This window comes from Streptococcus sanguinis, assembly GCF_013343115.1.
Classification (GTDB): Bacteria; Bacillota; Bacilli; order Lactobacillales; family Streptococcaceae; genus Streptococcus; species Streptococcus sanguinis_H.
In genome coordinates this window covers 1,326,445-1,441,787 of the sequence record NZ_CP054570.1, presented here as the reverse complement: position 1 = coordinate 1,441,787, position 115,343 = coordinate 1,326,445, and the positions used below count along the sequence as shown (strand labels likewise).

Sequence of the window (115,343 nt, the reverse complement as noted above, 5' to 3'; positions counted from 1 at the left end):
CAAAAATGGTAATATGGAGAGTGTGGAAAATATCTCTGACGGCAGTAAGGGCGACAATCTCAAGCTGACGGTGGACTTGAGCTTCCAGCAGGGAGTGGAGGACATTCTCAAAAATGCCTTTAATGCAGAGTTGGCTAGTGGCAATGCAACTTACTCTGAGGGTGTTTATGCCGTAGCTATGGATCCCAATACCGGCGCCGTTTTAGCCATGGCAGGCATCCGGCACGATCTGGAAACGGGAGAAAGCTCGGTCGATGCTCTGGGGACCATGACTAATGTCTTTGTTCCGGGATCTGTTGTCAAGGCTGCAACTCTGACCTCGGGCTGGGAGAATAATGCCATTAGCGGCAACCAAGTCCTGACAGACCAGCCGATTAGCTTTGGCGGTACGGACAGTATCACTTCTTGGTTTACCCAGTATGGTTCACGTGCTATCACAGCCCAAGAGGCCTTGGAATACTCTTCCAATACCTATATGGTGCAGGTAGCGCTGAAGATGATGGGGACGCCTTACTCAGCGGATATGAAGCTGGATTTTGATGAGCTGGATCCGTCCATGAAAAAGCTACGGTCGACTTTTGCGGAGTATGGTCTGGGCACTTCGACAGGGATTGATTTGCCAAATGAGTCCACAGGTTATCTTCCAGATAAGTTTACCTTTGCCAACTATCTGACCAATTCTTTCGGCCAGTTTGACAACTATACAACGCTTCAGCTGGCCCAGTATGCCTCAACAGTAGCTAATAACGGCAAGCGTGTAGCTCCGCATATTGTTGAAGGCATTTACGGTAACAGCGACCAAGGAGGACTCGGTGATTTGGTGCAGAAAATTGACACCAAGGATCTGAACCAGGTCAATATCTCTGACGAAGATATGAGCATTATCAAGCAAGGCTTCTATCAAGTGGTTCATGGCAGCAGTGGCTTTACGACTGGCCGGACCATTTCCCAGGGAGAGAGCGTGCCAATCAGTGCCAAGACTGGTACGGCTGAGACCTTTGTGGACAAGGGCAAGAAAGAAGCCATCAATACCAATGTCGTGTCCTATGCACCAAGTGAGAAACCGCAGATTGCGGTGGCGGTGGTGTTCCCTCACAATACGGACCTATCTTCTACTGTCAGCCACAGTATCACTCGTGATATTATCAATCTATACAATCAACAACACCCTATGAATTAGTGCTCAATGAAAATCATCAGCAAACGGAGAAAGCTTAAGTTGTCAGTGCTCAAGTAGAGCAATCTGGTTTGAGGAGATTTTTTGAGAATAGAGAAAGGATTTTATGCTTTACCCAACCCCTATTGCCAATCTGATTGACAGTTTTTCAAAACTGCCCGGCATTGGCATCAAAACAGCCACTCGACTGGCTTTTTACACTATTGGCATGAGCGATGACGATGTCAATGAATTTGCTAAGAATCTGCTGGCAGCTAAGCGTGAGCTGAGCTACTGCTCTGTTTGCGGCAACTTGACGGACGAAGACCCTTGTGCTATCTGTCAAGACCAGTCGCGCGATCAATCGACTATTTTGATCGTTGAGGACAGCCGAGATGTGTCAGCCATGGAAAATATCCAGGAATACCACGGACTTTATCATGTCTTGCACGGCTTGATTTCACCTATGAACGGCGTTGGACCGGACGACATCAATCTCAAGAGTCTGATTACTCGTCTGATGGATAGTGAAGTGACGGAGGTTATCGTCGCGACCAATGCGACTGCGGATGGCGAAGCGACCTCCATGTACATCTCACGGGTTCTGAAGCCCGCTGGGATTAAGGTGACTCGGCTAGCGCGTGGTTTGGCGGTTGGCTCCGACATTGAATATGCGGACGAGGTTACATTGATTCGCGCTATCGAAAATCGGACGGAATTATAAACATAAAGGATTTTTCTGGCTCTAGCTGGCTGGAAGAGTCCTTTTTTCTGTTCAAAAATGCTGGGAATTGTGATATACTAAAACGGACTGATACAGAAGCTCCTGCTTAGAAGAATCCATCAGCTAGATTGATGCAAAACCAAGATTTTTGGGTTGTTTTATTTCGAGCTGGCAGCTTTTGTAAATCGTACTATTTTTAGAAAATGATAGGAAAAATCATGGCAAAACAAAGATTGATTTTATTGTATGGCGGACGCAGTGCAGAGCGGGAAGTTTCGGTTTTATCAGCTGAGAGCGTCATGCGGGCTGTCAATTATGATAGATTCTCGGTGAAGACTTACTTCATCACCAAGGATGGAGATTTTATCCAAACTCAGGAATTTGAAGCAAAGCCAGCGGCTGATGAGAAGCTGATGACCAATGCCACAGTTGATATGTCTCAGAAGATCAAGCCCAGCGATATTTACGAAGATGGAACAGTGGTCTTTCCAGTCTTGCATGGTCCCATGGGCGAAGATGGCTCTATTCAAGGCTTCCTAGAAGTGCTCAAAATGCCTTATGTCGGCTGTAATATTTTGTCTTCTAGCCTAGCCATGGATAAAATTACGACCAAGCGAGTGCTGGAATCGGCAGGCATTGCCCAAGTGCCTTATGTAGCGCTGGTTGATGGAGAGGATCTAGAGCAAAAGATTCAAGAAATCGAGGAGAAATTGACCTATCCAGTCTTCACCAAACCTTCCAATATGGGCTCTAGTGTCGGCATTTCTAAATCGGAGAACCAAGCAGAACTGCGTGCTTCTCTGGACCTGGCTTTCAAATACGACAGCCGGGTACTGGTTGAGCAAGGAGTGACGGCTCGCGAGATTGAGGTTGGACTTCTGGGCAATGTTGACGTCAAGAGTACCCTGCCTGGAGAAGTGGTCAAGGACGTGGCTTTCTATGACTACGAAGCCAAATACATTGATAATAAGATTACCATGGATATTCCGGCCAAGATTCCAGACGAAGTGGTGAGTCTGATGCGTCAAAATGCAGAGGCCGCTTTCCGAGCTCTGGGGGGGCTGGGACTGTCCCGCTGTGATTTCTTCTATGCTGAAGATGGTCAGGTCTTCCTTAATGAGCTCAATACCATGCCAGGTTTTACCCAGTGGTCTATGTATCCATTGCTTTGGGAAAATATGGGGCTGGCTTATCCTGACTTGATTGAGAAGTTAGTTGGTCTAGCTGAAGAGGCATTTGCTAAGAGAGAGGCGCATCTTCTCTAAAATATGATATAATAGAGGGGCTGAAAATTTTCGGTCCTTTCTTTTTGCGAGCAAACCGAAAAACGAGGAAGAAGTATGATATTAGATTTATATGAAATTGCAGAAGTCTTGTCTGCGAAAAATGATGTGACTCAGTTTGAAAATGTCGTGCTAAGAAATGCTGAGTTTGATAGCCGCTTGATTGGCTCAGGTGACCTCTTTGTGCCGCTTAAGGGAGCGCGTGACGGTCACAATTTTATCCCAACAGCCTTTGCTCAGGGAGCTGCTGCCACCCTATCTGAGCGTCCAGTGGCAGAGGGGGCTTATATCTTGGTCGATGATGTCCTGACAGCCTTTCAGCGCTTGGCCCAATATTATCTGGAAAAGATGCAGGTGGATGTTCTGGCAGTGACAGGTTCCAACGGTAAAACGACGACTAAGGATATGCTGGCTCAGCTACTAGCAACCAGTTACAAAACCTATAAGACACAAGGTAATTACAACAACGAAATCGGTCTGCCCTACACGATTCTTCACATGCCTGAGAATACAGAGAAACTTGTCTTAGAAATGGGGCAGGATCACTTGGGCGATATCCATCTCCTGTCTGAACTTGCCAAACCTAAGACGGGCATTGTAACTCTGGTCGGAGAAGCCCATCTGGAATTTTTCGGCAGCCGAGCTGAGATTGCTCAAGGCAAGATGCAGATTGCAGACGGTTTGAGAAAAGATGGTCTCTTGATTGTTCCGGCGGATAAGATTGTCAATGAATTTCTGCCAGCAGACTGCAAACTAGTTCGCTTTGGTCCTGATTCGGATATCTTCCTGACGCGTCTGGAAGAGCGCAAGGACAGCTTGAGCTTTGAATGCAACTTTTTAGAGCAAAGGATTGACCTGCCTGTGACCGGTAAGTACAATGCGACCAACGCCATGATTGCGGCCTATGCAGCTCTGCAGGAGGGTGTATCTGAGGCGGCAATTGCTCAAGCCTTTTCTGAGCTGGAGCTGACCCGCAATCGAACGGAGTGGAAGAAAGCTTCCAATGGCGCAGATATCCTATCGGATGTCTACAATGCCAATCCAACAGCCATGCGCTTGATTCTGGAGACTTTCTCGACCATTCCGACCAATCCAGGCGGACGAAAATTGGCAGTGCTGGCGGATATGAAAGAGCTGGGAGCGGACTCTAAGTCCATGCATGGCTCGATGATTACCAGTCTCAATCCAGAAATTGTGACCGACCTTTTCCTCTATGGACAGGACATGGAAGCCCTCTATGACTATGCCAAGGAGATTTACCCGCCAGGCAAGGTGCAATACTTTATCAAAAATGACGAGAAAGACCAGTTTGAACAGCTGAAACAAGCTGTCAGAGAGAAGCTGACTCCTGCCGACCAAATTCTTCTCAAAGGCAGCAATTCTATGAATCTGGCGAAGCTGGTAGAGGACTTGGAAGATGGAAACTAAAGAAATTGCAAAAACCATTCAACGTCTCCTTTCTATTACAGAGACAGGTCTAGCATTTAGTCGTGATGAATTTGATCGAGAACGTTACTTAGAACTCCGTCAGCTTTTGGGACACCTCCTGGCTGATTGGTCAGATTTGGATGGGAAAGAATTGGCAGAGCTGTTGCGCCCAACGGATTTTTATGCCACTCCTTTGATTGATGTCCGAGCTGTACTGGTTCGAGACGGAAAAGTCTGTTTAGTCAAGGGTAAAAATGAGAAAACTTGGGCTTTACCAGGCGGCTTTTGTGAAGTCGGCCTATCTCCTAAGGAAAATATCGTCAAGGAAGTCCAAGAAGAAACGGGATTTAATGTTTCAGTTTCTCGTCTGCTTGCAATTTTTGATACTAATAAATTTCAATTTCAGAGTAAGCAATATGCTAAACTGGTCTTCGAGTGTCAGATAGAGGATGGAGATTTTCAGCCTAATACAGAAATAGAAGAGTTAGCTTTCTTTGCTATCCAATCTTTACCAGAATTATCTTCTAAGCGGACGACAAAAGAACAGTTGGAAATCCTTTGGGAGATTTATCAAGGAGATAGAGAACAGTATTTGGATTAGTGAAGTAAGTTTCTGGGATACTTTTTGTCTGAAAAAGCTAGAAATTATTGCAACAACAGGCAGACTCAGCCTTGTTCAAACCTTATATTAGAATGGGAGCCTAGGAGATGGGAATAAGAGATATGTTTACAACTTATAAAACCGAACCGCCTCAACTGGGACTTTGGTATTTTGTTCTTTTGGGGCTGGTCTTTGCGATTATCTGGCTTTCCTATCGCTACTACAATCGGAAGCCTTACCAGCAGCTATTTGTCGGGATGCAAGCTTGCCAGCTGATAGGCCTCTACTCTTGGTATATACTGACTGCTGCCCCGCTGTCTGAGAGTTTGCCTTTTTATCATTGCAGAATGGCCATGTTTGCCTTGATGTTTCTGCCTAATCGCTCAGTTTATAAATTCTATTTTGCTCTTTTGGGGACTTTTGGCTCGATTGTAGCCTTTATTTATCCGATTTTTGATCCTTACCCTTTTCCCCATATCACTATTTTGTCCTTTATCATCGGCCATCTAGCGCTCTTGGGAAATTGTTTGATTTATCTTTTCAGATATTATCATACTTTCTCTATGAACTGGCAGCGAGTGGTGTGGACGACCTTTCTGATGAATGCGTTTTTGCTTGTTATCAATATGTTGACAAAGGGTTCTTATGGATTTCTTACAGATCCGCCGCTTGTTGGCAATCACGGGCTCCTGCTCAATTATCTGCTTGTCTCAATTGTCTTAAGTGCAGCAGTTTGCTTGGTTTCTGAAATTTTTAAGCGCGTCGAGCAGACCAAGACAGTCACCCTAACCTAATCATCTAACGGAGGATTTATGAAAGATTTTTTAACTACGACAAAAACGGTGGCACCGCCTATCTCGATTTTATGGTATGCTGTGATGATTGCTCTGGTCTTGCTGTCTATTTGGAGCTCGCTCAAATATCATGATAATCCGCGTTTTGTTAAAGCTTTTAAGTGGATTCAGATTGCCCAGCTGCTGATGCTTTATAGCTGGTATTTTGGTTTTCGAATTCCCTTTTCCAATAGTCTGCCCTTCTATCATTGCCGCTTGGCGATGTTTGCAGTGGTCTTTCTGCCAGATAAATGGCGCAGCAAGCAGTATTTTGCTCTATTAGGAGCCAGCGGAGCGGTCTTTGCCTTGGGCTATCCAGTCTTTGACCCCTACGATTTCCCGCACATTACCAGCTTCTCTTTCCTGATTGGTCACTATGCTCTCTTGGTTAATTCCTTGATTTATCTGATGAATCACTACGACAAGAGCCTGCTCAAGAAATATATGATTGTAGCTTACACCTTTGGGCTCAATCTTTTCCTAGTCGGCGTTAATCAAGTGACAGGAGGCAATTACGGTCTGCTAAAAAGTCCGCCTTTTATCCCTAACGCACCCCTATGGCTAAAGTATCTTCTTGTGTCAGTCATCCTTTCTCTGGCTCTGGTTCTCTTTGATATATTGTTTAAGAAACGGTGGAAAAAGCAGTTAAGTTTGGTCCGCAGTTAATTCATCTCAAGTTTACAAGTCCTGTCAAGTTAATGTGGCAGGAGTTTTTTTAAATTAGGAAGCCTTATCACGCCCTGCTTTGCTTCTAGTAACAAACGGACTATTTGTCTATCAACTCTTTAAGCTGGTCGAGCTAGACGCTTCTATTAGCAGAATGAAACATCCCAAATTTTGGGCTTTCTTAACAACTGGCGGATGGCTTGATCCTCTATCTCTTGAAACGGAATAAGGCCATTTTTTCCATGACAGCTGAAGAGAAAGAAGAACTGGAAATCAGAAAATTGCCTGCTCAATTTACTGGGGTTGAACTCAATCTTTGCAATTTGTGCCATTGTTAGATTTTAAAGGAAATTTAGTTGACGTGGGAGAATAGAATCGCTCGGAAGGGCGATTTTTATCTTCTTTAGATAATTGAAAAAAAGCGCTAAATCCGCTATAATAGGTAGGTTGAAAGGATTGAAAGACTCCGATCTAAAATAAAAAAACAAATACTAAGATTTACCATTATCCTAAATGAAAGAAAGAGAAGAAGATGACTTTACAAGAAGAAATTAAGAAACGCCGGACTTTTGCCATTATCTCCCACCCGGACGCGGGGAAGACGACCATCACGGAGCAGTTGCTCTACTTCGGAGGCGAGATTCGTGAAGCTGGAACGGTCAAGGGGAAAAAGACGGGTAATTTTGCCAAGTCTGACTGGATGGATATTGAGAAGCAGCGGGGGATTTCAGTGACTTCCTCTGTCATGCAGTTTGACTACGATGGCAAGCGGGTCAATATCCTGGATACACCGGGGCACGAGGACTTTTCAGAAGATACTTATCGGACCTTGATGGCAGTGGATGCTGCGGTCATGGTTATTGACTCGGCCAAGGGTATTGAGGCTCAGACCAAGAAATTGTTTGAGGTTGTCAAGCATCGTGGTATTCCAGTCTTCACTTTTATGAACAAGCTGGATCGTGACGGTCGCGAGCCTTTGGACTTGTTGGAAGAATTGGAAGAGATTTTGGGTATTGCCAGCTATCCGATGAATTGGCCAATTGGCGTGGGGAAGAGCTTTGAGGGTCTTTATGATCTCTACAATGAGCGGCTGGAGCTTTATAAGGGTGAGGAGCGCTTTGCAACTCTGGCAGAAGGCGATCAACTGTTTACTTCTAACCCTTTCTATGAGCAAGTTAAGGAAGACATTGAGCTCTTGAGCGAAGCTGGGAATGAATTCTCAGAAGAAGCGATTTTGGAGGGCAAACTGACACCTGTTTTCTTTGGCTCAGCTCTGACCAACTTTGGCGTCCAGACTTTCCTGGAAACCTTCCTTAAGTTTGCTCCGGAACCGCATGGCCACAAGAAGACAGATGGCGAGGTAGTCGAGCCGCTCAGTCCAGACTTTTCAGGTTTTGTCTTTAAAATTCAGGCCAATATGGACCCGCGCCACCGTGACCGTATCGCCTTTGTCCGTATCGTTTCTGGAGAGTTTGAGCGCGGTATGAGTGTCAATCTGCCACGTACTGGCAAGTCCGCCAAACTGTCCAATGTTACCCAGTTTATGGCTGAGAGTCGTGAGAATGTGACCAATGCCGTAGCCGGTGATATTATCGGGGTTTATGATACGGGGACTTATCAGGTTGGTGATACCTTGACTGTAGGCAAGAATAAGTTTGAATTTGAACCTCTGCCAACCTTTACTCCTGAAATCTTTATGAAGGTTTCAGCCAAGAATGTCATGAAGCAAAAATCCTTCCATAAGGGGATTGAACAGCTGGTGCAAGAGGGAGCCATCCAGCTTTATACCAACTACCAGACAGGCGAGTACATGCTGGGTGCTGTCGGTCAGCTCCAGTTTGAGGTCTTCAAGCACCGTATGGAAAATGAATACAACGCTGAAGTGGTCATGAATCCTATGGGCAAAAAGACTGTCCGTTGGATTTCGCCAGATGACTTAGACGAGCGTATGTCTTCTAGCCGTAACATCCTAGCTAAAGACCGCTTTGATCAGCCTGTCTTCCTCTTTGAAAATGACTTCGCCCTGCGCTGGTTTGCGGACAAGTATCCGGATGTTAAGTTGGAAGAGAAGATGTAACTCATCGGCGAAAAATAATCGTTTTCGCCTCTTCGTGTCGTAGTGAATGGGATTGTTATGATTGTATAACAAACTAAAGTTACTAAGGCCGAGTTCTATTGGAGCCTTGCTAGCCGCCTGACTAATCTCATCGGGCGAGGCAGTTAGTTAATTTGCTTGATTTTGTGCTTCAATATTGCATATTTACTTGCAAGAACAGTTTAGGAAGTTGGGGGATAGTTTATTAGAGAATCATTCTATCTCGTAGAAAGGAGCTCCATGTTTCTGGAAAGAAAACTAAAAGATCAGTCTGTCTGGATCAACATTGACTCAGATAGTTTCAAAAAGAATGCCCGGATTTATCAGGATTATGAAATTGATAAAGAGACCATCGAGTATGCGCTGGATAAGAACGAGCGGGCTCACATGGATTACAATCGTGAGAATGGAACTGTTGTCTTTATCTACAATGTCCTTGATCTAGCGACAGATAAGGAACATTATGAGACGATTCCTATGACCTTTGTGGTGCAACAGAGACGGCTCATTACGATCAGCAACCAGGATAATGCCTATGTTGTCGATATGATGAAGTCTTATACTGAGCGTCATGAGCCAGTATCGGTCTATAAGTTTCTCTTTGCTAGTCTAGAGTTGATCTCCAATTCTTACTATCCGGTTGTTGAGCGGATGGACAAGCGTAAGGATGAGATTAATGCTCTCCTGCGTCAGACCACTACCAAAAAGCATCTTTTTGCCCTGTCAGACTTGGAAACTTCTATGGTCTATCTAGTTGCTGCAGCTAAGCAGAATCGCATGCTCCTAGAGCATATCAAAAGTCATGGCATTTATCGCCGTTTTGATGAATTAGAAACCGAGCAGTTTGAGGATGCTATGATTGAGGCTCGTCAGCTCGTTTCGATGACTGATCTGATTGCTCAAGTTCTCAGCCAGCTCTCTGGCTCCTACAATAACATCCTGAACAACAATCTGAATGACAATTTGACGGTCTTGACCATTATTTCGGTCCTTTTGGCAGTACTCGCAGTTATCACGGGTTTCTTTGGTATGAATGTTCCTCTGCCCTTGTCTAATGATAAAAACGCCTGGATTTATATTGTTGTCATTAGTCTAATCATCTGGGGACTTCTAACCAAGCTTCTTAAATGGTTAGCCAATAAGAAGTAAATATTTGAAATTATTTTCCCTATAACAAGCACTGAGAATGGTGCTTGTTTTTTTTCTTACTTAGGAAAGAAAATGATTGGTACAGTTGGTCTATATTTAAAAAACTGTTATTTTGTGTTAGAAAATATAACATAAAAATTATAATTTTTATTGCATAAAATTTCATAATAAAGTATAATATAAAACAATTTAAAATAAGTGAGGGGTAGAAATATGGCAGAATACCTAAACGATTTAAATTACAAAGGTAAAATATACCAATACACAGACCTTGGGAAAGCCTCAGCTCTACTAGGAGGGGATATAGAAGGGCTTCCTTATTCTATACGAATATTATTAGAAAGTGTTCTTCGTAAGGAAGACGGGATTGATGTAACAAAAGATAACATTACCTCTTTGATGCATTATCGAGCTAAATCACCAAGAGGAGAAGTCCCTTTTAAGCCTAGTCGAGTCATTCTCCAGGATTTTACAGGTGTTTCTGTCGTGGTGGATTTGGCTAGTATGCGCGATGCTATTGTCTGGCAGGGAGGTCAGGCCGATCAGATTAATCCAGAGATTCCGGTTGATTTAGTTATTGACCACAGTGTTCAAGTGGATTTTTATGGCTGTGATACAGCTCTAGAGGCCAATATGACCCAAGAGTTTATCCGCAACAATGAGCGCTACGAATTTCTCAAGTGGGCAGAAAAATCATTTGATAATTACCGTGCGGTTCCCCCTGCTACTGGGATTATACATCAGGTCAATATCGAGTTTCTCAGTGATGTCATCATTGAAAAGGATGGCCAACTCTATCCGGACAGCATGTTTGGGACGGACAGTCATACGACTATGATTAATGGTATCGGTGTTCTGGGCTGGGGAGTCGGTGGGATTGAGGCCGAGGCCGCTATGTTAGGTGAGGCTTCTTATTTCCCAGTTCCTGAGGTGATTGGTGTTCGTCTCTTGGGGAAGCTGCCTAAGATTGCGACAGCGACAGATTTGGCTTTAAAGGTCACGCAAATCTTGCGGCAGGAAAATGTTGTTGGTAAATTTGTCGAGTTCTTTGGGTCTGGTTTGTCTAATCTAAGTCTGGCTGACCGGGCAACAGTGGCTAATATGGCGCCGGAATACGGAGCTACCTGTGGTTATTTTCCGATAGATGAGGAAACGCTCAATTACATGCGTCTGACCAATCGGTCAGAAGATCATATCGAGCTGACCCGCCTCTATGCTCAAAAAAATCACCTCTTCTATGATGAAAAGGTTGAGCCGAACTATACCAAGGTAGTCGAAATTGATTTGTCCAGTATTGTGCCGAGTATCTCAGGACCCAAGCGACCCCAGGATTTGATTGAATTAACAACTGCTAAAGAGGAGTTTCAAGCTAGTTTAGTCAGAGAAGCGGGGGTCCGAGGCTTTGGTCTAGATGAGAGCGAGCTGGAAAAGTCAGCAGTGGTTCAATTTTCTGATTATGAGGAGACGATTAAGACAGGCCATGTGGCCATCGCTGCCATTACTAGCTGTACCAATACATCTAATCCCTATGTCTTGATGGCGGCAGGACTTTTAGCCAAGAACGCAGTAGAAAAAGGCTTACGCGTTTCAAAGACTGTCAAGACTTCATTAGCTCCGGGCAGCAAGGTGGTCACAGGTTATCTCAAGAAGAGTGGTCTGCAAACTTATCTGGATCAGCTTGGTTTCAATGTTGTCGGCTATGGCTGCACTACTTGTATTGGAAATTCAGGAAATCTCCGACCGGAAGTGGCTCAAGTGATTATGGATACTGACTTGCTGGCTAGTGCTGTTCTTTCAGGAAATCGGAATTTTGAAGGACGGATCAATCCATTGGTCAAGGCCAATTTCCTAGCTAGTCCGCCCTTGGTAGTTGCCTATGCTCTGGCTGGAAATACCAATATTGATCTGACTAGTGAGCCGTTGGGTTATGATCAAAAAGGGCAGCCAGTCTATTTAATGGATTTGATGCCGGAGCATGACTTGGTTGCTGATTATGTTCAAAAATATGTGACGCGACAGCTTTTTGAAAAAGAATATGCCCATGTGTTTGACGACAATGAAAAATGGAATCAGATTCCGACAGCCTCTTCTCAAAATTATCAGTGGAATCAGGCTTCTACCTATATTCAAAATCCACCTTACTTTGATGGCTTAGCTGATGATTTAGCCATTCAGCCGCTGAAAAATCTTGCAGTGCTGGCAAAATTTGGGGATACGGTGACGACAGACCATATCTCCCCAGCAGGAAATATTGCCAGAAACAGCCCAGCTGCTTCCTATTTACTGGAGCACGGAGTGGATTACCAAGACTTTAATTCCTATGGGAGCCGTCGGGGTAATCATGAGGTCATGATGCGGGGGACTTTTGCCAATATTCGGATTAAAAATGAATTGGCGAATGGGAAAATTGGTGGTTACACAGATTATAAAGGAGAGTTGCTATCCATTTATGAAGCGGCCATGCGCTACAAGGAAGAACAAATTGATACCATAGTTCTAGCTGGTAAAGACTACGGTATGGGTTCCAGTCGTGATTGGGCAGCTAAGGGAGCAAATCTTTTGGGCGTCAAGGTGGTGCTGGCAGAGAGTTTTGAGCGTATCCACCGGTCCAATCTGGTCATGATGGGGATTCTTCCTTTGCAGTATCTAGAGGGTGAAAATGCGGCTAGTCTGGGCTTAACAGGCAAGGAGACTTTCGACATCAATCTGCCACAGAACCCGCAAGTTGGCCAGCTGGTTGACGTGGTGGCTCGTAAGGGTACTGAAGAAATAGCTTTTCAAGCTCGACTGCGTTTTGATGCAGAGGCGGATATTCGTTACTATGAAAATGGGGGGATTTTACCCATGGTCGTTAGAAAGAAATTAGAGGAGGTGTGAGCATGAGTCAGACGGACGGTTTGAAAGATACCATTGCCTGTGATACTCGGATTAGCCAGATTGTGGATGATTCCTTGTCTTATGCAGGCTACAATATTTCTGAATTGGTAGAGCACCACGCAAGTTTTGAAGAGGTGATTTATCTGTTGTGGCATTTGCATTTGCCGACTCAAATTGAGCTCAAGCATTTTGAGGAAGATCTGCGAGCTAATTATGCCATTAGCGATGCGGTGGAGCAGTGCATCCTTATCCAGTCCCGCAAGCACCTTCATCCCATGAGTGTCTTGCGCTCAACGGTCAGTCTTTTGGGTGTTTATAATGTCCATGCTGAGGAAGCATCTCTTGAAGCAACCTATGAGCAGAGCATCCAACTTATGGCAAAGATGCCGACCATTATTGCGGCTTTTGCCAGACTGAGGTCGGGTCAGACACCAATCGAGCCGCGGGAGGATTTGGGATTTGCGGCTAATTTCCTTTATATGCTCAAAGGACAAGAGGCGAGTGAGCTTGAAGTCAAGGCTTTTAACTGCGCCATGGTGCTCCATGCAGACCATGAACTCAATGCTTCAACTTTTGCAGCTCGAGTCTGCGCCTCAACCTTGACCGATATTTATTCCTGCGTGACAGCAGCCGTTGGAGCGCTCAAGGGCTCCCTTCATGGCGGCGCTAATGAATGTGTTTTTGATATGCTGAAAGAGATCAGAGAGGAAGGGGATTGCCAGGCCTACCTAGACCGTAAACTGGCCTCTCACGAGAAGATTATGGGCTTTGGCCATCGAGTTTACAAGACTCAAGATCCGCGTGAAAAATACCTGCGTCAAATGGCCAAGGACTTGACAAAAGGAACTAAGGACGAGGTCTGGTACCTGCTTTCAGAAGAAATTGAAGCCTATATGAAGCATACCAAGCACCTGATACCGAATGTCGATTTTTATTCGGCTACTGTTTACCATGTGTTAGGCATTGACAGCAGTATCTACACCCTGATTTTTGCCATGAGTCGGGTGGCTGGCTGGATTGCTCATATTCAGGAACAGCGCAAGAACAATAAGCTGATTCGGCCGCGTTCTAACTATATTGGTGCTCAAGGTTTGGAGTATCTTCCCATCGGAAGGAGATAAAATGGCAGATAAGATTTTATTTGAGAAAGGGCGATTGCTGATACCTGATGCTCCTATTATTCCTTACATCCAAGGTGACGGGATTGGGGTTGATATCTGGGAAAATGCCCAGCTGGTCTTTGATAAGGCAGTGGAAAAGGCTTATGGCGGCCAGAAAAAGGTTGTTTGGAAGGAAGTTTTGGCTGGGGAAAAAGCAGCAGACCAGACAGGTGACTGGCTACCGGATGAAACGCTGGCAACGATTAAGAGCCATCTAGTGGCTATTAAGGGCCCGCTAGAAACCCCAGTCGGAGAAGGGATTCGTTCGCTGAATGTGGCCTTGAGACAAGAATTAGACCTTTATGCCTGCCTGCGGCCGGTTCGTTATTTCAAGGGAGTTCCCAGTCCGCTCAAGCACCCTGAGAAGACTGATATCACGATTTTTCGGGAAAATACAGAAGACATCTACGCAGGGATCGAGTGGGAGAGTGGAACGACTGCAGTCAAAAAAGTTATCGCTTTCCTGCAGAAGGATATGCAGGTTGACAAGATTCGCTTCCCAGAAAGCTCTGCTATTGGGATTAAGCCTATCTCTAAGCAGGGCAGTGAGCGGCTGATACGGGCGGCTATTGACTATGCACTAGCCAAAGGACTAAGGCGGGTCACTCTGGTCCACAAGGGCAATATCCAGAAATTTACAGAGGGCTGTTTTCGGAAATGGGGCTATGAACTAGCTCAAAGAGAGTATGTGGACGAGCTAGCTTCTGGAAAACTAGTTATTCAGGATGTTATTGCAGATAATTTTCTGCAGCAGATTCTGCTCTATCCAGAGAAATTTGATGTTGTCGCCTTGACCAATCTAAATGGTGACTATGCCAGCGATGCCTTAGCTGCTCAGGTGGGAGGAATCGGTATTGCGCCAGGGGCCAATATCAATTACGAGACTGGTCATGCTATTTTTGAAGCAACTCATGGAACGGCGCCAGATATAGCGGGTCAAAATAGGGCTAATCCTTGTTCTCTTCTCTTATCAGGGGCCATGCTCTTTGATTACATTGGTTGGACGGAGGTTTCTCATCTCCTGACTAAGGCTATTGAGAAGGCTCTCTTTGAGCAAAAAGTGACAGGGGATTTTGCAAGTCAGCTGGAAGGAGTAACAGCTTTGACCACTAGTCAATTTGCTGAGGAGCTGCTGGCCAATATAGAAAAGTGTCCATAGTGAAGAAAAAAGTGATGAAGAATCTGCCTATCTAGACAATCTCTTCATCACTTTTTTGTCTTTTTCGATATTCCAGTCCCCAGCCGATGATCCAGCAGAAGGCTAGCAGATAATTTTCAATCCAGCCCAGTAGATTCGCCTGATTGGCCTTTTCCAGATAGCCTAGCAGATGGTTGGTGCCAAAGCCCAGCCCGCCCAGAATCAGTGCCAGCAAGGTCATACGCAAATAGAACCAATCATACTTTATGTTGGTGGCAATGACTAAAGGCAGAATAGCCAGATTCCAGAAACCAATTTCCCGCTGCCAGTAGGGAGCTAGACCATAGATGGACTCATTGCCCAAGAGCTGGGGCTGGAAAATCTGGATCATAGCCGCGCCCAGCATAGCTAAGATTAGTAAAATGAAAGTCACTCGTAAAAATTTATTCATACCTGTCTCCTTTCTTCTTTGTAGATTATAATGTTTTTGAAAATGATTTTCAAGTTTTCATTTTTTACAAAAGAATCTTTAATAAAATATTTTACAGGCAAGTCCTATCTTTTTAGGTGCTTTTGTGGTATACTAGGTTAGTTGCAGAAATACAGTTTTTCTATTCAGTGGGAACTAGCGACCGAGTCGGCGCTTTTTTAGTGCCTAGACTTGAGAGACCATATTTATGAAGAGAAGAGCGAATACTCTCAGAAAATCGAGATTTAGCAAGGGAAAAGAACTTGGTATATTTCGATAGGTGAGTATCAAAAGCCTTATAAGGTGGCTTCGCACCGCCTTTAGAAAGAAGAAGAACATTGAAATTTAATGAATTACATTTATCTGCTGAATTACTAGCAGAGATTGAAAAAGCTGGCTTTGTAGAAGCAAGCCCTATTCAAGAGCAGACGATTCCACTTGCTATGGCAGGTAAGGATGTCATTGGTCAGGCCCAGACAGGGACAGGAAAGACGGCAGCCTTTGGTTTCCCAACTCTGGAGAAGATTGATACAGATAATCCTGCTGTGCAGGCATTGATTATCGCTCCAACCCGTGAATTGGCCGTGCAGAGTCAGGAAGAGCTTTTCCGTTTTGGCCGCAGCAAGGGTGTCAAGGTACGTTCTGTCTACGGTGGCTCCAGTATTGAAAAGCAAATCAAGGCCCTCAAATCAGGTGCTCATATCGTCGTAGGAACACCTGGCCGTCTCTTGGATTTGATCAAACGCAAGGCGCTTAAGCTGAATCAGATTGAAACCTTAATCCTGGATGAAGCGGATGAAATGCTTAACATGGGCTTTTTGGAAGACATTGAGTCTATCATTTCCCGTGTGCCAGAAGAGCGTCAGACCTTGCTCTTTTCAGCGACCATGCCGGATGCTATCAAGCGTATCGGTGTCAAGTTCATGAAGGAGCCAGAGCATGTCAAGATTGCTGCTAAAGAGCTGACGACGGAGCTGGTGGATCAGTATTATATCCGTGTCAAGGAAAATGAAAAATTTGATACCATGACCCGCCTGATGGACGTGGAGCAGCCAGAGCTGTCTATCGTCTTTGGCCGGACCAAGCGCCGGGTGGATGAGCTGACTCGTGGCCTGAAAATCCGCGGTTTCCGAGCAGAGGGCATCCATGGTGATTTGGACCAAGGCAAGCGCCTGCGCGTTCTACGCGACTTTAAAAACGGCAATCTGGATGTCTTGGTGGCGACAGATGTGGCAGCGCGTGGATTGGACATTTCTGGTGTGACCCATGTCTACAACTACGACATTCCACAGGATCCAGAAAGCTATGTTCACCGGATTGGTCGGACTGGTCGTGCTGGTAAGTCAGGTCAGTCTATCACTTTTGTAGCGCCAAATGAAATGGGCTATTTGCAGATTATCGAAAATCTGACTAAGAAGCGCATGAAAGGCCTCAAGCCAGCGACTGCAGAGGAAGCTTTCCAAGCTAAGAAAAAAGTTGCTCTTAAGAAGATTGAACGTGATTTTGCTGACGAAAGCATCCGTTCTAACTTTGAGAAATTTGGCAGGGATGCTCGTAAACTGGTAGCGGAATTCAGTCCAGAAGAGCTGGCTATGTATATCCTCAGCTTGACAGTGCAAGATCCAGATGCCCTTCCTGAAGTAGAAATTGCCCGTGAAAAACCATTGCCATTTAAACCGTCTGGCGGTGGCTTTGGCGGAAAAGGCAAAGGCAGTCGTGGCGGAAATAGCAACCGTCGCAGCAATGACAATCGCCGTGACCGAGGTGGCCGTCGCGATCAATTTAAGAAAGGTCGCAAAGACGAGCGTTTTGACAAAGAAAATCGCTACCGCAAGGACCACAAGAAGCCACGCAATACTTCTAGCGAAAAGAAAACCGGATTTGTTATCCGTAACAAGGGTGATAAATAAAGCGAGGTGTTAACTAGAGTTGGCGACAATTTTAGCGTCGAGAGAGAATGCAAGTTCTCTCTTTTTTATTTGTTTGATGGATCCCCTTATTGTCAGTCCTGCAGAAATATATGTATGAGCCAATGTAGTTTCCTTAATCATGCTGATTGAACTTGCCCTGTTTTTCAAAGTAAATTATAGTCCCCTTACTTCTGCTGTGAACAGTTCTTGGTCTTCTTGCTATAGAACAGGATTCAAAGTATTTCAACTAATTTCGACATCAAAATTCAACATATCGGCTATTTAAAATAAAAAAATTCACAAATCTTTGTTTATATGCTGGAACTGTTGTATAATAAGGTGAAGGTGAGTCTGTAAGAAATTCAGGAGCAAAAGGAGAATGTAAAATGAAAGAAAGTAGACATAGAATCATTCTGCAAGAACTGGATCAAACAGGTGTGGTTGCTGTTAAAAACCTCAAAGAAATGCTGGGCGTCACGGATATGACCATCCGTCGGGATTTGATTGATTTGGAGAAGCAGGGTATGCTGACCCGTGTTCATGGCGGAGCCCATAAGAAGGTCAAAAATGCCCTCAACGAGATTTCCCACTCAGAAAAGCAAATGCTGAATGTAGAGGAGAAGAAGCAGATTGCCCGTAAATGTGCGGATTTGATTGCTGACGGGGATACAGTTTTTATTGGGTCAGGTACCACAACGGATTTTATCGGAGACTATTTGGATGGCAAAAATATCAGCATTGTCACCAATTCGCTGCCAATTTTTGAAAAGTTAAAAGAAAGGGCTAATTTAGATTTAATTCTGATTGGCGGACGCTATCGGGCCAAGACTCAAACCTTTGTTGGTCAGTTTGCTAATAATCTTTTGAAAGAAATCAAGGTTTCTAAGGCCTTTATTGGGGCGAATGGCATTGACGGTCATAATGTTACGACCAGCAATGAAGAGGAAGGCAACGGAGATGCGATTATCCTTAACAACGCCATCAGCAAATACATTGTAGCCGATAACAGCAAGTTTGACAGCTATTCCTTCTATTCTTTTTACCGGCTGGACAACCTCAGTGCAGTTGTGACGGACGACAATATCGCTTCGAAAGTCAAGGAAAAATACAGCACTTATGTTGAAATTCTGTGATGTCTGACCAGTGAGAGAAACCTGGTTCAAATGAATAATTTAGAGGCTGTGACTGGGATGTTGTCTAGAAATTCTAGTCTCAGCTTTTTTATATCTTGGTCGATTTTGTAAACAACAGTCTTGACTTTGCTGCGGAATTCCTTATATAATAAAATGTATTATTAAATTTTAGGAGGTCTTATGACAATCAATATAGTGATTTTTGTGGCTGTGTCACTTTTTCGTTTGGTGTTTTTGAGGAAATCCTCTCAGAATGAGCAGGATATTCTGGCTAAGGGTGGTATGGAGTACGGGGTGAAAAACTCAAATATCATGAAGTACCTGCACATGCTTTTTTATGCGGTTTGCTTTCTGGAATTGCTCCTGAAAAAGCCAGCTTTTGACTTTGTGAGCCTATTGGGAGCTGTGTTGTTGCTCTTTTCTATGTTTATGCTCTACCTTGTTGCCAAGCTCTTGGGGCCAGTTTGGACCATCAAGCTCATGCTGGTTAAGGATCATAAGTTTGTTGACCACTGGCTCTTTCGCAATGTCAAACATCCTAATTATTTCCTGAATGTTGTTCCAGAATTGGTAGGTTTGGCCCTGCTCAGTCATGCCTACTTTGCTCTGTTTATCCTCTTCCCGCTCTACTGTATCACACTCTATGTCCGTATCAAGGAAGAAGAGCAGTTACTCAAGGAAGTTATCATTCCAAATGGCATTGCTGGTGAATAAAGTTAATAAAATGCATATCGACTGCAAAAGAAAGTCTAGGACCTTTATGTCCTAGACTTTTCTTTCAATAATTTTCGTATTTCATCAGCCATTTGCTGGGGTTGGTCCGATTCGAAAAGTAAAGTATTTTCTTCAGGCTGGTGGGCAGTTTGGCTGAAAGCCAAAACTGGCTTCCCCTTGCTGATAGCTCTTTGAACAATCTGGTCGACTTCTCCCCAGTGATTGATATCCAAGTAAATATCCGCCCTATCGAGCAAGTCTTCAATAAAGTCATCCTGGTGAATATTGGTGTAGAGGTTGATATTGGGATAGTCATTAAAGCTGGCTAAGTAAGGAGAAATATTGGTCTTAGCAGCTATGTGAAATTCTAATTCTGGCAGATTTTCTGCTAAATAGGCCAGTTGTTCCAAAGTATCAGAAGCCGTCAGCGTAAAGGCATGGAAATTGCCCTGTGGACGCTCCTTGATGATAAGCTCTTCCTTGCTCATAGCGATAGAGTTGCTGGGAATATCTTGGAAAATCAAGCTGTTGGCTCCAATGATGACATTATCACCAATGGTCACACCTTTGAGAATCACAGTATTGGCCCCAATCCAGCAGTTAGCTCCAATCTTGACTGGCGCAACAGTAAAATCAATCTTCTCAATGTGATAATTAGAATACTGATGATTATGGTCAAAAATGCGGACCCCATCGCCAAACATGGTGTCCTTGCCGATTTCGATAGAGTGCTGACAGCGGACAGTACAATGGTCGTTAAAGAAAACTCGGGTTCCTAGCTTGAGTTGTGCGCCACTGGCTACATTGAGGCTGGTAAAAGATTGGAAGATGACATCTTGACCGATATCGAGCTGGCTGTCTGGGGAAATTTCGATATGATGAAAGTCGCCTTTAAACTGGATTTCAGGCATTTTGAGTCCTTTCTTTGATGTAAGCCAGTTTGGCTTGTCTAGTTTTCTTTTTAAAGAGGGCTTCAGCCGACATGGCAGCCGGCTTGCTAGGGTGTTCCTCTTGGTAAAGTAAGGTAACTGGCAGTCGAGCGCGAGTGTATTTAGCACCTTTGCCAGCCTGATGTTTTTTTAGTCGGGCTTGGACATCTGTCGTGTAGCCGGTGTAGAGGGAGCCGTCCCCGCATTCAAGCACGTACATATAGGCTTTATTTTCCATAGTAAATCTCGTGAATCTCCGGAGTGTAGCTGCCGTCCTGATTGTGAATAAAGAGAGGAGGCAGGATTTTTAGACCATCGCGGGAACCATCTTTAATAGCTTCGATAAGCAGCATATTGGCCTCTTTACCTAACTTTGGATAGACAAACTGGATGCGCTTGGGAGCCAGCTTGTGGGCTTGCATGGTATCTAAAATATCTAAAAAGCGTTCTGGTCGATGAACCATAGCCAACCGACCATTGGATTTGAGGACTCGCTGGGCAATCTTGCAAATCTCTTCCAGATTTGTTGAGATTTCATGGCGGGCTAAAAGGTAGTGCTGGCTTTCATTGAGATTGGATTGCTTGTCCACTTTGAAATATGGGGGATTGCAGAGAATCATATCAACCTTGCTGCCAGTGATATATTGGCCTAGATTTTTCAGATCGTCCTGAATGATCTGCATTTGCTGGGTCAAATCATTGAGCTCGATGGAGCGCTCGGCCATGTCTGCCAGACGTTCCTGAATCTCGACTGCTAGAATCTGAGCCTTGGTGCGCGTGCTGGCAAAAAGTCCGACAGCGCCATTTCCAGCACAGAGATCGACAATCAACCCCCGCTGAGGCAGCTTTGGAAAGCGGGAAAGCAACACGCTGTCTACCGAATAGCTGAATACCTCACTATTTTGAATAATCTTGACATCCGTCGAAAAGAGCTGGTTGACGCGTTCTCCGTCTTTTAGTTTTGCTTCGTTCATAAGTCAATTATAGCATGATTTAGCAAGGATTCCAAAGGGATATGGGAAGTTTTTGCACAATCAAAAAAACATGCGAGGATTCTCGCATGTTTCCATGAGCTTAAATGCTGATTCTATTTTAGCTAGCCCTTAATCAAATCTGTATTTCTGCTTGATAGTGCAGGCAACAAAGACAAGTCCGAAAATGACCATGAGAATCAGATAGACTGGCAAAGTTGCCGCTGTCAGCGTTGCAATTTCCAAAAGGTGCTGCAGGACAAAGGCTGATAGATAGAAGCCAAAGACAGAGAAGATGATGAGCAGGCTGCGCCATAGGTTGAGTGGCAGGCAGGCCCGAATGACTGACAAGAAGCTGATGCTGCCTAGCAAGTAGTAGGTCAGGGTGGACATTTCTATGTCGCTCCAGCCATGGCTGCTGCCCCAGATGCGAACAAATAGCACGCTGAAGACAATCATGAGAGAACTTGGCAGAGCTAGCTGCAGGGAGCGTTTGAGGAAGTGCTTTTCAACCGGCTTAATATTGCGCTCAAAGGTGAGGACAAAGGGTGGGAAACCTTCGACAAACTGGTCAATCAAGGTGATCTGAATCGGGATGAATGGGAAAATCAAGAGGTATTCAGGTTTTCCGAGCAGAATACTGGCGATACAGATAATAGCCAGAATAAAGGAGTATATGGTCTTGATGAAGAAAATCGGAGCAATCCGGCCAATGTTGTTAACAACTCGGCGGCCTTCAAAAAGAATCTCAGGGACATCGTTAAAGTCGGAGTTAAGAAGGACCAAGTTGGCAATTTGCCGAGTTGCGGGGTCTCCCTCGGCCATGACGATGGAACAGTCTGCTTCACGTAAGGCCAAGATATCATTAACACCATCTCCCGTCATGGCTGTTGTCCGACCAGCGGCTTTAAGAGTCTGGATGAGCAGCTTCTTCTGATGGGGAGAAACACGGCCAAAGATGGCTGTTTCTTCTGCTTGCTCAACCAGTTCTTGGTCGCTGATTTTAGAGCAGTCGATGTAGCTGTCGTAGTTGGCAAATCCAGCCTGGCTCGCAATATGGGAAACGGTCACAGGATTGTCACCAGAGATGATTTTCAGATCAACATCCTGAGAGCGCAGGTAGTCCAGTGTCTCGGCTGCTCCCTCACGAATAGGGTCGGTGATTTCCAGAACGGCCAGAGCAGTCATATCTTCAGGCAATTGGATACTGTGTTTGTTTAGCACTTGGTCGCTGTGAGCCAGCACCAAAACCCGCGATCCGCGTTTTTGAGCCTCTCCAACCGCTGCAGGATTGCTGTCCAGCAGCATTTCGGGTGCCCCCAGAAAGATAGTTCCGACACTGGATAAATGCATAGCGCCCCATTTTCGGTCACTAGAAAATGGGATGACATTATCGCTAGTATAGGCATGGTCCAGATGGCCGTAGCCCTTGCGGATAGCCTGAGCAGTTGGGTTATTATCCTCACTGGTTTGGATGTAGGCTGCTAAGATTTGACCGACGGTCTCATCAGAAAACTTATCCGACAGGCTATGCAAGGCTTCAACAGTCATCTTACCTTGGGTAATTGTCCCGGTCTTGTCTAAGCAGAGAGTATTTACCCGAGCTAAGGTCTCAACAGAATACATTTCCTGAACAAGAACCTTGCGCATACCTAGCTTGATGACGGCTGTCAGGAGTGACGTGACTGTCAGCAGGGCGATTCCCTTAGGCAGCATACCCAAAAGGGCTGTCGAGCTGGTAATGACAGAGTTTTTGACAGGCAGTCCCTTTATCATTAGGGCTTCAAAGAAGAGAGCCAATCCGAAAGGAATGATGATTTTTCCAGTAAAGCGGGAAATTTTCGCAAGATTGTATAGAATGCGCGAGTTGATAGGCTTGAGTGTTTTAGCCTCAGTCATGAGCTTGTTGGCATAGTTATCTGCGCCGACATGGTGCACCTCAGCATAAATCTGCCCACTGGCCAGAAAGCTACCAGACAGCAGCTCAGCGCCTTCTTCCTTGAGAACCAAGTCAGTCTCACCTGTCAGCATGGCTTCATTGGCCTCGGCAACACCCTCTACTACACGGGCATCACTGGGAATTTGCTCGCCGGCTGACAGCTTGATCAGATCGCCCAGTACAATTTCTTCTGGCTGAATCTTGACTTCCTGGCCGTCGCGGATGACTGTGACCAGCTCTCGGCTGACCAGATTAAGCTTGTCAATCATGTGTTTGGCTCGTAGTTCCGTAATAATACCAGTGACGGCGTTAAAGCTGATTACTGCGAAGAAGACCAGATTGCTCCAGGCTTGGACAGAGACCAAGGCTAGAGCAATAACAAAGTTAAGGGCATTAAAAAGGGTGAAAACATTCCGCTTAACGATTTGCCAGTTACTGGTGCTGGTGTCACTTGTAAAATCGTTGGTCAAGCCCTGCGAAATCTTTTCATCTACTTGGGTTTGGTTTAAACCGATTAATTCTTTCTTATTCATGAGATTAATGATACCATTTTTTTATGGAAATGGCTATCAGAATCAGCTGTTACAGCCAAAGTTTGGAAAAATATTGCAGACTATAAGGGTATAAGGTATAATGGGAAAGGATGTAATAAATTTCAAGTACAATCACAGTTTGAAATAAGGAGAGTTTATGTTTTATACTTATTTGCGAGGTTTAGTGATTTTTATCCTGTGGACCTTGAACGGCAATGCACATTATCACAATAAAGAAAAGATTCCTTCAAAAGATGAAAATTATATCTTGGTTGCCCCTCACCGGACATGGTGGGATCCAGTTTACATGGCTTTTGCGACCAAGCCCAAGCAGTTCATTTTCATGGCCAAGAAACAGCTTTTTGAAAATCGCGTGTTCGGCTGGTGGATTCGCATGTGTGGTGCTTTTCCTATCGACCGGGAAAATCCTGGTCCGTCAGCTATCAAATATCCTGTCAATATGCTGAAAAAGAGCAATCGTTCCCTGATTATGTTCCCAAGCGGAAGCCGCCATTCTACGGATGTCAAGGGAGGAGTAGCAGTGATTGCTAAGATGGCTAAGGTCCGTATCATGCCAGTAGTCTATGCTGGTCCCATGAGCCTCAAAGGCTTGGCAGCTGGAGAGCGCGTGGACATGAATTTTGGTAATCCAATTGATATTTCAGACATTAAGAAGATGAATGATGAGGGAGTTGAGGAAGTAGCTCGCCGTATTCATTCGGAGTTTGATCGTCTGGATGCTGAAGTGGCCCCTTACCAGACACAAAAGAAAGGCAATATCTTCTTACGGATTTTACGTGCCTTTGTCTTTATTCCTGCTATTTTGATTGGAATTTTGACCATCATTTTCAGCTTTTTTGCTAGCTTTGTCTGGGATCCGGATAAGCACAGAAAATAAGATACTAATCAGCTTCCTGAGCAATCTTGCTTGGGAGCTGATTTTTTTTAGCGCGTGAGCTATAATGTTTGTATGTTTTATAAGGAGGATGTCATGTCTCTTACTTTTTTATCTTTTGTAACCTTATCACTGTTTATGCTGCACGAGTTTGATGAGATTATCCTGATTCGGCCTTGGATTTCTCAGAATCAAGACCATCAAGGCTATCAAAAGGAGATGTTCATTGCCAGAAGAGGAAGTTATCTTTCTGCTGAAAGCATTGCTCTGATGATTGCGGATGAATTTCTGCTAGCTTTTATTCTCTTGCTGCTTGCCATTCTATTTCGCATTCCCGAGCTGGCTCTGGCTATTGGCTTCTGTCATACCCTCCATCTGCTGGGCCATATCATGCAAGTGTTTCGCTTTCGTCGCTGGGTACCGGGCGGCTTCACAGCTTTGATGACTTTTCCTATACTCACCTTAGTCTTTGTCCTTTATCTGAGTCAGCAGTCGATTTCTTGGTCGCTACTTCTGATTCTAAGCGTGTTAGTGATGGCTTTTCTTTTGGCAAATCTGGCTTTTTTACATAGCAGAGCTCAAAAGTTAGAAGCTTGGATATACAGGATAAGCAAAGTAGATTGATATTATAGCTCCTATTTTCATCAATGCCCCTCCTATCTATACGACTACTTGCAAAATAAAGATTTTAAAATATGACAAGCTGAAAATTCTTTCGGCTTGTCTTATTTTTTTGAATTTTTTACGAATAAAAAGACAAAGGAGAAAAATATGCTTGAAGAAATCATTGAAAAGCTGAAAGAATACAAGCTCTTTGTCGGTCTGGCAGTAGTTGGCGCTGTGCTAGGTAGTTTTTTCCTTATCAAAGGAAATCATCAACCGCAAAATCAAGTAACCGCCTTGAGCCAAGAAATAACTTCCTCATCCAGCTCAGCTGATGAAAAAAGCGAAAAGATTGTCTCTAAGGATAAGGCGGACGAAGAGGAAAGCGAGCAGGTCACTGTGGATATTAAAGGAGCAGTTAAGAATCCTGGTGTCTATGAGCTGAGAGCAGGAGCGAGAGTGCATGAAGCCATCCAAAAAGCTGGCGGATTGATAGCAGACGCCGAGGCTAAGTCCATTAATCAGGCACAAAAATTAACGGATGAAGCAGTAATCTATGTGGCAAAGATTGGTGAAGAAGGAGCTGATGTCACACAGAGTGGCCAGCATCAAGCAGGAGCTTCTGATTCTGCTGGTGCCAGTGGTGGAAAGTCGGACAAGGTCAATCTAAATACGGCGAAAGAGGCTGAATTACAGACCATTTCAGGCATCGGACAGAAGCGAGCTTCTGACATCATAGCCTACCGCGAAAGCAATGGCCGCTTCAAGTCAGTAGATGATCTGAAAAAAGTGTCAGGGATTGGAGATAAGACCTTAGAAAAGCTGAAAGAATATGTCACAGTGGATTAAAAAGTTACCCCTAGCCCCTATCTATCTGGCTTTCATTCTTGTATGGGTCTATTTTGCAGTCTATTCTGGCAGTTCCTTGGCTTATTTAGGGCTGGGTGTCCTTCTGCTTCGTCTCTTTTTCAGCTATCCCCTCAAAAAAAGTCTAGCTGCCTTGGCATTCCTGTCCCTTTTTGTCCTCTTTTTCTTGCTTCGTCGGGAAATGGCAGAGCAGGCCTTTAGGCAGGAACCTCCTTCAGCTAGCTCGGTTCAAGTTTTGCCGGATACGATCAAATTCAATGGAGATTCCCTATCCTTTCGAGGGCGAACGGACGGTCGGCTTTATCAGGTCTTCTACAAGATCAAATCAGCCAGTGAAAAGAAAGCTTTTCAGCAGCTGACAGATTTGGTCGTCCTTGATTTTGAAGGAGAGTTTGAACATGCCCAGCAACAACGAAATTTTTCGGGCTTTGACTATCAGGCTTATTTAAAGAGTCAGGGAATTTACCGTACCTTAAAAATCAATAAGATTCAGTCACTAAGACCAATTTCCAGCCTGAATCCACTGGATTGGCTGTCTGTCTGGCGCAGAAAAGCGCTGGTCTATATTCGAAGTAATTTTCCTAGTCCAATGAGCCATTACATGACAGGACTCTTGTTTGGTGACTTAGATACGGAGTTTGCGGAAATGAGTGACCTGTATTCTAGCTTGGGTATCATCCATTTGTTTGCCTTGTCTGGTATGCAGGTAGGTTTCTTTTTGGATGGTTTTCGCAGAATTCTTCTACGTTTGGGGATGAAGAGGGAGACAGTAAATGCTTTGCAGCTGCCTTTTTCATTTATCTATGCTGGACTCACAGGCTTTTCTGTTTCTGTCGTCAGAAGCTTAGTTCAGAAGTTGTTGGCCCAGCAAGGACTGACCAGATTAGATAACTTTGCTCTGACACTGATGGTTCTCTTTATCATCATGCCCAATTTTCTTCTGACAGCAGGCGGTGTCTTGTCCTGCGCCTATGCCTTTTTGATTTCTATGATGGATTTTGAAAAGTTACCGCCGATTCGTAAGCTTTTAGCGGAAAGTCTGACTATTTCATTGGGGATTTTGCCTATACTAATCTACTATTTTTCTGAATTTCAGCCTTGGTCCGTGATTTTAACTTTTTTATTTTCACTATTCTTTGACCTGCTGATACTGCCAGGCTTAACCCTCATTTTTATTTTGTCACCACTTTTAAAAATCACTCAAGTCAATTTTTTCTTTGACTTACTCGAAGATGTGATTCGTTGGGTAGCTGATTTTGCTCCGCGCCCTTTGATTTTTGGGAAGCCCAACCTCTGGTTACTGTTCGCTTTGCTTTTGGTTTTGGCTTTAATCTATGACTTTCGGAGAAAGAAAAGCTGGCTTTTATCTTTTAGTTTGCTTGCTCTTCTCTTATTTTTCCTAACAAAGCATCCGCTGCAAAATGAGATTACAGTAGTGGATATTGGTCAGGGAGATAGCATTTTTCTCCGGGAATGGCAGGGCAGGACGATTTTGATTGACGTTGGGGGACGAGTCGAGATAGGAAAGAAAGAGGCTTGGCAGGAGCGACAGACTTCATCCAATGCAGAAAAGACCTTAATTCCCTATCTCAAAAGTCGTGGTGTTGCTAGTCTGGATGTATTGGTCCTGACTCATACCGATACCGATCACATGGGAGATATGCTGGAGGTAGCTAAGCATTTTTCCATCAAGGAAATCTATGTTTCCAAAGGAAGTCTCACTCAGCCTGATTTTGTTCAAAAGCTGGAGCAGATAGAAAGTTCTGTCCATGTCGTAGAAGTGGGAGATGAGATTCCGGTATTTGACTCAGCTTTGCAGGTTCTCTATCCTAGTGGGACAGGCGACGGTGGAAATGATGATTCGATTGTACTCTACGGGGAGTTCTTTCAGACAAAATTTTTGTTTACAGGTGATTTGGAAAGGCAGGGAGAAATTGAACTGCTGCAGCGATTCCCTCAGCTGACAGCAGATGTCTTAAAAGCAGGACACCATGGCTCCAAAGGCTCTTCCAGTCCAGATTTTTTAGAGCAAATTCAGCCGAAACTGGCCTTGATATCAGCTGGCCAGAATAATCGTTATCGACATCCGCATCAGGAAACTTTGCAAAGATTTGAGAAGTTTAATACAGCCATCTATCGAACTGACCAGCAGGGAGCCATTCGTTTGATTGGTTGGAATTCCTGGAGGATTGAAACGGTACGCTGATATCTAGATTGAAGATTCCAACTGATACTTTTTTCTCATGTCCATTTAGCTTCAGTCAGGAAGTCATATTGATTTATTTATGCATTTGTGATAAGATAATGGGTATAAAAAATTATAGAGGAGAATTTTATGTTTGCTGCATATAAAAAATTTTGGACACACTATGCTGATTTTTCGGGCCGTTCAAGTCGGTCAGACTATTGGTGGGCGTTTTTGTGTCACATGATTATCATCGTACCATTGTTTATCATTATTTGGGTTTCTGCATTAGGAAGTATTTTTTCTGTAGCTCAGGACGCAGCTTATGGATATGAACCAGATCCATCAGCATTCTTGGCTGGGGCAGGATTTGCTGTTATTTTTTGGTTTATCCTACTGATTTATTATTTAGCTATCTTAGTTCCTAGTATGGCAATTATAGTTCGCCGTTTGCGGGATGCTGGTTATCATTGGGCTTTCCTATTTTTGGCTATTGGTCCGTCTATTGCAATCCTTATTCCTGTTCTAAATATTATTGCAGTTCTTGTAGCTCTTCCATGTTTTATTGCTTTGATTGTTTTGCTTTGTCAAGGATCTAAGCCTGAAATGGTTGGAAATTCATACGGTCAGCAATATGGCCAGCAAAACTTCCAAGGACAACAGTTTGGCCAACAGTCATACAATCAAGGTTTAAACTATGAAAAACAACCACAACAAGGTGGTTTCCAAGGACAACAGTTTGGTCAGCAATCACAACAAGGCGGTTTCCAAGGACAACAGTTTGGTCAGTCACAACAACCTGTTCAAAATCAACAGTTTGGCCAACAGCCACAGCAAGGTGGTTTCCAAGGACAACAATTTGGTCAACAACCACAGCAACCAGTCCAAAACCAATCATTTGGTCAACAACCACAACAACCAGTTCAAAATCAACAGTTTGGTCAACAGCCGCAACAAGGTGGTTTCCAAGGCCAACAGTTTGGTCAACAACCACAGCAACCAGTCCAAAACCAACCATTTGGCCAACAGCCACAGCAAGGTGGCTTCCAAGATCAGCAGTTTGGTCAACAGCCACAACAACCTGTTTCTGATCAAAGTCAAGCGGTGGAGCAAGCAGAACCAGTTCAAAATCCATTTACTGCTGAAACACCTGAGCAGTCAACACCTCAAGATTTTGGAACTCAGGCAACTGTTGAGGATAATCCTTTTGTTTCACCAATTCAAGAGGAGCAAGCTACTGCACCTGCTGAAAACAATGTGGATGATGCAACTGAAAATCATGAATAAACAAAGAAAGAGTTGGAATATTTCCAGCTCTTTTTGCTCTGTCGTTCGGAGAAAAGTTTTAACAGAACGAGACATGAATGCTTTTCATAACAAAGAAAAAAGAAGCCATTGATAGTTCATATTTATATAGCAGATATACTCAAAAATTAGATTTTGTTTACAAAGAAAAAAGCAGACTTTCCGACTCTTTTTTGTTACAATCAATACATGAAAAAAATTGACAAGAAATATAAAGTAGGGGAGACTTGCGGTGTTAGCTATTGAGGAAATTAAAAAAATCACGCCAAGCAACCTTCCTGCTTTGACCATTTTGGCTGGAGATGACTTGGGTCAGTTTGAGTTGTTGAAGGAGCAGTTTCTCCGCCAGATTCAGTTTCAACCGGGCGATTTGAACACTGCTATTTTTGATATGAAAGAAGCAAACTATCAGGATGTGGAATTGGACTTGGTCAGTCTGCCTTTTTTTGCGGATGAAAAAATCGTAATTTTGGATCATTTTGCTGATTTGACAACAGCCAAGAAGCGGTATCTGACTGATGAAGAACTCAAATCTTTTGAAAATTATCTGGAAAATCCAGCAGATACAACTCGCCTGGTTATCTTTGCAGAAGGCAAATTGGATAGCAAGCGCCGTCTGGTCAAACTGCTGAAACGGGACGGGAAAATTTTTGAGGCTGCAGAACTCAAGGAAGCAGATCTACGGGCTTATTTCAGCAAGGAAGCGCAGGCAGAAGGATTACAATTTGCTCCGACAGCTTTCGATCAGTTGCTGCTGAAATCAGGTTTTCAGTTCAGTGAAGTTAGTAAAAATTTAGCCTTTCTGAAAGGTTATAAAGAGTCTGGTCAGATTGGTTTAGAAGATATTGCCGAGGCCATTCCCAAGACTCTTCAGGACAATATTTTTGACCTGACCCAGCTGATTTTGCGACAGAAGATTGATGAAGCTAGAAGCTTGGTGCGAGATTTGACTCTTCAAGGTGAGGATGAAATCAAGCTTATTGCTATTATGCTGGGGCAGTTTCGTATCTTTACTCAGGTCAAGATTTTAGCAGAAAATGGCAGAGCTGAGAGTCAGATTGTGTCTGATTTGTCCGACTATCTAGGCCGCAAGGTCAATCCTTATCAAGTCAAGTTTGCCTTAAAAGATGCTCGTTCGCTGAGTTTAACCTTTCTTAAAAAGACTATGGCCTGTCTGATTGAAACGGATTATCAGATTAAGTCGGGGCTGTATGATAAAGATTACCTGTTTGATTTGGCTCTGCTCAAGATTGCGACGGGTGAGCTACAAGCAAAATAGTTGAAAAATTCTAATGATTGCGTTATCATTTTTATAATCATATAGAAAAAGAGGTCTATCAAATGGCAATTATCTTACCTGATCTTCCTTACGCTTACGATGCGTTAGAGCCTTACATTGATGAAGAAACAATGCACTTGCATCATGACAAGCATCACAATACCTATGTAACGAATGTTAATGCTGCGCTTGAAAAACATCCTGAAATCGGTGAAGACTTGGAAAAATTATTGGCTGATGTGGAGTCTATCCCAGCTGATATCCGTCAAGCAGTCATCAACAACGGTGGTGGTCATCTTAACCACGCTCTTTTCTGGGAATTGATGACACCAGCAGAAACATCACCATCTGCAGAGTTGGCAGCGGATATCGAAGCTACTTTTGGATCATTTGAAGACTTTAAAGCAGCTTTCACTGCAGCGGCTACAACTCGTTTTGGTTCTGGCTGGGCTTGGTTGGTTGTCAACAAAGAAGGCAAGTTGGAAGTGACCTCAACAGCAAATCAGGATACTCCTATTTCAGAAGGTAAAACTCCAATCTTGGGACTGGATGTTTGGGAACATGCTTACTATGTGAAATACCGCAATCTTCGTCCGAACTACATCCAAGCTTTCTTCTCAGTTATTAACTGGAAAAAGGTTGACGAACTTTACGCTGCTGCTAAATAAACAGGCAGTTTCAATAGATAAAAAGGCGAATCGATTAATGATTTGCCTTTTTTGATGCTTAAAATGCCTTTTTTCTGGGTTTCACTTGTTATTTTCCTCATAATTTTTTATAATACAAATGCTAGGAGAAATGTTTTGAGTAAAAAAATTGTAACGATTATCGTAGCTGTCCTTTCTTGTCTTTGTCTGCTGGGCTTCATCTTCCTTTTTATAACCCAACGAAATAAGGCTATTGAAAAGAAAGCACAAGAGGCTGCCCAACTTGCAAAGTCTGGCGAGCAAGAACAGGAAGAAGAGAAAGTCAAGCCTGATTCCAAACTAGTTGAAGAAAAGCCGAAGCCTGTTGAGAAAAGTCCAGAGGAGAAGCAGAAGGTCATGGAGGCGGACGGCCCGACTATGGATGCTTTGGGGCTGCGATTTGACTATGCAAATTTGGATTTGACTCAGGTCATTCAGGCTTATATGACTGAAATGGGAATTGAACCCTCCCAGGTTGCATTTTCATATAAGGATTTGACGACTGGCAAGACCTTTGCAATGAATGATACCCAGCCTATGACTGCGGGATCGACCTACAAGCTCCCTCTCAATATGCTGGTAGTAGATGAGGTTGCTGCCGGCAAACTTTCTATGGACGAGCGGTTTGATATTACCAATACAAACTATGAATATAGGGGCGAGCATGATAACTATGTTGGTGCTTTCAACGGTGCTATGAGAATATCAGACATGCAGGAATATTCCTTGGTTTATTCTGAAAATACTCCAGCCTACGCTTTAGCAGAGCGTCTAGGCGGCATGGAAAAGGCCTATGATATGTTTAGTCGCTACGGTCAGTCCAAGGCTGATATTAAGACGATCAGCCGTGAGAATAATAAGACCACGACGGACTACTATATTCAGGTCCTTGAGTATTTGTCTAAAAATCAGGAAAAGTACAAGGATATCCTTTATTATATAGGCGAATCCTTCCCAGGTGAATACTATAAGCGCTATCTGCGTGACATTACCATCTATCAAAAGCCTGGATATGTTCGTGAGGCGCTCAATGTGGATGCATTAGTTATGGAAGAGAAGCCCTATATTATAGCTCTCTATACGGCTTATTTAGGTGGTAGCACCGAGGCCAGTGATGAGATCAGCGGTGTCGGAATTGAGCAAGTTGGTCAGTTAGCCTACGTCATCAACGAATGGCATCGGGTTAATATGAACTAAGAGCAATCTAGTCTAGACAGGCTAGATTTTTTGATAGCTATTTAGAAAAAAACCAAAATAGATTTGACAGAAAGAAAGGAAAGATGTATAATCTATTTAGAAAAAAATCAAAACAGTTCAGGAGAAAAACGATGATTTCCATTCATATCTTGATTGCTATGCTGCTGATTTTAGGGGCAGTCCTTGTTCCTTTGGTTTATTTTAAAAAGACCAAGCACATTTCTTTATTAGTCTTTCTTTTAGGGGGAGTCGGCTTTTATCTTTCTAGTCAGGTTCTGGAAAATATTTTGCACCGTATCGTTTTACAGCCTCAAGCTGATGGGACTATCGCTTTGCGGACGGAAAATCCTTGGCTATATGTCCTTTATGGTATTGCTGCGGCAGCTATTTTTGAAGAAACAGCCCGCTGGGTCATCTTCTACTGGCTGCAAAAGAAGCGTCCACTGACCTTTAGGGATGGTGTGGCCTATGGCTTGGGTCATGGTGGTATTGAGGCTTTGTTTGTTGGTATTGTCAGTCTCTTAAACTTTTGGGTTATAGCTCAAGTAGTAAGTCAGGGGAATGCCCAGACGCTGGCTCAAATTCCCCAAGCAATTATTGACAATGTCCGTTCCATGAGCGCTGGCAGCATCTATCTTTTGGCTTTTGAACGGATCTTGGCTATTCTCATTCAAATCCTTCTGACCTTCTGGGTTTGGAAGGCGGTTAAGGAGAAGGCGCCAGTGTATTTTTTAGCCGCTCTGGGACTTCACGCCCTGATTGACTTAGCGCCTGCTCTGGCTCAGGTAGGCTTTCTTCCGCCACTGGCTGTTGAGGCTCTTCTTTTAGTAGAAGTAGTGGCACTAGTCTTTCTGACCAAGAAAATTTTGAAAGTTTACCTGAAAGAAAGGTTCAATCATGGGGATCAGTCAAACGCTTAAAGCCTTAGCTGACCCAGTTCGGAGGGGAATCCTGGAAATGCTCAAGCATGGTCCGAAGTCTGCAGGGGAAATTGCTCAAGCTTTTGAGCTGACTCCTGCGACGGTATCCTACCACCTCTCTCAGCTAAAGAAAGCCGGTCTACTCATAGAAGAAAAGCAGAAGAATTTTATATATTACAGCTTAGATGTCACTGTTTTTGAAGAAATTCTTGTCTGGTTTCAATCTCTTGGAGGAGGAAACGAAAATGAAAAAAAATAGTTTACAAGAATTAGGATGGGCGCTTGGACTCATGCTCCTGCCAGTTTTATATGCCATCTGGATCTATCAAAAATTACCAGAAAACCTAGCTATTCACCTTGACTTGTCTGGAAAAGGCGACTCCTTTTTACCTAAGTTTTTAGTAGTTTCGGCTTTTCCAATTGTCATGATGCTGCTAGAAGTTATGATTTATTGGTCTACTGTTGCTAAAGATATCTTAAATCCCACTTTTAAACACCTTATTCGCTGGATATTTCCTTTTACCTTTGTTTCGCTGTATCTAGCTACCATTTATCGGGGCTTAAATGAGAGTTTTGATGTGCGTAAAATAGCAACTATGCTAGTTGCTTTGGTTTTCATAATTGTAGGCAATTACTTGCCCAAAAAAGTACAAGCTGACAGAAATTCCATGAATAGAAAATGGGCACACCTCTTTGTTTTGTTAGGATTTCTTACTTTTATAGTCAGCATTTTCTATTTGTAAGCGGATTTATGCTATAATGGTATCAAGTATCAAATAAAAGGGTTATCATGATTACCAAGGAGCATTATCAATTTATCCGGCAGCACCCTGCCTTTGTCAATCTGCCAGTGGAGCTTTTCGATAAATTAGCAGTGGAGATTCAGTATCGCAAGATTCCAAAAGGGCAAATTATCTTTTTTGCAGGAGACCGGCGTGAGCGTCTTTTCCTCTTGTCTCAAGGCTATGTGCGGATTGAGCAGTATGATTCAACAGACACATTTTCTTATATGGATTATGTCAAGAAAAACAGTGTTTTCCCCTATGGAGGTATGTTTTTTGATGAACGCTATCATTACACTGCCAGCGCTGTCACCAATGTCGAATATTTCTCCATTCCTATTGATTTGTTTGAAGACTATTCAAAGAAGAGTGTGGATCAACTGTTGTTCATTACCAAGCGGCTATCGCAAATCTTGGAATTTCAGGAATTGAGATTGCGCAATGTCGTGGCGGCCAGTGCCAGTGAGCGTGTGGTTCAGTCCTTGTCTCTGCTCTGCATGGATCTGTGCAAGGATGGAGACAGCCTGCCCTTTCCTATCAGTATGAAAGAGCTGGCTAAGCTAGGAGCCACGACTCGGGAAACGGTCAATCAAGTTCTGAAAAAGCTCTTAGATGAAGGTAGGATTGAATACCAACATAAAAAATTAACTTTTAAAGAGAAAGAGTATTTTATGAAATACCTTGCTAGAAGCTAATCGGTTCTGATTAGCTTCTTTTTTGCTTAATAAATTCAAAATATTCTAATATTAACCGTGTACTAATTTTATTTTAAAAAATAAATATTCACAAAAATAATATAATGCGTAAAATATTCAAAGAAAACGCTTTATAGGAGAATATTATAAAAATAAAAATAGAAAAAAGCAAAGGATTTGGCATTTGCAATGTAGGTTTTTTCTTGAAAGCGGTAACATTAAATGCTAGAATAGTACATGTGAACGGGCTTAGGAAAACCTAAACCGCAAAGAAAAAGGAGGACAGTAGATGTCTACACATCCAATTCATGTTTTCTCAGAAATTGGGAAACTGAAAAAAGTTATGTTGCACCGTCCTGGCAAGGAGTTGGAAAACTTGCAGCCAGACTATTTGGAACGTCTTCTCTTTGATGATATTCCTTTCTTGGAAGATGCACAAAAAGAACATGACAACTTTGCTCAAGCGCTTCGCAATGAAGGAGTTGAGGTTCTCTATCTTGAGCAGTTGGCTGCTGAGTCACTGACTTCTCCAGAAATTCGTGGGCAATTCATCGAAGAATATCTGGAAGAAGCGAATATTCGCGGCCGTGAAACCAAGAAGGCTATTCGCGAACTGCTCCATGGTATCAAAGACAACCAAGAGTTGGTTGAAAAAACAATGGCAGGGGTTCAAAAAGTTGAATTACCAGAAATTCCTGAAGAAGCAAAAGGCTTGACGGACTTGGTAGAATCTGATTATCCATTCGCTATTGATCCAATGCCAAACCTTTACTTCACACGTGACCCATTTGCTACAATTGGTAATGCTGTATCGCTCAACCACATGTATGCAGATACTCGTAATCGTGAAACTCTTTATGGTAAATACATCTTCAAACATCACCCAGTATATGGTGGAAAAGTAGATTTGGTTTACAACCGTGAAGAAGATACACGTATCGAAGGTGGGGACGAACTGGTTCTTTCAAAAGATGTGCTGGCGGTTGGTATTTCACAACGTACAGACGCAGCTTCTATAGAAAAACTCTTGGTCAATATCTTCAAGAAAAATGTTGGCTTCAAGAAAGTTTTGGCTTTTGAATTTGCTAACAACCGTAAGTTCATGCACTTAGACACTGTCTTCACTATGGTTGACTATGACAAGTTTACGATTCACCCAGAAATTGAAGGCGATCTTCGCGTTTACTCTGTGACTTATGTTGATGACAAACTTAAGATTGTTGAAGAAAAAGGTGATTTGGCAGAAATCTTGGCAGAAAACCTTGGTGTGGAAAAAGTTCACCTGATTCGCTGTGGCGGTGGCAATATCGTAGCTGCTGCGCGTGAGCAGTGGAATGACGGTTCTAACACCTTGACTATCGCACCTGGTGTGGTAGTAGTGTATGATCGCAATACAGTTACTAACAAGATTTTGGAAGAATACGGCTTGCGTTTGATTAAGATCCGCGGAAGTGAATTGGTTCGCGGTCGTGGTGGACCACGCTGTATGTCTATGCCATTTGAACGTGAAGAAATTTAGGAATCCAGTATTTTACTGATACTCAAAGAATAGAAAGAGGAAATAATAGAATGACACATTCAGTATTCCAAGGACGTAGCTTCTTAGCAGAAAAAGACTTTAGCCGTGCTGAGTTAGAATACCTTATTGGTCTTTCAGCTCACTTGAAAGATTTGAAAAAACGCAATATTCAACACCACTATCTTGCTGGCAAGAATATCGCTCTCTTGTTTGAAAAAACATCTACTCGTACTCGGGCAGCTTTTACAACAGCAGCCATTGACCTGGGAGCACATCCAGAATACCTTGGTGCAAATGATATCCAGCTTGGTAAGAAAGAATCTACAGAAGATACTGCTAAAGTTTTGGGCCGTATGTTTGACGGGATTGAATTCCGCGGTTTCAGCCAACGCATGGTAGAAGAATTGGCAGAATTCTCAGGTGTTCCAGTATGGAATGGTCTGACAGACGAATGGCATCCAACTCAAATGTTGGCTGACTACTTGACTGTTCAAGAAAACTTTGGCCGTCTGGAAGGCTTGACATTGGTATACTGTGGTGATGGACGTAACAATGTTGCCAACAGCTTGCTGGTAACTGGAGCTATCCTTGGCGTCAATGTTCACATCTTCTCACCAAAAGAACTCTTCCCAGAAAAAGAAATCGTTGAATTGGCAGAAGGTTTTGCTAAAGAAAGCGGCGCTCGTGTGCTGATTACAGAAGATGCTGACGAAGCAGTTAAAGGTGCTGATGTTCTTTACACAGACGTTTGGGTATCTATGGGTGAAGAAGACAAGTTTGCAGAACGCGTTGCCCTCCTCAAACCTTACCAAGTAAACATGGATTTGGTGAAGAAGGCTGATAATGAAAACTTGATTTTCTTGCACTGCTTACCAGCATTCCACGATACAAATACTGTTTACGGTAAAGACGTCGCTGAAAAATTCGGCGTAGAAGAAATGGAAGTAACAGACGAAGTCTTCCGCAGCAAATATGCTCGTCATTTCGACCAAGCAGAAAACCGTATGCACACAATTAAAGCGGTTATGGCTGCAACTCTTGGAAACCTCTACATTCCAAAAGTATAATCTTACCTAAGAAACCGTCTACCAACAGCTATGAGGGCTGCGACTAATAGCTTTAGTCCGGCCCTCTTTTATATGATAAGAAAAGCTCATTTTCTTATTGAAAATTAAAAAATCTACTAAAATAAATTAGAAGCGCATTCATCGAAGCGCAATTAAGGAGAATTTAATGGGAAATCGTAAAATCGTTGTAGCCTTGGGAGGAAATGCTATCCTTTCATCTGACCCATCAGCGAATGCACAGCAGCAAGCCTTGGCGGAAACTGCAAAACACTTGGTAAAATTGATTAAAAACGGGGATGACCTTATCATTACCCATGGAAATGGTCCGCAAGTAGGGAACTTGCTGCTGCAACAGTTGGCAGCAGACTCTGAAAAGAATCCTGCCTTCCCACTAGACTCTCTTGTGGCTATGACAGAAGGCAGTATCGGCTTCTGGCTGCAGAATGCTTTGCAAAATGCTCTCTTGGATGAAGGTATTGAAAAGAATGTCGCTTCTGTTGTGACGCAAGTAGTGGTGGATAAGAACGATCCAGCCTTTGTCAACCTCAGCAAGCCAATCGGCCCTTTCTATTCAGAAGAAGAAGCCAAAGCGGAAGCTGAAAAGAGCGGAGCGACTTTCAAAGAGGATGCCGGCCGTGGTTGGCGAAAGGTTGTTGCTTCACCAAAACCAGTGGATATCAAGGAAATTGAAACGATCCGTACGCTTTTGAATCAAGGTCAAGTAGTAGTGGCTGCGGGCGGCGGCGGGATTCCTGTCGTCAAGGAAGACAATGGCCATCTTACTGGTATTGAAGCTGTTATTGACAAGGACTTTGCTTCTCAACGCTTAGCGGAGTTGGTTGATGCAGACCTCTTCATCGTCTTGACGGGTGTGGACTATGTCTTTGTTAACTACAACAAACCAGACCAAGCAAAATTGGAGCATGTGAATGTTGCTCAGTTGGAAGAATACATCAAGCAAGAACAATTTGCACCAGGCAGCATGCTTCCAAAAGTAGAAGCAGCTATCGCCTTTGTCAATGGCCGTCCAGAAGGTAAAGCAGTTATCACATCTCTGGAAAATCTTGGTGCTCTGATTGAGTCTGAGAGCGGCACGATTATTGAAAAAGGCTAGGCATAGAACTGATTGAAAGTCGATAGCAGCTGAACTCTGTCGCTGCTGCAAGTCTTTTCCTGAAAATCTTTGATTATTTTCAAAAACACTGGCTTTTTCAATGTTAATATGGTAAAATAAAAACAAAGTAAGCGTTTTCTTGTTTGCTCATACAGGGGAATGCAGGTTCGTAACCTCGTTAAAAAATTTTTAGGAGGGAATACAAATGAGTGAAAAAACAAAAAAAGGGTTTAAGATGCCTTCATCTTACACCGTATTGTTGATAATCATTGCCATTATGGCAGTTCTGACTTGGATTATCCCAGCAGGGGCTTTTGTAAAAGGTGTTTATCAGCCTCAGCCACAAAATCCACAAGGGATTTGGGATGTCCTGATGGCACCGATTCGTGCAATGCTGGGTACGCATCCAGAGGAAGGATCCTTGATCAAGGAAACTACTGCAGCGATAGATGTTGCCTTCTTCATCCTCATGGTCGGTGGTTTCCTTGGTGTTGTCAATGAAACTGGCGCTTTGGATGTGGGAATTGCCTCTATCGTTAAGAAGTACAAGGGTCGCGAAAAGATGCTGATTGTTGTCTTGATGCCTCTCTTTGCCCTCGGTGGTACTACCTATGGTATGGGTGAGGAAACCATGGCCTTCTATCCTCTTTTGGTGCCGGTGATGATGGCGGTTGGTTTTGACAGTCTGACCGGGGTGGCTATTATCCTGCTGGGTTCGCAAATCGGATGTTTGGCTTCCACGCTAAATCCATTTGCAACAGGTATTGCTTCAGCTACTGCTGGTGTTGGTACCGGTGAAGGGATTGCCCTCCGTCTCATCTTCTTGTTTGTCATGACAGCTCTCAGTACTTGGTTTGTTTATCGCTATGCGGATAAGATTCAAAAGGATCCGACCAAGTCACTGGTTTACAGTACTCGCGAAGAAGATTTGAAACACTTCAACGTTGAAACTTCTTCATCTGTTGAGTCAACACTGAGCAAAAAGCAAAGACTTGTCTTAGTATTGTTCATTTTGACATTTGTCCTTATGGTATTGAGTTTCATTCCTTGGACAGATCTTGGTATTACTATCTTTAAGGACGTCAATACCTGGCTGACAGGTCTTCCAGTACTCGGTAAGATTATTGGTTCATCTACTTCCGCACTGGGGACTTGGTACTTCCCAGAAGGAGCTATGCTCTTTGCTTTTATGGGAATCTTGATTGGCGCTGTTTACGGTCTCAAGGAAGACAAGATTATCTCAGCCTTTATGAACGGTGCAGCTGACCTGCTTAGCGTAGCCCTAATCGTAGCAATCGCCCGTGGTATCCAAGTTATCATGAATGATGGTATGATTACAGATACTATCCTCAACTGGGGCAAACAAGGACTCAGCGGTCTGTCATCACAAGTATTCATCGTCTTGACCTACATTTTCTACCTGCCAATGTCCTTCCTTATCCCATCATCATCTGGTCTGGCCAGTGCGACTATGGGAATCATGGCTCCTTTGGGAGAATTTGTCAATGTCAAGGCAAGCTTGATCATCACAGCTTACCAGTCTGCTTCAGGTGTGCTGAACCTGGTTGCTCCAACTTCTGGTATCGTTATGGGGGCTTTGGCACTCGGACGTATCAATATCGGAACTTGGTGGAAATTTATCGGCAAGCTGATTGTAGCTATCATTGCGATCAGTATTGGTCTCTTACTCCTAGGAACTTTCTTACCGTTCCTATAAGCTAGAAGCTGAGGTGATTCCATGAAAAATTTTATAACGGAAGAAGTTAAAGAAGATTTTCTTGAATCTTTGAAAACAATCGTTTCTTATCCTTCAGTACTGAAGGAAGGTCAAAATGGAACACCTTTTGGACAAGCTATCCAAGATGTCCTAGAAAAAACTTTAGAAATCTGTCGGGAGCTAGGTTTTAAAACCTACCTCGACCCTAAAGGTTATTACGGATATGCAGAAATCGGTCATGGAGCTCAGCTCCTGGCCGTTCTCTGTCATTTGGATGTTGTTCCATCAGGTGATGATTCGGACTGGCAGACGCCGCCTTTTGAAGCCACTGTCAAAGATGGCTGGATTTTTGGTCGTGGGGTGCAGGACGACAAGGGACCTTCCATGGCCGCTCTTTATGCTGTAAAAGCATTGCTGGACAGTGGAGTGGAATTTAAAAAGCGGGTTCGCTTTATCTTTGGTACAGATGAGGAGACGCTTTGGCGCTGTATGGGTAGGTATAACCAGCTAGAAGAGCAGGCTGCACTTGGCTTTGCACCTGACTCTTCCTTCCCTTTGACCTATGCTGAGAAGGGGCTTCTGCAGCTTAAGCTGGAAGGACCAGGCTCTGATACTTTAGAGCTCGAAGCTGGTCAAGCTTTTAATGTTGTTCCTGCCAAGGCTTCCTATTCAGGTGACTTACTGGAGTCAGTCGTTGCTGGCTTGGAAGGTTTAGGCTATGAATATGAGCGAACGGCAGAAGAAGTAACGGTTATCGGCTTGCCCAAGCACGCTAAGGATGCCGCTCAAGGAGTCAATGCTATTATTCGCCTAGCCAAGGTCTTGCAGCCCCTGGATTCGCATCCAGCTCTTGCCTTTCTGGCTCAGGCGGTTGGTGAAGATGTGACAGGCAGCCATCTCTTCGGGCCTGTGTCTGATGAACCGACAGGCTTTCTTTCCTTTAATGTTGCCGGTCTGACGTTAACCTCTGACCGCTCTGAGATTCGGATTGACATGCGGATTCCGGTCTTGGCAGACAAGGATAAGCTGGTTGAAAAGCTGGCAGAGATAGCCAGTCAATACGAGCTGACCTATCAGGAGTTTGATTATTTGGCTCCGCTCTATGTACCTTTGAACAGCGAGTTGGTCAGCACCCTGATGGCAATTTATCAGGACAAAACAGGAGACAACAGTCCAGCTATGTCTTCTGGCGGAGCGACCTTTGCTCGTACTATGCCTAACTGTGTTGCCTTCGGCGCTCTCTTTCCGGGAGCTAATCAGACAGAGCATCAGGTCAATGAACGATTGCGCTTAGATGATCTATATCGGGCCATGGATATTTACGCGGAAGCCGTTTATCGTTTGGCTACAACACCTTAAATGCTGACTTTTTGAAACTATCTTCGGTAATGCATTGCTCTAGTCAAATATGGCTTTCTGATTTGCTAATGGGTTTCATTGAGGAAAAATCGTAAATAAAAAAAGCTGAGGCAATGTTGTCTCAGCTTTTATTTACTAAAGAAGAATGGTGGGGTGAATTCCTTGAGCTTCTCAAAGCAGTCAAGGGCCCCTTGATCATCCTCGCAGATAATCAGACAGACATCATCACCACAGACAGTAGCAACAATCTGCGGCAGCTCTAAGGCGTCTAAGATTGCACCGAAAGACTGTGCCAACCCAGGCAGGGTTTTCATGACGACTTGATTTTGAACTGGTCGCAGCATGACTAAAGCATCCTCCATATAGAAACGGAGGCGTTTTTCCCAACGGGATGGTGCGATGCTGTTGATGATATAGTAGGAAGTATCGTTTTCACTAACCTTGACCAGATTGAGTGCTTTCATATCTCGTGAAAGAGTGGACTGGGTTACAATAACGCCATTTGCTTCCAAATGCTCCTGGAGTTCTTGCTGGGTATGGATTTTTTTCTCCATGATTAAGGAGCGGATGAGGCGGTGTCTGCTTTCAATTTTATTCATAAATTTTCACCTATAGTTATTTGATAAACATGGCATCACCAAAGCTGAAGAAGCGATAGCGCTCAGCAATAGCATGCTCATAAGCTTCAAGTGTTAAGGAACGTCCGGCAAAGGCAGAGACTAACATGACCAGAGTTGACTTGGGCAGGTGGAAGTTGGTTGAAAAAGCATCAACGATCTTCCAATCGTATCCCGGCTTGATAAAAATATTGGTCCAGCCAGAGTCAGCCTGAATCTGACCCTGAAATTTACTACCAATTGTCTCCAAGGTGCGGATAGATGTTGTTCCGACTGCAATGACACGATCGCCATTAGCCTTAACCTGACGGAGTGTCTGGGCAGCTTCCTCGGACAGACTGTAAAACTCAGAGTGCATCTCGTGATCATCTAAGCTGTCTACAGAAACCGGTCGGAAAGTTCCCAGTCCGACATGAAGGGTGAGATAGACCAGCTTGACTCCCTTGGCTGCAATCTGCTCCAATAGCTCTTCTGTGAAATGAAGTCCAGCAGTTGGCGCAGCAGCAGAGCCGTTTTCTTTAGCATAGACAGTCTGGTAGCGTTCGCGGTCTGCCAGTTTTTCGTGGATATAAGGCGGAAGCGGCATTTCTCCCAAACTTTCCAAGACTTCTAGGAAAATTCCTTCGTAGCCAAAGCGTACGATTCGACCACCATGGTCAAGCTCCTCTACCACAGTAGCCGTTAAGCGGCCATCGCCAAAGGAAATTTGAGAACCTACTCTGAGGCGCTTGGCTGGCTTGGCTAGCACTTCCCAGTCATCTCCTTGAGTATTTTTCAGCAGCAGCAGCTCGACATGGCCCCCTGTCTCAGGCTTGATACCATAAAGGCGGGCAGGCAGGACACGCGTATTATTCATCACTAGGGCATCGCCGGGCTGGAGCTGATCAATAATCTGGTCAAAGTGCTGGTCGGAGAAGGCTCCCGTTTCTTTATCAACCACTAGCAAGCGGGAAGCATCCCTTTTCTCTAAAGGCGTCTGTGCAATCAGCTCTTCGGGCAAGTCAAAATCAAAATCAGCGGTATTCATCGTATCTCCTTATATTGTTTTCATCAGCCAGAGTAGATAGGCAGCGAGTAGGAAGGGACTAGCTGTAAGCAAGCCGCCCAAAATCAAACTTACAATCTGCCAGCTTGGTTGTTTTTTCATGAGGAAACTCAAGCTGCAGAGTAAGACTCCGACTAAAAATAAAATCAATAAAACAATCAGTAAAAACATGTCTCTATTATAACACGATTTGCTGCAAAAGGAAGCGAGCATGACTAAAAAGTATGTCTATTTTGCAGACTTTTTCTTGACAAAAATTGGTCTATACCATATAATAGAATTAAGAAAAGAAGTGGAGGTAGAAAATGAAAATTATTCAAGTGGAAAACCAAGTAGAAGGTGGAAAAGTAGCTCTCGAACTGCTCAAAGAAAAGCTAGCTCAGGGAGCAAAAACGTTGGGATTAGCTACAGGCAGCAGCCCAGAAGGATTTTACAAGCAGATCGTTGAGAGCGACCTTGATTTTTCAGAGATGTACAGTGTCAATCTGGATGAATATGTCGGTTTGCAGGAGGACGATCCTCAGTCTTATCGCTATTTCATGAATCAGCACCTCTTTAACCAAAAGCCTTTTAAGGAAAGCTTCCTGCCCAATGGCGCAGCGAAAGATTTAGAAGCAGAAGTGACGCGCTACAATCAGCTTCTTACAGAGCATCCAGCTGATTTGCAGATTTTGGGAATCGGTACGAATGGCCATATCGGCTTTAATGAGCCGGGAACCAGTTTTGACAGTCAGACTCACTTAGTGGATTTGACACCGTCCACCATTCAGTCCAATGCTCGATTCTTCGACAAGATGGAAGATGTTCCGACTCAGGCCATTTCCATGGGGATTGGCAACATTCTCAATGCTAAGTCCATCATTCTCTTTGCTTACGGTTCAGCTAAGGCCAAGGCTATAGCAGGGACTGTTGAGGGTGAGGTGACGGAGGAGCTGCCTGGCAGTGCTCTCCAGAAGCATCCAGATGTTGTGATTATCGCTGATAAGGAAGCGCTTAGCTTGTTACATCACTAAGATTTTAATGCTATTGCTATAAAACTGGTTTTGCCAGATAAAAGTCTCTTAATTTCCTATCTATTTTTTAGGTAGGATTTTTAGATTTATGGTTAACTTTGCGTAAAATATGATATACTAGATAGGTATAATTGTTCTTTGGAGGATCCTGTGAAGAAAAAGCTTTTGTTATTGGGAATTGCGTTCCTGACCTCTTTAGCGCCACTAGCTGCTAGGGCTGATGAATTGGTGGATATGGCTAAAAAGATGTATCCGCATGATAATGTTCAGGCGATTAATCGTCCCAAGTCTTCTCTCGTTATTGACGGCAGTACAGGTGATGTTGTCTGGGAGGATAATGTTGATGAGGTGCGTGACCCAGCTAGTATGAGTAAGCTCATGACGCTTTACTTGGTCTTTGAAGCGATTAAGGAAGGAAAAATCAGCGAAAAGACGGTCATTACAGCTACACCTCAGGATCAGGCTACCGCTAATATTTATGAAATTTCTAATAATAAAATTGTCGCTGGTGTGGATTATACCGTATCTGAGCTGATTACCATGACAATCGTGCCTTCATCCAATGCGACAACCGTTATGCTGGCCAATTATTTATCTGACAATGATCCAGATGCTTTCTTGGATCGGATGAATGCCAAGGCTCAAGAGCTGGGCATGACGAATACCAAGTGGTTCAATGCCAGCGGTGCAGCGGCGGTTTCTTTTAAGGGCTATTATAATCCTCAAAACTACGATAATTATGCCAGCAATCAGACAACAGCCCGTGATTTGGCGATTCTGGCTTACAATTTTGTCAATCACCATCCTGAGATTCTAAACTATACTAATAAAGCCAAGGTTACGGTTAAAGCTGGAACTCCTTACGAGGAGACCTTTGAAACCTATAATTACTCCCTGCCGGGTGCTAAATACGCACTCAAGGGCGTAGATGGTATGAAGACGGGCTCTAGTCCTAACGGTGCTTTCAACTATATCGCGACCATTAAGCGTGGCGATCAGCGCATGATTGCTGTGATTATGGGAGTCGGTGACTGGTCTGACCAAGACGGTGAGTATTATCGCCATCCTTTTGGTAATGCTTTGATTGAGAAGGCTTATGCGGATTATGAGTACAAAAAACTCTTATCCAAGGGTGAGCAGGAGATTGATGGACAGAAGTATAAGCTGCCTGAGGATTTCTACGCTACTGTTAAAAAGGGAACCGAGCCTAAAGTCAAGGTTGAAAACAATGTTCTCAAGGCTGAAAATGGCTTGAAGACCTTGTCTAGCAAGATCTCTGATGAAATGAAAGTCGAGAAAGTTGAGAATCCAGTTGCTCAAGCCATTGAAAATGTGACTGGCAGCAAGTCGGAAAGCAAGCCTTGGTATGGTGTGTTCTTCAGCGATAAGATGTTAATTATGCTGCCTGTTGGCATCCTGCTAATCATTCTGTACTTTGAATACCGCAGTCGTCAAAAGCGTAAGGCTGCAAAGCAGGAACGTCGTAGAAATACAGATGTTGAATAAAGGGAATGTCCTCTGTCACATACGAACGGAATGACTTTCCAAGCTAAAACTCAGTTCTTTTGCTGAGTTTTCTTTCTGTCTTAAGGAGATTTTCATGCAAAAAAAGTTTCATAACAGCTATCTGGCTCATTTTTTACTCTTTAATTTTTTCTTCTTAGCCTACTCTCTTTTTTCGACTCTGATATCAGTCTATATGCAGGACTTAGGATATTCAAATGCTCAAGTATCGATGGTAGTGTCAGCTTCCTTCTTTGCTTCCATGTTGGCTCAGCCGATTTTTGGAGTTCTCAGCGATGCTTTGGGAATTAAAAAGATCTTCCTTTTTAGCTTTCTAGCTATGATGGTTGGGGCTGTATTTTTCATGAAAGCGACTCAGTTTTGGCAGTTACTGGTCTGGTATAGCCTAGTTCTCATGTTGGTTAACGGGGTCAATCCAGTCATGGATGTTCTTGCGGCTCAAAGTCCTTATACTTATGGCAAGATTCGGATTTGGGGAACCATTGGCTATGCCTTAGGCTCTCAGTTGGCAGGATTGATCTATCAAAGAGTCGCACCGCAGGCCATTTTCCCAGTATTTATTGGCATGATGCTTATCAGCAGCATAGGACTTTTGGGAATCCAGCCCAAGCACGACCGAGCAGCCCTAGAAAGCAGGAATACCCGCAAGCAGACAGGTCTGGGGAAGCTCTTGACCAACAAAACCTATCTCTTTTACCTGCTTTTGGTCGCCCTTTACTCTGGAGTGGGGAATACTGGTCATACCTATATCCCTGCCATGCTACAGCATAGTGGCTTAGAGGTGGATATGGCTTCGACTGTTGTTGCCCTATCAGTTCTGGTTGAAGCGCCTGTTATCTTTTATTCCTATCTTTTTATGGACAAGATTTCGATGAAGAAGCTTCTTTATATCTGTTTGGGAACCATCTTTCTCCAGTACAGCGTTTATGCCTTGGACCTAGGTTTGATTTCGAAAATCGGGATGACTCTTTTTTCCAAGCACGTGACGGGCATGGTTTTGATTATGGTGACCCTAAAAATCGTAGCTAGCTTGGTCGATGAAAAATACCTGGTTACTGCCATTGCTTTGGTCCAGACAGCCCGCAGTCTAGGAACCATTCTCATTCAAAATCTTGCGGGTCACTTTTTGGACAGTTGGGGCTACGAAGGAATGAACCTCTTTCTAGCAGCTATTATCTGCTTAGTCTGTCTCCTGGCCCTCTTTCTAAAATTGCCAAAACGAAAAGGAAACCAATTATTTGGATAATGAAAAACGAGTCGGAGAGATGCTCTCTTGACTCGTTTTTTGATGGTGTAGATCTTTTCTCTTTTCTTTTGCGAATATTTTAGTAAATGAGAGAAATTTTAGAGGGGGCTAGAATATGTTTGTGGCGAGAAATCATAAGGGGCTTTTGTGTAATGCTCTGGAGGAGAAGATTGAGAAGGGGGCTGATTTCGTCTGCCCGGCTTGTTCAGGGGCAGTCCGTTTTAAAAAAGGGAAGGTTATGCAGCCGCATTTTGCGCATGTTTCGTTAGAGCAGTGCCACTTTTACAAGGAAAATGAGAGCGCTGAGCACCTGAACCTTAAGGCGGAGCTTTTTCGCTGGGCAGTCCAGACAGAAGAAGTTGAGGTGGAGGCTTTTTTGCCTGCTCTGCAGCAGATTGCTGATTTGCTGGTTGATAAAAAACTGGCTCTTGAAGTCCAGTGCAGTCCCCTAAGTATAGAACGGCTGCAGGAACGGACGATTTCTTACCGCCAGCATGGTTATCAGGTTCTCTGGCTTTTGGGGCGAAAACTTTGGCTCAAGGATTCCCTAACTCGCCTGCAGAAGGATTTTCTCTATTTTAGTAAAAATATGGGCTTTCATCTTTGGGAGCTGGATCAAGAAAAGCAAGTTCTGCGTCTCAAATACCTGATTCACGAAGATCTGCATGGAAAAGTCCAGCACAAGACCAAGAACTTTCCCTTTGGTCACGGCCGGTTTTTGGATATTTTGCGTTTGCCCTTTCAAAAGCAGGAGATAAACAGCTTTCTGGCCCAGCAAGATCCGCACATCTGCAATTATATCCGTCGTCAGCTTTATTACCAGCAGCCTAGATGGATGAGGCTGCAGGCCCAGCTCTACCAGAATGGCGATAATCTATTGACTAAGACTGCAGAGGATTTTTATCCGCAGGTTCGGCCAATACAAGCTACCTCCTTCAGTCAGATAACTACTGACCTGACTGGCTATTACCAGCAGTTTGAGAACTATTATGCCAATCTCCAGCAAAAAAATCTGCAAATTGTTTATTCACCGGCTTTTTATGAGATGATAAGAGAAAAATGCTAAGTATCGTTAGTTTCTCATTGATGAAGCCATAAATTTTTAGCTATCCTTTCAGTTTTAGAATATTTGAGAATCCTGTATAATATAATAAAGTAATAAGTTAGATAGTTAAAAATTCTAAATCGTGCTAATTCAGCTAGCTTTAGAAAATATGAGAAGTGAAATGTGCTATCATGAAGAAAATAGTTATTATTTTTCTGAGTATCATTATGCTCAGTTCAGCTATGTTTTTAGGAGGATGCAGCATGCTAAATAGTCGGTCAGAAAAAGAAGAAATGATTCAGATTGCGGAGAGTAAAAAGATGAAGAGTGTAATTGAAATTTTTTTAAAAAAATTAGATCCCAAAGCTTTGACACCAGAAGGAAAGATTAAATCCTATGAAATTCAAAAGTATAAGTTAGAATATAATCCAATGGGAGGGATAATGATTCAAATGTTTATTAACGGAGATAAGAATTTAAGTTTAAGTGTAACAGTAGTGGAAGATTCAACAACTGGTAATTATGAAATTGCTACAAATTCAAGAAGTCGGAAACTTAGTGACCTATTGGCGAAATAGAATACATAGGCTCCGTTTCCCAAATTTACGACAATATTAAGGGTGAGAGAGAATGAGTTTTTGTCTTTACAACTCTTTATACGTAGCGTAGTCCTTGAAACTTTTAAAAAATAGTATAACAATGATAATATAAAACATTGATTCAAATCCAGTTTCCCATTTTCGTTAGGACATCAGTTTGAGCAAAGAAGAGAAACGAAAGGAGCCATTATGAAGAAAATTTTTGTCACTTTTCTGAGTATCATAACGATTAGTTCGGCTATGTTTTTAGGAGGGTGCAGTATGCCAAGCAGTCGGTCGAAAAAAGAAGAAATGATTCAGATTGCAGAAAGTAAAAAGATGAAGAGTGTTATTGAGGAAGGGCTGAAAAAGATTGATCCTCAAGCCTTAACACCTGAAGGGAAAATTAAAAGTTATGAAATTGATAAGAAGTCACTAACTCAGAACCCAATGGGAGGATTAATGTTTGATTTAATCATTAATGGTGACGAAGAAGTAACACTAGGATATGTCATTGGAGAGGACGAAAATGGGAAATTTCACAGAGATGGGACTGTGTGGTCACCGAAGCTTACAAAACTAATGGATGAAGAAAATGTAAATGGCAATGAAGAATAAGGTTTTTCTAGATAACTTCCTAACAATGATTGCGCTATTATGTTCTTTGGAAAAATAGTATAATAATTAATATAAAAAATTAATCTAAATTCGCCTTCTCGTTTTTGTTAAGGAATCGGTTTTATCAAAGATGAGAAGCGAAAGGAGTCATTATGAAGAAAATTTTTGTCATTTTTCTGAGTATCATCACGGCCAGTTCAGGCATTATTTTAGGAGGCTGCAGTATGCCAAGCAGTCGGTCGGAAAAAGAAGAAATGATCCAGATTGCGGAAAGTACAAAAATGAAGAAGGCGATTGAGAAAGAGTTGAGAGAACTGGATCCTAAAGCTCTGACAGCAGAAGGGAAAATTAAATCTTATGAAATTCAAAAGGATAAGTTGGAGTACAATCCTATGGGAGGAATGTTGGTTTATGTGGTTCTCAATAATGACCATGAGTTAAATATGAGTATGACGGTATTTAGAAGAAAAGACGGGTGAATATAGAATAGCGAGTTATTTTGCATCTGATAAACTTGACAAACTTGTTGGAGGTGTATAAATGGATGGCTGCTTAAATCCTATTGATAGTACGGGATATAAGGATCGACAGCATGTCAATATTTCATTTTTTGAATTTGATGGGAACATGCATATTGGAGGGCTGGAATAGTTGAAGATGTTGCTTACATCGGCACTATCTCCCAAGTTTACGAAACGTACACGTCAATGAAGAATAAGGTTTTTCTTTCACAACTTTCTAACAATAATTGTGCTATCATTTTCTTCTGAAAAAACAATGATAATATAAAACATGAATCCAAATCCATTTTCCCATTTTTGATAAAGCATCAGATTTAGCAAAGATGAGGAACGAAAGGAGCTGTCATGAAGAAATTTTTTGTCATTTTTCTGAGTATCATCACGATTAGTTCATCTATGCTTCTAGGAAGCTGCAGCTTGCTAAATAATCGGTCAGAAAAAGAAGAAATGCTTCAGATTGCGAAGGGGAAGAAAGCGCAGAGAGCAATAGAAGAATTACTGAGACAGGAAGATTCTAAAGCTTTGACTGAGGAGGGGATTATAAAAGAATATTCAATTAACAAAGATGAATTAGAATATAATCCTATGGGGGGATTAATCATTGAACTTATAATCAATGATGACCCAGAATTAACTATTAAAACAACATTGATGGAAGAGTCTGATGGGAAGCTAGAACATACAGGATATGTAATCTCTGGTGAGCTTGCAAAGAAGTTGAGGGGAGAATGACATGACATATAATAAAGCATTTTATATTTATGAATCTCCGATGATTCCGCTTTCATATTCTCGATAAAAATAGTATAATAATCAATATAAAACATTAATCTAAATCTAGTTTCCCATTTTTGCTAAGGATCCAGCTTTAGCAAAGATGAGAAGTGAAAGGAGCTATCATGAAGAAAATAGTTATTATTTTTCTGAGTATCATCACGCTCAGTTCAGCTATGTTTTTAGGAGGTTGCAGTATGCTAAACAGTCGGTCAGAAAAAGAAGAAATTCTTCAGATTTCAGAAAGTAAAAAGATGAAGAAAGCCTTGGAAAATTTTCTCAAAGGTTTAGATCCTAAAGCTTTGACACCAGAAGGAAAGATTAAATCCTATGAAATTCAAAAGGATAAGTTAGATTATAATCCTATGGGTGGACTAAATGTTTATATAATTATTAATGGGAATGAAGTTTTGAATATTGATATGACTGTTCAAGAAGAAGATACTGGAGAATATGAAGTTGTATCATATGGTATTCCACAAGAATTGAGTGAGTTATTAGGAGAGAATTAACATGGCTAATAATGCAGAGTACAATGATAAGCAGAATGTTGCAGCAGCTTTGGTAGAGTATCGTGAATTAGAATTTGGGAAAAATTATTCAATAGCTGGTAAGAATGGATATATTGGTAATCTTTCTCAGGTATACGACAATGTAAATGGCCATGAAGAGCAAGTTTTTGTATTTACAAATAATGGTAAAGGACCTGAGCAATCTCCGGTCCCTTACTCCGCTTCGGATGCTGAGCGTGCTCAGGTGCAGGATGTGACAGTCATGATGCAGGGCTCTCAGACCAAGACGCACACTCCTAAGTTAATCCACGATACTGTTACGGATTGGCTGCCTACAGACTTTGTGACGGCATCTCACCGTCTGGGACCTGTAGGTGCAGTAGAATATGCTACCCCTTTTGTTTATCGTCATTCAAAAAATATTATTACTCAAAAAAGCCGAGAAGAACTAGATAAGGCAGATCGAGACGTAAGTAATAAGATAGGAAATGTAGTCGGAATCTTTAATAAAGATGCTGGTCAAGCTGTGAAGCAGAGCCTTAATTCTCTCAATAAAAATCCCTTTAATGAGCTGAGGAAGAATGTTATATCAAATCTTGCAGGTGTTTCTGGCGGAACTTTCACGACAGGAATTGCTGCACCGAATATTTTGGTAGCTGCTAGTTATCTCAAAAAGACACAAGAGTTTCCTCCGGCTCAGTTTAAGGATGCGGCTAAGCATCTTAAGGAAACCATTCGTAAGTACCCTAATGCCAAGATTGATCTTTACGGACACTCTTTGGGTTCTATGGATATCCAGTATGCTCTATCCACCCTGACAGAGGAGGAGATGCGCCATATTGGCACAGTCCATATCTACAATGGCCCTAATATCTATCCTCTCTTGCCCAAGGAACAGCAGGCACGACTGGATAGCGCTAAGTATAAGATCTTTAATCATATCGACCATAAGGATATCGTCAGCTTAGGCTACAGCTTATCTGGCAGTGAAAATGCTGCTGGTATTGTACATCATATTGCGACTGTCGAAAAGGAAATAGGTGCTCAGCATATGATGGAGGGCTATATCTACGATAAAAATAAAAATTTTGTGCTTATGGATGGGACAGGAAAGACGACTATCAAGGATACCATCAAAGCCAATATGATTCCTTACCAGAATATGAAGAAGTATCTGTTTAAGGGTGGATTTAGCAGTAATGAAAAGATTTATCTGGACAGTGTTCAAGCCCAGGCAACTGTTCAAAATTTAGTAAATGTAACCAAACTAGGCTATGACACGTTGCAGCAGGCTAGAGATCAGGTTGTTAGCGAAGCGGAAAAGCTAGCAGAGCAGTTGGGAAAGGTTCCTCAGGGCTTCAGTCTTAGTCCAGATGAGGTGACTGCAGCCTATCAGGCTGGAGGTGCAGATTATCAATCATTGGTCGGATCTTTACAAGAGCACTTTGAAAGTCGATTGTCTAAATTTCAGATGCTTCTAACTATCTTTGAAGTTTTGCAAGGTCAGATTGAAGCTGGAATTGAGCAGCTGCTGGCTAAAGATCAGACATTAGCAGGAGATTTTGAGCAATGGAACCAAATCAATCGATGAAGCAGGATATAGCTAAAAAAGAAAAAGAGTTGGAGGAGCTTTACTCAGAACTTCAGCGGGAACGCTTGAAGATTGATAAAGAACGAGATGTCATCCTATCTAAGAAAAAAGCTTTTTCCGTCATGCTACAAGAAGAGTATGAAATGGCGACTGCTATTTTACGGAAACAAGAAAGGGACACTAGTATCGAATGGCAAGCTCTAAATCAGTATATAGAATCCTATGATATGTTGGCGGAAGAGGCTAGCAGCGAGGAACTGAAAAATCTTGATCTAAAAGATGAGAAAGTTTTGGAAACATTCTCTAAGCAGAGACGCCGTTTAGAATGGGAAATTGAAGATAGCTATTCTCATCTTCGTGATTCTAAATAAATCTGCTGTTTAGAGCAGAGGAAAGGAAAAAGCCTATGTTTATATCAGAAATAGCTTCAACACCAGTAAAAAGTTACTTTTCACCATCTAAAACATCTGATTTGGCAGAAATTAGAAAAGCAATAGAAAAGCAAATTATAACGAATGTTCTAGCTCCTCTTTTGTTAGCTCAAAAAAGCAGCCTTCAAAGCAATTATGATACTCTTTTTACCGATGTCGCAAAGACTGTTCAAGAGAGCGTGAAAGTAGCTGCAGATCAGATAGATAGCTCGATGAAAGGGCAATTTTCTAAAAAAGTTGTAAGCGTTATAGACAACAGCGGTACGAAATTTGAAGAAATTTAGCAATGAACTCTTTGGAATCTAATTTTTCTTTGGTCAGGAATTAGGTTCAAAGAGTTTTTTTTATTAATTAAGTCTGTCTGCCTAGCTACTATGTGATTTTGGTACTTGAGTTTTATAAAAAGTAGAATTTTGTGATAGAATAGGGGAGTCGGAGGATTTTTTTATGGCAAAACAAAGAAATGAAATTGAAGAAAAATATACTTGGGATTTGAGTACTATTTTCCCAACAGATGAAGCCTTTGAAGCGGAGTTAGCGCAGGTTTCAGAAGAAGTGAAGAAAGCAGCTAGTCTAGCTGGACATTTGTTGGATTCAGCGGACAGTCTCTTAACAACGACTGAAATCCAGCTGGACTTGATGCGTCGTATTGAAAAGCTTTATTCTTATGCTCATATGAAGAATGACCAGGATACACGTGTGGCTAAGTACCAAGAGTATCAGGCTAAAGGCATGACTCTATATAGCAACTTTGGTCAAAGCTTTGCTTTCTATGAGCCAGAATTTATGGCGATTACAGAAGAGCAGTACCAAGCTTTCTTGGCTGAGCAGCAAGCCTTGCAGCAGTATCAGCATTATTTTGACAAGCTTTTGAAAAAGAAAGCCCACATCCTGACACAACGTGAAGAGGAGCTATTGGCCGGTGCTGGTGAAATTTTTGGTGCAGCGGGCGAAACCTTTGCTATCTTGGATAATGCAGATATCGTCTTTCCGATGGTGCATGACGAAGATGGAAATGAAGTTCAGCTCAGCCACGGTAACTATATCACCTTGGTCGAGTCTAAGAACCGAGAGGTCCGTAAGGAAGCTTATGAAGCACTTTATAGCGTATACGAGCAGTATCAGCATACCTACGCTAAGACTCTGCAGACCAATGTCAAGGTTCACAATTACAATGCGAAAGTCCGCAAGTTTTCATCTGCCCGCGAAGCGGCCTTGTCAGCGGACTTCATTCCAGAAAGTGTTTATGACAGCCTAGTTTCAGCTGTCAATAAGCATTTGCCTCTTTTGCAGCGTTATATCGCTTTGCGAGCGAAGATTTTAGGAATTTCTGATTTGAAGATGTATGATATGTACACTCCTTTGTCAGAGACAGACTATAAATTCACTTATGAGGAAGCCTTGGCTAAGTCTGAGGAAGTTTTGGCTATTCTGGGTGAGGATTATTTGAGCCGAGTGAAGACAGCTTTTTCAGAGCGATGGATTGATGTTCATGAAAATCAAGGCAAGCGCTCAGGGGCATACTCTGGCGGTTCTTATGACACCAACGCCTTTATGTTGCTCAACTGGCAGGACACGCTGGATAATCTCTTTACCTTGGTGCACGAGACAGGCCACAGTATGCACTCCAGCTACACCCGTGAGACCCAGCCTTATGTCTATGGAGACTATTCTATCTTCCTAGCTGAGATTGCTTCGACGACTAATGAAAACATCCTGACAGAGAAGCTCTTGGAAGAAGTAGAAGACGATGCTACCCGCTTTGCTATTCTCAACCACTTTTTGGACGGCTTTAGAGGTACGGTCTTCCGTCAAACCCAGTTTGCTGAGTTTGAGCACGCTATCCACAAGGCTGACCAAGAAGGGCAAGTTTTGACCAGCGAGTTTCTCAATGAGCTCTATGCTGACTTGAACGAGAAATACTATGGACTGAAAAAAGAAGATAATCCACAGATTCAGTACGAATGGGCTCGGATTCCTCATTTCTACTATGATTACTATGTTTTCCAATATTCGACAGGATTTTCAGCGGCTTCTGCCTTGGCTGAAAAGATTGTCCATGGCAGTCAGGAAGACAAGGATAAGTATCTGGACTATCTCAAAGCTGGGAACTCTGACTACCCACTCAATGTCATCAAAAAAGCAGGTGTGGATATGGAGAAAGAAGACTACCTAAATGCTGCTTTTGCTGTTTTTGAGCGTCGTCTGGATGAATTCGAAGCCTTGGTAGAAAAGTTGGGACTGGCATAAGATGGTTGAGACTTATAATCAAAACTCTAATCCCAATATGCGCCGGCCAGTGGTCAAAGAAGAGATTGTGGACTTTATGAGACAGCGTCTCCAGCCGGTCACTGGTGGCCTCAAGGAATTGGAGGATTTTGCCAGAGCTGAAAATGTACCTGTGATTCCCCATGAGACAGTGGCTTACTTCCGCCTGCTACTCGAAAGCCTGCAGCCTGAGAAGATTTTAGAAATCGGGACGGCTATTGGATTTTCGGCCCTTTTGATGGCAGAACATGCTCCTCAGGCCCAGATTACGACTATTGATCGCAATCCAGAGATGATTGAGCTGGCCAAGGCTAATTTTGCTAAGCATGACAGCCGTCAGCAGATCGCCCTGCTGGAAGGTGACGCAATGGATTTGCTTGAGACACTGGAGGATTCCTACGACCTTGTCTTTATGGACTCTGCCAAGTCCAAGTATGTGGTCTTTCTGCCTCAGGTCCTCAAGCGCCTCAATCCTGGTGGTCTGGTCCTCATTGATGATGTCTTCCAAGGCGGCGATGTTGCCAAGCCTTTTGAGGAAATTAAGCGTGGCCAGCGAGCTATTTACCGAGGATTGCACAGCCTATTTGATGCAACTTTGGACAGTCCAGATTTAACTTCCAGTCTGCTTCCCTTAGGAGATGGTCTGCTTATGATTAGAAAAAAATGACATCTCTGATTTTTTCCTAATTTCCAAAAATTTTTAGTAAAATTTAAGATATCAATTCAAATTTGTGCTACAATAGAAAACGTGAACTTTTAAGAATAAGGAGTCAATATAAAATGAAGAAAAAAATATTTGCAGGAGCTGTGACACTCTTGTCAGTCGCAGTATTAGCAGCATGTTCTAACTCAGAAGGCAAGGACATCGTGACCATGAAAGGAAACACGATTACTGTCAATGAATTTTACGATCAAGTGAAAAACAATGGTGCAGCTCAGCAGGTCTTGCTGCAGATGGCTATCAAAGACATCTTTGAAGAAAAATACGGCAAAGATGTCAAAGACAAGGATGTTAAAGATGCTTTCGAAAAGTCTAAAACGGCTTACGGTACAGCTTTTGCCCAAGTCTTGGCTCAAAACGGATTGACCGAAGATGCCTACAAGGAGCAAATCCGCACCAATATGCTGGTAGAGCATGCTGTTAAGAAGGCTGCTGAAAAAGAGCTGACTGACGAAAACTACAAGGCTGCCTTTGAAAACTACACGCCAGAAGTAACAGCTCAAATCATCAAGGTTGACAGCGAAGACAAAGGTAAGGAAGTTCTTGAAAAAGCTAAAGCTGAAGGAGCAGACTTCAGTCAAATCGCTAAAGAGAACTCTACCGATGCTGCCACTAAGGAAAAAGGCGGAGAAATCAAGTTTGACTCTGGCTCTACTGATGTTCCAGATGCTGTCAAAAAAGCTGCCTTTGCTTTGGAAGAAAATGGCGTTTCAGACCTTGTGACTGTGCCAGATTCACAGTACTCAGCAAGCTACTATATTGTTAAGCTGGTCAAGAAGTCAGAGAAATCTTCTAACTGGAAAGACTACAAAGACAAGCTGAAAAAGATTATCATTGCGCAAAAAGAAAAAGATACTAGCTTCATCCAAAGCGTTGTGGCGAAAGAGCTGAAAGATGCCAACATCAAGGTTAAGGATAGTGCATTCCAATCTGTCTTTGCTCAGTATATCGAAACGACAGGCTCTTCAACTTCTTCATCAAGTGCTGCCAGCAGCTCAAAGACTTCTGAGTCTAGCTCAGCAGCTGAAAGCAGTTCAACAGAAGCTTCATCCTCAGCCGCAGAATAAGGTTGACGAAAAGAGAATAAGCAAGTATAATAAGACTGGTGAGAATTGATTTTTCAAGTTCTTAGTTCAGAGAATTGGCGGTGCTGCGAGCCATCTGAGACGGAGAATCATGCTACTCATCTAGCAAAATAGAATACGAAATGAGAATGACAAGTTCATTGAATGAAGGTGGTACCGCGGTTTTTCGCCCTTCGGACAAGGAACTTGTCTTTTATGTTGACTGTGGAGGTAATATAATGAAAACCTATCTTGTCAAACAGAAATTTCGCTTAGGCGGCGAACGCTTTGATATCAAGGACGATCGCGGAAATGTGGATTACCAAGTGGAAGGCTCTTTCTTCCAGATTCCTAAGACCTTTACTATCTATGATAGTCAAGGACAAATCGTCAGTCAGATTACCAAGACCCTTATAACCCTCCTGCCCCAGTTTGAGATCAAACTCAGCAGTGGGCATAGCTTTTATATCCGTAAGAAATTCTCTTTTTTGCGTGATAAATATAAATTTGATAATTTGGGTCTTCGAGTTGAAGGGAATATCTGGGATTTAAACTTTCGTCTACTGGATGACGGCAATCAAGTCGTTGCAGAGATTACCAAGGAGCTCTTCCATCTAACCTCTACTTATCAGGTGAATGTCTATGATGAGACTTATTCAGATTTGGTGGTTTCCCTCTGTGTCGCTATTGATTATGTCGAAATGCTGGAAAGTTCGTCGTCATAATGCAATTATTTTTAGAAAAAAATTAAGGAGAAAAAGAAATGAAACAAATGTCAAGTGCTCAGGTTCGTCAAATGTGGCTGGATTTTTGGGCAACTAAAGGTCATGCAGTAGAACCATCTGTCAGCTTGGTGCCGGTCAACGATCCAACCTTGCTCTGGATTAACTCTGGTGTAGCAACCCTCAAGAAATACTTCGATGGAACCATCATTCCAGAAAATCCTCGAATTACCAATGCGCAAAAAGCTATCCGTACCAATGACATCGAAAATGTCGGAAAAACGGCTCGCCACCATACTATGTTTGAAATGTTGGGGAACTTCTCTATCGGGGATTACTTCCGTGACGAAGCCATCACTTGGGCTTATGAGCTTTTGACCAGCCCAGAATGGTTTGATTTTCCTGCTGAAAAACTGTACATGACCTACTATCCAGACGATAAGGATTCTTATAACCGCTGGATTGAAGTAGGAGTGGACCCAAGCCACTTGATCCCAATCGAAGACAACTTCTGGGAAATCGGTGCTGGACCTTCTGGACCTGATACAGAAATCTTCTTTGACCGTGGAGAAGCATTTGACCCAGAAAATATTGGTCTTCGTCTGCTTGCAGAAGATATCGAAAACGACCGTTACATCGAAATCTGGAATATCGTTTTGTCACAATTTAACGCTGATCCTGCTGTTCCTCGTAGCGAATACAAAGAATTGCCACACAAGAACATTGATACGGGCGCTGGTTTGGAGCGTTTGGTGGCTGTTATCCAAGGGGCTAAGACAAACTTTGAAACGGACCTCTTCATGCCGATTATCCGTGAAGTTGAGAAATTGTCAGGTAAGGTCTACGACCAAGATGGCGATAACATGAGCTTCAAGGTCATCGCTGACCACATCCGTTCCCTTTCATTTGCCATCGGTGATGGTGCTCTTCCAGGAAATGAAGGCCGTGGTTATGTCCTTCGTCGTCTCCTCCGTCGTGCTTCTATGCACGGTCAAAAATTGGGTATCAACGAGCCTTTCCTTTACAAACTCGTTCCAACTGTTGGAAAAATCATGGAAAGCTACTACCCAGAAGTGCTTGAAAAACGTGACTTTATCGAGAAAATTGTCAAGAGCGAGGAAGAGTCATTTGCTCGTACCCTTCACTCAGGTCAACACTTTGCAGAAACTATTGTAGCTGATTTGAAAGCGAAAGGTCAAAACGTTATCGCTGGGCAAGATGTCTTCAAACTTTACGATACATATGGATTCCCAGTTGAATTGACAGAAGAAATCGCTGAAGAAGCAGGGATGACTGTAGACCGTGAAGGTTTTGAAGCAGCCATGAAAGAACAGCAAGAACGTGCGCGTGCGTCAGCTGTCAAAGGCGGCTCAATGGGAATGCAAAATGAAACCCTTCAAAACATTACAGTGGAAAGTGTCTTCAACTACAATGCCAGTCAATTGCCTTCTAAGTTGGTGGCTATCGTGGCTGACAATGCTGAAGTAGAAGCTGTATCTGAAGGAACCGCCTCTCTTATCTTTGCAGAGACTCCATTCTACGCGGAAATGGGTGGACAGGTAGCTGACCACGGTCAAATCTTTGATGGAGCAGGCAAGCTAGTAGCGCAAGTTACGGATGTGCAAAAGGCACCAAATGGTCAGCCACTGCATACTGTAGAAGTTTTGGCTCCTCTGGCTCTGGGTCAAAGCTATAAACTGGAAATTGACCACAGCCGTCGCCATCGTGTTATGAAGAACCATACGGCGACTCACCTCTTGCATGCAGCCCTGCATAATGTTCTTGGTAACCATGCAACCCAGGCAGGCTCTCTGAACGAAGTAGAATTTCTCCGCTTTGACTTTACGCATTTCCAAGCGGTGACTGCAGAAGAGCTGCGCGCTATCGAGCAAGAAGTCAATGAGAAAATCTGGGAAGCCCTTGCTATAGAGACAGTAGAGACAGATATTGACACAGCTAAAGAAATGGGTGCCATGGCGCTCTTTGGCGAAAAGTATGGTAAAGAAGTTCGCGTCGTAACCATCGGTGACTACTCTGTTGAGCTTTGCGGAGGAACCCACGTAGGCAATACTTCTGAAATCGGCATTTTTAAGATTGTCAAAGAAGAGGGGATCGGATCCGGAACTCGTCGTATCTTGGCGGTTACCAGCAAGGAAGCTTTTGAAGCCTATCGTGAGGAAGAAGAGGCGCTCAAAGCTATCGCAGCGACCCTCAAGGCGCCACAAATCAAGGAAGTGCCTCACAAGGTTGAAGCGCTGCAAGAGCAGCTGCGTCAACTGCAAAAAGAGAATGCAGAACTCAAGGAAAAGGCAGCAGCAGCGGCCTCTGGTGAAGTCTTCAAGGATGTTCAAGAGGCAAATGGACATAGATTTATCGCTAGTCAGGTCTCTGTGTCTGATGCAGGTGCCCTGCGTACCTTTGCGGACACTTGGAAGCAGAAGGACTATTCAGATGTTCTCGTACTGGTCGCAGCAATTGGAGACAAGGTCAATGTCCTTGCAGCCAGCAAGACCAAGGACGTCCATGCTGGTAATCTGATTAAGGAATTGGCGCCGATTGTAGATGGTCGAGGCGGCGGTAAGCCAGATATGGCTATGGCCGGTGGCAGCAAGCAATCAGCTATTCCAGACCTGCTAGCAGCAGTTGCTGAGAAGTTGTAATATTAGATAACAGATAGATGAAAAGGTCTGCTCTTTGGGCAGATCTTTTTTTGTACTCTCAGCTCTCTCACTTTTCTATATGTGAAGGTAATAAGCCGCTTTTCGGCAAGAAATTATGAATTGTTTTAGAATAAATAATGATATTTTTAAAAATATTGCATAAAAATACAGAAAATACTTGACAAAGGGAAAATATACGAGTAAAATAAAACGCATATTTATACGGAGGTGTTTTAAAAATATGCGAATTTCAATTGTAGGAATTACTGGTTACTCAGGTATGGAACTCCTCCGTATTTTACTGCAGCATCCGCAGGCAGAAGTCGTTTCCCTTCATGCCAGTCAAGATATGGAGGCTCCTGTGTCAGAGCTTTATCCTCATTTGAAGGGGATTTGCGACCTGAGAATAGAAGCTTTCGACAGTCAGGAAATAATGCGACGAGCAGATCTTGTTTTCTTTGCAACGTCAAGCGGAGTGGCTAAAGATTTGTCAAAAGACTTTGTAGAAGCAGGATTTCCAGTCATTGACCTATCTGGTGATCATCGTTTGCCAGGGAATATTTATAAAAAATGGTATCAGAAAGAGCCAGCTGAAGACTATGTTCAAAAAGAGTTTATTTATGGGCTATCTGAGTTTACAGATATCAGAGGGAAGCGATTTATTGCCAATCCCGGCTGCTATGCGACAGCTACAGAGTTGGCCTTGATTCCCTTGCTGCAGGCTCGGGCTATTGAGATGGACTCCATTATTGTTGATGCCAAGAGCGGTTTGACAGGGGCAGGGAAAAATCCAGCTGCATCCAGCCATTTTGTCCATGTGCATGACAACTATGTGACTTACAAGCTGAATCAGCATCAGCATATTCCAGAGATTGTGCAGCAGTTGCAGCGTTTTAATGAGGGATTGCAACAGATTCAGTTTTCAACTTCCCTCATCCCGCTCAATCGTGGTATCGTGGCGACAGTTTATTGCAAGTTAAAAGAACCTTTGACTCGAGAAGAGTTGGCTGCTATTTACCAGGAATGCTATCAGGATAAGACTTTTGTCCGTATCCAAGCTACTCTGCCGAATCTGCATCAGGTTGTCGGTACTAATTATACAGATATTGGTTTTGACTATAATCCTGTAACAAACATTTTAACTGTAGTGGCTGTGCTGGATAACCTGATCAAAGGGGCTGCTGGTCAGGCGGTTCAAAATATGAATCTGATGTTGGGCTTTCCTGAAACAGATGGCCTGCTCAGTCAACCGTCCTATGTCTAGATGAGAAAGGGTTAGATATGAAAACTATTGATGGAACGATTGCCAGTCCGCTAGGCTTTTCGGCTGACGGTTTACACGCTGGCTTTAAGAAAAAGAAGTTGGATTTTGGCTGGATTGTATCAGAAGTGCCGGCCAGTGTGGCAGGAGTCTATACGACCAATAAGGTCATTGCTGCTCCACTTCTAGTGACCAAAGCATCAATCCAAAAGAGCCAGAAATTGCAGGCAATAGTGGTTAATTCTGGTGTTGCTAATTCCTGTACAGGCCAGCAGGGTCTGGACGCTGCCTATGAAATGCAGCGATTGGCTGCTCAAAAGCTGAAGATTGAGCCCGACTTGATAGGTCTGGCTTCTACAGGAGTCATCGGTGAGCAACTTCCAATGGATGCTCTGAAAAACGGCCTGTCACAGATTCTGGTGAGTGGCAAGGCAGAAGATTTTGCTGAGGCTATCTTGACGACGGATACTTGTACCAAGACCTGTGTAGTCACAGAAGAGTTTGGCTCAGACCTGGTGACTATGGCGGGGGTGGCCAAGGGCTCGGGCATGATTCATCCGAATATGGCGACCATGCTGGCCTTTATCACCTGTGACGCTAATATTTCTAGTGCTACCTTGCAAGCGGCTCTCAGTCAGCATGTGGAGACGACTTTCAACCAAATCACGGTGGATGGAGATACATCGACCAATGACATGGTATTAGTCATGGCGAACGGCTGCCGGCAAAATGAAGAAGTTCAACCAGATACGGAAGAATTTGAAAAGTTTTCCAAGATGCTCCGCTATCTTATGGCTGACTTGGCTAAGAAAATTGCCAAGGATGGCGAAGGAGCAACAAAGCTGATTGAAGTTAATGTGCAGCACGCCAAGGATGAACAGAGCGGGCGTATGATTGCCAAGAGTGTCGTTGGCTCTAGCTTGGTCAAAACAGCTATTTTTGGTCAAGATCCCAATTGGGGCCGAATCTTAGCAGCTATCGGCTATGCGGGAGCAGATGTCTCAGTAGACAATATTGATATTTGGATTGAGGGGATTCCAGTTATGCAGGCTTCTAGCCCTGTGGCTTTTGACCCCGAGGAGACGAGTGATGCCATGGCTGGGGAGCTGCTGACCTTGACCATTGACCTGCACGATGGGGACACTGAAGCTCAGGCCTGGGGCTGCGATTTATCCTATGATTATGTGAAAATCAACGCCCTCTATAGAACCTAAGGAGAAATGCAATGAAAGATGTGATTGTTATAAAAATTGGCGGTGTTGCTGCGCAAAAGCTGTCTGATAAGTTTATCAAGCAGATGCAAGAGTGGATAGCAGCTGGTAAGAAAATCGTGGTCGTTCACGGGGGCGGTCTGGTCATAAACCAACTTATGAAAGAGCGCCAGCTGCCTACTCACAAGGTTAAGGGATTGCGGGTGACAGCTAAGTCTGACTTACCCATCATTGAGCAGGCTTTGCTAGGTCAAGTCGGCCGGACGTTGACACAAGAACTGAACGACTCGGATATTGAAAGTCTTCAGCTGGTTTCACATTTGGGAAAGACAGTTTCGGCAGATTTTATCGATAAAGAGCTCTATGGCTATGTCGGTCAGGTGACGGCGATTCAAACTGCTTATCTAGAGCAACTGCTGGCTGAGGACATAGTCCCAGTGCTGGCTTCGCTAGGAGAAAATGCTACTGGCGAGCTCTTAAATATCAATGCTGACTATCTAGCAGCGGCAGTTGCTAGCAGCTTGCAGGCAGAGAAGCTGATCCTGATGACAGATATAGAAGGGGTTCTAGAGGACAAAAAAGTTCTGCCCCAGATTCTGACCAGTCAGGTGTCCAAGAAGATTCAGACAGGTGTCATCAAGGGCGGCATGATTCCTAAGATTGAGAGTGCTGTCCAGACTGTGCTTTCCGGTGTCGGGCAGGTTCTGATTGGTGACAATCTTTCGACAGGCACCTTGATAGCAGAGGGATAACGATGACTTATTTATTTGAAAACTACAAGAGGGCACCTATTGAGTTTGTTAAAGCAGAGGGCTCCTATCTGATTGACAGTGAGGGAAAGGCTTATTTGGACTTTTCATCGGGGATTGGCGTAACCAATCTTGGCTTTCACCCGCAGGTTCAGCAGGCTTTGCTCCAGCAAGCAGGGCGCATCTGGCATAGTCCCAATCTCTATCTTAGCTCTCTGCAAGAGCAGGTGGCTCAGGAACTGGCTGGTTCTTATGATTATTTGGCTTTTTTCTGCAATAGCGGAGCAGAAGCCAATGAAGCAGCTATTAAGCTAGCCCGCAAAGCTACTGGCAAGCAAGGCATTATCACTTTTCAGCAATCCTTTCACGGTCGAACCTTTGGCGCTATGGCCGCAACAGGACAGGATAAGATTAAGGAAGGATTTGGTGATGGGGTTCCCCATTTCAGCTATGCGGTTTACAATGATTTGGCCAGCGTAGAAGACTTGGTCAATCAGGATACGGCAGCTGTCATGTTGGAATTGGTCCAAGGAGAATCAGGAGTTCGTCCAGCAGAAGCAGCTTTTGTCAAAGACTTGGCTGATTTTTGCCGACGAGAGAAGATTTTGCTGATTGTTGATGAGGTCCAGACAGGTATGGGGCGCACGGGTCAGCTTTATTCCTTTGAGCACTATGGGATTATACCGGATATTGTGACACTGGCTAAGGGTCTGGCCAATGGCCTACCCTCTGGCGCTCTATTAGGAAAATCAAGCTTGGCTCCTGCTTTTGGACCTGGCAGTCATGGTTCTACCTTTGGTGGCAATAAATTAGCCATGGCAGCCGCCTTGGAGACCTTGCATATAATGAAAGAGGCGGGCTTTATGGAAGAAGTCAGGTCTAAGAGTGCCATCTTACTGGAGCAGTTGCAGTTTGCTTTTCAGGACCATCCAAAGATTTCTGCTGTTCGAGGCCTGGGCATGATGATTGGGATTGAAACAAGTGCCAGTCTGTCAAAGATTGTTGAAGCCGCTCGTCAGAAGGGCTTGATTATCCTGACAGCCGGAGAGAATGTTATCCGTCTCCTGCCGCCTTTGACTATCAACAGGGAGGAAATTCAGCAAGGGATTGCTATTTTAAAAGAAGTATTTTCAGAATTAGATGAATAAAGGAAAAGGATTCAGTTTGAGCTGGATTCTTTTTTATCTATTATAATGGTGTTCTTGACAATGATTATTATTTTTTTGACAAATATACTTGTCAAAAAGAAAAGAATCTGTTACAATACTTTTGAACAGGAAATGGAGGGACGCTTATGAATGCATTCTTATGGTTCTTGCTTCCGATGACTTTTATGGTTTTTATCTTTGGGATTGATTCTTCCAATAAGCTAAAACGGATGCAGGGACGGATAAAGTCTTTAGAAAGAAAAAGAAAGGGGAACAAAACAATGTCACAATTTTTAAAAGAAATGATTGGAAAGAAGCCGACAATTATGAGCGAGTCAATTGGAACCAATAACTGGCTGGTAAACTGGCTGGTAGTGGATGTGGATGAAGAATGGGTCAAGCTGAGCATGACAGATAAAAAAGGTCAGATCAAGACCAAGCTGATTCGTATTGAAGACATTCGGTCTATCGAGCTTTAGGAGAAGTGGGGGATTTTAATGAAATTAAGAAATCGACTCAAGGAGTTGAGGGCGCGTGACGGTCTCAACCAGACAGAACTGGCTAAGCTGGCCGGTGTTTCCAGGCAGACAATCAGCCTTATAGAGAGAGGCGAATATACCCCGTCGATTGTGATTGCCCTTAAGATTGCCCATATTTTCAATGAAAACGTTGAGAATGTCTTTCGGCTGGTGGAGGAAGCAGAATGAAGAACCAATTAAGATTCATTTCAACAGGAGCTAAAACAGTCCTTCAGCCTCAGCATTCTTGTATCATCTATTGTAAAAAAATAAAGGAGAAGAAGTCGTGAAAGAGCAAAAACGTATATCTACACAGAAAAGAGTTTTATATAATGTCCTTATATTTCTAGCTGGAGCTTTAATAGGTGGTCTGTCTATTTTGTTTTCTGAAACTGGTCTGCTAAAAAACATCAGTTGGTCGACTATTTTTTCTGTTCAACTGCTGCGCCAGCTAGGTAGGGCCAGCCTTATCATCCTCTATCCCTTGGTCTTTTTCTTGATTTATCGGACTCGTAAATACAATGAAGCCTATGAAAAAGAAGCAGATGAGGATAAGAATTATGAATGGTACCGGCTAACCTTTAAAAATCTGGAATATGCGACTATTGTCTTTAATATCAGCAGTGCTATCGTTCTTTTTACGATTTTAGTTGGAGTTGTTTTTATTGGAAATATCACTAATCATAAGAGCCCTCTTCAGTGGAGTCTTATAGATTATGCGATTGCCTTTCTTTATATTATTTTGCAAGTTGTCTTTTTAAAGACAGTTCAGAAGGTACGGCACTATAAGTTATCAGCCTTTCCGACTACTGAGGAAATAAAAGAATTTGTGCTCTCTTATGATGAATCAGAGCTGCAAGCCAATTATGAACAGTGCTATCTTATTCTCTTTAATGTAAATCAGAGACTTCTGCCAGCCCTCTATGTTATTTTAGGGATAGTGGGAACTTTCACACCCCTCAATGTCGTTTCTGGTTTTGTCGTCCTAGTGGTGATCCATATCTATATCAATCTTATGTATTATCCAATGGTAAGAAAATATTTCAAATAAGCTTATTTCCCGATGAAAGGCGGAAATTATGAAACTACTGAAAGAACTTGATTTTATCCATAATAAAAAGGTCATTCTGGCTCTGAATATAACGGCCGTGCTGCTGATCTTCCCTTTTCTAGCCCTCTTTACTTGGATTGCTATTCTGATGTATGGCAAGGGTAGCGAAGTTTTTCATTTCTTTGACTTATTCTACCTCCTTGTTCTAATGGTCATTCATGAGCTGATCCACGGCTTTTTCTTCAAGGTCTTGGGGGATGAAAATACCAAGGTCAAGTTTGGTTTTAAGAGCGGCATGGCCTATGCGACCAGCCCAGGCAGTCGTTACAGTCGGAAAAGAATGCTCGTCATTATTCTGGCACCTTTCTTTCTGATTAGCCTAGCCCTGACCTTGATTTATGGTTTGCATATTCTGACTGCGGCTTCTTATATCGTTCTTGCTAGCTTCCATGCAGCTGGCTGTGCAGGGGATTTTTTCCTCGCTGCCGCTATTCTCCGGCAGAAAGGGGAAATCGCTGTTGAGGATACGGAGGTCGGTATTAATATTTATCAAAAGGAGAGTACAAAATGAACAACTTCAAATCAACTGCTTTAGGACTTGTAAAATGGATAGGCTTAATTGCTCTTAGCCTCCTTATAAATGTTGCTCCGATGCTATTCTTAAGGCTCGGGAAGAGTTTACCTATTTATGCAGAAATCTTATTGGTAGCCTTGTATCTGGTTTTAGTTTTCCTTATTTTTCGTAGCTTATGGCGGCGATACCAAAAGCATGTACCTGAAGAAAAGAAAAAATTTAAACTGTCTGGCAAGGACATCGGTTTTGCTTTTCTATTCTTTTTCCTTGCCAGAGTGGCTGCTATTGTTGGTGTTTATCTTAATCTCATCCTGAGCGGCAATTCCCAGACCAGTAATGACAGTGCCATACAAGGGCTAGGGGGAATGATGTCTTCGCAGCATATCTTCTTTGCTTTGCTCTTTGTTGCAACGATTGCTTTTATTGCTCCTATCATGGAAGAATTAATTTTCCGCGGTTTTGGAACTGCCTTCTTTTTCAAAAATAATCAAAAAGTTTTGCCTGCTATTGTGACTTCTGTGGTCTTCACTCTGCCTCATATCACCCAATTGACAGAGTTCCCAATTTATTTTGCACTTGGACTGGTTCTTTATTTGTCCTATGCTCGTCGGGGGAATATAAAAGATTCCATGTTGGTGCATATCCTGAACAATCTCCCCATGGCTATAATACTGCTGCTAGCTATGTTTAAGTAAATCAATCTATAAGGAATCACTATGAAATTAAAAACTTTCTTTACTAATTTTGGCCTTTATATTCTTGTCCTCTTGGCCTATTTTTATATCTTTTCGGCTATAGTTGTCTTCACTATAGGTTCCCTGACAGGAGGACTTTCTCAATTATTGATTTTGCTGATTTTTGTCATACTTGCGAGTCTCTATTCTTTTGCCATGTGGAAATGGTACCAGAAAGATTTGAAACTGGAAATCAAAAATACCAAGCTGACCAGTTCTATCTGGCTTCCCAGCGCCCTCTTGCTTGCTTTTATTATCTTCCAGCAGCTCGTTCCTATTGAATCTTCTGCCAATCAGAATGCTGCTGTGCAGTTGATTCAGCAGCAGCCAGTCTTTGCCTTCCTATACATGGTAATCTTTGCTCCTATTCTTGAGGAGTTGCTGACACGAGGATTTTTGGCTAAGTTTCTCTTTCCCGACCAAAATAGTTTGGCGAAAATCATGCTCTATTTAACTGTATCTGCCAGCTTCTTCTCTCTTCTGCACATGCCGGGCAATCTAGTCCAGTTTCTGGTTTACTTCATCTTGGGGGCAATCTTTGGCTTAGGCTATCTATCTAAAAAGGATCTGCGTCACTCAATGGCCTTACATCTGGCCAATAACCTCATTGCCTTTGTTCTCATTGTCTTCTTTTAATAGAAAAACTAAATATAAGACAGCACTTCTAAAGTTAGGCAGTAAAGTCTAACGGCAGAAGTGTTTTTTTGTGGAATGGAGTTTAAATACCAAACTGCTTTTCTGGTCTTTCGAAAGCCAGCAGTTTCAAATTCTTGTGAAAGTGTTTTCTGGATGGTATAATAAGCTATCAAACGAAAAGAGGTTTCCTTATGTCTAAAGTCCTATTAATTGTCAACCCTAGCTCAGGAGGAGAAAAAGCCAAGTCCTATGAAGAATTAGCAAGGGAAAAGCTGGCAGAATGTTTCGATGAGGTAGTGGTCAAGCATACTGAAAAAGGCGGAGACGCAGCAGCTTTTGCTAAGCAAGCCGCAGAAGACCATTATGATAGCGTCTTTGTCATGGGTGGCGATGGAACTGTCAATGAAGGAATCAGTGGTCTGGCTGAACTAGACTATCGTCCGACCTTTGGTTTCTTTCCACTTGGTACGGTCAATGACTTGGCGCGTGCTCTCGGCATTCCCCTAGACGCTGAAGAAGCCATCCAAAATCTGGATATCAACAAAGTCAAACCACTTGATATCGGCAAGATTAATGACCAGTACTTTATGAATGTGGTTGCCATTGGAACTATTCCAGAGTCGATCAACAATGTAGATTCTGAAGACAAGACCAAGTGGGGTAAGTTTGCCTACTTTATCTCTGGTTTCAAGCAGTTGATGGATACTAGTTTTTACGAATTTCACTTGAAGATTGATGGAGAGGAGCGCACGATAAAGAGCAGCACACTCTTGATTGGCTCTACCAACTCAATCGGAGGTTTCGAGAGTATTCTCCCTGAAGCCACTGTCAATGATGGCTTGCTCCATCTCTTGTATCTTAAGGATAAAAATCTCTTGGACACCTTGGTTTCTGTTCCAGATTTGATTTCGGGCAATGGTGAAGAAAGTGATAATATCGAGTATCTAACCTTTAAGGAAATCACAGTTGAGTTGGCTGATGCAAACGCAGAGCTCAGCGTCAACGTTGACGGAGATGAGGGCGACCAATTGCCAGTAACGATTCGTGTCTTGCCATCTCACTTGAATGTGTATTACTAATTATTTTGGGAAGTTCAGAAAAGCTAGATGATGTTTGCTTTATCTGTTCTCCTTGCTAGTTTAGATTACAAAACCCCTCTTTCCATATTTTGGAAAGAGGGGTTTTTTGTCTTATAAACCGTAATTATAGTCGTCATCCTGCATGGCTTCAACTTCGCCCAGCAGGTAGCCGTTACCCACTTGGGAGAAGAAGTCATGGTTGGAAGTACCGGTTGAGATACCGTTCATAACGATAGGATTGACATCGTCCGCTGAGTCTGGGAAGAGGGGATCCTGTCCCAGATTCATCAGAGCCTTGTTGGCATTGTAGCGCAGGAAGGTCTTGACCTCTTCGGTCCAGCCGACTGTGTCATACAGGCTTTCAGTATAGCCTTCTTCATTTTCATAGAGGGTGTAGAGCAGGTCATACATCCATTCTTTGAGTTTTTCTTGCTCGTCTTCTGGCAGCTCGTTAAAAGCTAGCTGGAACTTGTAGCCGATATAGGTTCCATGGACAGATTCATCACGGATAATCAGCTTGATAATCTCAGCAACGTTAGCCAGTTTGTTGTTGCCCAGATAGTAGAGCGGAGTAAAGAAACCAGAGTAGAAGAGGAAGGTTTCCAAGAAAACGCTGGCTATTTTCTTTTCCAGAGCTGTACCGTTCAGGTAAATCTCGTTGATAATCTCAGCTTTCTTTTGCAGGTATGGATTGGTGTTGGTCCAAGCAAAGATTTCATCAATTTCTGACTTGGTATTGAGCGTAGAAAAGATAGAAGAGTAGGACTTGGCGTGAACGGATTCCATAAATTGAATGTTGTTGAAGACAGCTTCTTCGTGGGCAGTGCGGACATCCTTGCGCAGGGCATCCACACCAGACTCAGACTGGAGGGTATCCAGCAGGGTCAAGCCGCCGAAGACTTTGCCGACCAGATCTTTTTCCTTGTGAGACAGCTTTCTCCAGTCATCCAGGTCATTGGATAGGGGAATCCGCGTATCCAGCCAGAATTGCTCGGTCAGTTTTTCCCAGGTGGACTTATCGATGACATCTTCAATAGCGTTCCAGTTAATGGCTTTATAGTAAGTTTGCATTCGTTCTCCTTTAGTAGATGGTACGACCTGATGTGGTATCAGCTATCACTTCTTGGATACTGTCCCAATGCTCCACGATTTCACCTTCCTGTTCATGATGAGGAAAGTAAAATTGCGACGTGGTCGAATTTCCTTTTCTTTTTCTAAAATCTCTTGTTAGATGACACAGCTTTCACATTGGTTGGCACCTACTTCGCCGCCATCATCAGTAAAGGTGCGGACGTAGTAGATGGACTTGATTCCCTTGTTGAAGGCGTAGTTACGCAGGATAGAAAGATCGCGGGTTGTTTGCTTGCTTTCTTTTTTCCATTCGTAAAGACCTTTAGGGATATCACTGCGCATAAAGAGAGTCAGGGAAAGACCTTGGTCCACGTGCTCAGTTGCGGCTGCATAGACATCGATAACCTTGCGCATGTCCATGTCATAGGCGCTGGTGTAGTAAGGAATAGTCTCAGTTGACAGACCAGCAGCAGGATAGTAGATCTTACCGATTTTCTTTTCTTGACGTTCTTCGATCCGCTGGGTAATTGGGTGAATTGAAGCAGAAACGTCATTGATGTAGCTGATAGAGCCATTTGGTGCAACAGCTAGGCGGTTTTGATGGTAGAGACCATCAGCCTTGATCTTGTCACGCAACTCTGCCCAATCCTCTGCAGATGGGATAAAGATGCTTGCAAAGAGTTCTTTGACACGGTCAGACTTAGGTACAAATTCACCCGTCAGGTACTTGTCAAAGTAAGTGCCGTTGGCATAATCAGATTTTTCAAAGTTATGGAAGGTCACGCCACGCTCGCGAGCGATATTGTTAGACTCAACTAAAGTCCAGTAGTTCATAAGCATGAAGTAGATGCTAGTGAACTCTACAGCTTCCGCTGATCCATAATCAATCAACTGCTGAGCCAAGTAGCTGTGCAGTCCCATAGCTCCCAGACCAAAGGTATGCGCCAGACTGTTACCATTGTCGATAGAAGGCACAGCTGTGATGTGTGAGCTGTCTGTGACAAAGGTCAGGGCGCGTGTCATAGTCCGGATGGATTTTCCAAAGTCAGGCGAAGTCATCATGTTGACAACGTTCGTAGAGCCCAAGTTACATGATACATCTGTCCCCAGGTGAAGATACTCTTGCGCATCATTCAAGAGGCTAGGCTCTTGTACCTGTAGGATTTCAGAGCAAAGATTACTCATGATGATTTTACCGTCGATTGGATTTGAACGGTTGGCTGTATCAATGTTTACGACATAAGGGTAGCCAGATTCTTGTTGGAGTTTAGAAATTTCTGTTTCCAAATCACGGGCCTTGATCTTAGTCTTAGTGATATTTGGATTAGCGACCAACTCATCATATTTTTCAGTGATGTCAAGGTAGGCAAATGGTACACCGTACTCGCGTTCAACAGAATATGGGCTGAAGAGGTACATTTCTTCATTTTTATGCGCTAATTCGTAGAACTTATCCGGAATGACAACACCGAGTGAGAGGGTTTTAACCCGAACTTTTTCGTCGGCATTTTCTTTCTTGGTAGAAAGGAAGGCGATGATATCTGGGTGGAAGACATTGAGGTAAACAACCCCAGCTCCCTGACGTTGGCCCAACTGGTTAGAGTAAGAGAAACTGTCCTCAAAGAGTTTCATAACAGGCACAACCCCAGATGCAGCACCTTCATAGCCCTTGATAGGTGCTCCAGCTTCCCGCAGATTGCTGAGGGAAATACCGACCCCGCCTCCGATACGAGACAATTGCAGGGCAGAGTTGATGGAGCGGCCGATAGAGTTCATGTCATCTGTTACTTGGATGAGGAAACAGGAAACCAATTCACCACGACGAGCCCGACCAGCGTTGAGGAAGCTTGGTGTAGCAGGTTGGTAGCGCTGGTGGATAATTTCATTGGCAATATCCTTGGCAATGGCTTCATCTCCGTTGGCAAAGTAGAGGGCGTTGAAGAGTACCCGATCTTCCATGCTTTCCAGATAGTATTCGCCATCATTTGTCTTCAGGGCATACTGGTTGTAGAACTTATAAGCAGCCATGAAAGATTTAAACTTGAAATCTTGAGCATGGATAAAAGCAGTCAGCTCCTCGATGTATTCAGGAGAATAAAGTTCAATAAATTCCTTTTCCAAATAGTTTTCTTCTATTAAATATTTAATTTTTTCTGTGATAGAAGAAAATTGCTTGGTGTTTGGCTCAACGTTTTCTTTAAAAAAAGCTTTTAAGGCTTCTTGATCTTTATGAAGCATAATCTGACCATTAACTGGACGGTTGATTTCGTTGTTGAGTCGGAAGTATGTCACATCCTCTAAATGTTTGAGTCCCATGTTTTTCCTTTTCTATATAAATAAGATAATTAGCTAGCGGAAAAATATCCGCCTTACAAAAGAAACGGCCCCTATGAGCATAGGAGCTGCAGTTTGCCCTGATAATCTGTCTTTTAGTTTATCTCCCAATCAAGGCGCGCCGCCCTCAAAATAAACTACATTAAGACAGTTTTTTCAATTTACCAGGTTGGAAACCAGAAAATGCCTCAGTTGCTGTCTGAATCACAGGAGCAGTATTGAAACCAAGATCTTTGACATGGTCAATGAATTCTGGCTGTTCATCCAAGTTGATTTCGCGGTATTCTACATGATTAGTATCTAAGAAGCGCTTGGTCATTTTGCACTGAACGCAGTTGTTTTTTGAGTAAATAGTTACCATTAAAAATTCCTCTAAACTTTCGTTTTTTCTTTTAAATAATACGAAACTAGTATATCTAAAAGAAAATAGAATGTCAATAGTTTTGAACTAAATATTGTGTGATATTTTGTTATAGGATAGATTGCAATACAATATATAGTGTTTGTATAAGCAGTGAAAAGAAGTGAAAAATTGCAGAAAAGGAGCAAAATGCTGATGCAGCAATGCTTAAACAAGTCTTAAAATGTTAGAAAAATGACTAGTAGCTTTTCCGCCAAAAACAAAAATCCAATATCTTGTGTTACAGAATTTAGGGAATCACTAGGAGGAGTGGAGGGAGGAGTTTATATTCTTATTTTATAACAATTAGTTCCCATAAAATAAGAAATTAACAATTGAAAATTTGGTGGCAGACTTTTTTGAATAAAGCTTGGGAAATGTGGGATTTTGCTCGAAAATTCTCTCTTCAATATAATAAGAAGAGTTTTCATTTCCTAAGAAATATTTTGTAAGCGGGCTATAAAATTCTTGAAAAAGATTTCAAAAGGTGATATAATATCAACTTGTAAGGGTTATCACAATAACTCAAAAAGAATTTTTTAAAAGGAGAGTCTAACTATGGCTTCTAAAGATTTCCACATTGTAGCAGAAACAGGTATTCACGCACGTCCAGCAACTTTGTTGGTTCAAACTGCTAGCAAATTCGCTTCAGACATCACGCTTGAATACAAAGGTAAATCAGTAAACTTGAAATCTATCATGGGTGTTATGAGTCTCGGTGTTGGCCAAGGAGCTGATGTTAAGATCTCAGCTGAAGGTGCAGATGCAGACGATGCTATCGCTGCAATCTCTGAAACAATGGAAAAAGAAGGATTGGCTTAATATGACAGAAATGCTTAAAGGAATTGCAGCATCTGACGGTGTTGCCGTTGCTAAGGCATATCTATTAGTTCAACCGGATTTATCATTTGAGACTGTTTCAGTCGAAGATACGAATGCAGAAGAGGCTCGTTTGGATGCAGCTCTTGAAGCTTCACAGAACGAGCTTTCTGTTATCCGTGAGAAAGCAGTAGATAGCCTTGGTGAGGAAGCCGCTCAGGTGTTTGACGCTCACTTAATGGTACTTGCTGACCCTGAAATGGTTGGGCAAATCAAAGAAACAATCCGTGCGAAAAAGACCAATGCAGAAGCTGGTCTGAAAGAAGTAACGGACATGTTTATCACTCTCTTTGAAAACATGGACGACAATCCATATATGCAGGAACGTGCGGCAGATATTCGCGACGTGACGAAGCGTGTTCTTGCTAACCTTTTGGGCAAGAAATTGCCAAACCCAGCGTCTATCAATGAAGAATCAGTTGTGATTGCTCATGACTTGACTCCTTCTGATACAGCACAGCTGGATAAGAAATTTGTTAAAGCTTTTGTAACCAATATCGGCGGACGGACAAGCCACTCTGCTATCATGGCACGTACGCTTGAAATCGCAGCAGTATTGGGAACTAATAACATTACTGAACTTGTAAAAGACGGCGATGTGATCGCAGCTAACGGTATCACTGGTGAAGTGATTATCAACCCAACTGAAGAACAAATCGCAGCATTTAAAGCAGCTGGTGAGGCTTATGCTAAGCAAAAAGCTGAATGGGAATTGCTTAAGGATGCTCAGACTGTGACTGCAGATGGCAAGCACTTCGAATTGGCTGCCAATATCGGTACGCCGAAAGACGTTGAAGGTGTCAATGCTAACGGTGCAGAAGCAGTTGGTCTTTACCGGACTGAGTTCCTTTACATGGATTCTCAAGACTTCCCAACAGAAGATGAGCAGTATGAAGCATACAAGGCTGTGCTTGAAGGAATGAATGGAAAACCAGTAGTTGTTCGTACAATGGACATTGGTGGAGATAAGGAGCTTCCTTACTTCGATATGCCGCATGAAATGAACCCATTCCTTGGTTTCCGTGCTTTGCGTATCTCTATCTCTGAAACTGGTGATGCTATGTTCCGTACACAAATCCGCGCTCTCTTGCGTGCTTCTGTACATGGACAATTGCGTATCATGTTCCCAATGGTAGCCCTTCTGACAGAATTCCGCAAAGCTAAAGCGGTTTATGACGAAGAAAAAGCTAAGTTGCAGGCTGAAGGCGTTGCAGTAGCAGACAATATCCAAGTGGGTATCATGATTGAAATCCCAGCAGCAGCTATGTTGGCGGATCAATTTGCCAAGGAAGTAGACTTCTTCTCTATCGGTACTAACGACTTGATCCAGTACACTATGGCAGCTGACCGGATGAATGAGCAAGTCTCTTACCTCTATCAACCATACAACCCATCTATTCTTCGCTTGATTAACAATGTTATCAAGGCAGCTCATGCTGAAGGTAAGTGGGCAGGTATGTGTGGAGAAATGGCCGGCGACCAAACTGCGGTGCCATTGCTCGTAGGTATGGGCCTGGATGAATTCTCTATGAGTGCGACTTCAGTTCTTCGGACTCGTAGCCTCATGAAGAAGCTGGATACGAAGAAGATGGAAGAATTGGCTCAGCGTGCACTGACCGAATGTGCAACGATGGAAGAAGTTCTTGAGCTTGAAAAAGAATATCTGGACTTTGATTAATCTGAAAAATTAAGATCAGGGAGATTTTCCTGGTCTTTTTTAGTTTTCTTCAGGGGCAGAGTGAAGCTTGAGCATAAAGTTGAAATCAAAGAAAACAAAAATAAGCAGATCTAATATGAACAAACTTAGATGATCTATCTTAATTGTGAAAAAATTCTTTAAATTTATAACTTTTGGTTGAAATTTTCAGAAAATTTGGTAAAATAATATTTAATAACATTTTGGAGGGGACAAGTGACACAATATAAAAACTATATAAATGGAGAGTGGAAAGTTTCTGAAAATGAAATTACCATCTCATCTCCTATCAACAATGAGATTTTAGGAACTGTGCCTGCCATGACTCAGGCAGAGGTCGACTATGCGATGGCGAGCGCTCGTGCGGCTTTGCCAGCTTGGCGAGCTCTTTCAGCAGTTGAACGTGCAGCTTATTTGCATAAGGTTGCGGATATTTTGGAGCGCGATCAGGAGAAGATCGGTGAAATCCTTGCAAAAGAAGTTGCCAAGGGGATCAAAGCGGCAGTCGGAGAAGTCGTCCGGACAGCAGACTTGATTCGCTATGCGGCTGAAGAAGGGATTCGTATTCATGGCCAGGTTATGGAAGGTGGCGGCTTTGAAGCTGCCAGCAAGAAAAAATTGGCTGTGGTCCGTCGTGAGCCTGTAGGAGTTGTACTGGCCATTGCACCATTTAATTACCCAGTCAACCTGTCAGCTTCGAAAATTGCTCCTGCGCTTATCGGCGGAAATGTCGTGATGTTTAAGCCACCTACTCAAGGCTCAATCTCTGGTTTGCTCTTGGCTCAGGCTTTTGCTGAGGCAGGTCTGCCTGCTGGTGTTTTCAATACCATCACTGGCCGCGGTTCAGAAATCGGGGACTACATCATTGAGCATAAGGAAGTGAACTACATTAACTTTACCGGCTCCACTCCAATCGGTGAACGCATCGGTAAGTTGGCTGGTATGCGTCCAATTATGCTTGAATTGGGTGGTAAGGATGCTGCAGTTGTGCTGGAAGATGCCGACTTGGAGCATGCAGCTAAGCAGATTATTGGCGGGGCATACAGTTATTCCGGTCAGCGCTGTACGGCTATTAAACGTGTCATTGTCATGGAGAGCGTAGCAGATAAATTAGCGGCGCTGCTTCAGGCAGAGGTAGAGAAACTGACGGTTGGTAATCCCTTTGATAATGCGGATATCACACCAGTCATTGATCATGCATCAGCAGATTTCATCTGGGGCTTGATTGAAGATGCTCAAGAAAAGGGAGCATCAGCCCTGACAGAAATCAAACGTGAAGCAAATCTCATCTGGCCTGCCTTGTTTGACCATGTGACACTGGATATGAAATTAGCTTGGGAAGAGCCATTTGGTCCTGTTCTTCCGATTATTCGTGTGACTTCCGTTGAAGAGGCTATCCAGATCTGTAACCAGTCAGAATTTGGTCTTCAATCTTCAGTCTTTACAAATGATTTCCCTAAAGCATTTGAAATTGCTGAGAAACTGGAAGTGGGTACTGTACACATCAATAATAAGACCCAACGTGGTCCAGATAACTTCCCATTCCTTGGTGTTAAGGGTTCTGGAGCCGGAGTGCAAGGGATTCGTTACAGTATCGAAGCGATGACACAAGTGAAATCCATCGTGTTTGATGTGAAATAATGAGAAAGGCGGCTTTGTGCGGCCTTTTTTCTTACCTTGATGAACTTGTAAATTTAACAAGATTATCGAACCATTTGAAAAGAATTAATCATTTATATGTTTAATTGCTTATTATTTTAAAATGTAAATTTACATATTGGTCTATATCTTTATGAAAATTTTCATCTTTTTCTTGTTTTGGATAGCTCCTATATTTAGTGAAAAAGGAATAAAAACATACTTAGAGGCACAAAATGCAGTGTTTTCTCTCTCATTTATTACTAATTTCAGCTAATGTTCGGTTTTAGTAATTTTCCGTAAGGATATTTGAAATTTACTTGAAAAAGAGATAAAAATAATGTAGAATAGTATTATAGAAAACGCTTACAAATAGAAAGGTGATTGCATGGATAAGAACGAAGCATTAAGAACCTTTACAACAGGTGAAAACTTTCATTTACAGCATTATCTAGGGGCGCATCAGGATGAAGTGGACGGCAAGTCTGGCTACTCTTTCCGCGTTTGGGCGCCTAATGCTCAGAGTGTCCATTTGATTGGAGATTTCACCAATTGGTATGAAGAGCAGATTCCTATGGTCCGAAATGAAGCGGGCGTTTGGGAAGTCTTCACGGAGCTGCCTAAGGAAGGTGATATATACAAGTACAATATCAAGCGTAGCAGTGGTCAGGAAATTTTAAAAATTGATCCGCTGGCTATCTATCTGGAAGAGCGTCCGGGTACTGGAGCAGTTATTCGCACTATTCCTGAGAAGAAGTGGAAAGACGGTCTTTGGCTGGCACGCCGGAAGCGTTGGGGCTTCTTCTCTCGGCCGGTCAATATCTATGAAGTGCATGCCGGATCTTGGAAACGCAATGAAGACGGCAGTCCTTATAGCTTTGCTCAGTTAAAAGAAGACTTGATTCCTTATCTGGTGGAGATGAACTACACGCATGTGGAATTCATGCCGCTTATGGCTCATCCACTGGGACTTAGCTGGGGCTATCAGCTCATGGGCTACTTCGCCTTTGAGCATACCTATGGCACACCTGAGGAATTTCAGGACTTTGTTGAAGAATGTCACTTGAACAATATCGGTGTCATTGTGGACTGGGTACCAGGTCATTTCACTATTAATGATGATGCTTTGGCCTACTATGATGGGACACCGACTTTCGAGTATCAGGACCACGATCGCGCCCATAACTATGGCTGGGGTGCTCTCAACTTTGATTTGGGTAAAAATCAAGTTCAGTCTTTCTTGATTTCCAGCATTAAATTCTGGATTGATTTTTATCATCTGGACGGAATTCGGGTCGATGCTGTCAGCAATATGCTCTATCTGGACTATGACAGCGGTCCTTGGCAGCCAAATAAAGATGGCGGCAATCGCAATTATGAAGGCTATTACTTCCTGCAGCGTCTCAATACGGTTATCAAATTAGCTCATCCTGATGTCATGATGATTGCAGAGGAAAGCTCCTCAGAGACCAAGATTACTGGCATGAGAGAGCTGGGTGGTCTAGGTTTTGACTACAAGTGGAATATGGGCTGGATGAATGATATCCTTCGTTTCTACGAGGAAGATCCGATTTATCGTAAGTACGATTTTAATCTGGTAACCTTTAGCTTTATGTACGTATTCTCTGAAAACTTCCTACTGCCATTCTCGCATGATGAAGTGGTTCATGGCAAGAAGAGTCTCATGCACAAGATGTGGGGCGACCGTTACAATCAATTTGCAGGGCTCCGCAACTTGCTGACCTACCAAATCTGCCATCCGGGCAAGAAATTGCTCTTTATGGGATCAGAATTTGGTCAGTTCTTAGAATGGAAGTCAGAAGAGCAACTAGAATGGTCTAATTTGGACGATCAGATGAACAAGAAGATGCAGGGCTTTACTGCTGCACTCAATGCCTTCTATAAAGACAATCGTCCACTTTGGGAGATTGATCTGAGCTATGATGGCATCGAAATCATAGATGCAGATAATGTTGATCAAAGTGTCCTCTCCTTTATTCGTAAGACTGAAAAAGGAGATATGTTAGTTTGTGTATTTAATATGGCGCCGGTAGAGCGGAAGAACTTTACCATTGGTGTTCCAGTGGAAGCCATTTATGAAGAAGTATGGAACACTGAATTAGAAGAATGGGGAGGTGTTTGGAAGGAACATAACGAAACAGTTCAGTCTCAAGAAGGACTTTGGAAAGATTATCCACAGACCTTGACCTTTACACTGCCAGCTCTTGGAGCCAGCATCTGGAAGATCAAGCGTCGGATTGCTCGAAAAAATGTTAAAAAAGATTCCACAAAGGAGTAATAGTCTATGAAGAATGAAATGCTAGCTTTGATTCTTGCCGGCGGGCAAGGAACTCGTCTTGGAAAGCTCACACAGAGTATCGCAAAACCTGCGGTACAGTTTGGCGGCCGCTATCGTATTATTGACTTCGCCTTGTCTAACTGTGCCAACTCCGGTATTCATAATGTCGGTGTCATTACTCAATACCAACCACTAGCTCTGAACAGTCATATCGGAAATGGTTCTAGCTGGGGGCTCGATGGTATTAACTCAGGCGTGTCCATTCTTCAGCCTTATTCTGCGAGCGAAGGGAATCGTTGGTTTGAAGGTACCAGTCATGCGATTTATCAAAATATTGACTATATCGACAGTATCAATCCTGAGTATGTCCTGATTTTGTCTGGGGACCATATCTACAAGATGGACTATGATGACATGCTTCAATCTCACAAGGACAACAATGCCAGCTTGACAGTAGCCGTTCTGGATGTGCCTCTCAAAGAAGCCAGCCGTTTCGGTATCATGAATACAGATGCTAATAATCGGATTGTTGAATTTGAAGAAAAACCAGAAAATCCTAAGTCAACCAAGGCTTCTATGGGGATTTATATCTTTGACTGGCAACGTCTGCGTAATATGCTGGTAGCTGCTGAAAAGAGTAATGTGGATATGTCTGACTTTGGTAAGAATGTTATCCCTAACTATCTTGAATCTGGTGAAAGCGTTTATGCTTATGATTTTGAAGGCTATTGGAAAGACGTTGGTACAGTAGAGTCTCTCTGGGAAGCCAACATGGAATACATCAGCCCAGAAAATGCTCTGGATAGCCGCAATCGTCGCTGGAAAATTTATTCTCGCAACTTGATTTCTCCGCCAAACTTCATCAGTGAAAATTCCCACGTGGAAGACTCGCTGGTCGTTGATGGCTGTTTCGTTGACGGTACAGTAAAACACTCTATTCTTTCTACTGGTGCTCAGGTCAAAAAGGGTGCAGTCATTGAAGACTCTGTCATCATGAGTGGAGCTGTTATTGGCAAAGACGCTAAGATCAAGCGGGCTATTATCGGAGAAGGAGCCATCATTGCTGAAGGTGTAGAAATAGATGGCACAGAGGAAGTATTTGTTGTCGGATACAACGAGAAAGTGGGGGTACCAAAAGATGAAGATTGATAAATACTCAGCAATTTTAGGAAATACAGTCGGATTCCATGACATGTCAACTCTGACAAATCATCGTCCAGTAGCCAGCTTGCCATTCGGTGGGAAATACCGCTTGATTGACTTCCCGCTTTCAAGTCTTGCCAATGCTGGTATCCGCAGTGTCTTTGGTATCTTCCAGCAGGACAATATCAGCTCTGTCTTTGACCATATTCGTTCTGGTCGTGAGTGGGGTCTGTCTACCTTGCTCAGCCACTATTACCTAGGAATCTACAATACCCGTGTAGAAAGCTCTACAGTTGGTGAGGAATACTATAAGCAGCTTTTGACCTACCTTAAACGTTCTGGTTCTAACCAAACTGTTGCACTTAACTGCGATATCCTGGTTAATATTGACCTCAATCAAGTTTTCCATTTGCACAATACAACAGAACAGCCAATCACAGTTGTCTATAAGAAATTGCACAAGGAAAATATCTCGGATGTGAATGCTGTCCTAGATATTGACGAAACAGACCATGTCAGAGGGCATAAACTCTTTGATGGCCGAGAAGATGCTGAGCTCTTCAATATGTCTACAGACATCTTTGTAGTGGATACTCCTTGGCTAATTGAAAAGCTGGAAGAAGAAGCTAAGAAAGAGCATCCGCAAAAACTTCGCTATGTCCTGCGTGATTTAGCAACTCAGGAAGGGGCATTTGCCTACGAATATACAGGCTATCTGGCGAATATCTATTCTGTAGAGACCTACTACAGATCCAACATCGATATGCTTGAAAGTAAGAAATTCTACTCTCTCTTCAGTCCGAACCAAAAGATTTACACCAAGGTTAAGAATGAAGAGCCAACTTACTATGCTGAGTCTTCAAAAGTATCTCGCTCCCAGTTTGCGTCAGGAAGCATTGTGGAAGGTGAGGTCATCAATTCTGTAATTTCACGGAATACCAAGATTAAGACTGGAAGCAGTGTCAAACACAGTGTTCTCTTCCCTCGAGTGAAAGTTGGAGAAAATGCAACTGTTGAGTACGCGATTGTGGACAAGGGTGTTGAAATTGGCGAAGGAGTGGTGATTCGCGGAACTGCAGAAGACCCAATCGTAGTCAAGAAGGGCCAAAAAGTTACAGAGGACATAATTCGATGAAGATTTTATTTGTAGCAGCAGAAGGAGCCCCATTTTCTAAGACGGGTGGTTTGGGAGACGTTATCGGCGCTCTCCCCAAATCACTGGTCAAGGCTGGCCATGAAGTTGGTGTCATTCTGCCTTACTATGACATGACCCATGCCAAATTTGGCGACCAGGTGGAAGATCTTTTCTACTTTGAAGTCAGTGTTGGCTGGCGTCGCCAATACGTTGGGGTCAAGCGACTGGTCTTGAACGGCGTGTCTTTCTATTTTATTGACAATCAGCATTATTTCTTCCGCGGCCATGTTTACGGGGATTTTGATGATGGTGAGCGCTTTGCTTACTTCCAGTTAGCAGCCGTAGAGCTGATGGAGCGGATTGATTTCGTTCCGGATGTTCTGCATGTTCACGATTATCATACAGCTATGATTCCTTTCTTGGTTAAGGAAAAATACCATTGGATTCAAGCATATCAGAATATCAAAACTGTCTTGACCATCCATAATCTGGAATTCCAAGGCCAATTCCCTGACAGCATGCTTTGGGAACTGTTTGGAGTGGGCTATGAGCGCTATGCAGACGGAACCCTGCGTTGGAATGACTGTCTTAACTGGATGAAGGCTGGTATTCTCTATGCGGACCGAGTGACGACTGTATCACCAAGCTATGCGGGTGAAATCCGTACACCAGAATTTGGCTGCAATTTGGATCAAATCCTGCGGATGGAGTCCGGTAAGCTGGTCGGAATTGTCAACGGTATTGATACAGATATATATAATCCAGAAACGGATCCGCTATTAGCTCATCACTTTGACAAATCTGACTTATCTGGTAAACTAGAAAATAAGCGGGCTTTGCAAGAGCGAGTTGGTCTGCCTGTGCGTGATGGTGTGCCGGTTGTTGGGATTGTTTCCCGTCTGACCCGTCAGAAAGGCTTTGATTTGGTAGTGGAAGAGCTGCATAATCTCCTCCAGGAAGATGTGCAGATTATCCTCTTGGGAACAGGCGATCCAGCTTTTGAGCAGGCTTTCGCTTGGTTTGGTCATGCCTATCCTAATAAGCTTTCAGCCAACATCCTCTTTGATGTGACCTTGGCTCAGGAGATTTACGCTGCCAGCGATATTTTCCTCATGCCAAGCCGTTTCGAACCTTGTGGCCTGTCACAAATGATGGCTATGCGCTACGGAACCCTGCCTTTGGTGCATGAAGTGGGCGGTCTGCGTGATACCGTCGAGCCTTACAATGCTTATACAGGACAGGGAACTGGCTTTAGCTTCAATAACTTTTCTGGCTACTGGCTGACTTGGACCTTCAAGGAAGCACTCAGGCTTTATGCCGATGACAAGGAAGCTTGGAAATCTCTGCAAGAGCAGGCGATGGAGAGAGACTTCTCTTGGGATACAGCCAGCAAGGCATACAGTGATTTATATCAATCACTCCTATAACATTTACTTTGGAATCAGTATAAGCAAATCCTCTCTTGCCCATTGGACAAGGGAGGATTTCCGTGAGAATTACATTTTTATATATTATCATACTGTGTTGGAGCTCTGTTTTTAGCTTGTGGCTGAAGTGAGCTATTCCCATCTTGATTGAAAAAAGTATTTCTACGTTTAAATCTGCTTCCCGCTATTAAGAAAGGGAGATAACCATCCACTATGGAACTAACAAAAGAACGTTTTATTCGAGATTTTAAGGATATTCTACATGAAAGACAGCTGATTAAGGTTGCCGATGCGACTTCAGTGGAGCTTTTTCAGGCTTTGGCCAGCACTGTCCGCAAGTATATCACGCCCCTTTGGCTGGAGCGCCGCAATCAGTTGATTGAGCAGCAGCAAAAGACAGCTTATTACTTTTCTATTGAGTTTCTTCCAGGGCGCATGCTGGAAACAAATCTGCTCAACTTAGGTATCCTCGATATGGTTAAGGAAGGCTTTGCCGATTTGGGCGTTGACTTTGAAGATGTTAAGAATGCTGAGTATGACATGGCCTTGGGGAATGGCGGTCTGGGCCGCTTGGCGGCTGCCTTTATGGACTCGCTGGCAACCACTGGCTATCCAGGATTTGGAAATGGGATTCGCTATCGCTATGGCCTCTTTAAGCAACGCATCGTAGATGGCTATCAGGTAGAAATTCCTGATGCTTGGTTTGGCAGTCTGGGCAATGTCTGGGAAACCCGTAAGGACCATGATATTGTTGATGTTAAAATCTTCGGAAATGTTTCCCTCCACGCCAATGAAAAGGGCCGGATTGTGCCTCTTTATGAGAATTCCAAAACCTTGCGTGCGGTGCCTTACGATGTGCCGCAGATTGGCTTTGGCAATGACAATGTCAACAATCTCCGTCTTTGGGATGTTGAAATTCCAGAAGAGTATGAACTGGACTATCCGACTATTGAAGCTCGTCGCCGGGTGCAAGACATCACTGCCATTCTCTATCCAGACGATTCTAGCTACGAAGGAAAAGAGCTACGCTTGATTCAGGAATACTTTATGACCAGTGCAGGTCTGCAGACCATTATCAAATCCTACCTCAAGCAAGGGCGTCCGCTCAAGGATATTCATGAGAAGGTCTCTGTCCATATCAACGATACCCACCCAGCTGTCGCACCGGCTGAGTTTATGCGTCTCTTGGTGGATGAGTACGATTTGGAATGGGCAGATGCTTGGAATGCTACAGTTAAAACCATGAGCTATACCAACCACACCATTTTGTCTGAAGCCTTGGAAAAATGGGATGCAGAGCTCTTTAAGAATGTCCTGCCGCGGGTTTATCAGATTATCCTAGAAATTGACAACCGCTATGTAGCTGAAATGGCTGGGCGTGGCCTTGATCCGCAAGTCATCGAAAACACTCGGATTGTCAAAGATAATCGAATCCACATGGCTCACTTGGCTATCATCGGTGGTCATTCAATCAATGGTGTTGCCAAACTCCACACCGAACTGCTCAAAGAAGACACCTTGCGTGATTTCTACAGCATTTATCCAGAGAAGTTTAATAACAAGACCAACGGGATTATCCAGCGCCGCTGGCTGCAAATTGCTGACCAGCCTCTGTCAGCTGAGATTGATAAACTAATTGGTAAGGGCTGGAGAAGTGATATTCATGAGCTGCGTAAGCTTTTGGAATTCAAGGACAATCAGCAAGTGCTGGGCGATTTCTACCGAGTGAAGCAAGAAGCCAAGGCTCGTCTGGCTGACTTCATCAAGGAATCAACAGGAGTGGAAGTCTCTACAGAAGCCATCTTTGATGTCCAGGTGAAACGCCTCCACGCCTACAAGCGTCAGCTGCTTAACCTGCTTCATATCATCAAGCTCTACTGGGACCTCAAGGACAATCCTAATAAGGATATGGTGCCACGCGTCTTTATCTTCGGTGCCAAGGCTGCTCCAGGCTACCACTTTGCCAAGTCGGTCATTAAGCTGATCAATGAAGTGGCTAATCTGGTCAACAAGGATGAAAGTCTGCAAGGTAAACTCAAGGTTGTTTTCCTAGAAAACTACCGGGTCAGCCTAGCTGAGCTCATCATTCCTGCGGCAGATGTATCAGAGCAGATTTCTCTGGCTTCCAAGGAGGCTTCTGGTACTTCCAACATGAAGTTCATGATGACAGGTGCCATTACTCTGGCTACATTGGACGGAGCCAATATCGAAATCAAGGACGAGGTCGGTGACGACAACATTGTTATTTTCGGGATGGACAAGGACCAAGTTTACGAGCACTATGCCCGCCATGATTATTACTCACGAGGTGTCTATGAAAGCAATCCAGATATTCGCCGAGTGGTCGATACCTTTGTCAACGGCACCATTCCAAACGTCCGTGAAGAAGGCTCTGAAATCTACGAAGCCCTCATCACCCACAATGACGAATACTTCCTCTTGGAAGACTTTCATGCCTATATAGAAGCTCAAGAGAAGATTGATGCTCTCTATCGTGACAAAGAAAAATGGGCCCGCATGAGCTTGATTAATATCGCTACATCTGATAAGTTTACCTCAGACGATACCATTGAGCAATATGCCAAGGAAATCTGGAACTTGGAGAAATAATACTCCTGAGAAAACATAAACAATAAGAGATTGGGGCCTGGGTCTCAGTCTCTTTTGCTATCAAACTACCATCTTGTCTAGAAATATGCTATAGTAGAGAAAGTATGAGAGTCCAATTTTTAGAAAAGCAGGGTAAGCAAGCATGAAAGACTACACGATTTTTTATCAACAATTAACGACTCCCTTTCGCAGTCGCCCTCAGTGGCTGAAAGGGCTGGTTTACTTCAATCGGGGAATGACCCTCTTCATACCTATTGTTTATGGCCTCGTTCTAATCAGCGCCTTTCTGACAGAAGGCTGGAAAGGGCTGCTTGCTTTTTTCTTCCTGCCAGCGATTGGATTTGGTCTGTTGTCAGCTATTCGTAAACGGCTGAATCAAGCACGCCCTTACGAGAAATGGGCTATTCAGCCCTTGCTGGCCAAGGATACATCAGGTAAATCCATGCCCAGCCGCCATGTCTTTTCGGCTACAGTGATTTCTATGTGCCTGCTCTACTTTTTCTGGCTGCCGGGGCTTATCTGCCTCTTGCTTTCAGCAGGGCTGGGCGTAGTGCGCGTGATTGGCGGAGTGCACTATCCAAAGGATGTACTGGTCGGCTATCTTTGCGGCATTTGCTGGGGAGCTTTACTTTTTTTATTATAAAGGAATTGCTTTCAGCAGATAGTAGACAAAGTGCCTATGCTATATTATAATGAAAGCAGTAACAACCGTTTCGACACCAAGGGGTATTCCTTGCTGGATGTAAAAAATATTTAAGGAGTCTACTATGTCAGAACCATTATTTCTACAGTCTGTGATGCAGGAGAAGATTTGGGGCGGAACCAAGCTGCGGGATGTCTTTGGCTATGAGATTCCCAGCGACCATGTAGGGGAATACTGGGCTATCTCGGCTCATCCCAATGGTGTGTCAACCGTCAAGAACGGGCGATTTGCCGGCCAGAAGTTAGATGTTCTCTATGCCAAGCACCGTGAGCTTTTTGGCAATCGCCCAGAGCCAGTCTTTCCGCTTTTGACCAAGATTTTAGATGCCAATGACTGGCTCAGTGTTCAGGTCCATCCTGATGATGCTTATGGACTAGAGCACGAAGGGGAGCTTGGTAAGACTGAATGCTGGTATGTCATTGCTGCAGACGAAGGAGCAGAGATTATCTATGGTCACAATGCTAGGAGCAAGGAAGAGCTGCGCCAGCAGATTGAGAGCAAGGACTGGGACCATCTTCTGACCAAAATCCCAGTCAAGGCTGGTGACTTCTTCTATGTACCAAGTGGCACCATGCATGCCATTGGATCGGGGATTCTGATTTTAGAAACTCAGCAGTCCAGTGACACGACCTACCGTGTCTATGACTTTGATCGTAAGGACGATGCTGGTAATCTTCGCGAGCTGCATTTGGAGCAGTCTATTGATGTTTTGACTATCGGTGAGCCAGCCAATAGCCGTCCTGTTACCATTCAGGCAGATAGTTTGACTTCAACTCTTTTGGTGGCCAATGACTTCTTTGCTGTTTACAAGTGGGATATCGCTGGTTCGGTCAATTTTAAAAAGACAGCAGACTATAGCTTGGTCAGTGTCTTGGAAGGTGTCGGTAAGCTAGAAGTTGGTGGGGCAGTTTATCCTCTTGAAAAAGGGGAGCATTTCATCCTGCCTAGCGATGTTACAGAATGGACCTTGTCTGGAGATTTGCAGCTGATTGTCAGCCATCCATAACTATAGGAAAATCAAGAGCAAATAATCACTTTGCTCTTTTTTCTTTAAAAAATATATGAAATAAGTGAAATTTTAATCACTTTCTTCTTATTTATATAGCAGAATAGTTTGTATATCAATAATAATTCAATTGTTTTGACAGGAAAATTTATAAATCAAAAGAATGAAACAAAAAACGCTTACAACGGTGGCAAAAGATTGACTATTTGATATTTTAGGAGTAAACTAAGGAAGTAAATTTTAAAATATAAAGGAGAAGTCATCATGAATTTAACATATTTAGGACTTTGTTTGGCCTGCTTGGGCGTATCAATTGCTGAAGGTATGATTATGAGTAATCTATTTAAGGCGGCAGCTCGTCAGCCAGAAATTATCGGTCAATTACGAAGCCTCCTAATCTTGGGAGTAGCCTTTGTTGAAGGTACTTTCTTTGTAACGCTGGCTATGTCCTTTGTTATCAAATAAGAAAGGATTCTCTTTAGAAAAGGGGGTGTCATCTGTTGGAAGAAAGTATTAATCCAACTATCAATATAGGTCCTGTGACCTTTGATTTGACCCTGCTGGCCATGACTCTGCTGACGGTGTTTGTAACTTTTGGACTTGTTTATTGGGCAAGTCGAAAGATGACGATTAAGCCGTCAAGAAAGCAGAATGCTTTGGAATATATCTATGACTTTGTCATAGATTTTACCAAGGGAAACGTTGGCGAGCATTATATGAAGAATTACTCGCTTTTTCTATTCTCCCTCTTTCTTTTCGTTGCTGTGGCAAATAACTTGGGGTTAATGGCTAAGGTTCAGACAACCAATGGTTTCAATCTCTGGACATCGCCGACAGCCAATCTCGCTTTTGACCTAGGCTTCTCTCTTTTAGTGACGGTATTCTGTCATGTAGAAGGAATCCGTCGTCAAGGTATAAAAGGATATCTGAAAGGTTTTGTGACTCCAGGTATCATGACACCCATGAATATCTTGGAAGAATTTACCAATTTTGCTTCGCTAGCCTTGCGGATTTATGGGAATATTTTTGCAGGTGAAGTATTGGCTGGTTTGCTCTTGACTTGGGCACATCAAGCAGCGTATTGGTATCCAATTGCCTTTATTATGAACATGGTTTGGACTGGTTTTTCCATCTTCATTTCCTGTATCCAAGCCTATGTTTTTACCATGCTAACATCTATGTATCTTGGTAAAAAGATTAATGGTGAGGTAGAATAAAAAGAAAGGATAGATAAAATGAATATAACCGTAGGTGAAATTATTGGCAACTTTATCTTTATTGCCGGCTCCTTTCTTCTTTTAGTATTTCTCATTAAGAAGTTTGCTTGGGGCAATATTATCGGGATTTTAGATCAGCGTGCTCAAAAGATTTCAGACGATATTGATGGTGCAGAAGCTGCCCGTAAGAAAGCTGAAGACTTGGCGCAAAAGCGTGAGGACGCTCTGGCAGGCAGTCGGGTCGAAGCAGTTTCTATCGTTGAGACAGCTAAGGAGACAGCTGAAAAGAACAAGGCTGGAATCCTAGCTAATGCGGCAGAAGAAGCAGGGCGTTTGAAAGCTAAAGCCAATCAGGAAATTGCCCAAAACAAGGCAGAGGCTATGAGCAGCATCAAAGGAGAAGTAGCCGACTTGACAGTAACTCTGGCTAGTAAGATTTTGAGTCAGGAGCTGGATAAGGAAGCTCAGAGCGAGCTCATTGACCGCTATATCAAACAGTTAGGAGATGCCTGATGGATAAGAAGCAATATGCAATCATTGAGAAATATGCTTTGCCTTTTGTTCAGACGGTCTTTGAAAAAGGTCAGCAAGAAGATGTTTTTGAAAAACTGAGTCAGATTAAGGCTGTTTTCGCGGAGACCGGCCTTGCTGACTTTTTGTCACATATCGGCATCAGTGACCACGAGAAAGAAAAGAGTCTGCGGCTCTTTCAAAACTCAGGCTCCCAGCTGCTTGATAATCTGATTGAAATCGTCATTCTCAATCATCGTGAGGACCTCTTTTATGAGATTGTGCTGGAGAGTCAGCACCAGCTTGAAAAGATCAGCAATGAGTTTGAAGTGACGCTGCGCTCTGTTGAGCCTTTGACAGTCAGTCAGAAGGAGAAGATTCGACCGATTATTGAGCAGAAGATGGGCCTAAAAGTCCGCTCGCTCAAGGAAGAATTGGACAGCAGCTTGATTGGCGGTTTTGTCATCTCTGCCAATAACAAAACAATTGATGCAAGCATAAAACGTCAATTGCAAGTCGTAAAAGAAAAATTGAAATAGAAAGTGGTGTGAATTTTGGCGATTAACGCACAAGAAATCAGCGCTTTAATTAAGCAACAAATTGAAAATTTCCAGCCAAATTTTGACGTCACAGAAACAGGGGTCGTCACTTATATTGGTGATGGAATCGCGCGTGCTCATGGTCTGGATAAGGCTATGAGCGGAGAGCTCTTAATCTTTGAAAATGGCTCTTATGGTATGGCGCAAAATCTAGAGTCGACCGATGTTGGGATTATCATCTTGGGAGACTTTACAGACATTCGTGAGGGAGATACCATTCGTCGGACTGGTAAAATCATGGAAGTTCCTGTGGGCGAGGCCTTGATTGGGCGGGTTGTTGATCCGCTGGGTCGTCCTGTTGATGGACTTGGTGACATTGTCACGGACAAGACACGTCCGGTTGAAACGCCGGCTCCGGGTGTCATGCAGCGTAAGTCAGTATCTGAGCCTTTGCAGACAGGTCTCAAGGCAATTGATGCCTTGGTTCCGATTGGCCGTGGCCAGCGGGAGCTGATTATCGGGGACCGTCAGACTGGGAAGACGACTATTGCCATTGATGCCATCCTGAACCAGAAAGGTCAGGATATGATTTGTATCTATGTGGCCATTGGTCAGAAAGAATCCACAGTCCGTACGCAGGTAGAAACGCTGCGTCAGTATGGTGCTTTGGACTATACGATTGTCGTGACAGCCTCTGCTTCACAGCCGTCCCCCTTGCTTTTCCTAGCGCCTTATGCTGGTGTAGCGATGGCAGAAGAGTTCATGTATAATGGCAAGCATGTTTTGATTGTCTATGATGACTTGTCTAAGCAGGCGGTGGCCTATCGTGAACTGTCCCTCTTGCTCCGTCGTCCGCCAGGCCGTGAGGCCTTTCCAGGAGATGTTTTCTATCTACATAGCCGTCTCTTGGAACGTTCAGCCAAGGTTTCTGATGAGCTGGGCGGTGGTTCAATTACAGCTCTGCCATTTATTGAAACGCAGGCAGGAGATATTTCGGCCTATATCGCGACCAACGTGATTTCAATCACTGACGGACAAATTTTCCTCAGCGACAGCCTGTTCAATGCTGGGGTACGTCCAGCCATTGATGCAGGTTCTTCTGTATCACGGGTTGGGGGCTCTGCCCAAATCAAAGCTATGAAGAAAGTAGCTGGAACCCTGCGTATCGACCTAGCTTCTTATCGGGAGCTTGAGGCCTTTACTAAGTTTGGTAGTGATTTGGATGCGGCAACGCAGGCCAAGCTCAATCGTGGCCGCAGGACTGTTGAAGTCTTGAAACAGCCGATTCATGAGCCGCTGCCGGTTGAAAAGCAGGTCGTGATTCTCTATGCTTTGACCCATGGTTTCTTAGACAGTGTGCCAGTAGATGATATTTTGCGCTTTGAGTCAGAATTATTTGCCTACTTTGATGCACATCAAGAAAGCATTTATGAAACCATTCGGACAACGAAAGACCTTCCAAGTGAGGAAGTCTTGGATGCTGCCATTACTGAGTTTATTGACCAGTCTAGCTTCAAATAAGGATCGAGGTGTCAGATGGCAGTTTCATTAAATGATATTAAAAATAAAATTGCATCCACGAAAAACACCAGTCAAATCACCAATGCCATGCAGATGGTTTCTGCTGCCAAGCTGGGAAAATCTGAGGAGGCAGCTAAGAACTTTCAGGTCTATGCCCAGAAAGTGCGTAAGTTAGTTACGGATATGCTACATGGCCACGAGGCAGAAAATGCCCGTCATCACTCGATGTTAATCAGTCGGCCAGTTAAGAAATCAGCCTATATCGTCATTACTTCTGACCGCGGTCTGGTAGGCGGTTATAACGCAACCATTCTCAAGGCTTTGATGGAGCTGAAAGCTGAGTACCATCCGACTGGAGAGGACTTTGAAGTCATCTGTATCGGAAGTGTTGGTGCTGATTTCTTCCGAGCTCGGGGGATTCAGCCAGTTTATGAACTGCGTGGTCTAGCCGACCAGCCTAGCTTTGATGAGGTCCGTAAAATCATTAGCAAGACCATTGAGATGTATCAGAATGAGCTCTTTGATGAGCTCTATGTCTGCTATAACCACCATGTCAACAGTCTGACCAGTCAGATGCGGGTGGAGCAGATGCTGCCAATCATTGACTTGGATCCCAATGAAGCTGATGAAGATTATACGCTGAATCTGGAACTGGAGTCCAGTCGGGATTCTATCTTGGATCAACTGCTGCCCCAGTTTGCAGAGAGCATGATTTACGGTGCCATTATTGATGCTAAGACGGCTGAGAATGCTGCCGGTATGACTGCTATGCAGACAGCAACAGACAATGCTAAAAAGGTCATCAGTGATTTGACTATTCAGTATAACCGCGCTCGGCAAGCTGCCATTACGCAGGAAATTACTGAAATCGTGGCGGGTGCAAGTGCCCTAGAATAAGGCCACAAATGAATTAGAAATTAAACGAGGGAAAAAACATGAGCTCAGGCAAAATTGCTCAGGTTATCGGGCCGGTCGTAGACGTTGCGTTTGCTGCCGGAGACAAACTACCTGAGATAAATAATGCACTTGTAGTCTATAAAAATGATGAGAAAAAATCAAAAATCGTCCTTGAAGTAGCTCTTGAGCTTGGTGACGGTGTGGTGCGGACCATTGCCATGGAGTCGACCGATGGTTTGACACGTGGTTTAGAGGTCTTGGATACTGGTCGTCCGATTTCTGTGCCGGTCGGCAAGGAAACTCTGGGCCGGGTCTTTAATGTCCTAGGAGACACTATCGACTTGGATGCGCCTTTTGCAGAAGATGCAGAGCGCCAGCCGATTCATAAAAAGGCACCGACCTTTGATGAACTATCAACCTCATCAGAAATCTTGGAAACAGGGATCAAGGTTATCGACCTTCTGGCACCTTATCTGAAAGGTGGGAAAGTTGGCCTCTTTGGTGGTGCCGGAGTAGGGAAGACTGTCCTGATTCAGGAATTGATCCACAACATTGCCCAAGAGCATGGAGGGATTTCTGTCTTCACAGGTGTTGGTGAACGGACGCGTGAAGGGAATGACCTCTACTGGGAAATGAAAGAGTCTGGCGTTATCGAAAAGACCGCTATGGTCTTTGGTCAGATGAATGAACCGCCAGGAGCTCGGATGCGGGTTGCTCTTACCGGACTGACTATCGCGGAATATTTCCGTGATGTGGAAGGTCAGGACGTGCTGCTCTTTATTGACAACATCTTCCGCTTTACGCAGGCTGGTTCGGAAGTGTCTGCCCTTTTGGGCCGCATGCCGTCAGCCGTTGGTTACCAACCAACACTTGCAACAGAAATGGGACAGTTACAAGAACGGATTACCTCAACCAAGAAAGGTTCCGTTACTTCCATCCAAGCTATCTATGTTCCAGCCGATGACTATACTGACCCAGCACCAGCGACAGCTTTTGCTCACTTGGACTCTACGACCAACCTAGAACGGAAATTGGTTCAGCTGGGAATTTATCCTGCCGTGGATCCACTCGCTTCCAGCTCTCGTGCCCTTTCACCAGAGATTGTCGGAGAAGAGCACTATGCAGTGGCAGCAGAGGTTAAGCGGGTCTTGCAACGTTATCATGAATTGCAGGACATCATTGCTATCCTTGGTATGGACGAGTTGTCTGACGATGAGAAGACACTGGTAGCACGTGCGCGGCGGATTCAGTTCTTCCTATCACAGAACTTCAATGTGGCGGAGCAATTTACCGGCCAGCCAGGTTCCTATGTGCCAGTAGCTGAAACGGTTCGTGGCTTCAAGGAAATCCTAGAAGGTAAACACGATAAGCTGCCAGAAGATGCCTTCCGTGGTGTGGGCTCCATCGAGGATGTATTGGCCAAGGCTGAGAAAATGGGATTCTAAGAGGTGAATGATGGCTCAAATGACAGTACAAATCGTGACACCGGATGGTCTTATTTATGATCACCATGCTGCATTTGTTTCCGTAAAGACCATTGAGGGTGAGCTGGGGATTTTGCCCCGCCACATCAATACCATCGCTGTTTTAGAAGTGGATCAGGTTAAGGTGCGCCGGGTTGATGATGACAAGCATATCGACTGGATTGCGGTTAATGGCGGAATCATTGAAATTGCAGATAATGTCATTACCATTGTGGCGGACTCAGCTGAGCGTGAGCGAGATATCGACATTAGTCGGGCTGAGCGGGCTAAGCTCCGAGCTGAGCAAGAAATCGAAGAAGCACATGATAAGCATTTGATTGACCAAGAACGCCGGGCTAAGATTGCCCTGCAACGGGCGATCAACCGGATCAATGTCGGAACAAGATTATAAGAAGCCATTTTGCCTAGATTGATGGAAGTAGTTCATCATCTGGTAATATGCTTTCATGAATACAAACTGAATACGCAAAACTGAGGCAGAACTGTCTCAGTTTTCTTTTCCAAAGAAAAAGGGGGGACTATTTAGTTCGTCCCTGACTGGAGTCTTGTGGTATAATAAAAGTTATGGTAGAAGTTGTTTTTAAATTATGCAGTCATTTGCTCTTTATTTTCTTTGCCTTTCATCTGCTGTCAACGGTTGTTGAGTGGGAGAGATTTTTCAAGGTTAATGCCGATAATGCGATGAAAATTCGCTTTTTGATTCTCTTGTTCAGTATTGCCTTGGGATATTTAGTCAGCCTGTTCTTCATCGGTATTTACGATATGAGCCGGGCGATTTTTAACGGTACTTTATAAGGTCATATTTTTGATTTTATGGTATGATAGTATGGATGATTTTAAAAATTTAGAGTAAGGAACCGGTATGGAAAAAATTATTATTCAAGGTGGAGATAATCGCTTGGTCGGAAAGGTCAAGATTGAAGGAGCAAAAAATGCGGTCCTGCCTCTCTTGGCAGCGACAGTCTTGGCTAGCGAGGGTCAGTCTGTTTTGAAAAATGTTCCGGTCTTGTCTGATGTCTTTACCATGAACAATGTGGTCCGCGGTTTAAACACTCAGGTGGATTTTAATCAGGAAGAAAATACAGTTGTTGTGGATGCCACCCAGCCCTTGTCTGAGGAGGCACCTTACAAATACGTCAGCAAAATGCGAGCGTCTATCGTTGTTTTGGGGCCAGTTCTAGCTCGTAATGGTCATGCCAAGGTTTCCATGCCAGGCGGCTGTACGATTGGCAGTCGGCCCATTGACTTGCACCTGAAGGGCTTAGAAGCCATGGGCGCTCAGATTACCCAAACAGCGGGTTATATCGAAGCGAAGGCAGAGCGACTCAAGGGTGCCCACATTTACATGGACTTTCCTAGTGTGGGAGCAACGCAAAATATCATGATGGCTGCGACGCTGGCTCAAGGTATGACAGTGATTGAAAATGCTGCTCGGGAGCCTGAAATCGTTGACCTAGCCCTCTTTTTAAATGAAATGGGAGCCAAGGTCAGAGGAGCAGGTACTGAGACTCTGACGATTGTCGGAGTGGACCAGCTGCGCGGGGCTAAGCATAATGTGGTTCAAGACCGTATCGAAGCAGGAACTTTTATGGTTGCTGCAGCTATGACCAGTGGTGACTTGCTGATTGAGGATGCCATTTGGGAGCACAACCGTCCCCTGCTTTCTAAAATGCAGGAAATGGGAGTGGAAGTGACAGAGGAAGATGAAGGGATTCGGATTCGTTCCGATGTTTCGAAACTTAGACCGGTTGCGGTCAAGACCCTTCCTTATCCAGGTTTCCCAACGGACATGCAGGCTCAGTTTACGGCTCTCATGGCTATGGCCAAGGGCGAGTCTACGATGATTGAGACTGTCTTTGAGAACCGCTTCCAGCATCTAGAGGAAATGCGTCGGATGGGGCTGCAATCTGATATCATGCGTGACACAGCTCGTATCTGGGGCGGCAGCAGTCTTCAGGGGGCTGAAGTCATGTCAACAGACCTTCGGGCCAGTGCGACTTTGATTTTGATGGGCTTGATTGCTGAAGGCGAGACTAAGGTCAGCAAGCTTGTACACTTAGACCGAGGCTACTATAAATTCCATGAGAAATTGGCAGCCTTGGGAGCCAAAGTGAAGCGTGTAAAGGAAGAAGACGATGAGTGAAAATCTTAAATATTTAGGCCGGCAGATTGGCCTTGTTCTGTTGGTTCTCCTGGTAGCCGTGATTCTCTTTTTCGTGTCTCTGATGATTGGCTATAACATTATCGGAAACGGTAAGGGCTCAGTTTTTTCACCAGAAACCTGGCAAGAATTAATCGGGAAGTTTACTGGAAACTAGCTCCTAGTCGAACAGACTGGCTGAAATGAATCCAGTTTGCTAAGTTGAAAGAAAGAAGATGAAAAGAAAGACTAGTCAGAAAAGGAATTCTAAGAGCCTGCAAGGCTGGGCTGGGCTGACTCTGGCCTTGATTTTGGCGCTGGCTGGCTATTTCTGGGGACAGGATGGTCAGCAGCCACTTCAGAGTCCAAATTCAGAAATAAGAGTTGGGCAAGTTCAAGATCAGGGCACCCCTAGTCGGGAACTGGCTGAGAGCGTTCTGACGGATGCTGTCCGAGCTCAACTCAAAGGCAGCATTGAATGGAATGGAGCTGGCGCCTTTATTGTGAATGGAAATAAGACAGACTTGGATGCGGGGATTTCTAGTAAGCCCTACGCTGACAATAAGACCAAGCTTGTACAAGGGCAAACCCTTCCGACAGTAGCGAATGCCTTTTTATCCAAGTCTACCCGCCAGTACAAAAAACGGGAAGAAACTGGAAATGCCAACACTTCATGGGTACCGGCAGGCTGGCATCAACTCAAGAACCTCCCTGGTGAGTACAATCATGCTGTGGACAGAGGACATCTCTTGGCCTATTCGCTGATTGGTGGTTTGAAGGGCTTTGATGCTTCTACTAGCAATCCTGCCAATATCGCTGTGCAGACGGCCTGGTCCAACCAAGCCAATGAAGCGGATTCGACAGGGCAGAATTATTATGAGACAAAGATCCGTAAGGCTTTGGATAAGAACAAGCGAGTGCGCTACCGGGTAACCTTGATTTATGCCACGGAGACTGATTTAGTACCGGTTGGGTCACATTTAGAGGCCAAGTCCAGCGATGGCAGTTTAGAATTTAATGTCTTTATCCCGAATGTGCAAAAAGGGATTCGCCTGGACTATAATAGTGGCAGGGTCAGTCTGGATACGGGTTCTTAATTTTATACTCAAAAATGATTTTGCAAAGAGTATTCAATAGTATGAAAAGAAATGGTTGCAGATTTGTAGTCATTTTCTTTTATAATAATAGATAGAAAGAAGGCTAATTTTTCAGTCTTCTTTAAGAAAGCGGTGATAAAATCAACGTTCTCTTACAATCTAGTAAAGGAGGTTGCGATGGGACTTATTTTTAAAAGCATCCGGTTCCTCATGCGTCTGATTGGGCGCGTGGTTTGGGGACTTGCCTGGTCCTTTGTCCTGAGCTTTATGGTTATTGTCGGAATTTTCTATTTTACCACTTCGACAGAGCCAGGCACCGAGGGACTGACGCAGGCTGTTCAGACAGCTGTTGGCAGAGTGGATCAATTTTTAAATCACCAAGGCATTTCCACGGGGCTTCACAGCAGTGAGGAGACGCAGACGGATCAGCTGACAGATGAGCATGCAACAACAGGGGCTCGTTGGGAACAGCCAAGCGCCACGATTTATATCGATACAAACAATGAAACCTTCCGTTCAGCCTATAAGGAGGCTATTGATTCTTGGAATCAAACAGGTGCCTTCACCTTTCAAATCATCAATGACAAAGACAAGGCGGACATTGTTGCGACGGAGATGAACGATGGTAACGTCAGTGCAGCTGGTGAAGCTGAGTCACAGACCAATCTCCTAACCAAGCGGTTTACCCATGTCACGGTTCGCCTTAATAGTTACTACCTGCTGGACAGTCGCTATGCCTATTCTCATGAGCGGATTGTCAATACAGCAGCGCATGAATTGGGCCATGCTATCGGATTAGACCATAATGAGGAGGAATCAGTGATGCAGTCAGCAGGCTCATTTTACAGTATCCAGCCGACAGATATCCAGGCTGTAAAAGACTTGTATCAATCGTAAGCCTATGTTAAAATCTATTTTTTACTTGATTCGACACTTTCCAGAGCAAGTTTTTCTCTTTGTTTTTAACTCAGGAATCTTTGTCTGGCTATGGAAAAGCGGCAATGAGATTGCCAACCAGCTAGGAGTGACAGCGGCTTGGGAAAATCATGTTCCGGCGCCCATTCAGGTCTTCTTCGGCCAGAATATTGAGGCAGTTCAGGGATTTTTTCACAATTCCGCCTTTATGTGGCTAGTCGGGTCCATGATTATCCTTCTGGTTATTCGTCTGATCAAGGGAATGATTAAATTTGTTGTCTTTGTAGTTCTGATTCTGCTGGGAATTTATCTGATTTTGCAGAATCAATCTATTCTCAATAGTTTTATGTAAGGCAGTCAGCTATGACTGTCTTTTTTCTTTTGGGGAGCTGAGTTCGCTTTCTCTTGAATTCTGATAGCTGTGCTTCTGGAAATTTGCTATAATGGTCTTATGATTATTTTACAAGCAAGCAAGATTGAGCGCTCTTTTGCAGGGGAGCTTCTTTTTGACAATATTAACCTGCAAGTGGATGAGGGTGATCGGATTGCCCTCGTTGGTAAAAATGGAGCTGGGAAGTCAACCCTGCTCAAGATTTTGGTGGGCGAGGAAGAGCCTACGTCTGGTCAGATCAATAAAAAACGAGACCTGTCCTTGTCCTATCTGGCTCAGGACAGCCGCTTTGAGTCGGAGAATACTATCTACGACGAGATGCTGCTGGTCTTTGATAGTCTGCGTCAGCAAGAGAAGCGCTTGCGGCAGATGGAGCTGCAAATGGGAGAATTGTCAGGGGAAGATCTGACTGCTCTCATGACCCAGTATGACGAGCTTTCAGAGGATTTTCGCCAGAAAGGTGGTTTTACCTACGAGGCCGATATTCGAGCTATTTTGAATGGCTTCAAGTTTGACCAGTCCATGTGGCAGATGAAGATTTCTGAACTGTCAGGCGGTCAGAATACCCGTCTGGCTCTGGCTAAGATGCTTTTGGAAAAGCCAGAACTGCTGGTACTGGACGAGCCGACCAACCACTTGGATATCGAGACCATTGCCTGGCTGGAGACTTACTTAATCAACTACAGCGGTGCCCTGATCATCGTCAGCCACGACCGCTATTTCCTAGACAAGGTTGCGACCATCACGCTGGACTTGACCAAGCATTCCTTGGATCGCTATGTGGGCAATTACTCTACTTTCGTGGTCCAAAAGGAGCAAAAGCTGGCCACTGAAGCCAAGAACTATGAAAAGCAACAGAAAGAAATCGCTGCGCTGGAGGACTTTGTCAATCGCAATCTGGTTCGGGCTTCCACAACCAAGCGGGCTCAGTCCCGTCGTAAGCAGCTGGAAAAGATGGAGCGTTTGGACAAGCCGGAGACCGGCAGCCGCTCGGCTAATATGACCTTCAAATCTGATAAAGTTTCGGGCAATGTTGTTCTGACCCTGGAAGATGCGGCTATTGGCTATGGCGAGGAAGTCCTATCGGAGCCAATTAACCTCGATATTCGCAAGTTTAATGCGGTAGCTATTGTCGGGCCAAATGGGATTGGAAAGACGACTCTGATTAAATCACTAATCGGGCAAGTGCCCTTCATCAGAGGCAAGGAGCAGCTGGGGGCTAATGTGGAAGTGGGCTACTATGACCAGACCCAGAGTAAACTGACTCCCAGCAATACGGTTCTCGATGAGCTATGGAATGACTTCAAGCTGACGCCAGAGGTCGAGATTCGCAGTCGCTTAGGCGCTTTCCTCTTCTCGGGAGACGATGTCAAGAAGTCTGTCGGCATGCTATCAGGTGGAGAGCGGGCGCGGCTACTTCTAGCCAAGCTGTCTATGGAAAACAACAACTTCCTCATTCTGGACGAGCCGACCAACCATCTGGACATTGACAGCAAGGAAGTGCTGGAAAATGCTCTGATTGACTTTGACGGCACCTTGCTCTTTGTCAGCCATGACCGTTACTTTATCAATCGTGTGGCCACCCAGATCATCGAGCTTTCTGAAACAGGCTCCACCCTTTATCTGGGTGATTATGACTACTATCTGGAGAAAAAGGCAGAGCAGGAAGCCTTGTGTGAGGAGACGGAGCAGTCCAGTCCTGACAAGCCAGCACCTGCCAATGACTATCAGCTTCAAAAGGAAAACCAGAAAGAACAGCGCCGGCTGGCCCGCCGCCTAGAGCAATTGGAAGCACAAATCGAGGACTTGGACATTCAGATCAGTCAGCTTCAGGAAGCCATGCAGGCTACTAATGACGCCGCCGAACTCATGGAGAGCCAGCAGCAAATCGACCAGCTGACTGCCGCCCAAGAAGAAGCCATGCTAGAATGGGAAGATTTGGCGGAGAAGGTGTAGGAGTAGAAAGGAATAGATACTATGTTTAATATTGCTTGGGATAATGTATTATATTATAAAAATTTAGTAAAAAGTAAAAAAGCTCCGAATACTATCGTATTTTACCCAGATGATTGGAATGATTATGGCTATTATTTAACTTATACAGTATGTTACTATGATCAAAGCTTGAATGAAACTCTTTTAGGGAGATATAGATTCTATAATCCAAATATTGAGAAACAGGATAATGTATCTAATATAAAGAATATCAGTATTCAAATGTTTGATGATTATTTGCATAACACATTTTATTTTCCAGATGATAAGAAGGTTGAATGTATAAATAAGAATTATTATTCACTTGCACATAATGCATCTTTTTATCAACGGCTATACACTCTTGGATTATCTAGCTATGAATATTTTTTAAGAGTATTTCGAGATTTAACAGTTATAGAGTTATCTGATGACATAAAAGAAAACGAGGGTGTAAAAAAAGCTCTATTAAGAAATGATGGGGTTACAAAAAGTGAGGATATAATTAAGTTAGAGCGATATCTTAAAGAAATTAATGAACGTTTGAATGTTGGAAATTATTTATCTACTGAAGAATTTTTAGATCTTATTTGTAATCATGTTTTAAAGTTATTACAAGATGAACAGTTGGATGAGAAGAAAGAATTAATTTCAATTATTATTGAAGGATGTAATTATGATTTTGTTTTATTAAATAAATTGGTGAGAGCTTATAAAGACAAATCGTATCAGGATGAAAATTATAAGGGGTATGTTTTTTTAAAATCATTGATTGATAAGACTGATTTTGAACAATTAAAATCAGAATTAGAAACTATTGAAAATAAGGAATTGAAAGAGATATCGGCTAGTGTAGAGAAGATTAAGGAAGAATTAAGATACACTTCAAACGATAAAGAATTTATTCACTATACTTCCTTAGGTACATTGAAATTTTTGCTTTATAAATCAGACAATAATAAAAAAGATTCTAACAAATCTGATGAGAATATAAACTATTCTAGATTACGGCTAAGCAATGCTAGACAGATGAATGATCCGAACGAAGGATATACATTGTTTAATCTCATAGGAATTGAAAAAAAGTATCTACCTGAAACTGATTATGCTACCTCGCCGTTCTTCTTTGCTTCTATGACACAAATTAAAGAAGATCAAAAGCTAGATGATAGTCTTCCAATGTGGAAACAATACGGTGACGATGCGAAGGGAATTAATTTAACTTATCATTCAGATTATATTAAAAGTTTAATGGATGATGGAATAGAAATTTATAAAGTTTGTTATAAAGTTGAGTCAGATACACTAAAAAAGGAAATCGATGCAATAAAATCAGCATTTGACAAAATTAAAGAGGACGAAAATAAAAGAAAATACTCTTCTTCGGCTTTGAAATTAATAGATGATATTCGCTATTTATTTAAAGAGTCAGATTATAGCTATGAAAATGAGTATCGGATTATTAAATCTTATGAAGGTAAGGAGAGTGAAATTTTTACTAGCGATAGTTCTAATAGTGTCATTCCTGGTCTATATGTCTATATTGACAAAGAATTAAAATACTCCAAAATTAAACTAGGTCCTAACTGTGATGATATTGACTTTGTTGCACCGTACATCAAGTATGTCGATCCAAATATTGAAGTAACTCAATCAGAGATTTCGTATCGCTAATTATTTGTTTCTATCAGGAAATTTCTCGGACCATATGTGGAATTTCTGATTTTGTGGCAAAAAGGAAGATTCTTCAAGAAAGATTTTTTCCCTGAGAGCAAGAGACGAACTTTTACATGTGTTCTGAGATTTTTTCGAGGAAAATAAAACATTCTTCATGTAATCTAAGTTCTTTTAAAGACAAGTCAGTCCGTCAGATTTTCTGAAAAGCTATTTTGGAGCAAAATGACTCTGTCAGATTTTCTGACGGTTGGTCTGAGAGCAAATCCCGAACTTTCTATTTTCTGACGAGCTCTTTTAGCAGAATCTGCCTTTTCCGATTTTCAGAAGATAAGATTTTGACGAAAAGAGCCTCGTCTGAAAATAAAATCCGAACAAGGGACGGTGAAGGTAGTTTTGAAAGAGCGACTAGGGAAGCGAAACAGCAATTAAAGGAATTGAAGTGGTAAACAAATGGAAGATTTAGGTAAAGTTTTTCGTGATTTTCGTTTAAATGGGCATTATTCATTGAAGGAAGCGGCGGGTCAGGTTTGCTCTACCTCTCAGCTGTCTCGTTTTGAGCTGGGTGAGTCGGACATGACCCTCTCGAAATTTTTAAATCTCTTGGATAATATTCATGTGACCCTTGAAAATTTTATGGACAAGGCACGGAATTTCCAGCAGCATGAGCACGTGGCCATGATGGGTAAGATTATCCCTCTTTACTACTCAAATGACATCAAGGGATTTCAAGACTTGCAAGCGGAGCAGTTGGAAAAGGCCAAGGCCAGCAGTGCGCCTCTTTACTATGAGCTGAATTGGATTTTGATGCAGGGCTTGATTTGTCAGCGAGACAGCCAGTTTCGCATGAGGCAAGAGGATTTAGATAAGGTGGCTGATTATCTTTTCCAAGTGGAAGACTGGACCATGTATGAGCTGATTCTCTTTGGCAATCTCTATAGTTTTTATGATGTGGACTATGTCTACCGTCTGGGCAAGGAAGTCATGGAGCGGGAGGACTACTACAAAGAAATCGGTCGCCATAAGAGACTAGTCTTGATTTTAGCCCTCAATTGTTACCAGCATTGTTTGGAAAGTCGTTCTTTTGATAAGGCTAGTTATTTTGAGGCTTACGTAGAGAAAATCATTGGCAAGGGCATCAAACTCTATGAACGCAATGTATTCCTCTATCTCAAGGGTTTTGCAGCTTATCAGAAGGGGGAGAAGAAGCAGGGCATCAAGCAAATGCAGGAAGCCATGCACATCTTTGAAGTGCTGAATTTACCTGAGCAAGTCGCCTATTATCAAGAGCATTTCGATAAGTTTGTAAAAGCATAATTTCCCAAATATGGGAAAAATAAAGAACCTCCCTCCATTCCTGATACAATAGTTTCAGAAATGGAAGGAGGTATTTTTATGAATCGACAGGCAGCACAGCTGATTACACGGGCTGCTATTAATAAAATTGGGAATATGCTTTATGATTATGGGAATAGCATCTGGCTTGCTTCTTTGGGAGCTCTGGGACAGATGGTCTTGGGCATTTACCAGATATCAGAGCTAGTTACTTCTATCTTATTCAATCCTTTTGGAGGAGCCATTACGGACCGCTTTTCCAGGCGTAAGGTTTTGATGGTAACAGATTTGATTTGTGCTGGTCTTTGTCTGCTGATTTCTTTTATTTCAAATGACCAGCTCATGATTGGAGCGCTGATTTTTGCTAATGTGGTCCAGGCTATAGCCTTTGCTTTTTCTCGGCCAGCTAATAAGTCTTATATTACCGAAATTGTAGACAAGGAAGACATCGTAACCTACAATTCTCATCTGGAATTGGCCTTGCAGGTTATCAGTGTCTCAGCTCCAGTTTTGTCTTTTATTGTGATGCAGTATGCAAATCTGCGCGTGACTCTTCAGCTGGATGCGCTGAGCTTCTTTCTGGCTTTTGCCTTGGTTTACTTTCTGCCCAATCATGAGCCAAGCAAGCAGAAGTCTCCCATCAATTTTGGAAATATCCTGGGAGATATCAAGGAAGGTTTAGTTTATATCCGTCAGCAAAAAGAGATTTTCTTTCTGCTCTTAGTAGCTTCCGCAGTCAACTTTTTCTTTGCGGCCTTTAATTATCTATTGCCTTTTACCAATCAGCTCTATGGCAAGACAAGCTCTTATGCAAGTATTCTGAGTTTGGGTGCTATAGGCTCAATCATTGGAGCCATTCTAGCTAGCAAGGTTAAGGCCAGTATGGGAAATCTACTCCTAGCCCTGCTATTGACCGGTGTCGGAGTCGCAGTCATGGGTGTCTCTGCCTTGCTACCAGTTCTTTCCTATTTTTCTTATTCTGGTAATCTTATCTGTGAGCTCTTTATGACTGTTTTCAATATTCATTTCTTCAGCCAGGTTCAGACCAAGGTGGACAAGCAGTATCTAGGCCGCGTTTTCTCGACTATTTACACTTTGGCAATTCTTTTCATGCCCCCTGCGACTTTTCTGATGACTCTTCTGCCGAGTGTCCACACCCTTTCCTTTCTTCTGATTGGTTTCGGAGTGATGGGATTGGCTTTGATTTCCTACCTTTATCAAAAGAGAATACAAAAAAACTAGGCTGGAGTGATTTCCAACCTAGTTTTCTGTATGGGAATTTTTAAGTGCTTCTTTGGTTTTCTTAAGCTCTTTTTTCAGCGAGAAGTTTTTTAGCATGCTGATGAGAAAGGTCGTGACAGAGCCTAGGAGCACTGAGACCAAAATCAATATGATTAAGGGAAGTTTGAAGCTAAATAGGATAAAGCTAACATTGACACTCTGCATATTGGCCAAGGAAATACCAGCAACTAATAGAACGGTAATTAAAAGCAGGATATAGTGCAATTTTTCTTTCATAGTGATTCTCCTGTTTATCTATTCAAACTCTGCCTTGCTCTTGATATCTCCGTATTCTTCTGGGATTTCTTGGGCTAGGATATCTTCATAAGCGGCCAGTTCAATATCTGAGCCATACTTATTTTTCAGAGCGGTGGTCACCAGACGGTAGGCCAAGTTCGCATTGCGGGACAAGATGGGACCATGGAAGTAGGAGCCAAAGACATTTTTATAATGAACGCCTTCGCAACCATCCTCTTGATTGTTGCCATTTCCATAGACGACTTTGCCCAGAGGTTTTTCATCGTCCGAGAGGAAGGTGCGTCCTTGGTGATTTTCAAAGCCGTAGTAGGTTTCATTGAATTCTTCGTTATGAATCTTGATGTCACCGATATAGCGGTTTTTGGTCTGGTTGAGGGTATAGTGACCCATGATGCCCAGGCCTTCGATTCGTCGGCCAGAAGCTTCGATATAGTATTGGCCTAAGAGTTGGAACCCACCGCAGATAGCTAGCACTACGCCGTTTTCATTGATAAAGCTTTCCAAAGCTTCTTTTTTAGCTGGCAGGTCACGAGCCACGATCGTTTGCTCATAGTCTTGACCTCCGCCAAAGAAGACGATGTCGTAGCTGTCCTTGTCAAAGTCATCTTCTAGAGAGACGATATCGACTTCAACCCTAGCACCTAGCTTTTCAGCCACATACTTGAGCATGAGGACATTGCCGTTGTCGCCGTAGGTATTCATGAGATTGCCATAGAGATGAGCAATCTTTATATCGTAGCAATAGTTCTGGTTTTCAGGAGAAGTGAGGGTTCTGTATACCATTATTTCATCTCCTTTCTGACCACTTGTCGTTCTGCCAGTAGCTCGCGGAATTCCAGCATAGCAGTATAAGTTGCTAAGATATAGGCATGCTTGGTTTCTTGCTGTTCAATGGTCTTAAAGACTGCTTCCAAATCCTTGACTTCGGTAATTTGATCTGCTGGATAGCCCGTAACCCGCAGTCGACGAGCAATCTCAGAGTGGCGGACACCGCCTGCAATGACATGAGGAATCTCCATCTCTAGAATCTTCTCAAAGTCGGCATCCCAAATCCAGCTGGTATCAATGCCGTCCGCATAGTTGGCATTGAGCAGAACGGACAAGCTAAAGTCAAAAGGTGCCAGTCCAATCATATCCAGTGCTTGGGTCGCCCCGACCGGATTTTTAATCAAGACTAAGGTACATTCCTTATCGCCGATTTTGAAAGTTTCCTGACGGCCAAAGACAGCTCGGCTCTTGTCAAAGCCATCCTTAATAGTAGCCGGCTCAACACCAAAGAACTGAGCCACTGATACAGCGGCCAAGGCATTGTAGATATTATAAAGGCCGCCAATATTGATCTGATAGTCTTGACCATCAATGGTAAAGGCAGAGCGGTTATGCTCGAGTGTTTTGAGAGCGGTCAGGCTGTAATCCAGTTTAGGACGCTTGAAGCCACAGTCCTCACAGATATAAGCTCCCAGATTAGCATAGGTGTTGAGCTCATACTTGAGGATATGCTCGCACTTGGGGCAGAGGATGCCCTCTGTATTGTAGTGAGCCAGCTGAGCTGGGCCTTTCTCGGTATCAAATCCATAGTAGCGGACAGGATTCTTCAGGGTTACCGAGTTAAAGAGGGGGCTGTCGCCATTCATCAGCACAGTCGCTTCAGGCACTTTAGCTGCAGCATCCAGAATCATCTGGTAGGTCGTGTAAATCTCACCATAGCGGTCCATCTGGTCGCGGAAAATATTGGTAAAGACGAAGAGACTAGGCTTGATATAATCACAAATCCGAGATAGGCTGGCTTCATCTATTTCCAGCACAGCGATATGTTTGCCAGATTTGCCTTTTTTAGCAGTCAGGAAGGTTGTGGTAATCCCGGTAATCATATTGGCACCACTGGGGTTGGTCACCACTTCTCCAAAGGCTTCCTTGAGAATACCCACTGTCAGAGCTGTAGTCAGAGTTTTACCATTGGTTCCGGTAATAACCACGACCTCATAGTTCTTCGCTAGGTTCTGTAAAATATTTTTATCAAATGTCAGGGCAACTTTCCCCGGCAGAGTAGAGCCGCGTCCCATTTTGCTGAGAACAAAGTGGGAGGACTTGCCTGCCAAGAGGCCCAATGCTGTATTTATCTTCATAAGAAATATTTTATCATAAAAAAGTAAAGAAGGTTACAGAAAAATATTGACAAACGTGATATAATGGGTTGGTAAGTCTTTAAGCATTAAGACCCACTGTAAAATAAAAAGAGAGAAGTTAATTGAGTGAACTCTAATTACAAGGTGAAATCAGGCTGTTACTAGGTTTAATAAGTTCGATTTGTTGCTACAGCTGCTTGATTTTGCTTGTAGAGGAGTAGGAAGTCTAAGTATGAATTTTCAACAACTAACCAATCTCCAATATTGGGCCAGTTTGTTTTCTGACCCTTGGAGGATTGTAATTAATATTATTGACGTCGCTATCGTCGCATGGATTCTATATTATCTAATCAAGGCCATTGCTGGTACGAAGATTATGATTCTGGTCCGCGGGGTGCTCTTCTTTATCTTGGCACAGTTTTTTGCCAATATCATCGGCTTGACGACCATTTCTTGGTTGATTAATCAGGTCATCACTTACGGGGTCATTGCGGCCGTGGTGATTTTCTCGCCTGAGATTCGGGCAGGATTGGAAAAGCTGGGCCGAGCAACGGATATTTTTTCTGTGACGCCCATCAGTGACGAAGAAAAAATGGTTCAGGCCTTTGTCAAGTCTGTTGCCTATATGAGTCCGCGGAAAATCGGGGCTTTGGTGGCCATTCAGGGAACCCGAACCTTGCAGGAATACATTGCAACAGGGATTCCTTTGGATGCAGATGTGTCCGGAGAGCTGCTAATCAACATTTTCATCCCCAATACGCCATTGCACGATGGAGCTGTCATCATAAAAAACAATAAGATTGCGGCTTCCTGTGCCTACCTGCCTCTGACAGAAAGCAGCGGCATCTCTAAGGAGTTTGGAACCCGGCACCGCGCAGCTATTGGCCTGTCTGAAGTATCAGATGCTTTTACTTTTGTCGTTTCAGAAGAAACAGGTGGGATTTCCACTACGCACAATGGAATTTTCAAGCATGATTTGACTTTGGATGAGTTTGAGATAGAGCTGAGAAAGGTCTTCTTATCAGAGCAGGACAAGCCAGCAGGTTTGAAAAAACGCTTCATGGGAGGATGGAAGAAATGAAAAAACGTAAAAAAATTCTTTATATCATCTCTTCGTTTTTCTTTGCCCTAGTGCTTTTTGTCTATGCAACCTCTAGCAGTTATCAAAACAATACTGGAGTTCGACAGGTCACATCTGAAACTTATACCAATACGGTTTCCAATGTGCCAATTGACATCAAATATGACAGCGAGAATTACTTTATCAGCGGCTTTACTTCTGAAGTTTCCGTTGCCCTGACAGGCTCCAACCGGGTCAATCTAGCCAGTGAAATGCAGGAAAGTACTCGGAAGTTTCGAGTCGTAGCTGATCTTTCCAAGGCTACAGAAGGAACAGTAGAAATCCCGCTAAAGGTTGAAAATCTGCCAAGCGGTCTGACTGCTGCAGTGACTCCGCAGAAGATTTCTGTTAAGATTGGTAAAAAGGCCAGCAAGAAGGTTGAGGTCCGCTACCTCATCACAGACAGCCAGGTAGCTGAGAATGTGACGATCAGTGGTGTGACCTTGGAAAATAAGGAAGCTACAGTTACCAGTGACGAGGAGACCCTGTCTAAGATTGAATATGTCGTAGCTATTCTCCCGACCAATGTCATTATCACCGGCAACTATAGCGGGACAGCGCCGCTGCAGGCTGTTGATGGACAGGGGAATGTCATGCCAAGCGTGGTGACACCATTTGAAACGACTATGCGTGTCAACACTAAAACAGCAGACAACTCTGGCTCGTCCTCCTCTAGCAGTAGCTCAAATACGAGCTCATCAAATAAAAACTAAATAAAATTTTGAAAATAAACTTGGATTAAAGCGGTCTGCCTTGCTTGCAGCCTAAATCTTTACATCCAGGTCTTATGAAAGGAAACTATTTATAATGGGTAAATACTTTGGAACTGATGGTGTTCGCGGAGAAGCAAATGTGGAATTAACGCCGGAATTGGCCTTTAAACTTGGCCGCTTTGGTGGTTATGTTCTGAGCCAGCACGAAAGTGAAGTTCCTCGGGTCTTTGTTGGCCGGGACACTCGAATTTCAGGAGAAATGCTGGAAAGCGCCTTGGTTGCAGGACTTTTGTCCGTTGGGATTCATGTCTATAAATTGGGTGTCATTGCAACGCCTGGTGTAGCTTATCTGGTCAAGTCAGAGAAAGCCAGCGCCGGAGTCATGATTTCTGCCAGCCACAATCCAGCTTTGGATAATGGTATCAAATTCTTTGGTGGTGACGGCTATAAGCTGGATGATGAGCGTGAGTTGGAAATCGAAGCTTTGCTGGACGCAGCAGAAGATACCCTGCCACGTCCAAGCGCAGAAGGTTTGGGTGACTTGGTGGATTATCCAGAAGGACTGCGCAAGTACCAACAATACTTGGTATCAACCGGCTTAGAACTAGAAGGAATGCATGTAGCTTTAGATACGGCCAACGGTGCGGCTTCAACCAGTGCCCGTCAGATTTTTGCGGATCTAGGCGCACAGTTGACCATTATCGGAGAAAATCCAGACGGCCTCAATATCAATCTAAATGTCGGCTCTACGCATCCAGAAGCTCTGCAGGAGGTTGTCCGTGAGTCTGGTGCAGCGATTGGTCTGGCCTTTGATGGAGATAGCGATCGCTTGATTGCTGTGGATGAAAATGGCGAACTGGTAGATGGTGACAAGATTATGTACATCATCGGTAAGTACCTGTCTGAAAAAGGCGAGCTGGCACAGAATACCATTGTTACGACCGTCATGTCTAACCTAGGCTTCCATAAGGCTTTGGAGCGTGAAGGTATTCAAAAGGCTGTGACCGCAGTCGGTGACCGCTATGTTGTAGAGGAAATGCGCAAGAATGGCTATAATCTAGGTGGCGAGCAGTCTGGACATGTTATCATCATGGACTACAATACGACAGGTGACGGTCAGCTTTCAGCTGTGCAATTGACCAAGGTCATGCAGGAAACAGGTAAGAAACTTTCTGAATTAGCTGCCGAAGTAACCATCTATCCGCAGAAACTAGTCAATATCCGTGTGGAAAACAGTATGAAGGACAAGGCGATGGAAGTCCCAGCTATCAAGACGGTGATTGAGAGAATGGAAGCCGAAATGGCTGGCAATGGCCGGATTTTGGTTCGTCCGAGCGGAACAGAACCTCTGCTGAGGGTCATGGCTGAAGCACCGACTGACGAAGAAGTAAATTATTATGTAGATACCATTGCTAATGTTGTTCGAGATGAAATTGGGATAGACTAATAAACGTAAAGAAACTGAGACATAACGTCTTGGTTTTTTTACATTTATGTGAATATTTAAACACTTTGATACAAAATGTTGATAAATTGCAATACTCTTGGTATAATAAGCTATGAAAGGAGAAAAAGATGAAAAATAAAAATACAATTATTTTTAAAATTCTTATCTTATTAACAGCTATTGTTACAGGTTTAGGTTTTGCTGCTCGAACTCAGGCTTCTGAAGTAACTGAATACAGTCAGCAAACCAGCATTACTAAGGATGGTGAGCCATTAACAAGTGACTCAACTGTTAAGACTAATGAAACCTTGTCTGTAACAACCAACTTCACATTTCCAGCGGCTCAAAATATAGCTGAAGGGGATACCCTGACTTTTAAACTTCCGGAAGAATTAAGTCTGATTACTGCCTTAAACTTCGATGTCTATGATGTTGTTAATCATACGGGAGAGTTAGTCGGTACAGCTCAAACTGACCCGGCGACTCAGTCAGTTACAGTGACTTTCAGTAACTACTTTACAAACTATACCCAAAAGAAAGAGCTATCTTTGGGCTTTAACGTTCGCATCAATAACGAAAAAGTCAAAGAAACAGGTCCTGTTTCCTTCAAATTTGGCCAGACAGACTTTTCTTTCCAATACCAGAAAGAAGAAGGAACTGCTGGTGAGTATGAAATGAAATATGGCTACCAGGACAGCACTGATCCGAGTATTGTTAAATGGCGCATTATCCTGAATGCAAGACAGGACATGCTTCGCAACATGGTAATTTCAGACAACTTTGGTGATGGTCTGACACTGGTACCGGGTACTCTACGTGCAGTTCGTTATGCTCCTGTTGCAGGTGGTATTCGCAATGAAGCTCATATCCTGACTCTGCCAGTAGTTGATAACTTTACTAACAAGGCAGTTCTAACTCAAAACGCTAATGGCGATGCTAACGGTTTTACCATTAACTTTGGCGATAACTACAACTGGCCAATGTACATCGAGTACTCTACTCGTGTACCAGAAGGTACTAAAGTGGGGGATGTGGTTAACAACACCCTGTCTTGGACAGCAAAAGGCTTCCCAGAACGCACTATTACTAAGTCAGTACGCTTGGAAGAGGGCTCTGGTAAAGGAAGCGCTGTGCTAGCAAAAGATGTGAAGATTCAGGCACAGAAAAAACTTGTCAATAAAGTGTTAGAGAAGGGTCAATTTACCTTTGGTCTCTTTGATGAAAATGGTGCTTTGCTTCAAACAGCTACCAATGAAGCTGACGGTTCTATCAATTTTAAAGCCTTGAACTACAATGCAGCTGGTGACTACCGCTACAGCATTAAGGAAATTCCGGGTAATGATGCTAACTACATCTATGATGACAAGGAAGCTCAGCTGACAGTTACTGTTAAAGATGTGAATGGTGAGTTTTTGGGCTCTGTTAAATATGATTTGGATCCTGTCTTTACAAATACCTATAGAGGTAATGATCCAGGCAAGGCAGTTCAGCCACCTAACCCTGGAAATAATAACAATCCAAACAATCCAAATAACAACCCTAACAACAATCCAAACAATAATCCGAATAATACCCCAGGTAATGGTAACAATACCCCTGGTAACAGTTCCGATAATCCAAAGGGTGGAACAGACAATCCAGGAAATGGAAATAACAATTCAAACAATGGTACCAATGATCCGGGTGCTGCAGGAGGCAACAAAAAAGTTCTGCCTAAGACTGGTCAAGAAACTACACTTTGGCTGTCAGTTGCAGGTTTGGCAATCTTAGTTGGCTTTGGAAGCTATGTCTTTCTTCAAAAGAAGACTAGATAAGATTCAAAGGTTTTAAGAGTTTTCTCTTAAAGCCTTTTTACATACTTTTCCATTTGAAAAAACGGAGCAATCATGTTAGAATAGATCTAGTAATTTTTAAAGGATAGAGGTGTTATCGTGGCTTTTGGAGATAACGGACAACGTAAAAAAACAGGATTTGAAAAATTGACGATGCTGGTCGTGATTATCATGCTCATCGTGACAGTTGGAGCTATCTTTGCTTCCGCTCTCAGCGCAATCTTTTAATCCAAACGCTTCAGGGCGTTTTTTTAGACTAGAAAAAGAGAATAGAAAAAATGAGTATGTTTTTAGACACAGCAAAGATTCAAGTTAAGGCTGGCAATGGTGGTGATGGCATGGTGGCCTTTCGCCGTGAAAAATATGTCCCTAATGGCGGTCCTTGGGGCGGTGATGGAGGTCGTGGCGGCAATGTTGTTTTTGTCGTAGACGAGGGCCTGCGTACCCTGATGGACTTTCGCTACAATCGCCACTTCAAGGCTCAGTCTGGTGAAAAGGGTATGACCAAGGGTATGCATGGCCGTGGAGCTGAGGACTTGATTGTTCGTGTACCGCAGGGGACGACGGTTCGTGATGCTGAGACGGGCAAGGTGCTGACGGACTTGGTAGAAAATGGCCAAGAATTTATCGTAGCGCGTGGTGGCCGAGGCGGTCGCGGAAATATCCGCTTTGCAACGCCTAAAAATCCTGCTCCGGAGATTTCTGAGAACGGAGAACCAGGTCAAGAGCGAGAGCTTCTGCTGGAGCTCAAGGTCCTAGCAGACGTTGGTCTGGTCGGATTCCCATCTGTCGGGAAATCCACTTTGCTTAGTGTTATTACAGCAGCCAAGCCTAAGATTGGTGCCTATCATTTTACGACAATCGTGCCCAATCTAGGAATGGTTCGTACTCACTCTGGAGAGTCCTTTGCAGTAGCAGATCTACCAGGTTTGATTGAGGGAGCCAGCCAAGGGGTCGGACTGGGAACTCAGTTTCTCCGTCATATTGAGCGGACACGGGTCATCCTGCATGTCATCGATATGTCAGCTAGTGAGGGGCGTGATCCTTATGAGGACTATCTAGCTATCAATAAAGAGTTGGAATCCTATAATCTTCGTCTTATGGAGCGCCCGCAGATTATTGTTGCTAACAAGATGGATATGCCAGATAGTGCTGAAAATCTCAAGATATTCAAAGAGAAATTATCGGCTAATTATGATGAGTTTGCGGAACTACCGCAAATCTTCCCGATTTCCAGTCTGACCAAGCAGGGCCTTGCGACCCTCTTAGATGCGACTGCAGAGTTACTGGATAAGACACCAGAGTTCTTGCTTTATGATGAGTCTGAAATGGAAGAAGAAGCTTACTACGGCTTTGACGAAGAAGCGCCAGCCTTTGAAATTTCTCGTGATGATGATGCGACTTGGGTGCTGTCAGGTGACAAGCTTGAGAAGCTCTTTAATATGACCAACTTTGACCGTGATGAGGCAGTCATGAAATTTGCCCGTCAGCTTCGTGGTATGGGAGTTGATGAAGCTCTTCGCGCTCGCGGAGCCAAGGATGGGGATCTGGTTCGCATCGGCAAGTTTGAGTTTGAATTCGTTGACTGAGGAGGCTTGCAATGGGTGATAAACCAATATCCTTCCGCGATGAAAATGGAAATTTTGTCTCTGCAGCTGATGTCTGGAATGCAGAAAAGCTAGAAGAGCTCTTTAATAAACTCAACCCCAAACGCAAGCTGCGTCTGGAAAGAGAAGCATTAGCGAAAGCAGAAGAGGAATAAAACTTCTGATTTTGAAACTATAAACGCTGGGAAAAATTTCTCAGTGTTTTTAAATCTTAAAAAATGGGTTCTGATAGGTAAGTCGATTTCCTTTTAGCTTCTAAGGACCTCATCAATGAAAAAATGGAAAAAGTCAAGGCTTATCAATCTGTCGTGGCCATTGCTTGCTATTTTATGGTATAATGAAAAAAATAAGTAGGAGAAGTGATAATTATGGCAAAAACGATTCATACAGATAAAGCACCAGCAGCGATTGGACCTTATGTTCAAGGAAAAATTGTGGGCAATCTTTTGTTTGCGAGCGGGCAGATTCCCCTGTCTCCTGAAACTGGAGAAATCATTGGGACAACTATTGAAGAGCAAACCCAGCAGGTACTGAAAAATGTTTCAGCCATTTTGGAAGCCGCTGGAACAGATTTTGACCATGTGGTCAAGGCTACTTGCTTCTTGAGTGATATCAATGATTTTGTGGCCTTTAATGAAGTTTACAAAACAGCCTTTACTGAAGCATTTCCAGCTCGTTCAGCAGTCGAAGTGGCTCGCCTGCCTAAGGATGTGAAAATTGAGATTGAGGTTATTGCCGAGATTCTCTAAAAAAGAGCAGGGGAAAACCACTCTTTGACGGATTCTATCTGATGAAAGGATTATTATGTCTGAGAAGAAAATTCAGCTTGTCATTGTGACTGGAATGAGTGGGGCGGGGAAAACCGTAGCCATCCAGTCCTTTGAAGACTTAGGTTATTTTACCATTGATAATATGCCGCCAACTCTGGTGCCGAAGTTCTTGCAGCTAGTCGAAGGGACTACTGACAATGATAAATTAGCTCTGGTTGTCGATATGCGGAGCCGTTCCTTCTTTTTGCAAATTCAGAACGTTTTGGATGAATTAGAGCAAAATGAGAACATTGATTTCAAGATTCTTTTCCTAGATGCGGCGGATAAGGAGTTGGTGGCTCGTTA

110 protein-coding genes and 2 pseudogenes (2 of these 112 only partly in view) are annotated in these 115,343 nt (G+C 43.4%); 98 read left to right on the top strand and 14 right to left on the bottom strand.

From position 1 onward, the window contains the following. The 13 genes and pseudogenes from pbp2b to icd form a co-directional block, all read left to right on the top strand. Positions 1-1,180, top strand: partial view of a penicillin-binding protein PBP2B gene (gene pbp2b, locus FOC72_RS06840; RefSeq protein ID WP_002896113.1) — the 3' portion only. It extends 887 nt beyond the left edge of the window; only the last 1,180 of its 2,067 coding nucleotides appear in the window; its start codon lies beyond the left edge, outside the window; the stop codon is at positions 1,178-1,180. A 103-nt stretch (positions 1,181-1,283) separates the two neighbouring features. Further along, the gene (recR, locus tag FOC72_RS06835) at positions 1,284-1,880 is read left to right on the top strand and encodes a recombination mediator RecR (protein WP_002896112.1); all 597 of its coding nucleotides are present in this window, start codon (positions 1,284-1,286) and stop codon (positions 1,878-1,880) included. A 218-nt stretch (positions 1,881-2,098) separates the two neighbouring features. Then, positions 2,099-3,145, top strand: coding sequence for a D-alanine--D-alanine ligase (locus tag FOC72_RS06830; RefSeq protein WP_032914220.1), 1,047 nt, complete (start codon positions 2,099-2,101; stop codon positions 3,143-3,145). A gap of 75 nt (positions 3,146-3,220) precedes the next feature. Continuing rightward, positions 3,221-4,591: a UDP-N-acetylmuramoyl-tripeptide--D-alanyl-D-alanine ligase gene (locus FOC72_RS06825; protein WP_002896110.1), complete on the top strand. Its 1,371-nt coding sequence runs from the start codon at positions 3,221-3,223 to the stop codon at positions 4,589-4,591. After that, on the top strand, positions 4,581-5,192 hold the full coding sequence (locus tag FOC72_RS06820; RefSeq protein ID WP_002896109.1) for an NUDIX hydrolase N-terminal domain-containing protein: 612 nt from the start codon (positions 4,581-4,583) through the stop codon (positions 5,190-5,192). The genes FOC72_RS06825 and FOC72_RS06820 overlap by 11 nt, the downstream gene beginning before the upstream one ends. A 107-nt stretch (positions 5,193-5,299) precedes the next feature. Beyond that, positions 5,300-5,986 carry a YwaF family protein gene (locus FOC72_RS06815; protein WP_002896108.1) on the top strand — a complete coding sequence of 229 codons (687 nt, stop codon included), beginning with the start codon at positions 5,300-5,302 and terminating at the stop codon, positions 5,984-5,986. An 18-nt stretch (positions 5,987-6,004) separates the two neighbouring features. Further along, the gene (locus FOC72_RS06810) at positions 6,005-6,691 is read left to right on the top strand and encodes a YwaF family protein (protein WP_002896107.1); all 687 of its coding nucleotides are present in this window, start codon (positions 6,005-6,007) and stop codon (positions 6,689-6,691) included. A 79-nt stretch (positions 6,692-6,770) separates the two neighbouring features. Then, positions 6,771-7,036: pseudogene (locus FOC72_RS11730) on the top strand (hypothetical protein). A 187-nt stretch (positions 7,037-7,223) separates the two neighbouring features. Continuing rightward, positions 7,224-8,768, top strand: a complete 1,545-nt coding sequence (locus FOC72_RS06805) for a peptide chain release factor 3 (protein WP_002896105.1) — start codon at positions 7,224-7,226, stop codon at positions 8,766-8,768. A 258-nt stretch (positions 8,769-9,026) separates the two neighbouring features. Next, positions 9,027-9,935, top strand: coding sequence for a magnesium transporter CorA family protein (locus FOC72_RS06800; RefSeq protein ID WP_002896103.1), 909 nt, complete (start codon positions 9,027-9,029; stop codon positions 9,933-9,935). Positions 9,936-10,148: 213 nt separating this feature from the next. Next, positions 10,149-12,812 (top strand): aconitate hydratase AcnA, encoded by a 2,664-nt coding sequence (acnA, locus tag FOC72_RS06795; protein ID WP_002896101.1) that lies wholly within the window; start codon positions 10,149-10,151, stop codon positions 12,810-12,812. Between the two features lie 2 nt (positions 12,813-12,814). Beyond that, positions 12,815-13,933 (top strand): citrate synthase, encoded by a 1,119-nt coding sequence (locus FOC72_RS06790; protein ID WP_002896100.1) that lies wholly within the window; start codon positions 12,815-12,817, stop codon positions 13,931-13,933. A 1-nt stretch (position 13,934) separates the two neighbouring features. Next, positions 13,935-15,131: an NADP-dependent isocitrate dehydrogenase gene (gene icd / locus FOC72_RS06785; RefSeq protein WP_002896099.1), complete on the top strand. Its 1,197-nt coding sequence runs from the start codon at positions 13,935-13,937 to the stop codon at positions 15,129-15,131. Positions 15,132-15,162: 31 nt separating this feature from the next. Here icd and FOC72_RS06780 read toward each other — a convergent pair whose 3' ends face one another. Further along, positions 15,163-15,561 (bottom strand): hypothetical protein, encoded by a 399-nt coding sequence (locus FOC72_RS06780; protein ID WP_002896098.1) that lies wholly within the window; start codon positions 15,559-15,561, stop codon positions 15,163-15,165. Between the two features lie 356 nt (positions 15,562-15,917). Between FOC72_RS06780 and cshA the strand changes: the two genes are divergently transcribed. The 3 genes from cshA (at position 15,918) to FOC72_RS06765 (ending at position 19,336) form a co-directional block, all read left to right on the top strand. After that, the gene (cshA, locus tag FOC72_RS06775) at positions 15,918-17,489 is read left to right on the top strand and encodes a degradosome RNA helicase CshA (protein WP_002896096.1); all 1,572 of its coding nucleotides are present in this window, start codon (positions 15,918-15,920) and stop codon (positions 17,487-17,489) included. Between the two features lie 386 nt (positions 17,490-17,875). Continuing rightward, positions 17,876-18,622 carry a DeoR/GlpR family DNA-binding transcription regulator gene (locus tag FOC72_RS06770; RefSeq protein WP_002896095.1) on the top strand — a complete coding sequence of 249 codons (747 nt, stop codon included), beginning with the start codon at positions 17,876-17,878 and terminating at the stop codon, positions 18,620-18,622. Between the two features lie 180 nt (positions 18,623-18,802). Further along, on the top strand, positions 18,803-19,336 hold the full coding sequence (locus FOC72_RS06765; RefSeq protein ID WP_002896094.1) for an isoprenylcysteine carboxyl methyltransferase family protein: 534 nt from the start codon (positions 18,803-18,805) through the stop codon (positions 19,334-19,336). Between the two features lie 44 nt (positions 19,337-19,380). Here the strand turns inward: FOC72_RS06765 and FOC72_RS06760 are convergent, their stop codons facing one another. The 4 genes from FOC72_RS06760 to FOC72_RS06745 all read right to left on the bottom strand — a co-directional run bounded on the left by FOC72_RS06760 (position 19,381) and on the right by FOC72_RS06745 (position 23,708). Continuing rightward, on the bottom strand, positions 19,381-20,247 hold the full coding sequence (locus tag FOC72_RS06760) for a DapH/DapD/GlmU-related protein (protein WP_002896093.1): 867 nt from the start codon (positions 20,245-20,247) through the stop codon (positions 19,381-19,383). Beyond that, positions 20,240-20,503: a GIY-YIG nuclease family protein gene (locus FOC72_RS06755; RefSeq protein ID WP_002896092.1), complete on the bottom strand. Its 264-nt coding sequence runs from the start codon at positions 20,501-20,503 to the stop codon at positions 20,240-20,242. Before FOC72_RS06755 ends, FOC72_RS06760 begins: the two co-directional genes overlap by 8 nt. Next, a complete protein-coding gene (locus tag FOC72_RS06750) occupies positions 20,493-21,239 on the bottom strand; it encodes a tRNA1(Val) (adenine(37)-N6)-methyltransferase (RefSeq protein WP_002896091.1) in 747 nt (248 codons plus the stop codon). Before FOC72_RS06750 ends, FOC72_RS06755 begins: the two co-directional genes overlap by 11 nt. A gap of 129 nt (positions 21,240-21,368) precedes the next feature. Beyond that, on the bottom strand, positions 21,369-23,708 hold the full coding sequence (locus FOC72_RS06745; protein ID WP_002896090.1) for a cation-translocating P-type ATPase: 2,340 nt from the start codon (positions 23,706-23,708) through the stop codon (positions 21,369-21,371). Between the two features lie 157 nt (positions 23,709-23,865). Between FOC72_RS06745 and FOC72_RS06740 the strand changes: the two genes are divergently transcribed. The 17 genes from FOC72_RS06740 (at position 23,866) to FOC72_RS06660 (ending at position 41,898) form a co-directional block, all read left to right on the top strand. Then, positions 23,866-24,606 carry a lysophospholipid acyltransferase family protein gene (locus FOC72_RS06740; protein ID WP_002896089.1) on the top strand — a complete coding sequence of 247 codons (741 nt, stop codon included), beginning with the start codon at positions 23,866-23,868 and terminating at the stop codon, positions 24,604-24,606. A gap of 72 nt (positions 24,607-24,678) precedes the next feature. Beyond that, positions 24,679-25,227 (top strand): HXXEE domain-containing protein, encoded by a 549-nt coding sequence (locus FOC72_RS06735; protein ID WP_002896088.1) that lies wholly within the window; start codon positions 24,679-24,681, stop codon positions 25,225-25,227. A gap of 147 nt (positions 25,228-25,374) precedes the next feature. Next, positions 25,375-26,055, top strand: coding sequence for a helix-hairpin-helix domain-containing protein (locus FOC72_RS06730; protein WP_032914217.1), 681 nt, complete (start codon positions 25,375-25,377; stop codon positions 26,053-26,055). Then, positions 26,039-28,279, top strand: a complete 2,241-nt coding sequence (locus FOC72_RS06725) for a DNA internalization-related competence protein ComEC/Rec2 (protein ID WP_002896086.1) — start codon at positions 26,039-26,041, stop codon at positions 28,277-28,279. Before FOC72_RS06730 ends, FOC72_RS06725 begins: the two co-directional genes overlap by 17 nt. A 129-nt stretch (positions 28,280-28,408) precedes the next feature. Next, on the top strand, positions 28,409-29,545 hold the full coding sequence (locus FOC72_RS06720; protein WP_002896085.1) for a DUF805 domain-containing protein: 1,137 nt from the start codon (positions 28,409-28,411) through the stop codon (positions 29,543-29,545). Positions 29,546-29,795: 250 nt separating this feature from the next. Further along, positions 29,796-30,842 (top strand): DNA polymerase III subunit delta, encoded by a 1,047-nt coding sequence (gene holA, locus FOC72_RS06715; RefSeq protein ID WP_002896082.1) that lies wholly within the window; start codon positions 29,796-29,798, stop codon positions 30,840-30,842. Positions 30,843-30,904: 62 nt separating this feature from the next. Then, complete coding sequence (gene sodA, locus FOC72_RS06710) at positions 30,905-31,510, top strand: superoxide dismutase SodA (RefSeq protein WP_002896081.1); 606 nt, start codon at positions 30,905-30,907, stop codon at positions 31,508-31,510. Between the two features lie 135 nt (positions 31,511-31,645). Further along, on the top strand, positions 31,646-32,725 hold the full coding sequence (locus FOC72_RS06705) for a serine hydrolase (RefSeq protein ID WP_002934461.1): 1,080 nt from the start codon (positions 31,646-31,648) through the stop codon (positions 32,723-32,725). Between the two features lie 131 nt (positions 32,726-32,856). Continuing rightward, positions 32,857-33,645 carry a YhfC family intramembrane metalloprotease gene (locus tag FOC72_RS06700; protein ID WP_032914215.1) on the top strand — a complete coding sequence of 263 codons (789 nt, stop codon included), beginning with the start codon at positions 32,857-32,859 and terminating at the stop codon, positions 33,643-33,645. Beyond that, a complete protein-coding gene (locus FOC72_RS06695) occupies positions 33,623-33,904 on the top strand; it encodes an autorepressor SdpR family transcription factor (protein WP_002896078.1) in 282 nt (93 codons plus the stop codon). Before FOC72_RS06700 ends, FOC72_RS06695 begins: the two co-directional genes overlap by 23 nt. Then, entirely contained in the window at positions 33,891-34,388 is a 498-nt protein-coding gene (locus FOC72_RS06690) for a DUF1648 domain-containing protein (RefSeq protein ID WP_002896077.1), read from the top strand. The genes FOC72_RS06695 and FOC72_RS06690 overlap by 14 nt, the downstream gene beginning before the upstream one ends. A 47-nt stretch (positions 34,389-34,435) precedes the next feature. After that, a complete protein-coding gene (locus FOC72_RS06685) occupies positions 34,436-35,122 on the top strand; it encodes a Crp/Fnr family transcriptional regulator (protein WP_002896076.1) in 687 nt (228 codons plus the stop codon). A gap of 289 nt (positions 35,123-35,411) precedes the next feature. Continuing rightward, positions 35,412-36,641 carry an arginine deiminase gene (gene arcA, locus FOC72_RS06680; RefSeq protein WP_002896075.1) on the top strand — a complete coding sequence of 410 codons (1,230 nt, stop codon included), beginning with the start codon at positions 35,412-35,414 and terminating at the stop codon, positions 36,639-36,641. 50 nt (positions 36,642-36,691) lie between these two features. Beyond that, complete coding sequence (gene argF / locus FOC72_RS06675; protein WP_002896073.1) at positions 36,692-37,708, top strand: ornithine carbamoyltransferase; 1,017 nt, start codon at positions 36,692-36,694, stop codon at positions 37,706-37,708. A 166-nt stretch (positions 37,709-37,874) separates the two neighbouring features. Further along, positions 37,875-38,822: a carbamate kinase gene (gene arcC, locus FOC72_RS06670; RefSeq protein WP_002896072.1), complete on the top strand. Its 948-nt coding sequence runs from the start codon at positions 37,875-37,877 to the stop codon at positions 38,820-38,822. A 205-nt stretch (positions 38,823-39,027) separates the two neighbouring features. Continuing rightward, positions 39,028-40,539, top strand: a complete 1,512-nt coding sequence (locus FOC72_RS06665) for a YfcC family protein (protein ID WP_002896071.1) — start codon at positions 39,028-39,030, stop codon at positions 40,537-40,539. Positions 40,540-40,560: 21 nt separating this feature from the next. Next, on the top strand, positions 40,561-41,898 hold the full coding sequence (locus tag FOC72_RS06660; RefSeq protein ID WP_002896070.1) for a dipeptidase: 1,338 nt from the start codon (positions 40,561-40,563) through the stop codon (positions 41,896-41,898). 128 nt (positions 41,899-42,026) lie between these two features. Here the strand turns inward: FOC72_RS06660 and FOC72_RS06655 are convergent, their stop codons facing one another. Genes FOC72_RS06655 through FOC72_RS06645 form a run of 3 tightly spaced genes read right to left on the bottom strand, consistent with a single transcriptional unit; the run spans position 42,027 to position 43,731 of the window. Then, positions 42,027-42,497, bottom strand: a complete 471-nt coding sequence (locus FOC72_RS06655) for an arginine repressor (RefSeq protein WP_002896068.1) — start codon at positions 42,495-42,497, stop codon at positions 42,027-42,029. 16 nt (positions 42,498-42,513) lie between these two features. Further along, a complete protein-coding gene (gene queA, locus FOC72_RS06650) occupies positions 42,514-43,542 on the bottom strand; it encodes a tRNA preQ1(34) S-adenosylmethionine ribosyltransferase-isomerase QueA (RefSeq protein ID WP_002896066.1) in 1,029 nt (342 codons plus the stop codon). A gap of 9 nt (positions 43,543-43,551) precedes the next feature. Beyond that, positions 43,552-43,731, bottom strand: a complete 180-nt coding sequence (locus FOC72_RS06645) for a hypothetical protein (protein WP_002896065.1) — start codon at positions 43,729-43,731, stop codon at positions 43,552-43,554. 134 nt (positions 43,732-43,865) lie between these two features. Here FOC72_RS06645 and nagB point away from each other — a divergent pair, with 134 nt between their 5' ends. The 28 genes and pseudogenes from nagB (at position 43,866) to FOC72_RS06505 (ending at position 69,809) form a co-directional block, all read left to right on the top strand. Then, positions 43,866-44,573 carry a glucosamine-6-phosphate deaminase gene (gene nagB / locus FOC72_RS06640; protein ID WP_002896064.1) on the top strand — a complete coding sequence of 236 codons (708 nt, stop codon included), beginning with the start codon at positions 43,866-43,868 and terminating at the stop codon, positions 44,571-44,573. Between the two features lie 150 nt (positions 44,574-44,723). Beyond that, complete coding sequence (locus tag FOC72_RS06635; protein WP_080555505.1) at positions 44,724-46,079, top strand: DUF1958 domain-containing protein; 1,356 nt, start codon at positions 44,724-44,726, stop codon at positions 46,077-46,079. Positions 46,080-46,173: 94 nt separating this feature from the next. Continuing rightward, complete coding sequence (locus FOC72_RS06630) at positions 46,174-47,343, top strand: MFS transporter (RefSeq protein ID WP_002896061.1); 1,170 nt, start codon at positions 46,174-46,176, stop codon at positions 47,341-47,343. Positions 47,344-47,458: 115 nt separating this feature from the next. Further along, positions 47,459-48,409, top strand: coding sequence for a competence protein CoiA (locus FOC72_RS06625; protein WP_002896060.1), 951 nt, complete (start codon positions 47,459-47,461; stop codon positions 48,407-48,409). Between the two features lie 170 nt (positions 48,410-48,579). Further along, positions 48,580-48,966 (top strand): DUF1310 family protein, encoded by a 387-nt coding sequence (locus FOC72_RS06620; protein WP_002902666.1) that lies wholly within the window; start codon positions 48,580-48,582, stop codon positions 48,964-48,966. A gap of 210 nt (positions 48,967-49,176) precedes the next feature. Further along, a complete protein-coding gene (locus FOC72_RS06615) occupies positions 49,177-49,584 on the top strand; it encodes a DUF1310 family protein (RefSeq protein WP_002896057.1) in 408 nt (135 codons plus the stop codon). A gap of 152 nt (positions 49,585-49,736) precedes the next feature. Further along, positions 49,737-50,124 (top strand): annotated as a pseudogene (locus FOC72_RS06610) (DUF1310 family protein). 326 nt (positions 50,125-50,450) lie between these two features. Further along, complete coding sequence (locus FOC72_RS06605; RefSeq protein ID WP_002896055.1) at positions 50,451-50,837, top strand: DUF1310 family protein; 387 nt, start codon at positions 50,451-50,453, stop codon at positions 50,835-50,837. A 167-nt stretch (positions 50,838-51,004) separates the two neighbouring features. Then, positions 51,005-51,391 (top strand): DUF1310 family protein, encoded by a 387-nt coding sequence (locus FOC72_RS06600; protein WP_032914211.1) that lies wholly within the window; start codon positions 51,005-51,007, stop codon positions 51,389-51,391. Between the two features lies 1 nt (position 51,392). Continuing rightward, positions 51,393-52,982: a hypothetical protein gene (locus FOC72_RS06595; RefSeq protein WP_002896052.1), complete on the top strand. Its 1,590-nt coding sequence runs from the start codon at positions 51,393-51,395 to the stop codon at positions 52,980-52,982. Then, complete coding sequence (locus FOC72_RS06590; RefSeq protein ID WP_002896050.1) at positions 52,979-53,353, top strand: hypothetical protein; 375 nt, start codon at positions 52,979-52,981, stop codon at positions 53,351-53,353. The genes FOC72_RS06595 and FOC72_RS06590 overlap by 4 nt, the downstream gene beginning before the upstream one ends. A gap of 35 nt (positions 53,354-53,388) precedes the next feature. Next, the gene (locus tag FOC72_RS06585; protein ID WP_002896048.1) at positions 53,389-53,697 is read left to right on the top strand and encodes a hypothetical protein; all 309 of its coding nucleotides are present in this window, start codon (positions 53,389-53,391) and stop codon (positions 53,695-53,697) included. Positions 53,698-53,860: 163 nt separating this feature from the next. Beyond that, positions 53,861-55,663, top strand: a complete 1,803-nt coding sequence (gene pepF / locus FOC72_RS06580) for an oligoendopeptidase F (RefSeq protein WP_002896043.1) — start codon at positions 53,861-53,863, stop codon at positions 55,661-55,663. A 1-nt stretch (position 55,664) separates the two neighbouring features. Beyond that, a complete protein-coding gene (locus tag FOC72_RS06575) occupies positions 55,665-56,348 on the top strand; it encodes an O-methyltransferase (RefSeq protein WP_002896041.1) in 684 nt (227 codons plus the stop codon). Positions 56,349-56,461: 113 nt separating this feature from the next. Next, complete coding sequence (gene prsA / locus FOC72_RS06570; RefSeq protein ID WP_002896039.1) at positions 56,462-57,469, top strand: peptidylprolyl isomerase PrsA; 1,008 nt, start codon at positions 56,462-56,464, stop codon at positions 57,467-57,469. Between the two features lie 140 nt (positions 57,470-57,609). Next, a complete protein-coding gene (locus FOC72_RS06565; protein ID WP_002896038.1) occupies positions 57,610-58,191 on the top strand; it encodes an LURP-one-related/scramblase family protein in 582 nt (193 codons plus the stop codon). Positions 58,192-58,229: 38 nt separating this feature from the next. Then, entirely contained in the window at positions 58,230-60,848 is a 2,619-nt protein-coding gene (gene alaS, locus FOC72_RS06560; RefSeq protein ID WP_002896037.1) for an alanine--tRNA ligase, read from the top strand. A 241-nt stretch (positions 60,849-61,089) separates the two neighbouring features. Further along, complete coding sequence (gene argC, locus FOC72_RS06555; protein ID WP_002896036.1) at positions 61,090-62,112, top strand: N-acetyl-gamma-glutamyl-phosphate reductase; 1,023 nt, start codon at positions 61,090-61,092, stop codon at positions 62,110-62,112. A 17-nt stretch (positions 62,113-62,129) separates the two neighbouring features. Next, the gene (gene argJ / locus FOC72_RS06550; protein WP_002896035.1) at positions 62,130-63,323 is read left to right on the top strand and encodes a bifunctional glutamate N-acetyltransferase/amino-acid acetyltransferase ArgJ; all 1,194 of its coding nucleotides are present in this window, start codon (positions 62,130-62,132) and stop codon (positions 63,321-63,323) included. An 11-nt stretch (positions 63,324-63,334) separates the two neighbouring features. Beyond that, the gene (argB, locus tag FOC72_RS06545) at positions 63,335-64,072 is read left to right on the top strand and encodes an acetylglutamate kinase (RefSeq protein WP_002896034.1); all 738 of its coding nucleotides are present in this window, start codon (positions 63,335-63,337) and stop codon (positions 64,070-64,072) included. Positions 64,073-64,074: 2 nt separating this feature from the next. Further along, positions 64,075-65,217: an acetylornithine transaminase gene (locus tag FOC72_RS06540; protein ID WP_002896033.1), complete on the top strand. Its 1,143-nt coding sequence runs from the start codon at positions 64,075-64,077 to the stop codon at positions 65,215-65,217. A 146-nt stretch (positions 65,218-65,363) separates the two neighbouring features. Beyond that, on the top strand, positions 65,364-65,696 hold the full coding sequence (locus FOC72_RS11665) for a hypothetical protein (RefSeq protein ID WP_002896032.1): 333 nt from the start codon (positions 65,364-65,366) through the stop codon (positions 65,694-65,696). Positions 65,697-65,714: 18 nt separating this feature from the next. After that, complete coding sequence (locus tag FOC72_RS06530; protein ID WP_002896031.1) at positions 65,715-65,924, top strand: helix-turn-helix transcriptional regulator; 210 nt, start codon at positions 65,715-65,717, stop codon at positions 65,922-65,924. Positions 65,925-66,021: 97 nt separating this feature from the next. Next, a complete protein-coding gene (locus tag FOC72_RS06525) occupies positions 66,022-66,786 on the top strand; it encodes a DUF3169 family protein (protein ID WP_002896030.1) in 765 nt (254 codons plus the stop codon). A 28-nt stretch (positions 66,787-66,814) separates the two neighbouring features. Further along, positions 66,815-67,357: a DUF3267 domain-containing protein gene (locus FOC72_RS06520; protein WP_002896029.1), complete on the top strand. Its 543-nt coding sequence runs from the start codon at positions 66,815-66,817 to the stop codon at positions 67,355-67,357. Continuing rightward, positions 67,354-68,055: a CPBP family intramembrane glutamic endopeptidase gene (locus FOC72_RS06515; protein WP_002896027.1), complete on the top strand. Its 702-nt coding sequence runs from the start codon at positions 67,354-67,356 to the stop codon at positions 68,053-68,055. The genes FOC72_RS06520 and FOC72_RS06515 overlap by 4 nt, the downstream gene beginning before the upstream one ends. 21 nt (positions 68,056-68,076) lie before the next feature. Next, positions 68,077-68,730: a CPBP family intramembrane glutamic endopeptidase gene (locus FOC72_RS06510; RefSeq protein WP_002896025.1), complete on the top strand. Its 654-nt coding sequence runs from the start codon at positions 68,077-68,079 to the stop codon at positions 68,728-68,730. A gap of 161 nt (positions 68,731-68,891) precedes the next feature. Continuing rightward, a complete protein-coding gene (locus FOC72_RS06505) occupies positions 68,892-69,809 on the top strand; it encodes a diacylglycerol/lipid kinase family protein (RefSeq protein ID WP_032914207.1) in 918 nt (305 codons plus the stop codon). 111 nt (positions 69,810-69,920) lie between these two features. Here FOC72_RS06505 and nrdF read toward each other — a convergent pair whose 3' ends face one another. The 3 genes from nrdF to nrdH all read right to left on the bottom strand — a co-directional run bounded on the left by nrdF (position 69,921) and on the right by nrdH (position 73,575). Beyond that, the gene (gene nrdF, locus FOC72_RS06500) at positions 69,921-70,880 is read right to left on the bottom strand and encodes a class 1b ribonucleoside-diphosphate reductase subunit beta (RefSeq protein WP_002896021.1); all 960 of its coding nucleotides are present in this window, start codon (positions 70,878-70,880) and stop codon (positions 69,921-69,923) included. Between the two features lie 156 nt (positions 70,881-71,036). Beyond that, positions 71,037-73,196, bottom strand: coding sequence for a class 1b ribonucleoside-diphosphate reductase subunit alpha (nrdE, locus tag FOC72_RS06495; protein WP_002896019.1), 2,160 nt, complete (start codon positions 73,194-73,196; stop codon positions 71,037-71,039). 160 nt (positions 73,197-73,356) lie between these two features. After that, positions 73,357-73,575 carry a glutaredoxin-like protein NrdH gene (nrdH, locus tag FOC72_RS06490; RefSeq protein ID WP_002896018.1) on the bottom strand — a complete coding sequence of 73 codons (219 nt, stop codon included), beginning with the start codon at positions 73,573-73,575 and terminating at the stop codon, positions 73,357-73,359. 597 nt (positions 73,576-74,172) lie between these two features. On the opposite strand from nrdH, the gene FOC72_RS06485 reads away from it, so the two are divergent. The 28 genes from FOC72_RS06485 (at position 74,173) to FOC72_RS06350 (ending at position 105,086) form a co-directional block, all read left to right on the top strand. Continuing rightward, positions 74,173-74,436 carry a phosphocarrier protein HPr gene (locus tag FOC72_RS06485; RefSeq protein WP_002896017.1) on the top strand — a complete coding sequence of 88 codons (264 nt, stop codon included), beginning with the start codon at positions 74,173-74,175 and terminating at the stop codon, positions 74,434-74,436. 1 nt (position 74,437) lies between these two features. Then, positions 74,438-76,171 carry a phosphoenolpyruvate--protein phosphotransferase gene (ptsP, locus tag FOC72_RS06480; RefSeq protein WP_002896016.1) on the top strand — a complete coding sequence of 578 codons (1,734 nt, stop codon included), beginning with the start codon at positions 74,438-74,440 and terminating at the stop codon, positions 76,169-76,171. Positions 76,172-76,405: 234 nt separating this feature from the next. Further along, complete coding sequence (locus FOC72_RS06475; protein WP_002896015.1) at positions 76,406-77,830, top strand: NADP-dependent glyceraldehyde-3-phosphate dehydrogenase; 1,425 nt, start codon at positions 76,406-76,408, stop codon at positions 77,828-77,830. A 385-nt stretch (positions 77,831-78,215) separates the two neighbouring features. Continuing rightward, the gene (gene glgB / locus FOC72_RS06470) at positions 78,216-80,126 is read left to right on the top strand and encodes a 1,4-alpha-glucan branching protein GlgB (RefSeq protein ID WP_002896014.1); all 1,911 of its coding nucleotides are present in this window, start codon (positions 78,216-78,218) and stop codon (positions 80,124-80,126) included. Between the two features lie 6 nt (positions 80,127-80,132). After that, positions 80,133-81,275: a glucose-1-phosphate adenylyltransferase gene (locus FOC72_RS06465; protein WP_002896013.1), complete on the top strand. Its 1,143-nt coding sequence runs from the start codon at positions 80,133-80,135 to the stop codon at positions 81,273-81,275. Next, positions 81,265-82,404, top strand: a complete 1,140-nt coding sequence (gene glgD, locus FOC72_RS06460; RefSeq protein ID WP_002896012.1) for a glucose-1-phosphate adenylyltransferase subunit GlgD — start codon at positions 81,265-81,267, stop codon at positions 82,402-82,404. The genes FOC72_RS06465 and glgD overlap by 11 nt, the downstream gene beginning before the upstream one ends. After that, positions 82,401-83,831 carry a glycogen synthase GlgA gene (glgA, locus tag FOC72_RS06455; protein ID WP_002896011.1) on the top strand — a complete coding sequence of 477 codons (1,431 nt, stop codon included), beginning with the start codon at positions 82,401-82,403 and terminating at the stop codon, positions 83,829-83,831. Before glgD ends, glgA begins: the two co-directional genes overlap by 4 nt. A gap of 213 nt (positions 83,832-84,044) precedes the next feature. Further along, a complete protein-coding gene (locus tag FOC72_RS06450; protein WP_002896010.1) occupies positions 84,045-86,441 on the top strand; it encodes a glycogen/starch/alpha-glucan phosphorylase in 2,397 nt (798 codons plus the stop codon). Positions 86,442-86,583: 142 nt separating this feature from the next. After that, positions 86,584-87,084 (top strand): phosphatase PAP2 family protein, encoded by a 501-nt coding sequence (locus FOC72_RS06445; protein ID WP_002896009.1) that lies wholly within the window; start codon positions 86,584-86,586, stop codon positions 87,082-87,084. Positions 87,085-87,208: 124 nt separating this feature from the next. Continuing rightward, positions 87,209-88,150 (top strand): mannose-6-phosphate isomerase, class I, encoded by a 942-nt coding sequence (manA, locus tag FOC72_RS06440; protein ID WP_002896007.1) that lies wholly within the window; start codon positions 87,209-87,211, stop codon positions 88,148-88,150. 264 nt (positions 88,151-88,414) lie between these two features. Then, positions 88,415-88,615: a F0F1 ATP synthase subunit C gene (locus FOC72_RS06435; RefSeq protein ID WP_002896005.1), complete on the top strand. Its 201-nt coding sequence runs from the start codon at positions 88,415-88,417 to the stop codon at positions 88,613-88,615. Positions 88,616-88,650: 35 nt separating this feature from the next. Next, entirely contained in the window at positions 88,651-89,367 is a 717-nt protein-coding gene (gene atpB, locus FOC72_RS06430; RefSeq protein WP_002896002.1) for a F0F1 ATP synthase subunit A, read from the top strand. 18 nt (positions 89,368-89,385) lie between these two features. Beyond that, complete coding sequence (atpF, locus tag FOC72_RS06425) at positions 89,386-89,880, top strand: F0F1 ATP synthase subunit B (RefSeq protein ID WP_002896001.1); 495 nt, start codon at positions 89,386-89,388, stop codon at positions 89,878-89,880. Beyond that, complete coding sequence (locus tag FOC72_RS06420) at positions 89,880-90,416, top strand: F0F1 ATP synthase subunit delta (protein ID WP_002895998.1); 537 nt, start codon at positions 89,880-89,882, stop codon at positions 90,414-90,416. The genes atpF and FOC72_RS06420 overlap by 1 nt, the downstream gene beginning before the upstream one ends. A gap of 15 nt (positions 90,417-90,431) precedes the next feature. Beyond that, the gene (gene atpA / locus FOC72_RS06415; RefSeq protein WP_002895997.1) at positions 90,432-91,937 is read left to right on the top strand and encodes a F0F1 ATP synthase subunit alpha; all 1,506 of its coding nucleotides are present in this window, start codon (positions 90,432-90,434) and stop codon (positions 91,935-91,937) included. A 15-nt stretch (positions 91,938-91,952) separates the two neighbouring features. Then, positions 91,953-92,834: a F0F1 ATP synthase subunit gamma gene (locus FOC72_RS06410; RefSeq protein ID WP_002895995.1), complete on the top strand. Its 882-nt coding sequence runs from the start codon at positions 91,953-91,955 to the stop codon at positions 92,832-92,834. A gap of 38 nt (positions 92,835-92,872) precedes the next feature. Then, on the top strand, positions 92,873-94,279 hold the full coding sequence (gene atpD, locus FOC72_RS06405) for a F0F1 ATP synthase subunit beta (protein WP_002895993.1): 1,407 nt from the start codon (positions 92,873-92,875) through the stop codon (positions 94,277-94,279). Positions 94,280-94,286: 7 nt separating this feature from the next. Continuing rightward, entirely contained in the window at positions 94,287-94,709 is a 423-nt protein-coding gene (locus FOC72_RS06400) for a F0F1 ATP synthase subunit epsilon (protein WP_002895991.1), read from the top strand. Between the two features lie 173 nt (positions 94,710-94,882). Then, positions 94,883-95,113: a DUF1146 family protein gene (locus tag FOC72_RS06395; protein ID WP_002895990.1), complete on the top strand. Its 231-nt coding sequence runs from the start codon at positions 94,883-94,885 to the stop codon at positions 95,111-95,113. Between the two features lie 67 nt (positions 95,114-95,180). Then, the gene (murA, locus tag FOC72_RS06390) at positions 95,181-96,461 is read left to right on the top strand and encodes a UDP-N-acetylglucosamine 1-carboxyvinyltransferase (protein WP_002895989.1); all 1,281 of its coding nucleotides are present in this window, start codon (positions 95,181-95,183) and stop codon (positions 96,459-96,461) included. After that, positions 96,454-96,636, top strand: a complete 183-nt coding sequence (locus FOC72_RS06385) for a DNA-directed RNA polymerase subunit beta (protein WP_002895988.1) — start codon at positions 96,454-96,456, stop codon at positions 96,634-96,636. The genes murA and FOC72_RS06385 overlap by 8 nt, the downstream gene beginning before the upstream one ends. A gap of 58 nt (positions 96,637-96,694) precedes the next feature. Continuing rightward, positions 96,695-97,555 (top strand): DNA/RNA non-specific endonuclease, encoded by an 861-nt coding sequence (locus tag FOC72_RS06380; protein WP_002895987.1) that lies wholly within the window; start codon positions 96,695-96,697, stop codon positions 97,553-97,555. Positions 97,556-97,732: 177 nt separating this feature from the next. Then, complete coding sequence (locus FOC72_RS06375; RefSeq protein ID WP_032914204.1) at positions 97,733-98,452, top strand: matrixin family metalloprotease; 720 nt, start codon at positions 97,733-97,735, stop codon at positions 98,450-98,452. A 4-nt stretch (positions 98,453-98,456) separates the two neighbouring features. Next, positions 98,457-98,822 carry a hypothetical protein gene (locus FOC72_RS06370; protein ID WP_002895985.1) on the top strand — a complete coding sequence of 122 codons (366 nt, stop codon included), beginning with the start codon at positions 98,457-98,459 and terminating at the stop codon, positions 98,820-98,822. A 99-nt stretch (positions 98,823-98,921) separates the two neighbouring features. Continuing rightward, a complete protein-coding gene (locus FOC72_RS06365) occupies positions 98,922-100,817 on the top strand; it encodes an ABC-F family ATP-binding cassette domain-containing protein (protein WP_032914202.1) in 1,896 nt (631 codons plus the stop codon). Positions 100,818-100,838: 21 nt separating this feature from the next. Next, positions 100,839-102,509, top strand: coding sequence for a DUF2971 domain-containing protein (locus tag FOC72_RS06360; RefSeq protein WP_174606303.1), 1,671 nt, complete (start codon positions 100,839-100,841; stop codon positions 102,507-102,509). A gap of 453 nt (positions 102,510-102,962) precedes the next feature. Next, positions 102,963-103,826, top strand: a complete 864-nt coding sequence (locus tag FOC72_RS06355; protein ID WP_002895982.1) for an Rgg family transcriptional regulator — start codon at positions 102,963-102,965, stop codon at positions 103,824-103,826. Between the two features lie 78 nt (positions 103,827-103,904). Next, a complete protein-coding gene (locus tag FOC72_RS06350; protein ID WP_032914200.1) occupies positions 103,905-105,086 on the top strand; it encodes an MFS transporter in 1,182 nt (393 codons plus the stop codon). 18 nt (positions 105,087-105,104) lie between these two features. On the opposite strand, the gene FOC72_RS06345 is transcribed toward FOC72_RS06350, so the two are convergent. The 3 genes from FOC72_RS06345 to murT are packed head-to-tail and all read right to left on the bottom strand — an operon-like array spanning position 105,105 to position 107,509. Continuing rightward, entirely contained in the window at positions 105,105-105,362 is a 258-nt protein-coding gene (locus FOC72_RS06345) for a LapA family protein (protein WP_002895980.1), read from the bottom strand. 18 nt (positions 105,363-105,380) lie between these two features. Then, positions 105,381-106,166 carry a lipid II isoglutaminyl synthase subunit GatD gene (gene gatD, locus FOC72_RS06340; protein WP_002895979.1) on the bottom strand — a complete coding sequence of 262 codons (786 nt, stop codon included), beginning with the start codon at positions 106,164-106,166 and terminating at the stop codon, positions 105,381-105,383. Beyond that, positions 106,166-107,509 carry a lipid II isoglutaminyl synthase subunit MurT gene (gene murT, locus FOC72_RS06335; protein WP_002895977.1) on the bottom strand — a complete coding sequence of 448 codons (1,344 nt, stop codon included), beginning with the start codon at positions 107,507-107,509 and terminating at the stop codon, positions 106,166-106,168. The genes gatD and murT overlap by 1 nt, the downstream gene beginning before the upstream one ends. A 232-nt stretch (positions 107,510-107,741) precedes the next feature. On the opposite strand from murT, the gene cdaA reads away from it, so the two are divergent. The 9 genes from cdaA to rapZ all read left to right on the top strand — a co-directional run. Then, positions 107,742-108,590, top strand: coding sequence for a diadenylate cyclase CdaA (gene cdaA, locus FOC72_RS06330; protein WP_002895976.1), 849 nt, complete (start codon positions 107,742-107,744; stop codon positions 108,588-108,590). Continuing rightward, the gene (locus FOC72_RS06325; protein ID WP_002895975.1) at positions 108,578-109,342 is read left to right on the top strand and encodes a CdaR family protein; all 765 of its coding nucleotides are present in this window, start codon (positions 108,578-108,580) and stop codon (positions 109,340-109,342) included. The genes cdaA and FOC72_RS06325 overlap by 13 nt, the downstream gene beginning before the upstream one ends. A 94-nt stretch (positions 109,343-109,436) precedes the next feature. Next, complete coding sequence (gene glmM / locus FOC72_RS06320; RefSeq protein WP_002895974.1) at positions 109,437-110,789, top strand: phosphoglucosamine mutase; 1,353 nt, start codon at positions 109,437-109,439, stop codon at positions 110,787-110,789. Positions 110,790-110,917: 128 nt separating this feature from the next. Continuing rightward, positions 110,918-112,603 carry an Ig-like domain-containing protein gene (locus tag FOC72_RS06315; protein ID WP_002895971.1) on the top strand — a complete coding sequence of 562 codons (1,686 nt, stop codon included), beginning with the start codon at positions 110,918-110,920 and terminating at the stop codon, positions 112,601-112,603. A 117-nt stretch (positions 112,604-112,720) separates the two neighbouring features. Then, positions 112,721-112,849 (top strand): DUF4044 domain-containing protein, encoded by a 129-nt coding sequence (locus tag FOC72_RS06310; RefSeq protein ID WP_002895969.1) that lies wholly within the window; start codon positions 112,721-112,723, stop codon positions 112,847-112,849. Between the two features lie 50 nt (positions 112,850-112,899). Continuing rightward, positions 112,900-114,210, top strand: a complete 1,311-nt coding sequence (gene obgE / locus FOC72_RS06305) for a GTPase ObgE (protein WP_002895968.1) — start codon at positions 112,900-112,902, stop codon at positions 114,208-114,210. An 11-nt stretch (positions 114,211-114,221) separates the two neighbouring features. After that, the gene (locus tag FOC72_RS06300; protein ID WP_002895966.1) at positions 114,222-114,383 is read left to right on the top strand and encodes a hypothetical protein; all 162 of its coding nucleotides are present in this window, start codon (positions 114,222-114,224) and stop codon (positions 114,381-114,383) included. Between the two features lie 213 nt (positions 114,384-114,596). Next, positions 114,597-114,977 (top strand): RidA family protein, encoded by a 381-nt coding sequence (locus FOC72_RS06295; RefSeq protein WP_002895964.1) that lies wholly within the window; start codon positions 114,597-114,599, stop codon positions 114,975-114,977. 55 nt (positions 114,978-115,032) lie between these two features. Then, a protein-coding gene (gene rapZ / locus FOC72_RS06290; protein WP_002895963.1) for an RNase adapter RapZ crosses the window boundary here: on the top strand, positions 115,033-115,343 show its 5' end (the start). Its footprint extends 580 nt past the window's final position; 311 of the gene's 891 nt are visible here — the first part of the coding sequence; its start codon is at positions 115,033-115,035; the stop codon falls past the right edge of the window.

Excerpts from the sequence above, each read along its gene's own strand:
- glmM (WP_002895974.1), top strand. The coding sequence starts at position 109,437 with ATGGGTAAATACTTTGGAACTGATGGTGTTCGCGGAGAAGCAAATGTG.
- FOC72_RS06380 (WP_002895987.1), top strand. The coding sequence starts at position 96,695 with ATGAAAAGAAAGACTAGTCAGAAAAGGAATTCTAAGAGCCTGCAAGGC.
- FOC72_RS06530 (WP_002896031.1), top strand. The coding sequence starts at position 65,715 with ATGAAATTAAGAAATCGACTCAAGGAGTTGAGGGCGCGTGACGGTCTC.
- FOC72_RS06765 (WP_002896094.1), top strand. The coding sequence starts at position 18,803 with ATGACAATCAATATAGTGATTTTTGTGGCTGTGTCACTTTTTCGTTTG.
- FOC72_RS06585 (WP_002896048.1), top strand. The coding sequence starts at position 53,389 with ATGTTTATATCAGAAATAGCTTCAACACCAGTAAAAAGTTACTTTTCA.
- FOC72_RS06395 (WP_002895990.1), top strand. The coding sequence starts at position 94,883 with ATGGTAGAAGTTGTTTTTAAATTATGCAGTCATTTGCTCTTTATTTTC.
- FOC72_RS06740 (WP_002896089.1), top strand. The coding sequence starts at position 23,866 with ATGTTTTATACTTATTTGCGAGGTTTAGTGATTTTTATCCTGTGGACC.
- atpF (WP_002896001.1), top strand. The coding sequence starts at position 89,386 with ATGAATATAACCGTAGGTGAAATTATTGGCAACTTTATCTTTATTGCC.
- nrdF (WP_002896021.1), bottom strand. The coding sequence starts at position 70,880 with ATGCAAACTTACTATAAAGCCATTAACTGGAACGCTATTGAAGATGTC.
- FOC72_RS06615 (WP_002896057.1), top strand. The coding sequence starts at position 49,177 with ATGAAGAAAATTTTTGTCACTTTTCTGAGTATCATAACGATTAGTTCG.
- FOC72_RS06660 (WP_002896070.1), top strand. The coding sequence starts at position 40,561 with ATGAAAAATTTTATAACGGAAGAAGTTAAAGAAGATTTTCTTGAATCT.
- FOC72_RS06360 (WP_174606303.1), top strand. The coding sequence starts at position 100,839 with ATGTTTAATATTGCTTGGGATAATGTATTATATTATAAAAATTTAGTA.
- argC (WP_002896036.1), top strand. The coding sequence starts at position 61,090 with ATGCGAATTTCAATTGTAGGAATTACTGGTTACTCAGGTATGGAACTC.
- FOC72_RS06815 (WP_002896108.1), top strand. The coding sequence starts at position 5,300 with ATGGGAATAAGAGATATGTTTACAACTTATAAAACCGAACCGCCTCAA.
- argF (WP_002896073.1), top strand. The coding sequence starts at position 36,692 with ATGACACATTCAGTATTCCAAGGACGTAGCTTCTTAGCAGAAAAAGAC.
- manA (WP_002896007.1), top strand. The coding sequence starts at position 87,209 with ATGTCAGAACCATTATTTCTACAGTCTGTGATGCAGGAGAAGATTTGG.
- FOC72_RS06595 (WP_002896052.1), top strand. The coding sequence starts at position 51,393 with ATGGCTAATAATGCAGAGTACAATGATAAGCAGAATGTTGCAGCAGCT.
- FOC72_RS06385 (WP_002895988.1), top strand. The coding sequence starts at position 96,454 with ATGAGTGAAAATCTTAAATATTTAGGCCGGCAGATTGGCCTTGTTCTG.
- FOC72_RS06730 (WP_032914217.1), top strand. The coding sequence starts at position 25,375 with ATGCTTGAAGAAATCATTGAAAAGCTGAAAGAATACAAGCTCTTTGTC.
- acnA (WP_002896101.1), top strand. The coding sequence starts at position 10,149 with ATGGCAGAATACCTAAACGATTTAAATTACAAAGGTAAAATATACCAA.
- arcC (WP_002896072.1), top strand. The coding sequence starts at position 37,875 with ATGGGAAATCGTAAAATCGTTGTAGCCTTGGGAGGAAATGCTATCCTT.
- FOC72_RS06355 (WP_002895982.1), top strand. The coding sequence starts at position 102,963 with ATGGAAGATTTAGGTAAAGTTTTTCGTGATTTTCGTTTAAATGGGCAT.
- nrdE (WP_002896019.1), bottom strand. The coding sequence starts at position 73,196 with ATGGGACTCAAACATTTAGAGGATGTGACATACTTCCGACTCAACAAC.
- FOC72_RS06770 (WP_002896095.1), top strand. The coding sequence starts at position 17,876 with ATGAAAGAAAGTAGACATAGAATCATTCTGCAAGAACTGGATCAAACA.
- FOC72_RS06400 (WP_002895991.1), top strand. The coding sequence starts at position 94,287 with ATGATGGCTCAAATGACAGTACAAATCGTGACACCGGATGGTCTTATT.
- FOC72_RS06630 (WP_002896061.1), top strand. The coding sequence starts at position 46,174 with ATGCAAAAAAAGTTTCATAACAGCTATCTGGCTCATTTTTTACTCTTT.
- nrdH (WP_002896018.1), bottom strand. The coding sequence starts at position 73,575 with ATGGTAACTATTTACTCAAAAAACAACTGCGTTCAGTGCAAAATGACC.
- FOC72_RS06370 (WP_002895985.1), top strand. The coding sequence starts at position 98,457 with ATGTTAAAATCTATTTTTTACTTGATTCGACACTTTCCAGAGCAAGTT.
- ptsP (WP_002896016.1), top strand. The coding sequence starts at position 74,438 with ATGACAGAAATGCTTAAAGGAATTGCAGCATCTGACGGTGTTGCCGTT.
- glgD (WP_002896012.1), top strand. The coding sequence starts at position 81,265 with ATGAAGATTGATAAATACTCAGCAATTTTAGGAAATACAGTCGGATTC.
- FOC72_RS06575 (WP_002896041.1), top strand. The coding sequence starts at position 55,665 with ATGGTTGAGACTTATAATCAAAACTCTAATCCCAATATGCGCCGGCCA.
- FOC72_RS06485 (WP_002896017.1), top strand. The coding sequence starts at position 74,173 with ATGGCTTCTAAAGATTTCCACATTGTAGCAGAAACAGGTATTCACGCA.
- atpD (WP_002895993.1), top strand. The coding sequence starts at position 92,873 with ATGAGCTCAGGCAAAATTGCTCAGGTTATCGGGCCGGTCGTAGACGTT.
- FOC72_RS06295 (WP_002895964.1), top strand. The coding sequence starts at position 114,597 with ATGGCAAAAACGATTCATACAGATAAAGCACCAGCAGCGATTGGACCT.
- FOC72_RS06420 (WP_002895998.1), top strand. The coding sequence starts at position 89,880 with ATGGATAAGAAGCAATATGCAATCATTGAGAAATATGCTTTGCCTTTT.
- FOC72_RS06820 (WP_002896109.1), top strand. The coding sequence starts at position 4,581 with ATGGAAACTAAAGAAATTGCAAAAACCATTCAACGTCTCCTTTCTATT.
- FOC72_RS06690 (WP_002896077.1), top strand. The coding sequence starts at position 33,891 with ATGAAAAAAAATAGTTTACAAGAATTAGGATGGGCGCTTGGACTCATG.
- FOC72_RS06565 (WP_002896038.1), top strand. The coding sequence starts at position 57,610 with ATGAGAATGACAAGTTCATTGAATGAAGGTGGTACCGCGGTTTTTCGC.
- FOC72_RS06510 (WP_002896025.1), top strand. The coding sequence starts at position 68,077 with ATGAAATTAAAAACTTTCTTTACTAATTTTGGCCTTTATATTCTTGTC.
- icd (WP_002896099.1), top strand. The coding sequence starts at position 13,935 with ATGGCAGATAAGATTTTATTTGAGAAAGGGCGATTGCTGATACCTGAT.
- FOC72_RS06655 (WP_002896068.1), bottom strand. The coding sequence starts at position 42,497 with ATGAATAAAATTGAAAGCAGACACCGCCTCATCCGCTCCTTAATCATG.
- FOC72_RS06625 (WP_002896060.1), top strand. The coding sequence starts at position 47,459 with ATGTTTGTGGCGAGAAATCATAAGGGGCTTTTGTGTAATGCTCTGGAG.
- murA (WP_002895989.1), top strand. The coding sequence starts at position 95,181 with ATGGAAAAAATTATTATTCAAGGTGGAGATAATCGCTTGGTCGGAAAG.
- argB (WP_002896034.1), top strand. The coding sequence starts at position 63,335 with ATGAAAGATGTGATTGTTATAAAAATTGGCGGTGTTGCTGCGCAAAAG.
- FOC72_RS06665 (WP_002896071.1), top strand. The coding sequence starts at position 39,028 with ATGAGTGAAAAAACAAAAAAAGGGTTTAAGATGCCTTCATCTTACACC.
- FOC72_RS06325 (WP_002895975.1), top strand. The coding sequence starts at position 108,578 with ATGGAAGAAATGAAAAAACGTAAAAAAATTCTTTATATCATCTCTTCG.
- alaS (WP_002896037.1), top strand. The coding sequence starts at position 58,230 with ATGAAACAAATGTCAAGTGCTCAGGTTCGTCAAATGTGGCTGGATTTT.
- FOC72_RS06520 (WP_002896029.1), top strand. The coding sequence starts at position 66,815 with ATGAAACTACTGAAAGAACTTGATTTTATCCATAATAAAAAGGTCATT.
- FOC72_RS06345 (WP_002895980.1), bottom strand. The coding sequence starts at position 105,362 with ATGAAAGAAAAATTGCACTATATCCTGCTTTTAATTACCGTTCTATTA.
- recR (WP_002896112.1), top strand. The coding sequence starts at position 1,284 with ATGCTTTACCCAACCCCTATTGCCAATCTGATTGACAGTTTTTCAAAA.
- FOC72_RS11665 (WP_002896032.1), top strand. The coding sequence starts at position 65,364 with ATGAATGCATTCTTATGGTTCTTGCTTCCGATGACTTTTATGGTTTTT.
- FOC72_RS06825 (WP_002896110.1), top strand. The coding sequence starts at position 3,221 with ATGATATTAGATTTATATGAAATTGCAGAAGTCTTGTCTGCGAAAAAT.
- glgA (WP_002896011.1), top strand. The coding sequence starts at position 82,401 with ATGAAGATTTTATTTGTAGCAGCAGAAGGAGCCCCATTTTCTAAGACG.
- FOC72_RS06540 (WP_002896033.1), top strand. The coding sequence starts at position 64,075 with ATGACTTATTTATTTGAAAACTACAAGAGGGCACCTATTGAGTTTGTT.
- FOC72_RS06515 (WP_002896027.1), top strand. The coding sequence starts at position 67,354 with ATGAACAACTTCAAATCAACTGCTTTAGGACTTGTAAAATGGATAGGC.
- FOC72_RS06410 (WP_002895995.1), top strand. The coding sequence starts at position 91,953 with ATGGCAGTTTCATTAAATGATATTAAAAATAAAATTGCATCCACGAAA.
- FOC72_RS06725 (WP_002896086.1), top strand. The coding sequence starts at position 26,039 with ATGTCACAGTGGATTAAAAAGTTACCCCTAGCCCCTATCTATCTGGCT.
- FOC72_RS06750 (WP_002896091.1), bottom strand. The coding sequence starts at position 21,239 with ATGAACGAAGCAAAACTAAAAGACGGAGAACGCGTCAACCAGCTCTTT.
- arcA (WP_002896075.1), top strand. The coding sequence starts at position 35,412 with ATGTCTACACATCCAATTCATGTTTTCTCAGAAATTGGGAAACTGAAA.
- nagB (WP_002896064.1), top strand. The coding sequence starts at position 43,866 with ATGAAAATTATTCAAGTGGAAAACCAAGTAGAAGGTGGAAAAGTAGCT.
- FOC72_RS06695 (WP_002896078.1), top strand. The coding sequence starts at position 33,623 with ATGGGGATCAGTCAAACGCTTAAAGCCTTAGCTGACCCAGTTCGGAGG.
- cdaA (WP_002895976.1), top strand. The coding sequence starts at position 107,742 with ATGAATTTTCAACAACTAACCAATCTCCAATATTGGGCCAGTTTGTTT.
- FOC72_RS06805 (WP_002896105.1), top strand. The coding sequence starts at position 7,224 with ATGACTTTACAAGAAGAAATTAAGAAACGCCGGACTTTTGCCATTATC.
- sodA (WP_002896081.1), top strand. The coding sequence starts at position 30,905 with ATGGCAATTATCTTACCTGATCTTCCTTACGCTTACGATGCGTTAGAG.
- FOC72_RS06605 (WP_002896055.1), top strand. The coding sequence starts at position 50,451 with ATGAAGAAATTTTTTGTCATTTTTCTGAGTATCATCACGATTAGTTCA.
- prsA (WP_002896039.1), top strand. The coding sequence starts at position 56,462 with ATGAAGAAAAAAATATTTGCAGGAGCTGTGACACTCTTGTCAGTCGCA.
- FOC72_RS06700 (WP_032914215.1), top strand. The coding sequence starts at position 32,857 with ATGATTTCCATTCATATCTTGATTGCTATGCTGCTGATTTTAGGGGCA.
- FOC72_RS06755 (WP_002896092.1), bottom strand. The coding sequence starts at position 20,503 with ATGGAAAATAAAGCCTATATGTACGTGCTTGAATGCGGGGACGGCTCC.
- FOC72_RS06435 (WP_002896005.1), top strand. The coding sequence starts at position 88,415 with ATGAATTTAACATATTTAGGACTTTGTTTGGCCTGCTTGGGCGTATCA.
- FOC72_RS06445 (WP_002896009.1), top strand. The coding sequence starts at position 86,584 with ATGAAAGACTACACGATTTTTTATCAACAATTAACGACTCCCTTTCGC.
- FOC72_RS06620 (WP_002902666.1), top strand. The coding sequence starts at position 48,580 with ATGAAGAAAATAGTTATTATTTTTCTGAGTATCATTATGCTCAGTTCA.
- FOC72_RS06375 (WP_032914204.1), top strand. The coding sequence starts at position 97,733 with ATGGGACTTATTTTTAAAAGCATCCGGTTCCTCATGCGTCTGATTGGG.
- FOC72_RS06830 (WP_032914220.1), top strand. The coding sequence starts at position 2,099 with ATGGCAAAACAAAGATTGATTTTATTGTATGGCGGACGCAGTGCAGAG.
- gatD (WP_002895979.1), bottom strand. The coding sequence starts at position 106,166 with ATGGTATACAGAACCCTCACTTCTCCTGAAAACCAGAACTATTGCTAC.
- FOC72_RS06685 (WP_002896076.1), top strand. The coding sequence starts at position 34,436 with ATGATTACCAAGGAGCATTATCAATTTATCCGGCAGCACCCTGCCTTT.
- FOC72_RS06600 (WP_032914211.1), top strand. The coding sequence starts at position 51,005 with ATGAAGAAAATAGTTATTATTTTTCTGAGTATCATCACGCTCAGTTCA.
- FOC72_RS06645 (WP_002896065.1), bottom strand. The coding sequence starts at position 43,731 with ATGTTTTTACTGATTGTTTTATTGATTTTATTTTTAGTCGGAGTCTTA.
- FOC72_RS06450 (WP_002896010.1), top strand. The coding sequence starts at position 84,045 with ATGGAACTAACAAAAGAACGTTTTATTCGAGATTTTAAGGATATTCTA.
- FOC72_RS06810 (WP_002896107.1), top strand. The coding sequence starts at position 6,005 with ATGAAAGATTTTTTAACTACGACAAAAACGGTGGCACCGCCTATCTCG.
- FOC72_RS06350 (WP_032914200.1), top strand. The coding sequence starts at position 103,905 with ATGAATCGACAGGCAGCACAGCTGATTACACGGGCTGCTATTAATAAA.
- FOC72_RS06760 (WP_002896093.1), bottom strand. The coding sequence starts at position 20,247 with ATGCCTGAAATCCAGTTTAAAGGCGACTTTCATCATATCGAAATTTCC.
- FOC72_RS06735 (WP_002896088.1), top strand. The coding sequence starts at position 24,679 with ATGTTTTATAAGGAGGATGTCATGTCTCTTACTTTTTTATCTTTTGTA.
- argJ (WP_002896035.1), top strand. The coding sequence starts at position 62,130 with ATGAAAACTATTGATGGAACGATTGCCAGTCCGCTAGGCTTTTCGGCT.
- FOC72_RS06365 (WP_032914202.1), top strand. The coding sequence starts at position 98,922 with ATGATTATTTTACAAGCAAGCAAGATTGAGCGCTCTTTTGCAGGGGAG.
- queA (WP_002896066.1), bottom strand. The coding sequence starts at position 43,542 with ATGAATACCGCTGATTTTGATTTTGACTTGCCCGAAGAGCTGATTGCA.
- FOC72_RS06780 (WP_002896098.1), bottom strand. The coding sequence starts at position 15,561 with ATGAATAAATTTTTACGAGTGACTTTCATTTTACTAATCTTAGCTATG.
- FOC72_RS06300 (WP_002895966.1), top strand. The coding sequence starts at position 114,222 with ATGGGTGATAAACCAATATCCTTCCGCGATGAAAATGGAAATTTTGTC.
- FOC72_RS06465 (WP_002896013.1), top strand. The coding sequence starts at position 80,133 with ATGAAGAATGAAATGCTAGCTTTGATTCTTGCCGGCGGGCAAGGAACT.
- glgB (WP_002896014.1), top strand. The coding sequence starts at position 78,216 with ATGGATAAGAACGAAGCATTAAGAACCTTTACAACAGGTGAAAACTTT.
- FOC72_RS06800 (WP_002896103.1), top strand. The coding sequence starts at position 9,027 with ATGTTTCTGGAAAGAAAACTAAAAGATCAGTCTGTCTGGATCAACATT.
- pepF (WP_002896043.1), top strand. The coding sequence starts at position 53,861 with ATGGCAAAACAAAGAAATGAAATTGAAGAAAAATATACTTGGGATTTG.
- FOC72_RS06590 (WP_002896050.1), top strand. The coding sequence starts at position 52,979 with ATGAAGCAGGATATAGCTAAAAAAGAAAAAGAGTTGGAGGAGCTTTAC.
- FOC72_RS06315 (WP_002895971.1), top strand. The coding sequence starts at position 110,918 with ATGAAAAATAAAAATACAATTATTTTTAAAATTCTTATCTTATTAACA.
- murT (WP_002895977.1), bottom strand. The coding sequence starts at position 107,509 with ATGAAGATAAATACAGCATTGGGCCTCTTGGCAGGCAAGTCCTCCCAC.
- FOC72_RS06745 (WP_002896090.1), bottom strand. The coding sequence starts at position 23,708 with ATGAATAAGAAAGAATTAATCGGTTTAAACCAAACCCAAGTAGATGAA.
- FOC72_RS06790 (WP_002896100.1), top strand. The coding sequence starts at position 12,815 with ATGAGTCAGACGGACGGTTTGAAAGATACCATTGCCTGTGATACTCGG.
- FOC72_RS06720 (WP_002896085.1), top strand. The coding sequence starts at position 28,409 with ATGTTTGCTGCATATAAAAAATTTTGGACACACTATGCTGATTTTTCG.
- obgE (WP_002895968.1), top strand. The coding sequence starts at position 112,900 with ATGAGTATGTTTTTAGACACAGCAAAGATTCAAGTTAAGGCTGGCAAT.